We start from the raw sequence: 115,343 nt of genomic DNA, 5'->3' as shown, positions 1-115,343 counted from the left end.
ACAGGATCCGGTAGCTCAGTGCGAACAGTACCGCCAGGGCGAGCACAAAGAGATCCGCGTCCATGATTGTCCCTCCGCTTGTCCGATTCTACGGCAGGCTACGAGGGGGCGGGGACGGATCAGTGACGGATTATTGACGGTTTGGTGAAGGAGGAGGCCTACAACTTGCGCAGATAATATTCCGCCGCGTGAACGATCAGATCGGTGACCGAGCGATCCTCGCGCAGGGCCTGCATCTTCAGGCGTTTGTGCAGATCCGCGGGAATGTCGGCGGTGAGGCGGCGGTGACCCGCCCGTACCGAGCCGGTACGGCGCATGCGCGGTGCCCGTTTCGGAGTGGTCGGGAGGTTCTGCTGCTGGTCGACGAAATCGATCTGTTCCATGATGAGAAGCTGGCGGGGCTGAGATGCGCGAAGGATAATACATAGCGCCGCGGATGGACAGGAATTTACTTTCAATCCATCATGCAAGTGTTTGAAAAGCATAGGGAATAAAACGGACTATTTGTCATTGCCTGGGGGCGCGGCACGGTCGCGCGGCTTTTGCGGCTGTCCGGGTTGGGAACGGAGCAGGGGGAAGCGCCATGGAAACAGTGGCGACACTGATTATCGGCAGTGGTTTCGGCGGGTCGGTGATGGCCTGCCGGCTGGCGGAACGCGGGGAACGGGTGGTGGTGCTGGAGCGGGGGCGCCGCTGGCAATCACGGGACTACCCCAGTGTCAGTCAGGACAACTGGCTATGGGATGAGGACGAGCCCGAACATCAGAACGGCTGGCTCGACTTCCGCTACTTCGGTGACATGAGCATCGCCATGGGCGCGGGGGTGGGTGGCGGGTCGCTGATCTACGCCAACGTCAGCCTGGATGCCCGGCCGGAGATGTTCGAACAGGGCTGGCCGGAAGCCATTCGTTATCCGCAATTGAGCCGCCATTACCACACCGTCGGTCAAATGATGGGGGTGCAATCGCTGCCGGACAATCAATGGACACCGCGCACCCGCCTGATGCACGAAGCGGCGGAAAAGCTTGGTCACGGTGGCCGTTTCAAAGTGGTGCCGCAAGCGATCCAGTTCGATCCGGAGTGGCATGCCGGCCTCGATGACGCCTACGACTATCGCCACAGCAAAACCTGGACCAACGCCCACGGCCGGGAGCAAGGCACCTGCGTGCATTGCGGCAATTGCGATCTGGGATGCCCGGTGAACGCCAAGAACACCCTGGATCTGAACTATCTGGCGCGGGCCGAGCAGCATGGCGCCGATATCCGCCCGTTACATCATGTGCGCTGGATTCGTGCGCTGGAGGATGGGCGCTACGAGGTGGGGGTACGCGATCTGTTGGCCGGGGCCTGGCGCCGCTACCGTGCTGGCCGGGTGATCGTCGCCGCCGGCAGTGTCGGTTCCACCGAGTTGCTGTTGCGCTGTCGCGATCAGTATCGCACCTTGCCGAAGCTGAGCCGGGCATTGGGACGTAACTGGAGTTGCAACGGTGACTTCTTCACTCCGGCGCTCTATTCCGATCGTGAGATCGCGCCGACCCGAGGCCCCACCATCACCAGTGCCATCGATTACCTGGATGGCAGCGACAATGGCGCCCGCTACCTGGTGGAAGACGGCGGCTTGCCGGATCTGCTCGGCAACCTGTTGGAGCACACCGCCCGGCACCCGCGGCTGGCCCGCACCCGCCTTGGCGCGGCGATGCTGGAATATGGCGAGGACAGTAATCCCTTCCTGCGTATGATGCCGTGGTTCGGCCAGGCGGTGGACGATCCCGGTGGCCGCTTCCGGCTGGGCCGGCGCTGGTACGCGCCCTGGAAAAAGGACCGGCTGCGGCTGAAATGGGATTACCGCAAGGCGCAAAAAGCGGTGCAGGCGCTGGCCGACCGCCACCTGGCGTTGACTGAAGCCACCGGTGGCCGGGGCATGACGCCGGCCACCTGGAAGTGGTTCAAGAATCTGGTGACCCCCCATCCACTGGGAGGCTGCGGCATGGCCGACGACCCCAAGCAGGGGGTGGTGGACCACACCGGCGCGGTATTCCACTATCCCGGTCTGTATGTGGTGGATGGCGCCATGGTGCCCCGTGCCCTGGGATTGAACCCGTCCAAGACCATCGCCGCCCTGGCCGAGTACGCCGCCACGCGGATGCCGGGTTAACGCGTCGCCGTGCCGTCACTGATGACGCGGGCGCGGCTCAGATCGCGGCAGCCAGATGCTCCCGGAGTGCCTGCGCGGCTGGCGACGTTTGTCCTCGTGCCGAGCAGACCAGGCCGAACTCCCTCCGGATTCCAGGATCCAGGGGGAAATGCCGCAGTCCACGCAGGTTATCGGGCAGGCTGGATTCCGGCACCAGGGAAACGCCCATGCCTTCGCGGACCAACGCGCAGGCACTTGCCCAGTCCCGCACGGTGACGCGTACATCGTCCAATTCAAGACCGGCCTGGCGGACCAGGCTTTGCCCGTTCACCTTGCAGCCACCGGTGGCGAGAATAAACGGCTGCGCCGCCAGCTCCGCCAGCGTGATGCCCCGCGAGGTGGCGCGGCGGGCAAGTTCATGGGTGCCGGGAAGCAACGCGACCCAGGCATCACCGCCGAGCAGCAGCGCCTGACGCCCGCGGGCGGGATTTAACACGACCCCCAGGTCAATGGCGCCGTCCGCCAACCAGGCCTCCACTTCCTCATCGGTGCCTTCCAGGGAAACCACCTCGATGCCGGGGTGACGCAGCTGGAAATCACGCAGCATGGGTGGCAACAGTGTCGAGATGACCGAAGGAAAGCTGCCCAGGCGAAGGCGCCCGTGACGCAAGCCGTGGCTGTCATCGACCAGCGCGCGGATCGCGTCCAGATGGGCCAGCATGGCGCGGGCATGCTCCAGTATCGGTTCGCCCAGGGCGGTAACCCGTACCTGCTGCCGGGAGCGAGCGAAAAGCGTCAGACCGAGCGTCGATTCCAGCCGGGTGATGGCCTGGCTGGCGGCGGACTGGGTCATGCCCGCCTGTTCGGCGGCGCGGGTGATGTTGCCGCTGTCGGCGACCGCCACCATCAGGCGCCAATGGCTGAGGTTCATCATTGTCAGTAGCCAGGCTAATGATTGGAAAATTAAATATTAATTTCTCAGCTTTATCGGAGGGACGCAAACTGCCGGCGCTGTTTCCCGATGCTTATTTGCCGACGCTTTGGAGAGCCCGATGAAACTCTATGACGCCCCGCGTACCTGTTCCTTGTCGCCGCACATCGTATTGCACGAGCTGGCACTGCCATTTGAACGGATTCAGGTGGATAACCGTACCAAGAAAACCGCCGACGGCCGGGACTTCCTTACCATCAACCCCAAGGGATATGTTGCCGCCCTGGAACTGGACGGTGGCCGGGTTCTGACCGAAGGCGCGGTGATCGTGCAGTACCTGGCGGATCTGCGACCCGAACGGGGGCTCGCCCCTCCGGCGGGCGGTTGGGAGCGGGTGCGGCTACAGGAATGGCTCAATTTCGTCACCTGTGAAATCCACGCTGGCCTGGCGCCGTTGTTCAACAGCGCCTTGCCGGAGGCGGCCAGAGAGCATTTCATCGAGCGGCTTCAGCGGCGCCTGGATTATCTGCAGCCGATTCTGGTGCAACGCCCCTACCTGATGGAAAGCGGTTATAGCGTTGCCGATATTTATTTGTTCACGGTGTTGCGCTGGTGCCCGCTTTTCGCCATCGACCTGAATCCCTGGCCGGCGTTGCAGCGGCATCAGGAACGGATTGGTGAACGCCCGGCGGTGCGGACGGCGCTGCGAGCGGAAGCCGCGTCATGGCCAGTTCATGACCAACGCGGCTGGACCCGAGACTGACGAAGGTATTCGTTTTGCCGGGGTCAGACCTCGGCAAAAACGATTGGATGGCGTGCATCGGTGTCGGCACACTCCCGGGTTTCAGGTGACCGAACCAGGGGAAAGGAATGAGCGACGCATTGCAGTCCCAGGATTGGGCCAACGGACGGGGTGGTAAGTGGCAATCTCAGTTGAGTGCCATCGAGGCCATGCTCAAACCGGTGGATACGCCCTTGCTGGCGGCCATGGATCTGAGCCGTCCGGGCCGTATCGCCGACATCGGCTGCGGCGGGGGCGGCACCAGTCTGGCCATGGCGGCACGGGCGGCCGCTGGCAGCCAGGTATATGGTTTCGATATTGCCCCGGAACTGGTGGCCAGTGCCCGTGAGCGTGCGGTTGGCGCGGACGCTCCGGTGATCTTCGAGCAGTCCGACGTCACCGTCGCCGATCTTCCATCCCTCCGTTTCGATCAGTTGGTGTCCCGTTTCGGCATCATGTTCTTCGCCGAGCCAGCGGCGGCGTTCGCGCGCCTGGCGGACTGGTTGACGCCCGGCGGCAGCTTTACTTTCGCGGTCTGGGGACCGGCGGACGATAACCTGTGGATGGACGGGGCGCGCCGCGAGGTGGCCGCGGTGATGGCTCTGCCGGAACCGGACTGGCGGGCGCCGGGACCGTTTCGTTACGGCGATCCCGATCCGCTGCTGGCACTGCTGGCGGACGCCGGCTTCAGCGGCTTGCACGTGGACGAGTGGCGAGGGCCGTTACCGGTGGGCGGCGGATTGGCGCCGGAACAGGCGGCGGATTTCGCGTTATCCAGCTTCGCCATTTCGGAGCGTCTGGCCGATGCGGACGAATCCCAGCGTCAGACCGCCCGGCAACGACTGACGGAGCGATTCCGCAACCATGTGAGCAACGGCGAAGTGTGGATGGACGCCCGGGTTCATCTGGTTAGCGGACGGCGTTGACGGTCCGGCGGGGTTCTCAGCAGGAGTCGATTCGGGCGATGATGCGGATCCGGCCGAGAGCCCGATTGGTCGGATAAAGAGCGATCGGATAAAAAGCGAATGGATCTGCAGCAACTGACCGTATTCGTGGCGGTGGCCCGGGAAGGCTCCATTACCCGGGCCTCCCGCCTCCTGTGTCTGAGTCAGCCGGCGATCAGCGCCCGCGTTCAGGCGCTGGAGCAATCCCTGTCACTGACTCTGTTCCGACGCACCGCCCGGGGCATGAGCCTCACCGCCGACGGCGAAGCTTTGCTGGCCAAGGCGGAAGCGGTGCTGGCGGCCCGCCAGGATCTGCTGCGGCAGGCCGCCCGCCTGCGCGGCCGGCCGGCGGGCCGGTTGCGGCTGGGTGCCGGCCATAATATTCAGCCGGCACCGTTACAACGTTTGCTTTCCGAATTGGCACGGCACCATCCCGAGGTGGACTTGGTGCTGGAATACGGTGATTCGCGAGACCTCGCCAGAGCGCTTCATGAAGGCGGTCTGGACGCGGCTTTCTATCACTGCGGCGAGCTGGCGGGTGAGGCCCTGAACGCCTGGGAGTTGGCCCGCTTCAATATTCAGTTGGTGGCGCCGCCGGATTGGGTGGCACCGGGGCCGCTCGACTGGCGGCGCCTGGAGGCGTTGCCGTGGCTATGCCCCGGAGCCGATACCGGGTGCGGCCGGGCGGCGGAAGCGCTGTTCCGGCAGCACGGCATCCGGCCTCCGCGCATCATCCGGATCGACAAGGAAAGCATGACCCGGGATCTGGTCGCCGCCGGTGCCGGATTGGGACTGGTGCATGATGACGGCACCGAGGAGGTACCGCGTCAGGGCGGGGTGACGGTGCTCTGTGAAGCAGGACCGCCGGTGCGATTGGTATTCGCTCACCGCGCGGACCGGGCGGACGACCCCTTGCTGAACAGGGCCAGCGCTCTGGTGGGCGGCGTGCCATTACACTGATAGCGCTTCGGCGCCACTGCCCGCCAGGCGAGCGCGTCTGTATCATGACGCCCCATGACCACGAATGCGTTTTCTCCCTCCGATTCCCTGCCGGTGGACGAGGTTCTGCCGGACCTGCTCGACGCCCTGCGACAGCACGGCGGCGCCGTGCTGGAAGCGCCGCCGGGAGCCGGCAAATCCACCCGTGTGCCGCTGGCGCTGCTGGATGCCGGCTGGCGCCAGGAGCGCCGCATTCTGATGCTGGAGCCGCGCCGGGTGGCGGCCCGCTCGGTGGCCGCTTATATGGCATCGCAACTGGGCGAGCCGGTGGGGCAGAGAATTGGCTATCGTACCCGGCTGGACAGCCGCGTGGGCAAGGACACGGTGATCGAAGTGGTCACCGAAGGTGTGCTCACCCGCATGCTGCATGAGGACCCTGCTCTGGAGCGGTATGCGGCGGTGCTGTTCGACGAGTTTCACGAGCGTTCCCTGCAGGCGGATCTGGGCCTGGCCCTGGTGCAGGAAGTGCGGCAGGCGTTGCGCGAGGACCTGCGTCTGCTGGTGATGTCGGCGACCCTGGACGCGGAGCCGCTGGGCGAAGGGCTGGCGTTGCCGGTGGTGCGCAGCGAAGGGCGGCAGTATCCGGTGGCGGTGCACTATCGGGCGCCGGGACGGGAGCGCCATTGGCTGGATCATTGCGCCGACTGCGTGCGTGAGGTGGCGGGGGAGGGCACGGTGCTGGTGTTCTTGCCCGGCGCCGGGGAAATTCGCCGATTGAGCGAGGCCCTGGCCGGACTCGACTGCGCGGTGGAGGTTCTGCACGGTCGCCTCGATGGTGATGAGCAACAGCGGGTCCTGCGCGCCAGTCAGGGGCCGCGGGTGGTGCTGGCCACCAATGTGGCGGAGACCAGCGTGACGTTGGACGGCGTTACCACAGTGGTGGACAGCGGTTTGCAGCGTAGCCCGCAATACGATCCACGGCGCCATCGCAGCCGCCTGACCACCCGGCGTATCAGCCAGGCCAACGCTGACCAGCGCGCCGGGCGCGCCGGGCGGCTTGGGCCGGGCCAGTGCCTGCGGTTGTGGTCCCGGGAGGAAGTGCTGGCCCGTCATATCGAAGCGGAGACCAGCCAGGTGGCGCTGGACGGTTTGGTGTTGGATCTGGCCCGTTGGGGGTGTCGCGACCCCGGTGAATTGTTCTGGCTGACGCCGCCGCCGGCGGGGCCCTGGCGGGCGGCGCGGGCGCGGCTGGAACGGTTGGGCGCGCTCGATGACAGGGGCGCGCTCAGCGAACTGGGCCGGGCGCTGGCGGAACTGCCAATGGACCCGGAGCAGGGGGCTTTGGTGGTGCGCGGCCATCAACACGGCTGCTCGGAAAGCGCGGCGGTACTGGCGTTGCTGATTCAGGACGCGCCGGCGGGGCTGGACCGGGAAGTGGATTTGCAACGGCGTTGGCAACGGTATCGAGCCCGCCCGGGGGATTGGCCGTTACTGCGTAAAGCGTTGCGGCGTTTACGCGGCGTGCGGGCGGATCGGCAGGAAGCCGACGCCAGTCTGTTAGGGCGGGTGCTGGCGGAGGCCTTTCCGGATGGCCTGGCCCGCCGGCGGGAGCAAGGCACAAGTCGTCATAGCGCCGCTGATGGCGCTCGTTACGTCCTCGCTGACGGCTCTCGTTATGTCCTGGCTGATGGCTCTGGCGCCCGTCTGCAACCGGGCTCGGCGCTGGCCGGCCATGAATGGCTGGTGGTGTTGGACACCGACGGTGATCCCAGGGAGGGCCGGATCCGGTTGGCTTGGGGATTGGACGAGGAAGTGCTGGCCACGGTTCTGGAGCGGGCTCCCTGGAAAGAACAAGTGGGATGGGACGAGCACCGCGAGCGGGTGGTGGCCGAGCAGATACGCGCTGTGGGGCAACTGGTGATTGAGCGGCGTCCGTTGCCCTCGCCATCGCCGGCGTTGATCGAACAGGGTTTGCTGGCCGGTATTCGTCAGCGGGGGCTGTCGGTGCTGCCGTGGGAGCCCCGCTGGCGCCAGTGGCAAGCACGGGTGAACTGGATGCATCGGCTGCGGCCGCAAGAGTGGCCGGCGGCGGACGATGACAGCCTGCTCGCCACACTGGAATCCTGGCTGCTGCCGTTCCTGGCCGGGCACCGTGGTTTGCGGGATCTGCGTGCTTTGCCGCTGGGGCAGGCGTTGTCCCTGTGGCTTGGCCACGAACGGCAGGCGTGGCTGGATCAGTGGTTGCCGGAACGCTGCACGGTGGCGTCGGGGCGTTCGGTGCCGATCGATTATTTGCCCGACGGCGGCCCGCGCCTGGAGGTAAAGTTGCAGGAGTGTTTCGGCATGGAAGCGCTGCCGTCCCTGGCTGACGGGCAACTGCCTCTGACCGCCTCGCTGTTGACCCCGGCCGGACGTCCGGCGGCCATCACCGGGGATCTCGGCCGTTTCTGGCGCGAGGGTTACGCCGAGGTCCGCAAGGACCTGCGCGGTCGCTATCCCAAACACCCATGGCCGGAGGACCCACTGCGGGCCGAGGCGACGGCGCGGACCAAGAAAGGCATGGGGCGGGGGTAACATGTTCGCACGCCGATTCGCTGCCAGAGCAACTGACCACGAAGCCACCGTGGGATCTGGTCCGGGCGGCGGGCCGCTGCAAGCGAATGACCTGATGCGGAAGGCCACATTCGCCAGCAGGCTGGCTCCCACAGCAATTCCTTAGTCCTTTCCATGTCGCTATTAGCCTGATTGACCACGCATCCCGCAGTGTGATCGTTTCGGCCCTTTCCCTGGAACACGCCCTCTGCTATCAATAGCCGCTTTCGGAGGGAGCGAAATATGAAATTTGATTCCATTATGGTTGCGGCCGAAGCCAATGAAATGATTCTGCCCGAAGGTTGGGGGCAGGGCCGCGCCACTTTTGGTGGTTTGATGGGCGCCATTCTGATCCGTCACATGCAGGCGTATCTGGCTCGGGAACTGCCGGAGCCGCCGCCTTTACGTTCTTTTGCCCTGACTTTTGTCGGTCCCGCCGTTCCGGGGCCGCTGGCGCTGAGCGCGGAAATCCTGCGCAGCGGCAAATCCGTGACCCAGATGCAGGTCACCGCCCGTCAGGAAGGGCAGGTGGTGAGCACCATGCTGGCCAGCCTGGGCCATGCCCGTGAATCTTCCATCCGGGTCCCGGGACCGGCGGCGCCGGATTGGAAACCCGCCGAGGAGTACCACGCCATCCCGTTCATGGAGGGCGTCTCCCCGGATTTTCTGCGCGAATTCGAGATGCGCCCGGTGGCCGGCCAGTTCCCGTACTCTGGCAGCGACAAGCCGGACTTCGAAGGTTATATGAGCTTCCGTGAGCGCCCGGAGCGCCAGGATGCCGCCAGTCTTGCATGTTTGGTGGATGTCTGGCCGCCGTCGGTGATTCCGATGCTGACCAAACGGGCTCCGTCCAGCTCCATGACCTGGATCATGGAATTTCTGGAGGATCCGGCCGAGCTGCCGTGGACCGATCACTGGTTGTACACCGTGCATACCGACAGCTTCGCCGACGGCTACGGCCAGAATCGCTCGGTGATCTGGGATGGCGAAGGGCGTCCGGTGGCGTTCAGTCGCCAGACCATCGTGGTGTTTGGCTGATTCCATGAGCGGGCTTGAGCTGCCTCCTCTGCATCCGGCGGACCTGGGAGCACGGGTGCCGCGCCGCGGCAGTGCGCCGATGGCGTTGCTGGGCCGCTGGATTCTGCGCGCCATCGGCTGGAAAGTGGTGGGGCGTTTGCCCGATATTCCACGGGCGGTGATGATCGCCGCTCCGCACACTTCCAATTACGACGGGCTGGTGGGCATCAGCGCGATCCAGAGCCTGCGCCTGGACATTCGTTTCATGGCCAAGCACACCTTGTTCCGGGGGCCCACCGGCGTACTGCTCAAGGCGCTCGGCGGCATCCCCGTGCATCGGGGCCGCGCCGGCGGGCTGGTGGAGGAAACGCAAAGAGTATTGGCGGCCGGCGATCCGTTCTGGCTTGGTATCACGCCGGAAGGCACTCGCACCGGGGCGCGGGAATGGAAGACCGGTTTCTATCGGATCGCGCTGGCGCTGAAATTGCCGATCATCGTGGTGACGTTCTGCTATCGCCGCAAGGAAGCGCGGATTCTGGACGCGTTCTGGCCCACCGGCGATGTGGAGAAGGATCTGGAAGCGATCTACGCCTTGCTGGACGACGTCGAGCCACGCCATCCGGAAAGGCTGTCGGCGCCGCTCAAGCGCGGCCGGCAACATCCGTGAAAAAACTCGCGCTCGGACAGATCCCAGGGACATGAATTCAGAGATTGCTACAAGGCCGCTGTAGGGCCTTGCCCTGCAAGCGAATCGGGCTTTCGGGTCCCAGAAATTTCGTTTGCAAGGCAAACTCCTACAGCGGCTTCGTAGCGTGTAGGTGTGTTAGAACGTCATCTCAAATAAAAGGGCCACGGTGCTCAGTACTTGACGGAGTAGGAGAGGGTGTAGGTCCGCCCCCGGCCACGCTGATCGAACATGGCGTCAGGGCCGTAGTAACCGCCGTAGAACAGTTGCGCCCGCTGGCCCCAGATGGTGCCGTAGTCGCGATCGAACAGGTTCTGGACGCCCACGGACACGGTGCCCACCGGCAGGCGCTGGCTGACCATCACATCCACCAGGGTGTAGCCGTCGATTTCATTGTCGTAGTCGTCGTCCAGATCGTGGACATAGGTGCTCTGCACACGGGCGCGGGTGCCGCGCTGCTGCCAGCCGAGGTAGGCGGTGGCTTTTGACAGGCTGGCGGTGGTGGCCAACTGCGGGTCCCATTCCCCGTCGTTCTTTTCTTCAGAACGGACAATATGGGCGTTACCGCCGAGGCTCCACTGGTCGGTGAGAGAGTAATCCAACTGAGCTTCGATGCCGTAGTTGCGCTTCTTGTCGTCTTCCACGTCCACCGACAGATCGCCGCTGTTGATCTGCAGCGTCTTGTCCGACCAGCTGTAGTAAACCGCGCTCTGTGCATTCCAGCGTTCGCCGTAGCCGCGCCAGCCCAATTCCACCTGCTCGGTCTTGATCGCATCCATGGGCTGGCCGTCCACGTCGATGCCTTCCCGCAGCACCGCGTAGCCGCTGCTCTCGTCGTAGCTGCCCCGGCCGTAGTACTTGGCCGGGTCGGCCAGTTCGAAGCCCTGGCTGTAGTTGATCCAGAACTGGTGACCATTGTTCAGTTCCTGGATAAAGCCGGCATTGAACAGGGTGGCGTGGTAGTCATTGCTGCCGCCGGGGATGGCGTCGGCGCCACTTAATTGGCCGCGTGCGATTTTGACCTGCTGAGCCACGGCGATGAAGTCGTCCACCTCCACATCCATGCGTTGATGGCGCAGCCCGCTGCTGAAGCGAAGCGTGTCGGTGATCTGCCAGTCGGCCTGAACGAAGGCGGCCAGGCTGTCCACCTGATAATCCGGATAGCGGCCCAGTTTGTTGACCCGGTCCAGATCGAGGCCACCGCTGTCCAGCACCCGCTGGAAGTCGAACAGCATTTGGTCGGAGTCGAAGGTTTCGCGGTCGTAGTCCACGCCGTAGGAGACCCGGAACCGGTTCCAGTCCTTCACCAGCATGGCCTTGAGCCCGGCCAGGTCAGTGCTTTGCCGGGATGCTGAATAGTACCCGGTGGGGGCGTTCGGGTCGCTGGCCCGGTCCAGATAAGGGAAGGGGTGGAAATCCATGGTTTCGCTGCGGGTGAAGGCCTGCAGATATAGGGTCTGGCCGAGCACGTCGCCATGGCGGTAATTGGCGCTGAGCTGGTAGCGTCGCGTGGCCGGTTCCCGGTCGGAGCTGAAACCGGAGCGCACGTCGAACGCTTCCGGATCGGCGCCGGTCACCGCCGACAGGTTTTCGCCCAGATACAGTCCCTTGTTACCGTCGTAACCGGAATCGTAGAACTGACCAAGCAGCTGCAGGTTCTGGTTTTCATCCGGATTCCACTCCAGCGAGCCGAGCAGATCCACGCTGCGGTTTTCCTGCAGATCGGTCTGGCTGATGTCGGGCAATACGGCATCACCGTTGCCATCGTAAAAGCTGCCGTTCTTCTGCACCGCCACGCCAAGGCGGCCATGCAGGGTGTCGTTGCCGCCGGAAACGGACTGGGCGGCGCGCAGATCGCGGTCGTCGCTGTTGTTGAAGCCGCTGGTCACGCCCAGTTCGGTTTCATAGCCGGCCGGCCCGCTCTGGCCCTTCTTGGTGATGATGTTGACGATGCCGCCGGTGGCGCCGCCGCCATAAATCGCGGAGGCGCCGGAGAGCACCTCGATGCGCTGGATGTTGAACGGATCAATGCTGTCGAACTGGCGGCTCAGTCCCCGGGAAGAGTTCAGCGACACGCCGTCAATCATCACCAGCACCGAGCGGCCGCGCATGTTCTGGCCATAGTTGGTACGGCCCTGCGGGCCCACATCCATGCTTGGTATCAGTGTGCCCAGGGCTTCCTTGAGCGATTTGCCGGAACGGACCTGCTCTTCGATCTGTTCCTGATAAACCACATGGATACTGCCGGGCACCTGGCTGATTTGTGTCGGCGCCCGGGAGCCGGTGACCACCACGCTGTCGAGACGGTTCTCGGCATGGCCGGCGGCGGTCACGGTCAGCAGTAACGGAGACAGGACCACAAAGCCTTTGAAGGTATTCGCACGTGACATTGAGACTCCCCGGATTGGAATTGTAATTCGCCGGGGAGGATAGGGGTATTGATAATGCTTATCAATGCGAAAATGAAGCTCTTATGTCACCGTGCTTTGCTGCTGTTGTTTCTCTCTGGCGCGGCGGATGAAGGACTCCCGGCCGAGGGCCGCGATCATGGCGTAACCCAGTGGCGTGGCAATGGCGTCACAGGCGGAACGAACGTGTTCGTCGAACGGCTCAAGAGATGCCAGCTCCAGGATGCCAAGCGTGTGTTCGCCCTGCCGGATCGGCAGGAACAGCACCTCGCCGGGGCGAATCTGGCTGTGGCCGGTTTCCAGATCCATGTAGCCGCCGGGCACCTCGTGGCGCACCGAGGCGCCCTGAATCTCCAGGGCCGAGGCGAGGAAACCGTCGCTTTCAATATGGGACTGTTCCCGCGCCGCCTGGCCGAGGCCGCGCGCCGCTTCCAGGTGCAGGCCGTCTTCCTCCAGCCGGTAGCCGGCACCCGCCACCGCCGGGGTGTTCTCGATCAGAAACGCCAGTGTCTTGTCGAGCAATTCAGTGACACGCGGATTGCCGGCAATGTGGGCGGTGAATTCATTCAGCAGACGCTGCCGCCGGGCTTCCCGGTCGGCATTGTCGCGCCAGCGCCGCAGCCGTTGTGATTCGGCGTTGCGCAGCAGCATGTTGGCGAAGTTGCTGCGGGCGCTGGCATCGAGCATGTAGCCGTTCAGGGCGCACACCAGCAGCGGGAAGCCGTAGTACAGCAGCAATGAGATCGGCGTGATGCGCCAATCCTGATAAAGCGCCACGCCCAGGGCGATGATCAGGGCGCCGAGGGACCAGAACAGGGTACGGGTGGGAGGCAGCCGCAAAATGGAGAAGCCGATGATCAGTACGTAGACCGTTTCAAACGCCGCCACCTGGCCGAGGAAATGATCCTGCAAATGGATCGCGCCGATCAGGGTGCCGGTCAACGAGATCATCAGTGCCAGCCCGATCAGCGTCGCCACCAGCGGCTGTACCGCGCGAACATGGATGGCCGCCAGCAGCAACGCCAATGAGCAGGCAATGGGATAAACGCCGAGCGCCTGCCAGCGGCCCAGCGAAGGATCCTTCACCAGCAGCGATACCGGCACCACCACGATCAGGAAAATCGCCAGCAGGATGTACACCGAGCGCCGGATCAACTGGGTGGCGCGACGCTCCGCGTAGACGATGTAGTCGTCTTCCAGGGATCCGGGAAAACGTACCCAGAGCGTGCTTAACGCGCGCTTCAGAGCGCGTTCCTGTTCCGCTTCCAGAGGTCGCGTCTGGGTGCTGTCAGTGGCCATGGAGTCCCCCGTTCTTTGACGTTGCTGCTTATTATGTGGTCGCTGCCCGGTTGCTTCCGTTTGTGGGTGCGGACACTATTTGCCGAACCGGGGCATGATAGCGCGCCGGGCAACGGACTAATGATAAATGGGTAACACAACCTGAAGGTACGAATAATGGCGTATGAAGAGCAATTTGAACAGGCCCGGAAGGACGTACAGACCCTGTCACGCAAGCCGGGCAACGATGACCTGTTGTATCTGTACGCCCATTTCAAGCAGGGCAGTGTCGGTGACGTGACCGGCAAGCGGCCCGGCATGCTGGACATGGTGGGGCGCGCCAAGTACGACGCCTGGGCCAAGCTCAAGGGCATGGACCAGGACACCGCGCGGCAAAACTACATCAGCAAGGTGGAAGCGTTGCGGAAGAGTCACGGTTGAGAGTGGGGCGCCAACGTGGCGGTCGGTGGGCAAGCCCACCGCCGCCTTCGCTGCTAAAGCAGCTTCCCGCAGCGGCTTGGTAGTGCCTTCCGTGGGAAGCGGCCTTGGCCGCGAATGGAGCGTGCCTGTGAATTCCGGCACACCACTGATCCTCGAACCGCGAGGGGCTCAGGGCCGTTCCGCCAGCGCCTCCGTGTCTGCCCGTTGCGTCGGCCGCCAGCGCGCCAGGAACAGGGCCATGGGCGCGGCGATGTACATGGACGAGGTGGTGCCGACAACAATGCCGAACAGCACCGGCAGGGCGAAGCTGGCCACCGCTCCGCCGCCCAGCAACCCCATCGGCAGCAGGGCCAGGAAGGTGGTGGCGGAGGTGAACAAAGTGCGGGTCAGCACCTGGGTCAGACTGACGTTGATCAGTGTCTCCAACGGCTGATCCGGATTGAGCTTCTGGTTTTCACGGATACGATCGAAGACCACCACTTTGTCGTTCACCGAGTAACCGATCAGCGTCAGCAAGGCGGCGATGGCGGTGAGATTGAATTCCACGCCGGTGAGCACGAAGAACCCCAGTGTCTTGCTCACATCCAGCAGCAGGGTAATCAGTGCCGCCCAGGCGAAATGCCGTTCGAAGCGCAGCCGCAGGTAGGCGAACATGCCCGCCCCGGCCAGCAGCACCGCCAGAATACTGGCTTCAATGAAGCCGCCGCTGACCGCCGGACCGACCATATCCACCCGTGGGAAACGGCTGTCGGCGTGCAGACCGGTGATCGCCGTCTTCGCTGTTTCGACCGCCGCGTTGCCGTTCTCGCTGGCGGGCATCCGCACCAGGAAGTGGCCCTCATCGGCGAACGGCTGTAACGCCGCGTCGGTGAGGCCGGCGTCCCGCAATGCCTGCCGCAGAGCGTTCTCCGACAGCGACGCCGGCACCTGAACTTCCATGGCGGTGCCGCCGAGGAAATCGATGCCCTGGTTCAATCCCGGCCAGGCCAGTGAGCCCAGGGACAGGACCGACAACAGCACCGACAGCACGATGCCCAACGCCTTCACGCGCATGAACTGGATCGGCCGTTGCCGTTGCCGCAGCCGCTGAAACCCGGGTACCTCTGGCAGGGCCAGCGGTTGCCGCTGCCGCCGTCGCAGCCGCCATTCCATCAGTAACCGGGTCACCGACACCGAGGTGAACATGGAGACCAGCAGCCCCACCGCCATGGTCACGGCGAAGCCGCGCACCGGACCGCTGCCAAACCCGAACAACAGGCCCACGGCGATCAGCGTGGTGATGTTGGCGTCGACGATGGTGGCAAAGGCACGCTGGAAGCCGGCGCGCAGCGCCGCCATGGCATTCTTGCCTTTCTCCGCTTCCTCGCGGATACGTTCATTGATCAGAATATTGGCGTCCACCGCCATGCCGACGCCAAGAATCAGACCGGCGATGCCCGGCAGTGTCAGTGTCGCGCCGAAACTGGCCAGCAAACCCAGTACCAACAGAACATTGATGGCCAGAGCGGTATTGGCGATCACGCCCCAGCGGCGGTAGATCGAGATCATGAACACCAGCACCAGGGCCGCGCCGAGGGCACCGCTGAGCACGCCCATGCGAATGGTGTCACCGCCGAGTTCCGCGCCCACCGTTCGCTGTTCCACCACTTGCAGCGGGGCGGGCAAGGAGCCGGCGCGTAACAACATGGCCAGGTCTCCGGCCTGCCGCGGGGTAAAGTTGCCGCTGATCTCGCCGCGGCCAGCGGTGATCGGGGTACGGATCACCGGCGCGGTGATGACCTCGCCGTCCAGCACCACCGCGAAGGGCCGGCCCACATTGTGGGTGGTGATGTCGCCGAACAGGCGGGCACCGTCGCTGTCCAGAGTGAAATTCACCACCGGCTGATGGGTGCGGCTGTCGAAGCCCAGACGGGCGTCGGCCAACTGGCCGCCGTCCAGTAACGGCGTGGATTCGACCTGGTAACGCCGGCCGTCTTCCGCGCCGGGCAGTACCAGGGAACGGTCCGGGCTGCTGCCATCGGCGACCAGATGGAAGGTCAATCGCGCGGTGCGGCCAAGCAGGGCGGTGATGCGCTCCGGATCGGTGACGCCGGGCAGTTGCACCAGAATGGCATCGTTGCCCTGGCGGGTGACACGGGGTTCCACCACGCCGGTTTCATCAATGCGGCGGCGCACCACATCCAGGCTGCGTTCCACCGCATCGCTGATCACTTGTTGCGACAAACTGGAAGAGGGCCGCAATACCAGGGACGGACCGTCGTGGGTGACGGAGAGCTGGCGGCGGCCCTGATCATCCCGGATGTCCGCGGCAAGCCGCAGGGCAGCTTCCATGGCGGCAGCCGGGCGGATGGCCAGGCGCACTTGATCGCCATCGACCACCGGGCGGCCGTGCTGAATGCCGTTGCGGTCCAGGCGCTGACCCAGCTCCTGTGCGATCTTGCGGGTTTTCTCCGCCAGCAGTGGTCCTTGTTCGACTTTCAGCAGCACATGGGAGCCGCCCTGGAGATCCAGCCCCAGGGACAGATGGTGTTGGCGGTACCATTCCGGCGCCCGTTGCAACGATGCCGGTGGCAGGATACTCGGCAGTGCGGCGAGCACACCGAGCAGAATGACGATGGCATAGGCCGCCGCCCGTAAGCGAAATCGGTTCAAGTTCGTTCTCCATTAAAACCACTCTCCGCCGGGCGCGCGCCCGAAGGCGCCGCCATGTGGCGGTGTTGTTGGGGTCAGAGCGTGGAGAACGCGGGTGGGGCGCGGGGATCCTGTGGCCGATGGTGCTCGACAACCGCCGCCACCAGGGGACGGTTCAGGGGAGACGGGCCGGGGCGCGACGGTGACGGCGCCGCCGACGGCAGCCAGGGTAACGGAGCCGCGTTGTCGTCGTGGTGATCAGCGGCGAAAGCGTCGCAACGGACCTGATACCCGGAGGGCAAAGCAAGTTGAGCGGCACCGTCCAGGGGCCGGGTGTGCGGTCCGCCTTCGCGGGTGTCCAATGCCTGGTCGGAATGCGGCGCGGCAAGCAGCATCAGCACCCATAGCAGATGGGCGAGCAGGCTCCCCGCCGGGGCACGGCGGTGGGAGCGAAGGCTGCGGGACGGCGGTACGGCCAAATCGAATATCCGGTGGTGGTGAACTCAGGTCGCCAGGTTGAACCGGCTTGATCCAGGCTGCTGCTGGACAATAGTGGATGGTAGCGCGATCAAATGGGGGCGGCGAGGATCGACTTCAATGAGCGCAGTGGAAAATCGAAATCGTGATATAGAATTGGCCTTAATAAGATTGCCTATATCATTGAAATTAAAGCAATCAGGACTCCAATCAACATCATGGCTAAAAGCAAGGTGGCCGCCATGGACAGGCCCCGGGCCCATAAGGTCGAGGGCCGGCCCGTGGGATCCATGCGACCTTCGGCCATGGCCCGCAGATCCCGGTGTGCCCACCACCAGACCACCGGTCCCAATGGGGCGAACAACAACAGGCTGACCACTGCCAGTACCAGTAGCGGGCCGCCACGGTCCGGTTGGATCATGCGCGGGCGGCCCGGCGCTGATCGATCCAGCGCTTTAGCACTCGCCGTATCGCGCCCCAGCGGTTGACCAGCAGCGCCAGGAAGATCATCGCGCAGCCGCCCAGTTGGGTGGCGCTCATGGTCTCACCGAACCAGAGGGCGGCCAGCAGCGCGGTCCACATCGGCTCCAGGATCATGATTACCACGCCATGACTGTGCATGGACAAGCTCTGCGCGTAGGTCTGCAGAAAGAAACGCGCGGCGGTGCCCAGGGTGGCGCTGGCGATCACCCAGGCGGCGATCACCAGCCCCAGTTCGCCGGAATGGAAAGTGGGGCGCCAAGGCTCCAGCAACAGGGACGCGGTGCCGGTGACCAGGCCCACGGTAACCAGCACCACCGAGGTCAGCGCCAGTGCCGGTACCCGTTCCCGGGTGGTGATCCGGCCGCCGCTGCCGGTGATGGTGGCGTTATTGGCGGCGCGGGTATTGAGGGTGAAAAACAGGGCGAAAATCATCGCCGAGGCAAGGAAGAACAATTGCCCCAGTTCAGCCTGGAAACCGCCATCCAGCGACAGTAGCGCCAGCCCGCACACCGCCACCGGCAGGGCCAGCCAGGTACTCAGCGGCGGCTGCTCCTTGAACACCAGGCGCGCCATGACCGGGACCAGCACCACGCCAAGGCTGGTGATGAAAGCGCCTTCACCGACGTGATTGCCGTAGTGCAATCCCATGATCCAGAAACTCATGGCGGTGCCGAACACCATGCCTACCTGGACGCTGCGCCAATATTTGTCCCGGTTCATGCGGCGCAATTGCCGATGACCCACCAACGCCAGAATCAGGCCGGCCAGCAGGAAACGCAGACACATGAACAGAAGAGGCGGCATCAGTAACACCGCCTCCTTGGAGAACATCCAACTGACCGCCGCCAGCAAGGTCACGCAGACCAGCAGAAGATCCGATTTGGTCGAACTGGGAAGGGCCATAACTCCGCTACAAGTGTGGGGCCGCATTGCACGGCGATGCGGATTCTAGCACGGCGGCATGGCGGCTTCACCGGCCACGGCCCAGGCCGTGGCATCGCTGGATCCGAAACAGACTCTTAGAAATAGGGGCCGGCGGCGGCGATGCTGATCACCAGCAGACCCAGCAGCAGGTTGATGCCGACAATGCGCCGGATCTGTCCGATCTGAAACGCGGCGTCGGCGTTATGGCGGACCGTTACCGCCTGGCGCAGGCGGCGAAAGGGCGCAAAGTAGACGTGGGCGAACAGCGCCATCATTACCAGGCCCAGCGCCAGCATGGTATGCACATAGGCGCCAGTGGAACCCATGCCGCCATAGACACCGAACACCATCCACAGGCCGGTGATCAGCAGCACCGCCACGCAACCCCACACCCAGCGGAAAAAACGGTCCAGCGTGTGCAGCCACAGGCGTGGCCGGGACTCCGGATCCAGAGTGGCGCCCATGGCGGGGCGCAAAGCCATGTAGGCGAAAAACATGCCGCCAACCCAAATCACCGCCGCCAGTATATGCAGCACCAAAGGCACGGCCATGGACAACACCATTGTTTTCTCTCCCAGGGATAAAAGCGGAAAAAGCATCAGCACGGACGCAGGAACGAAGTGTAGCAGGAGGCGGAGGGGGCAGCACGACAATCGCCGCTCATGCAACACGCCAGGCCGATCCGCTGGTTTGCCAGCGAATCGACGTGTGGGTGTGCTGAAACAGCCTGCAATCGTTCCGTGCTTGTACGTGTGGCGGGAACGGGGCAAGCTGCCTGAGCGCTTCCGCGCGACCCTGTTCCACCTGCTGGACCTCTCATGTTTGACCGTACCCGTCTGTGGCTGGAAAACCGACGTTTGGCCCGTTTGCCGGTGACCCGGGAACAATGGGAAGACGCCATTGCCGACTGGGCGCCAGCACGGCGTTACCAGGGAGAGCGCCGCGAGAGGCTGTTCCAGCAGACGTTGCGCTTCCTGTTGCGTAAGGAGTTTCGCGGCGGCGGTGATTTCCAGGTGACTCCGGCCATGGAATTGAAGATCGCCACCATGGCGGTGGTGATGATCATGGGCCTGGATCTGGATTGGTATGACGGTTGGTACACGGTGATCGTCTACGAGGACGCTTTCGTCACACCCGGCGATGAAATGGACGAGTTCGGCATTGTTCACAGTGAGGGACGGGTGCTGGCCGGCGAAGCCTGGGACCGGGGGCCGGTGCTGCTGTCCTGGCAGGACGTGCAGGCGGCGTCATCGGAGCCGGGGTTCAATGTGGTGCTGCACGAGATGGCACACAAGCTGGATATGCGCAGCGGCAGCGCCAACGGCGCGCCTCCTCTGCACCACGGCATGGATGCCCGGGTCTGGCATGATACCTTCACGCGGGCCTGGAGCGCGCTGGAACAGGCGGAGCGGGACGGGGAGCCTTTCCTCGATCCCTATGCCCTGCAGGATCCGGGGGAATTCTTCGCCGTGATCACGGAAAGCTTTTTCGAGACACCGGAGCCTCTCGAACAGATTCTGCCGGAGGTCTATGGCCAGCTGGCGCAGTTCTATCGCCAGGACCCGCTGCGCGCCCGCTGACGCGTTTTACAACCCTTTACCAGTCCGGCCTCAGGGAATTCGCGGGGTTGTGAAATTTTTCCTCCTTTCCTATTGAACGCTTGCGCCGTTCGTCCTATCACAATATTGAAACCCCCGGGTCATTACCGGGTCACAAATCGGTGCTGTCCCGGGCGCTCACCACAGGCGGGAGAAAGGAGTCACGCTTGAGAGTCGTCGATACCACTTTGTTTTATGCGCAGTCCAGCGGCGGGGTGCACACCTATGTGGACAGCAAGCGCAAGGGGCTGTTGGCCAGGGACATGGAACATAAGGTGGTGTACCCGGGCGCGGAGACGGTGCTGCAGGGGGACTTCATACAACTGCCGGCACTCAACCTGCCGATGGCGCCGGGCTTCCGCTTCCCAACCCGGGTGGGATTGTGGAGTCACATCGTCGCCGGTTTGCAGCCGGATCTGATCGAGGCCGGTGATCCCTACACGCCTGCCTGGGCGGCCCGGCGAGCGGCGCGAATGCTGGACGTGCCGGCGGTGGCGTTTTACCACTCCGATCTGATCACGCTTCTGCACAACCGCATCAGCCCGGTGCTGGACGGGGCCACCCGCGCCTACGTCCGGAAGCTGTACGACGGATTCGACCTGGTGCTGAGCCCGTCCCGGGTGATGGCCGAGCGGCTGTGGGACTGTGGACTGCATAATGTGGAAATCCAGCCGCTTGGCGTGGACGCCCACGTTTTTCACCCCAATCGGGCCGACCCTCTGGCCCGGGCGCGGCTGGGACTCGGAGAGCACGAACGGTTATTGGTGTTCGCCGGCCGGGGCTCCCAGGAAAAACATCTGCCGGTGTTGTTCGACGCCTTGCGGGAACTGGGTTCGGGTTACCACTTGTTGCTGATCGGGACCGGGCCGCAACCGGAGGCGCCGGGTAACGCCACGGTATTCGAGCATTTCATGCCAGCGGCGGAAGTGGCGGCCTGGCTGGCGTCATCGGATGCGCTGCTGCACGCCGGGGATCAGGAAACCTTCGGGCTGGTGGCGCTGGAGGCAATGGCTTCGGCCATCCCGGTGATTTGCGCCGACGGTGGCGCCTTGCCGGAAGTGGTGCCGGAGGACTGCGGATTAAGGGTGCCTCCCCATGACGGGGTGGCCATGGCGGCGGCGGTACGCGTCTTGTTCGAGGAGCACGATCCGGTGGCCATGGGCGAGCGCGCCCGCCGCCATGTGGAAGCGGAGCATGGCTGGGACAAGGTAGTGGACAGTCTGGTGCGCCACTACCGCAGGCTGATTGGCGCTCGTCCTGAAACGCGGATATCGGAACACCATGGCCCCCAGACCTGATTCCCGTCCCGACAGTGCCTTCCTGTTGTCGCTGCACGATGTGTGTCCGGCGACCTGGGCGGATTATCAACCGTTATTGCGTGCCCTGGAGCGCCACCCGCGAATTCCGCTGACGTTGCTGGTGGTGCCGGACTTTCATGGCGGCGGGCGCTTTATCGACGACGAGCCTTTTTGTCAGGCGCTGGAACAGCGCCGCCGACGTGGTGACGAGCTGGTGCTGCACGGTTATTTCCATCATGACGACAGCCCGCCACCGGCCACGCCGGGGGGGTGGGTGCGCCGGCGTTTGTTGACGCACGAAGGTGAGTTCGCCGCCCTCGACGGAGAAACGGCGGCAGCGCGCATACAGCGAGGCCTGGCGATGTTTCACCAGCTCGGCTGGCCGGCCCGCGGCTTCGTGCCACCGGGATGGATGACCAGCGCCGGCTCCCGCGCCGCCATCGCCGAGGCCGGGTTTGCTTATTGGACTGACCGGGACGGTTTCCATTGTCCGGGCAGCGGCCTGTTTCTGGCGACACCTACGCTGGTATGGTCCGCTCGCTCGCCGTGGCGCCGCGGGCTGTTCCAGGGGGTCAATCGGGCACGCGAATGGGCGCATCGCGCCGCACCGGTATTGCGTCTGGCGGTGCACCCGGTGGACATGCGCCACCAACGCTCGCGGCGGGCCTGGATCGCCACCATTGAGCGGCTGGCCGGGTGCCGCCGGGCGTTGACCAAATCCCAATGGCTGGACGAGTTGACAGGGGAGGCGGTGTGAGGCGCCGCTGGTGGCTGTTGCTCCTGGCTCTGGGGCTGGGCGCGCTGGTGCCGCTGGTGCTGGGGGGCGCCGGCGCCTTTCACGGGCTGACGCTTATTCCGGCGGGTTGGTTGCTGCTGATGGTGGCGATGATCTTCCTGTGCTGGAACCTCAATGCCTGGCGGCTGCGCATCATGCTGGCGGAGCGCGCCGAAGGGCTGGGCCACGGCGGTGCGCTCGCCACGGTGATGGCCACCGAATGCGCGCTTAACGCCACCCCCGGCGGTAGTGGCGCGCCCTTTACGCTGGTGGCGCTGCTGCGCCGCTACCAGGTGACACCGGCCACCGCCACGGCGGTGTTCGCGGTGGATCAGATCACCGACCTGGTGGTGTTTCTGGTGCTATTGCCGACGGTGGCGCTGTACGGGCTGAGCCGTTATCTGGATTTGGAGGGCTGGTGGCAACTGGCTTTGCCGATGGTGCTGCTGGGTCTGGCACTGCTGCTGTGTTGGCTGGTGGCGAACCGCTTCAGTGACATCCTGCGGTTCACCGACCCCTGGCTGGAACGCTGGCAGGTGCCGCTGCGGCGACGGCGCGCCCTGGCCCGGGCGCTGCTGCGCTTCCGCCAGAGCATGGTGGAAACACTGCGAGTGCCGCGCCGCCGGTTGATGGCCCTGTTCGGCCTGTGTCTGGCGCACTGGCTACTGCGTTATTCGGTGATATATCTCACCGTGCTGGCGCTGGGCAAACATGTGGACTGGGTGTACGGCTTCTTTGTACAGATGATGGCGATGGGAGCAGGGTATCTGACCTTGCTGCCCGGCGGCGCCGGCGGGGCGGAGGTCGCCGGTGCCGCCTTGCTGACGCCCTGGCTGGGAGCGGTGAGCACCGCCACGGTGTTGCTGGTGTGGCGGTTCATGACCTTTTATCTGTACTTGCTGGTCGGCGGCGGCTGTCTTCTGGCACTGGCTGGCCGCGAAGCAACGGCGATGCTGGGGCACGGGGAACGCTGATTTATGTGATTGACGTCACATTTTTTCCTGTGCTTTATTCAGGGTGGGAATGACCAGAACCACATAACAACACAAAAAGGATTCCAGTATGCCAGCCACCCCCAGCGTGACTGGCCGGGCCCGTTTGTCAGGTGTAGTGCTGCTTGCCGTCAGCCTGATGACGTTGTCCGGTTGTGCCCGGCTTTTCCCCAAACCCCAATACGATCAGGGCGACCCCAATCGCCTGCACCACATCGGCAGCGACCTCAACGGGGCCTATGATCCGTATTCCATCGAACAGGCCGACTTCAAATCAATGGACCGGTTCCAGGCCGAGCGTGGTGTTGTCCCCCAGGATGATGCCGGCAACCGTAATCTATATGCCCGCTACCAGGCTCTGTTGGACGACATTGAAGCAGACATGCTGGCGCGGGCGCGGCGGGAAAAGGGACGTGGCGGAGACACGCTCAAGGTACTGTTGTTTTTCCACGGCGGTCTTAACCACCCCAGTTATAACGACGAACGCCTGGACCGTTATCTGGCGGAGATGGAGTGTGACGGTTTTTATCCGCTCTATGTCAGTTGGCGCTCTGGTGCTTTTGTCTCGTTCTGGGACCGCTTCACCTCGGTGCGTAACGGTGGCATTGCCCGTGGCCCGATGGCCCCGGTGCGAGGCACGGTTTATACCCTGAGCGACACCTTGAGCGGTCTGGTGAAATTTCCGGAAACCGGTTGGGACGTGACCGCCAACAGCATCGCCGCCGCTGACGCGAGACAGCGCGGCATGGACCGGGACCGGCCTGATTATCAGGACGATGAGGCCCTGTACTGGCCGGAGAGCGAGCCTTATTCCTTCCTGGACCAGACGCTGTATCGCTCCGGGCAGGTGTTGCCGGGCGTGGTCCGTCTGCTGATGACACCGGTGGTGCAGGGCCTGGGGACACCGGCCTGGAGCATGATGCTGCGTCGCACCAAGCATCTGACCACCATGGAAGCGGACGTGCTTGGCTACAACGAGGACTATTGTGGTGACGATTGCGCGGTGGAAGGCAATGGCGTGGTGGCGGTGCTGGCACGGCGTCTTGATGAGCTGAACCGGCGTTTGCCGGCGGGCATGACCATGGAAATCACATTGGTCGGGCACAGTATGGGCGCCATCGTCGCCAACGAGCTGGTGTCTTTGTACCCGCAACTGCCGTATAAAACCATCATCCATATGGGGGCCGCCGACAGCAGCCGCAACTGGATCGACAAAACCTATCCCTGGTTGAAGGCGCACGCCGATGATCCGGACGTGGCGTTCTATAATCTGGTCTTGCATCCCACCAGCGAAGAAAGGGAAGTGCGCGGCTATTTTCTGATTCCCAACGGCAGTCTGCTGGTGTGGCTGGATGACATGCTGACGCAACCGGATCACATGCTGGATCGCCGCTCCGGCCGTTGGACCAACGCCCGGCATTTACTGCCGTTTTACCGTGATGCCGGCAATGCCTACCTGAAAGTGTTTCCCGCCAACGACGACAGCGCGCCGCAGAATCACGGCGATTTCGGCAAGTTCCGTTATTGGCGGGAGGACTTCTATTGGGGGCGGGAAGGTTAAAAAAAACGGTCCCATGCCGTTTCACATGGGACCGCCATAAAAAGCACCGCGGGGGAGCCGCGGTGTTGTTCTCCGTCAAAGTCGGTAAAGAAACGTCGGACCAGGGAATTCCTGGCCCTCGTCCTTGCCAATCTCGGCGGCCACCAGTTGGTTGGTCTTTTCGTTCATGGCCATCAGCAGGGGCTTTACCTTCTCCGGGTCGGCCGCGAGATTGTTGAGCTCATCCGGATCGGAATGAGTGTCATACAACTCCAGATCGTTATGCGCTCGCAGCGTTTCCCAGTCCGTCGGCGTGTGATGGCTGTCGGGACTGAAATAGCGCGCGAACTTATAGCGGCCGTCGTGCACCCCCCTATGCAGACCCCGATTACCCAATTCGGGGCCCAGGCGCAGTTGCTTGAAAAAGTCGGCGAGCATGGCCATGGGTGTGATCTCATCCCCCTCCTTGGCCAGCCGCCGGGTGGCTTCCGGATCGGTGTAAAGCAGCACGCCATAGGCGAACAGCACGCCCCGATCATCTCGTTCGGTGGTTTTGCCGTTGAGTGCCGGGCTCAGGTCCACGCCCGGCGTGTCGCACTTGTGTTTGCCCGCGCTGGCGAGCCCCACCAGAGTGGGCAGCAAATCCACCGTGCTGCCCAGATTGTCCACCCGGCGTCCGCCCTGAACATCCGGATGGCGGATGATCAGGGGCACGCGGCTGTTTTCCTTGTAGATCAGCGGGCCTTTTTGGCGCAGTCCCTGGGCGCCCGCCATTTCGCCGTGGTCGGCGGTATAGACGATGATGGTGTTGTCCCACTGGCCGCTGGCCTTGAGTGCCTGCAGCACATGCTCCACCTGACGGGACACATCGCGAATGCAGTTGAAGTAGTAGCTTTGATTGGCGCGCCAGGCGGCTTCGTCCTGTTTATCGATGTGGCCATAAATGGCATCGAGTACCTGGGCGTAAGAGCGGTGGCACCAGGGTTTGTCGATCAGATTGGCGCGATGGAAGGAGCGCGGTAGCGGAATATGACGCCAATCCGCCTCGTACACCGGGTCGTTGGGCGGCGGCCGCAGCGGCGCCATGAAATCAGGATTGACCCGCGACTGTTCCTGCCGCGCGCCGCTGGAGAAGAACATGATGTCGTGGGGGTTGACGAAATTCACCGCCAGCATCCATGGCTTGTCCAACTGGTGACTGCGCCGCGCCAGCCAGTGACTGGCTTCACCGGCCACCATGCGATCGGCCAGATAACCCTGCCATACCGAGCCGTGCACATCGCCGGTGAGGTTGTAGTCGTGGAAGCCGTATTCCTCCAGAGCCTTGTCCCGGCTTGGGTAGCTGCCATAGAGCAGACCCGGACCGTCCTCAATGTCCGATAAGTGCCATTTGCCCTTATAGGCGGTGTGATAACCCATCTCCTGAAAGAAGTGACCGACGGTGGGCAGATCCGGGTTCAGAGTGGGAAAGGGCGGCGCATGCAGGTTGGCGGTCATGCCGGTGCGCATGGTGTGCTGTCCGGTGTACATCACCGAGCGCGACGGAGAACACGGCGACGTGTTCACATGATACTGATTGAAACCCACCCCCTCGGCGAGCAGGGTCCGGTGGGCCGGCAGGTCCAGCTCCGCCGGCAAATCCATCCAGGACCGTTCCTGATCCGACACCAACAGCAGTACGTTGAGCGGACGGTCGCCGCGGACCGGCGAGGGTGCGCGGGCGCCGGCGGGACGGCTGACGCCCAGCGCGGCCGCCCCCAGGGCCAGTTGTTTGAGAACGGTGCGCCGATCCGGTCCGGTCATGATGTTCCCTGTTATTGATTATTGGATGAGCGGAGTATGCCGGGATAATTGATAAACAGGATGAATAAATTCATTCTCTTTATTTATGGTTCTCCCAGTATGACCGAATGACAATCAAGGAGAGTGGCGATGTGGCCCTTGCAGCAGCTGGTTCAGTTCCGGGCGGTGTATGAGCATGACAGCCTGTCGGCGGCGGCGCGTGCCCTGGGTATGTCGCAGCCGGCTTTGAGCCACAGTTTGAGTAAGCTGGAGGCGCGTGTGGGCGGCGCCCTGTTTCAGCGACACACACGTTCCCTGCGCCCCACGGAACTGGCGCGGGCACTGTATAAACAGGCGGGCAGGGTGCTCGACGAAGTGGCCGGGCTGGACCTGCTGGTGGCCCGTTTCCATGAAGGGCGCAGCGGCCTGGTGCGGATCGGCTGCGGACCTTTCGCGCCGGATATTCTCGGCCAGAGCCTGGCCGGACCGTTACGGCGCGAGGGCAGCGGGATCCGGCTGGATCTGCACGCGGATCAGTTTGATGCCCTGCAGGAGGGGCTGTACGCCTACCGGTACGACTTTCTGGTCTATGACCGCCCGCAATTGGAAACCTTGGCGGATCAGGCCGATACCGTGGTTCAGCCGTTGCGTCATTTGCCGCTGCGGGTGGTGGCGCCGGCGGCCTGGGTCCGCGGGGAGAAAGAACCGGTCGGAGAGGATCCTGCCGCTGCCCGGGCATTCATGGCACGGATGCCATGGGCATTGCCGATTGTGCCCATGGAGTATCGGCAAAGGCTGTCACCCTGGTTCCAGGCCTTGCTGGAGCAGCGCAAGGGTGCCGAGTATCAGATGGCGGCGATCAGTTCCTGTCTGGCGTTGTGCCGGGCCGGACAGGCGATCACGGTGGCGCCGGATTTGCTGATCGAGGCGGATATCGCCTCGGGACATCTGCTGACACTGCCTTTGGATACCGGAGTGCGGGTCGATGTCAGTGCCTGCCGGCTACGCTCTCATCCATTGTCCGACGCCGCGGCGAGGGTCTGGCAACTGCTGGTCAAAGGCGGCGATTCACCCTGGCGCTAACTCAACTGGCGGGCGGTGGACTGCGGACGATGGTGCCCTGGGCCGCCACGCAGAGTTTACGCTGCTCCTCACGGCAATCGTAAATGTCGCAACGGACCACGGCCTGATTGCGGCCGGCATGAATCACCGTGGCCTCCGCCAGCAGGGTGTCGCCGCCGGCGGGGCGCAAATAGTTGATCTTGAATTCCGAGGAAAATACCAGCGGCTCCAGAACCGTGCCACCGGCGAACGCCAGCGCGTTATCGGCCAGATAGCTAAGGACGCCGCCGTGGACGAAGCCGTATTGCTGGCGCAGATCGTCCTTCACCTTCAGGCGCAGAGTCGCTTTTCCCCGCTGATAGTCCAGTAATTCCGTCCCCAACAGGGCGCTGAAGGCTTGCTCGGCCAGGACCTGCCGGGCCTGCTGCAAAGAGGCGTGCATGGAGAGTCTCCCGGGTTCGGGGCATCACCGGAATAGCGATACCGTTAGTGGAGTATTACTCTAGAGGAATGCTCTATTGACGTCAATCCACACAGGTTGTGCCTTGTGGCGAATCGCATTAGGGTGCTTTGCTCTCCACTTTCCACTCCCCCACTCGAGGGCCGGGAATGCCGAGTTCGGACACACGTGACAAGATCATCGCCGCCGCGCTGACCACTTTCGTGGAAAAGGGCGTGGCCAGCGCCACCATGCAGGCAATTCGTGAGCGGGCCGAGGTGAGCAATGGCAGCCTGTTTCACTTCTTCGCCAACAAGCAGAGCCTGTGCGAGGCGGTTTATCTGGAGGGGATCCGGGACTATCAGGGCGGCTTGGCGGCACAGTTGGAGCAAGGCGGTGGCGCTCGTGACGTCGTCGCGGCGTTGCTGCGTTACCACCTGGAATGGACCGAGGGAAACCGGGACTGGGCGCGATTCCTGTCCGAGCGCGGCTACACGGGATGGGGCGAGGATCTGGCCCGTCAGGTGGAACAGGCCAATACCAAATTGATGTCGACGGTGTCCGCCTGGGTGCGGAGACATGTGGCGGAGGGCACACTCAAACCGGTGTCCCCGGAGGTGGTGGTGGCCACCTTGTTGGGGCCGGCCCAGCTGCTGTGCCGGGCCTGGTTGGCGTCGGAGAGCGCCGCCGCGCCAACCACGCATCTGCGGGAACTGGTGACCGTGACTTGGAGCGCGTTGGCTGCCCGAGGCAGCTTATAGCCGGGGTGTGGAGCGGATCCGTAACAGACTGATTGCCGCGGCGCAGGCGGCAAAGGTGGCGGCCATGATCAACGCCGGGGTGATGCCGTTGGTCAACTGTCCGAACACCAGGGCAGTGAGCGCCGCGCCCAGGGTCTGTCCAATCAGCCGGGTGGTGCCCTGCATGCCGCCGGCGCCACCGCTACGCTCTCTTGGCGCCGACCCGATCATGGCGCGATTGTTGGGCGCCTGAAACAGCCCGAAACCGATGCCGCACAGTGCCATGGATCCCAGCAGCGCTGGCAATGACGGTTGTTCCGGTAGCGCGGCAAGTAATAGTAATCCGGTCATTTTCAGCAGCAGCCCGAGGGAACACAACACGCCGATGGGATAACGATCCGCCAATCGCCCGGCGATGGGGGCGGTGACCGCCACCGCCGCGGGCCAAGGTGTCATCAGCAGCCCGGTTTCCACCGCGCTGTAGCCGAGAATGTCATGCAGATAAAAGGGCAGGGCGATAAACGCGGCCATCTGACTGGTGAAGGCGCAAAACGAGGTGCCGATGGCCAGGGCGAACGGCGGAATACGTAGCAGATCCACCGGCAACAGCGGCGACGATTGGGACAGCTGCCGGCGTACCAACAGCGCGATCACCACCAGCGAGGCGGCCAGTGCCAGCGCCGCCACGGTACCGCCCATGCCATGGGCAAGACTGTCCACCGCCATGACCAGCAAGCCGATGCCCAGTGCATTGAGGAGCGCGCTGCCCCAGTCAAAGCGGCGTGGAGCCTGGCCGGTCTCGGGCAGATTGTGGCGGGCCAGCACGAAGGCCAGACAGCCCAGGGGTATGTTCACCGCGAACAGCCAGGACCAGGATCCCACTGACAGAATGCCGGACGCCACGGTGGGGCCGACCGCCGAGGATAGGGCCACCACCATGGCGATCAGGCCGATGCCCCGGCCCAATAAGCGTGACGGATAGATAAAGCGCACAAGGGCGGCGTTGACGCTCATGACCCCGGCGGCACCCAGTCCCTGAAAAAACCGGGCGGCGGTGAGTGTTACCAGGGAGTCCGCGAGAGTGCACACCAGGGACGCGATGGTGAACACCGCCAGCCCGGTCTGATAGACGCGGCGATAACCGACGATGTCGCCCAGCGACGACAGCGGCAGCAAGGTGGTGGCCACGGCGAGCAGATAGGCATTCACGATCCACACCGATTGCGACGGACTGATCTCCAGATCCCCGGCAATGGTGGGTAGCGCCACGTTGACGATGTTGCTGTCCAACACCGCCAGGCCGACGCTTACCACGATAGCGAACATGGCCCAGCGTCGTTGCTCCATGGGCAGACCGTCCTGGTCCGGACGGTGTTGACCCGATGTACTGTCAGGCAAGAAAAAGCTCCTGGCGCAAGCGTTCAAAAGGTCACAAAAAAATCATCATACCCGGTTGAAGGTGAGGGCTCCATTTGGCGGATGCGGGTTTGTATGGCGGCCATAAAAAAGCCCGGCGCGGGGCCGGGCTTTTTTCAACAGCGAAGCGCTTCCATCAGCCTGCCTGGGCTACCGGAATCTTCACCTTGTCCGCTACTTCCTGATACTCCTCCATCTGGTCGAAGTTCATGTAGCGGTAGATCTCACCGGACATGGAATCGATATCCGCGGCGTATTGCATGTATTCCTCCACGGAGGGCAGTTTGCCCAGAATGGAGGCCACCGCCGCCAGTTCCGCGGACGCCAGATAGACGTCGGCGCCTTGCCCCAGACGGTTGGGGAAGTTACGGGTGGAAGTGGACACCGCGGTGGACTTCGGCGCGATCCGGGCCTGGTTACCCATGCACAGGGAGCAGCCGGGCATTTCGGTACGGGCACCGGCGCTGCCGAAGATGTTGTAGTAACCCTCTTCGGTGAGCTGGCGCTGATCCATCTTGGTCGGCGGCGCGATCCACAGACGGGTCGGCATGGTGCCGCTTTCCACTTTCTGCAGCAGCTTGCCGGCGGCGCGGAAGTGACCGATGTTGGTCATGCAGGAACCGATGAACACTTCATCGATCTTGGCGCCGGCCACGTCGGACAGGGTCTTGGCGTCGTCCGGATCGTTCGGGCAGCACAGCACCGGTTCCTTGATCTGATCCATGTCGATCTCGATGACGGTGTGGTACTCGGCATCGGCGTCGGCACGCATCAGGCTCGGGTTGGCCAGCCACTCTTCCATGCCCTGGATACGGCGTTCAATGGTACGGGCGTCGCCGTAGCCATTGGCGATCATCCATTTGAGCATGGTGATGTTGGACTTCAGGTACTCGGTCACGCTGTCCTCGGACAGGGTGATGGTACAACCCGCGGCGGAGCGCTCGGCGGAAGCGTCGGACAGCTCAAACGCCTGTTCCACGGTGAGATCTTCCAGGCCTTCGATTTCCAGGATGCGGCCGGAGAACACGTTCTTCTTGCCGGCTTTCTCCACGGTCAGGTGACCTTCCTTGATAGCCTGCAGCGGAATCGCGTGGACCAGGTCACGCAGAGTGATGCCCGGCTGGCGTTTGCCTTTGAAGCGCACCAGTACGGATTCCGGCATATCCAGCGGCATGACGCCGGTGGCGGCGGCGAAGGCCACCAGACCGGAGCCGGCCGGGAAGGAAATCCCCATCGGGAAGCGGGTGTGGGAGTCGCCGCCGGTGCCCACGGTGTCGGGCAGCAGCATGCGGTTCAGCCAGGAGTGGATAATGCCGTCGCCCGGGCGCAGGGAAACACCGCCACGGTTCATGATGAAGTCGGGCAGGGTGTGTTGGGTTTCCACGTCCACCGGTTTCGGGTAAGCGGCGGTATGACAGAAGGACTGCATCACCAGGTCCGCCTGGAAGCCCAGACAGGCCAGGTCTTTCAGCTCGTCACGGGTCATCGGGCCGGTGGTGTCCTGGGAGCCCACGGTGGTCATCTTCGGCTCGCAGTACATGCCGGCGCGAACGCCTTCCATGCCACAGGCCTTGCCGACCATCTTCTGGGCCAGGGTGTAACCCTTGTTGGAATCGCCGGGCTGTTCCGGTTTGCGGAACAGTTCGGACGGAGCCAGCCCCAGGGCTTCACGAGCCTTGGTGGTCAGGCCGCGGCCGATGATCAGGTTGATCCGGCCGCCGGCGCGCACTTCGTCCAGCAGCACTTGAGAACGCAGCTCGAATTCGGCGATCACTTCGCCGTTTTTCTCGACCTTGCCTTCGAAGGGGTAGACGTCGATCTGGTCGCCGGTTTCCATTTTGGAAACATCACATTCGAACGGCAGGGCGCCGGAATCTTCCATGGTGTTGAAGAAGATCGGAGCGATCTTGCCGCCGATGCAAACGCCGCCGGCACGCTTGTTCGGAACATACGGAATGTCTTCGCCGAAGTGCCACAGCACGGAGTTGGTGGCGGACTTACGGGAGGAGCCGGTACCAACAACGTCGCCCACATAGGCAACGGGCAGACCTTTGGCCTTCAGTTCTTCCATCTGCTTGAGCGGGCCGATTTCGCCGTCTTTTTCCGGGAAGATGCCTTCACGGGCATTCTTCAACATGGCGTTGCCGTGCAGCGGAATGTCCGGGCGGCTCCAGGCATCCTGGGCCGGGGACAGGTCGTCGGTGTTGGTTTCACCGGTGACCTTGAAGACGGTCAGAGACATTTTCTCCGCCAGGTCCGGGCGCTTGGTGAACCACTCGCCTTCGGCCCAGGACTCGATCACTTCCTTGGCTTTGGCGTTGCCGGCTTTCATTTTGTCTTCCACGTCGTGGAAGGCATCGAACACCAGCAGGGTGTGCTTGAGCTCGTCGGCGGCGATTTCCGCCAGTTCGGCATCATCCAGTGCTTCCACCAGGGTGGCGACGTTGTAGCCGCCCTGCATGGTGCCCAGCAGTTGAACGGCGCGTTTGCGGTCGATCAGGGGAGAACTGGCTTCGCCTTTGATGATCGCGGTCAGGAACGCGGCCTTGACGTAAGCGGCCTGGTCCACGCCCGGCGGAACGCGGTTGACGAACAGATCCTGAATGAACTCCTCTTCGCCGGCCGGCGGGTTTTTCAGCAGTTCAACCAGTTCGGCAACTTGCTGCTCGTTCAGCGGCTTGGGCGGCACACCTTCGGCGGCGCGCTCTTCGACATGTTTGCGATAGGCGTCTAGCACAGCGTATCCCTCGTTTCGTCTTGGCTGATTTCTTTTGAAAATCAGCTGGTTAGGGTGTCTCTGGGGGTCGGAATTGCGCGCGGAGTATAGCGGAAACCCCATCATCTGTTAAGCCAAACGGGGTCTGTGGCCATTCATGACATGAATGTTCGTAATCACTGGAAGCGCAGCCCGGACGCTGGACTAAAGTCAAAAACCGATTCGCCGCCCAGGCGGCTTCCCAAAGCGGCGCTCCGTAGCCCCCTTGTGGGATCTGCCTGGGCGGCGAATCCGAATGCAGGCGTAGCGTCTCCCGCGTTAACTGGCGGCGCCTCGATTCCGGTACAGCAGAAAAGCGGCCATAGCCAGCGCCGAGGTCGTGGCCAGAATCGTTCCCAAGGCCGTTACCGGCGGCAGCGGTAATGCCGAGGCGAGCGCCGTCATCGCCGCCGCGCAACTCATTTGCAGACAACCGAGCAGCGCCGAAGCCAGCCCGGCTCTGTCGGGAAAGGGATGCAGCGTGAGGGCCGTGCCCAGCGGATTGATCAGTCCCATGCCGAACAGAAAGAGGGTGATCGCCAGGGAAAACGGGATCAACCCATCGGCGATGGCGGGCAACAGGCTAAGGCCGCTGATCAGGGCAACGAGAATGCCCGCCAGCCCCACCTTGACGACGCCGAACCGCCGAGCGAAGCGCGGGGCCAGCAAGCCGGCGGCAAACACCACGAAGACCGTGGCGGCGAAGAACCCGCCCAATTGCAAAGCACTGAGCCCGAGACGGCCCATCAGAATCGCCGGCGCCGCGGCAAAGAAACCGTACAGCCCCCCGATCACCAGGCTCACCGCCAGGGCTGGCAGTAGAAACCGCTGGTCAAGCAGCAGGCGCAGGTAACCCGGCGCGGCGGAGGCCAGCGCCTTGTGGCCGCGGCGGGATGGCGGCAGCGTTTCACCCGCCCCTGACAAATAAAGAGGAATCAGGATGGCGCCAAGCACGGCCACAACCAGAAAGTTGGCACGCCAGCCCAGCGCCTGCTCCAGAGCCCCGCCCAGCAAAGGCGAGAATCCTGGAGCCGCTGCCATCGCCACCATGGTCAACGCCAGAGCCCGGGCCAGAACCTCCCCGTCAAACAGATCACGGGCAATGGCCCGGGACAGAACCGAAGCGGCGCATACTCCGAGCGCCTGAATCACCCGGCCCAGTATCAGTTCATTCATGTTGTCGGCACGGCTGCACCAGAGACTGCCGGCGATGAATACCAGCAGCCCCAATACCACCAGAGGCCGGCGGCCATACCGATCGGATAACGGGCCCACCAACAGCTGGCCGGCGGCGAAGGCGGCGAAAAAACTCGACAACAACAACCCAAGCTCCCGCGCCGGCACACCGATGTCGCTGGCCATGGACGCGAACGAAGGCAAAATAATATTGGTGGAAAGGGTACCAATGGCCGCGAGGCCAGCCAGTAATATCAACAGGTTACCGCTGAATTCTCGAGCCGTTTCCAGGGATGGAACGGAGGCTTCGCCACGCTCGGGCATCGGGCCGGTCACGCCTCGCCTCCCACGTTTGCCCGCGTCATTTCCTGGGCGCCGGCGGCAGCAATGAAGTCGCTACAAAGCCCGATCACCGCTGGATCCCGTAGCAGCCGCCGATGCCCCAGCCCGCCGGCGCGGATCAGCTCGGATTGCGGCCAGTTTCGATGAAGGGTGTCGGCGGCGCTGAATGGCACGGTGTCATCTTCCGGGTCATGCACGATCAATCCGGGGTGACGCAGGCCATCCTTCAAGACGTCAAGGTCCAACGCCGCCAGCGGATGACCGATGAAGTCCTCCACCCATTTCTCGAAAGCGGCGGTGCTCGCCCGGTCCAGCCCCACACCAATGGCCAGCTGTCGCACCATTGCCGACAACGAGACCGGGCCGCCCAGATGGACACTGGCGTGAACGCTCAGACCACGATGAAACGCCCACAGGGCGGCGGCGGAGCCTACTGAATGGGCGAGTACGCCATGCACGGGTGCCCATTCCCGGGTCAGGGCCAGCAGTGCTTCCCCCATGTGCACCACGCTGGCCCGTTCGCCAGTGGCTTCGCCGTGGGCCGGGCCGTCGAACAGCGTGACACTGTATCCGGCGGCGAGCAGCGGATCGACGAAACCCAGCATGTGCGCGGCGCGGCTGCTCCATCCGTGGACCAGAACCACCCGGGGGCCGACGCCGAAGGTCCAGCTCACCAGGGTACCCATGGCGGTGGAGTGAGTGTTTTTCTCGGCGCTGTCTAGCCGTTCCTGTTCCTGGGGCATCAAGGGCGGACGCTCCGGCACCGCGAAGGCGTTGATGAGGGCGGGCGGTATGGACTTCGACTGTTGTGGAGAGGGCATGGGGCCTCCTTGAAAAGGGCTCGGATTGGCGAGCCGGTTAAATGATGGGTGACATGTTTGATTAAATGTCGCCCATCATTTAAAATTCGTCAAGCACTTTCAGACTGATGGCCGGAGCGATTGCCGCTCCTTGGCAAGGAGGATGAATCATGAGGGTCACCCGGGCTCAGGCCGAAGAGAACCGTGAGCGGGTTATTGAAACGGCGGGGCGATTGTTTCGAGAGAGAGGATTTGACGGTGTGGGCCTGAACGATCTGATGCAGGCCGCGGGGCTGACCCGGGGCGGATTCTACGGGCAGTTCGAGTCAAAGCTGGATCTGGCGGTGCGGGCTTTGAGCCGGGCCCAGCAGCACAACCTGGAGCGCTGGCGTCCGTTGGCGGAGCAACCCCGGCAACAGGCTTTGCAGAATCTTATCGGCGGTTATCTGTCGCGCTATCACCAACAACACCCGGAAGATGGGTGCGCTCTGGCGGCGCTGGCGGTGGACACGGCCCGCCAGCCGGAGGCATTGAAAGAGGCGTTCACCGATAACCTGAGGACCTTCCTGGGCTTCGTGGCCGAGTTGTGCGACGGCGATGACGAGGAGCAGCGCGAGGAACGGGCCATGGCGGTGCTGTCGACCTTGGTGGGTGCCCTGGTACTGTCCCGCGCCACCGACGATGCCGATCTGGCCCGTGGCCTGCGGCGGGCCGCATCGGCAGCGGCGTTGGAGGCGGGGCGCAAGTAGTGTGAACCGGCCCTAGTACGGCAGAGTGCCACCGGGAGGTTGGCGGCGAAAGCGCTTGTAGCTCCACAGATACTGGGATGGTTCCTCCAGAATCAGCGCTTCGATGGACTGGTTCATGGCCTTCAGCGCGTGATCCAGATCGCTGTCGTGAATGTCCTGGTGGGCCGGGCGCACGCGGATCTCGAAGCCGCCGGCGCCGGGCAGACGGCGGGCCCAGGCCATGAACACCCGGGCACCGGTCTGTTGCACCAGCTTGCAACTGAGCGTGCCGGTGTAGGCGGGCTGGCCGAAAAACGGAGCGAATCGGCCGCTACGGCGGTCCGCCACCTGATCCGGCAGAATCGCGGTCATTGCTCCCTTGCGCATGGCCCGCACCAGACCGGCGACGCCACGGGCGCTGGCCGGGTACATGGTGGAGCCGAAATGCTCACGGCCCCGCTTGATCAGATCGTCCACCTCGGCCATGCCGGAAGGAGCGAACATCACATGTAGCGGGAAATCCCGTGCCAGCCAGAAATTCAGCACCTCCCAGCAGCCGATGTGCGGTGCCAGGATCAATACCGGCTGACCGGCGTCCACCGCTTCACGCAGCGGGCCGTCGCCATCCACCGACACCACCCGGTCCAGGCCTTCCTCCGGGCGGCGCCAGAACAGGGCGATCTCAAACGTGTTCTTCACCGTTTCCACCAGGGAGTCCCTGACCAGTTGATCCGGGTTCGGCTGGTTAGGCAGACACAGTGATAAATTGATGCGGGTGACGCGCCGGGCCTCGCTGGGCAGGGCGGCGAGCAGGCGGCCCACGGCGGTGGCAAGCGCCCGGTTCAGTCTGAAGGGCAGCAGGCCAAGCAGGCGCAATCCGGCCACCACCAGACTCCCTTTCAGTTTTTGTATGCGTGGATTGGTTCGACGTCCCATGGCGGGCAAGTATACGGCGCTGGGCGCGGGACGCCAGAGGGAATGGCCGTCGGCCATGGAGACGATGGTGCCGGCGTGCCGCTATAATCGCCGCCGGACCAAACGAGGACGCCATGACCGACATATCCGCCCTGCAAGCCTTTTTGCCGTGTGCCACGCCCCGGGCCTGGATCGACTGGGCGCTGGAAAACCCCGATCTGTTGATGATCGACCACGCTCACTGTGAGAAAAAGGCGGCTTCCACGGCGCTCAACCTGATGTTCCGCTATGTGGACCGGCCAGAATTGCTGGATGCCTTGAGTCAACTGGCCAGGGAAGAACTACTGCATTTTGAACAGGTGGTGAAAATGATGCGCGAGCGCGGCGTGCGTTATGACCATCTGTCGCCGTCACGCTACGCTCAGGGGCTGCGCCGCCATGTGCGCACCAGTGAGCCCGGGCGGCTGGTGGACACCCTGATCATCGGCGCCCTGATCGAGGCCCGCTCCTGCGAGCGTTTCGCCGCGCTGGCCCCCCATGTGGACGAGGAGCTGGGCCGCTACTATCGCTACCTGCTGAAAAGCGAATCCCGTCATTTCGAGGATTACCTCGACCTCGCCCGGCGCTACAGCGATACGGACATCGAGGACCGGGTGGCGTTCTTTAAGGAGAAGGAAAGGGCGTTAATCGAGGAGCCGGACGAGGTCTTTCGCTTTCATTCCGGCACACCGAGGAGCAGTTAACAGTGAATGGTTAATAGTTAACAGCGAAAAGCGCGGGCACGGCGGCTTGAAATTACCTCCGCGTGTTCCCGCGAATTATTCATTATTCACTGTTAACTATTCACTAATTTCCTTGCTTTCCAGCCGCAATCCCTGATCATCGGCAATGATCCACCAGCTCAGATCGCCCCAGTCGCCGAGTACCCAACGGGTGCCGGTGCCGCCGGAGAGGGGAACCTCATGGACCGCGGGGCGGTGGGTGTGGCCATGGATCAGGTGTTTGACGCCGGCCTCATTCATTACCCGGACCACTTCCTCCGGGGTCACGTCCATGATGTTCTCGGCTTTGTTGGCGTTGTTGCCCTGGCTCTGCATGCGCATGCCCTGGGCGATGGCGCGGCGTTCTTCCAGAGGCTTCGCCAGCATTGCCTGCTGCCATTGCGGATTGCGAGCCAGCGCGCGGAACTGCTGATAGGCGGTATCCAGGGTACACAGGCTGTCGCCGTGCATGAGCAGAGCGCGGGTTCCGTACAAATCCACCACGGTGCCTTCATCCAGCAACTGGCCACCACACTGGGCGGCGAATTGTTCGCCGAGCAGGAAATCGCGATTACCGTGCATGAAATAGAGGGCGCTGCCGGCGTCACTGAAGCGACGGAAGGCGTCGATGGCCTGGCGGTTGAAGGGGGCATCGTCGTCGTCGCCGATCCAGGCCTCGAACAGATCACCGAGCACATACAGAGCGTCGGTCTTGCCGGCGTGCTCCTCCAGCAAGCGTTCCAAGGCGGCCAGATGTTCCGGCCGCGCCGGATCCAGATGCAGATCGGAGATAAACAGCGTATAGCTCATGATACTCAGTCGGCCTGGCCGTCTTCATCCAGGCGTACCGCCCGCTCGATGATCACCGGCGTGCTGGGCACGTCGCGGACGCTGTGGGCGCCGTTGAGACGGCCGACGCCGGTGCGCACCTTGGCGATCCGGTCCACTGTGTCCATGCCGTCCACCACCTTGCCGAACACCGCGTAACCCCAGCCGCGCGGGGTCGGAGCGGTGTGATCGAGCATGGCGTTGTCCTTCAGGTTGACGAAGAACTGGGAGGTGCCGGAATCGGGGTTTGAGGTGCGGGCCATGGACAGGGTGCCGCGCTCATTCTTCAGACCGTTGTCGGCTTCATTCTTGATCGGAGCGTGGGTTTTCTTCTGCTGCAGATCGCGGTCAAAACCGCCGCCCTGGATCACGAATCCCGGTACCACGCGGTGAAACACGGTGCCGTCGTAGAAGCCCTCGTCCACATAGCGCAGAATGTTCTCCACCGTTTCGGGCGCCTGTTCCGGGAACAGCTCGATGGTGATGTTACCCATGGAGGTCTGCAGGCGCACCTGAGGGTTGGCGGCCCAGGTCAGGGAGCTTATCAGCAGGGCGGACAGAGCGATCAGCAGGCGCATGGATCAGTCCTCGATGATCTGGGCGGATTCAATCAGCACCGGATCCTGCGGCACGTCCTGATGGAAACCGCTGCGGCCAGTGGGCACTTCCTTGATCTTTTCCACGGTTTCCATGCCTTCCACTACCTTGCCGAATACGGCGTAGCCCCAGCCGTCCGGGGAGCGGGCCTGGTCCAGAAAGTGGTTGTCCGCCACATTGATGAAAAACTGAGCGGTGGCGGAGTGCGGGTCGGAGGTGCGCGCCATGGCGATGGTGCCGATTTCGTTGGAGAGGCCATTGGCGGCTTCGTTCTCGATCGCCGCCTGGGTCGGTTTTTGTTCCATTTGCGCGGTGAAACCGCCGCCCTGGATCATGAAGTTGCCGATGACGCGATGGAAAATGGTGCCGTCATAGAAGCCTTCCCGCACGTAAGACAGGAAATTTTCCGTGGTTTTCGGCGCACGTTCGCTATCCAATTGCAGAGTGATTTTGCCGTAGGTGGTCGTCAGCACCACTTTCATGGAGTTCTCCTTGGTGGGAGCCGGAAGGTCTGGCGCGTCTGGGGGCGCTTCGACCGGCTCCTGAGTCTTTGACTGTAAAGGGGCGCACTGTACACTAATGCCCCCCGTATTTCAGCCGCAGGCGGCTTAATGAGTGACGTGAAAGCGCCCAGTAATTTTATCAGACAGATCATCGATCGTGACCTTGCCGAAGGTAAAAACGACGGCCGGGTGGTCACCCGGTTCCCGCCGGAACCCAATGGCTACCTGCATATTGGCCACGCCAAGTCCATCTGCCTGAATTTCGGTATCGCCGAAAGCTATGGTGGCGCTTGCCATCTGCGCTTCGACGACACCAATCCGGAGAAGGAAGAGGAGGAGTACATCGTCTCCATCCAGCGGGACGTGGAATGGCTCGGGTTTCAGTGGGCCGGACCGGTGCGTTTCGCCAGCGGCTATTTTGATCAACTGTATCAATATGCGCTGCAATTGATCGACAAGGGCCTGGCCTATGTGGACACCCAGAGCCCGGAGCAAATCGCGGAAATGCGCGGCAACTACAACCGGCCGGGCCAGAACAGCCCGCACCGGGAGCGGTCCGTGGAAGAGAACCGGGCTTTGTTCGAACGTATGAAGGAGGGCGGCTTCGAAGAAGGCGAGGCGGTGTTGCGGGCCAAGATCGACATGGCCAGCGCCAACATCAATCTGCGTGACCCGATCCTGTACCGGGTGCGCAAAAAAGCGCATCACCAGACCGGTGACAAGTGGGTCATCTACCCGATGTACGACTTTACCCATCCGCTGTCGGACGCCATCGAGGGAATCACGCACAGCCTTTGTACCTTGGAGTTCGAGGATCACCGTCCCCTGTATGACTGGCTGGTGGAACACGTTGAGGTGCCGGCTCAGCCCCGGCAATACGAATTCGCCCGGCTCAACCTCAATTACACCGTGACCAGCAAGCGTCGCCTCAAACAACTGGTGGATGAAGGCCACGTGGCCGGGTGGGATGATCCGCGCATGCCCACGCTCAGCGGTCTGCGCCGCCGTGGTTTCACGCCGGCATCGATTCGCGGGTTCTGCGAGAATTTGGGAGTCAGCCGCGCGGACTCGGTGATCGACATGTCGATTCTGGAAGACTCGGTGCGCGACGACCTCAATCAGCATGCGCCCCGGGCCTTCTGTGTGCTTAACCCGCTCAAGCTGGTGATCCGCAACTGGCCTGAGGACAAGACCGAGTGGCTGCAGGCGCCGGTGCACCCGCAGAACGAAACCATGGGTACCCGGCAAATGCCGCTGACCCGCGAGGTTTATATCGACCGTGAGGACTTTCGCGAGGAAGCCAACAAGAAGTACAAGCGTTTGGTGCTCGGGGATCGGGTGCGGTTGCGCTACGGCTATGTGGTGCGTGCCGAGGAGGTGGTGCGTGACGATGCCGGGGAGATCGTCGAGGTCCACTGCAGCTATGATCCGGACACGCTCGGCAAGAACCCGGAGAATGATGAAGGGCAGGGCAAACTGCGTGGCGTGATCCACTGGGTAAGCGCCCCTCTCGGGTTGCCATGCCAGGTGCGCTTATACGACCGTCTGTTCAAGGTGCCGATGCCGACCCGGGTGGGTGAGGGCGAGGACTTTCTTGATCACATCAATGAAGCGTCCTTGCAGGTGCTGGACCACTGCGTGGTGGAGCCTGGCCTGAAAGGGGTATTGCCGGAAACCCGTTACCAGTTCGAGCGGGAAGGGTACTTCTGCGTGGACACGGACAGCGATGAGAATGGTCTGATCTTCAATCGCACCGTGGGGTTGCGCGAATCCTGGCCTCGCGAGGCCTGAATCGGGCCACGGCGCTGGGTGTATAAAGGGGCGGCGACCGCCGCCCCTTTACTTCAGTCGGTGAGATCGTCCACGGCGGCGCCCGGTGCGTTGGTCTTCACCGAGTCGATACCGTTTTCCATGCCACCGGTGTCCTTGTACATCTGGCTGGTGCCGATGACCTGATGATTACCGGCCAGCAGATTGAAGTAGTGCCGGCCATCCTTGGCTTCCTTGCGTTGATAACGCTCGTCCTTGGCGGCATTGGTCTGCACCGATTCGATGCCGTTCTTGCAGGCTTCCTTGGTGGTGTATTGCTCGCTGCCGAGAATGACCTGACCGTTGGCGGCTTTCAGTCGGAAGATGAATTGTCCGTTGCTCGCTTTATCCAGTTCAAACTTTCCTGCCATGGTATCTCTCCTTGGTTCGCGCCTCCGGAAGCGGGGGCTATAAGAGAGTGTGCCATTGTGATGTGACAAGGGTTGTAAAAGTGTTTAGCGTTGGTTTCGCTTCGTAGAAGCGCCAGCGTCGCCTCGTTGTATACTGCCGCAACGAGGACAGGGAAAGAGGAAGCGCGAATGATCTTGGCGGTGCCGGCGTTCATACGCGAATCCGGGCGCAAGGAGTGGCAATTCGCCCTGCGGACCTTTGCCGCTGGCATGCTGGCACTGTATCTGGCGCTGTTGTTGGGGCTGGATCAGCCCCAGTGGGCGCTGATGACGGTGTACATCGTGGCTCAGCCGCTGGGCGGTATGGTGATCGCCAAGGGGCTGTCACGACTGGTGGGCACGGTGTTGGGCGCGGTGATGGCACTGTTGCTGGTGGGCGGGTTCGCGCAGCAGCCACTGCTGTTCTTTATCGCCATTGGTGCCTGGCTGGCCCTGTGTACCTACCTGGCCAATCTGCTGCGCAACTTCCGCTCCTATGCCTTCGTGCTTTCCGGTTACACCGCGTTGATCATCGGTTTGCCGGCCCTGTCGCAGCCGGATCAGATGTTCACCGTGGCGGTGGCCCGGGTCACCGAGATCGGCCTGGGCATCCTCTGTGCTTCCGCCGCCAGTGTGCTGGTTTGGCCCCGTTCCGCCGCCACCGCCTACCTGCACCGTTGTCGGCAGCAACTGCGGGATTTGATCGCACTGGTGGCGGACACCGCCGGCGGTCGAGCGGACAATCGCACCCTGCAGCAGCGCCGGCGCGAATTGATCGCCAGCGGCATGGCGCTGGAAGCCCTGCGCGAGAATGCTCTGTTCGACTCCCAGCAGTTGCGGCGGCGGGCCGGGCTGTGCCGCCGCCTCGGTCACGAAATGCTGGCACTGATTTCCTCGGTGGGTCCGTTGGGAGCCTACGTCAATCGGTATGCCTCGGTGCATCAGCAGGACCGTCTCGACGAATTGCTGCGCGGCATGTCCGAGTTGGATGGCGAACTGGATCCGGAGAGCCTGCGGGTGTGTCTCTCCGGACTCCACGATCAGGCCCGGGATCTGGCCCGCGGTCTGCGCAAGGAGACGGTGGGCGACAACGAACAACGTTTCCATGCCTTGCAACTGGCACTGGAACACTGTGGCGAACTGTGCGATCGCCTGCGCTCCAGTGTCGTGCTGTACGCCATGCTGAGCGACCAGGCCCTGACACAGTCGTGGCGGTCCGGCACGTCACGATTGCACCTGGATCATGGGCAGGCGTTGCGCAGCGCCGGGCGTACCGCGATTGCCATTGCCGCGGCCCTGAGCCTTTGGTTCTGGAGCGCCGCGCCATCGGATCAAGGCACTTTGATGGTGATCCAGACCGGGGTGGTGTGCGCGTTGTTCTCCACCCGGGATGATCCGCTCAAGGCGGTGTCCGGGTTTCTCAAGGGGGCGTCCCTGGCGGTGGTATTGGCCACGCTCTATCGTCTGGTTCTGCTGCCGGGCACGGAAGGCTTCGCCGCTCTGGTACTGTGGCTGGCGCCGGTGTATCTGCTGGCCGGCCTGGCGATGACGCAGTTGCCGAGCATGGCCATGGGGACCGCCACCGTGATCTTTTTCCCGATCCTGCTGGATCTCGGGCCGCAACAGGACTTCTCGGCTCTGCCGCTGTTCAATAACGTGCTCGGGCTGGCGATGGGATTGTTATTGCCAGTGCTGGCATTTCTACTGATCTGGCCCGGCGATGATGCTGCCACCGCCCGTACCCGTTTATGCCGGGATCTGTGCCGCACCCTCGGGCGCTGGCCCATGTCCCGCCGCCGCCCCCGTCACGAAATGGAAACCGTGCTGTATGACCGCATTGCCCGAACCTTGCCGCGACTGAGTCCGGAGAGTGCAAAGGACGGGGAACTGTTGCATGGCGCCATGGCGGCGGTGACGCTGGGGCTGGGGTTACTGTTTCTCGACGCCTTGTGTCGGCGTGGCGTGCCTGATCCGATCCGGTTCACCCTGACGCGGCTTATCCGGGACACTCAGAGAGTATTGAGAGACGGTGACGAGGCCCGTTGGCGGCAATTATCGGCGGACACCGAGCGCGCACTGCGGCAGTGTCAGCAAGCCTATAACAAAGCGGAAGGCGAGGGTGAGCGCCGCCGGCTGGTGCGGGCGGTGGTGCGTCTGCGTATGCAGATCAATATGATCGGAAATTATGGCGGCTTCTTCCTGGCCGGATCCGGAGCCGGCCGCTGGCGGGGGCTGGAGATAGCACATGCTGTATGAGATTGAGCTGGGCGGCGTGTTGCTGCCGCCCTTGGTGCCGCAGGTGCTGTTGGCCCTGCTGTTGTTTCTGCTGGTGCACGGTCTGATCAGTCGTTTTGATGGCTACCGGCACCTATGGCATCCGGCCCTGGCCGGATTCTGTGTGTTCTTGATCGTGCTCGCCCTGGTGATGGGGGCGTGGCTGTCGCTGGGGAGTATGCATGGCTAATAATAAGGAAGGCGGCCGCTGGCGCGCTTATCTGTTCACCGCGTTGCTGGTGGCGGCCGCGGCGGTGGCGGTGTGGTATCTGTGGCGCCACTATTTCGAGGATGTTTGGACCCGGGATGCCCGGGTGCGCGCGGTGGTGGTGAGCGTGGCCCCGGACGTGTCCGGAGCGATCCAATCCCTGAAGGTGGTGGATAATCAGTACGTGGAGGAGGGCGAAACCCTTCTGTTGGTGGACCCGCGCCGTTATCAACTGGCGCTGGATCAGGCCAGGGCCGAGGTGGCGCACCGGCGCCAGGAACTGAATCTGCTGTCCCGGGAAGCCAGCCGCCGTCGCAGCCTCGGGCGAGCCATTTCCCAGGAGGAGCGGGAGGAAGCGGATAACAAGGCGGCTTTGGCGCGGGCCGATCTGCAAGCGGCGGAAGCGGCCCTGGCACGGGCGGAACTGGATCTGGCTCGCAGTGAAGTGAAGGCTCCGGTGGCCGGCTTTGTCACTCATTTGCTGGCGCATACCGGCGATTACGCCCAGACCGGGCAGCCGGTGGTGACACTGGTGGATGACCAGTCGTTCTGGGTCGAGGCCTATCTTAAGGAAACCCAGGTGCATCAGATCAAGGTGGGGGATGCGGCTCGTATTCATTTGCTGGGCGCCGGCAAAGCGCTGACCGGCAAGGTCACCGGCATTGGTCGCGGTATCGCCAACAGCAACGCGGTGACGGCGGACAAGGGACTGCCTTCCGTGGCGCCGACCTTCGAATGGGTAAGGCTGGCGCAGCGGATTCCGGTACGGGTGGAGTTTGACGAGATCCCGGACACGCTGCTGCTCAGTGCCGGTATGACCGCCAGCGTGCAGGTGTTGCCGGAGTAGGGAGGAGGTCTGGCGTCAGGGGCTGGCGCCAGACCTTCGGAGTTACCCTTTGAGTGCTTTTTCCGCTGCTTCCAGGGTCTGGAAGATCAGGGTGTTGATGGTCATCGGGCCGACGCCACCGGGCACCGGCGTATAAGCGGCGACGCGCTCCACCAGCGGTGCCAGCTCGATGTCGCCGCACTTCTGCGGATGGTAACCTGCGTCGACCACCACGGCGCCGTCCTTGATCCAATCGGCCTTGATGAATTCCGGCTTGCCCACCGCGCCGACCACGATGTCGGCCTGTTTCACCAGCTCCGGCAGATTGCGGGTCCGGCTGTGGCAAATGGTGACGGTGGCGTTGGCACCCAGCAGCATCATTGCCATCGGTTTGCCAAGAATGGCGCTGCGGCCCACGACCACGGCGTGTTGGCCCTCCAGCGGCACCTGGTAGTGCTCCAGCAAGCGCATGATGCCCTTGGGCGTGGCGCAGCCATAAGCGTGTTCGCCCATGGCCATGCGGCCAAAGCCGAGACAGGTAACGCCGTCCACGTCCTTGCCCAGGGCGATGGCGTCAAAGCACAAGCGCTCGTCGATCTGTTCCGGCACCGGGTGCTGCAGCAGAATGCCATGCACGTCCGGATTGGCATTGAGCTCCTCGATACGCTGCAGCAGCTGCTCGGTGGTGGTGTCCTGGGGCAACTCGATGGCCTGGGAATCCATGCCGACGCGGCGGCAGGCATTGCCCTTCATCTTTACATAAGTGGCGGAGGCCGGATCGGTGCCCACCAGAATGGTGGCGAGAATCGGCGTGCGGCCGCCGGAAGCGGCTTTCAGGGCTTCCACCCGTTGTGACATCTCTTGCTCGAAGCGTTGAGCCAGGGCCTTGCCGTCCAGAATCTGCGCGCTCATGGGTCTCTCTTGGTCCTTGGAACATATAAAAGGAAAGCGGTGGGAATCGCGCGGCGATTCTCGCACGGTCGGCGGGTTGGAGCAAAAAATCGCCGGGAGCGATTTTTGATGTCGCGGCAGTGATGGTCCGAAGGATGGCCGCCATGGACGGCGGCCACAAAAAATCGCCGGGAGCGATTTTTGACGTCGCGGCAGTGACGGTCCGGAGGATGGCCGCCATGGACGGCGGCCACAAAAACAGAGTCACCGCACTTTTCTTCCCCGGTTGTTTATAATTCCAGCGAACAGGTCAGATAGCGGGTTCGCGGCGTTGACGCTCCTGGGGGCGGCGAGTATTATGCCGCCTCGCTCGACCTGCTCGGCGGGGTGTAGCGCAGCCTGGTAGCGCGCCTGCTTTGGGAGCAGGATGTCGGGGGTTCGAATCCCTCCACCCCGACCAACTCAGCGAAGGTTGAGAGGTAGTTAAGCGCCTGTAGCTCAATTGGATAGAGCAACGGCCTTCTAAGCCGTCGGTTGCAGGTTCGAGCCCTGCCAGGCGTGCCATCGCTGGCGGCTCAAGCGATTTATGGTGACTGTAGCTCAGTTGGTAGAGCCCCGGATTGTGACTCCGGTGGTCGTGGGTTCAAATCCCATCAGTCACCCCAAACATGGAGCCTCCGGGTGAAAACCCGGGGGCTTTTTTATTAGGGCGCTGGAAGCCAGACGCTGGACGCCGGCGTCCGACCCAGTGAGCATCTGGCGTCTCGTGGGCGTAGGCAGGGCGGCTGCCATTGATTATAATTTGCGCCCTTCATACGGGGTCCATCCGTACACCGGGGACCGCGGGATTTGAAAAGTCTTTTAAATAGAGGATGTTATGCAGGTTTCTGTAGAAACGACTTCAGGTCTGGAACGACGCATGACCGTCGGTGTTCCCGCGGATAAAGTGGATCAGGCGGTGGAAAACAAGCTGCGCGAAGCGCAGAAAAACATCCGTCTGGACGGTTTCCGCCCTGGCAAAGTGCCGTTGCGTGAGGTAAAGCGCCGTTTCGGCGCCGCCGTGCGTAACGAAGTACTGGCCGATGTGATGCGCGAGTCCTTCCTGGAAGCGGTTGAGAAGGAAAACCTGCAACCCGCCGGTCTGCCGGGTTTCGAAGCCACCCGTAATGAGGGCGGCCAGGACCTGGAATTCGTGGCCACTTTCGAGGTGTTTCCGGAAGTGGAACTGGCTGACCTGTCCACCATCGAGGTGGAGAAACCGGTAGCGGAAATCACCGACGCCGACGTTGACGAAATGATCGAGACGCTGCGTTCCCAGCGCTCCGACTTCGCTGAAGTGGACCGTGCCGCCGAGCAGGGCGATCGCGTCAATATCGATTATAAAGGCCTGAAAGACGGCGAGGCTTTTGAAGGCGGCAGCGCCGAAGGGCAGAACCTGGAGCTGGGCTCCGGCAGCATGATTCCGGGCTTCGAGGACGGCATCGTCGGCATGAAAGCCGGTGAAGAGAAAGACATCGACGTGACCTTCCCGGAGGAGTACCACTCCGAGGAATTGAAAGGTCAGGCGGTGGTGTTCCAGATCAAGGTCAACAAAGTGGAAGCCAAGGCTCTGCCGGAAGTGGACGCCGAGTTCATGAAGGCATTTGGCGTTGAGGATGGTGATCTGGAGACCTTCAAGACCGAAGTTCGCAACAACATGGAACGCGAACTGAAGAACGCGGTATCCGGCAAGGTCAAAGAGCAAACCATGGACGGCCTGGCCAAACTGCACGAGTTCGATCTGCCGGCGGCGCTGATCAAGCAGGAAATCGATCGCATGCGCCAGCAGATGGTGCAGCAGTTCGGTGGCGGTCAGCAGTTTGATGCCTCCATGCTTCCCGAAGAGCTGTTCCGTGACCAGGCCGAGCGTTCCGTTCGTCTGGGTCTGGTGGTGCGCGCCATCCTCGAGAAGAATGACCTGAAACCGGATGCTGATCGCGTCAAGGCCCGGGTCGAAGACATCGCCGCTCAGTACGAGCAGCCGCAGGAACTGATCAACTGGATCTACAACAACCCGCAGCAACTGCAGCAGATCGAGGGCGCGGTGCTGGAGGATCAGGTGGTGGATCTGGTCCTGGAAGGGGCCAAGGTCGAGGAGAAGACCATGTCCTACCAGGAGGCGGTGAAACCCCGCCAGCCGGAGCAGGCCGACGAGACGGCCTGAGCCGAATAGACCTACGAAGAGCGGGGCCTTTTGGCCCCGTTTTGCTGTGAAAGTAACCGTATTGACCAAGTTTTGCGCAGTTAACCCACTTCTGGCACCGCCTTTGTGGACGCCCTGCCGAAGGGCGTCATAGTATCGGAAAAAACGGGCAGGCCCTTGTGATTCGAGGGTGCCGCCCCAACACCCGCGGTATCAAGCCGGGCACGCTGCCCATGATCCCGTAGACAAAGGAAACGCTAGATGATCGATCTGAGCCGGATTACCTCCCTGACCCCGGAGATGAAAACGCTGATGGCCGACCCCACCGCCACGGGGCTGGTGCCGATTGTGGTGGAGCAAACCTCCCGGGGCGAGCGGCAGTTCGATATATACTCCCGACTGCTCAAGGAGCGGGTGATCTTCCTGATTGGCCAGGTGGAAGACTACATGGCCAACCTGATCGTGGCGCAGATGTTGTTTCTTGAGTCCGAGAACCCGGACAAGGATATTCATCTGTATATCAACAGCCCCGGTGGTTCGGTAACCGCGGGGATGTCCATTTACGACACCATGCAATTCATCAAGCCGGAGGTATCCACCATGTGCGTGGGCCAGGCGGCCAGCATGGGCGCTTTCCTGCTTGCGGCCGGCGCCGAAGGTAAACGCCTGGCATTGCCGCATTCCCGGGTGATGATTCACCAGCCGCTGGGCGGTTTCCAGGGCCAGGCTTCCGATATTGAGATCCATGCCAAGGAGATTCTCAAGATCAAGGCCCAGCTCAATGAGTTGCTGGCCAAACACACCGGCCAGCCGCTGGAAGTGCTGGAGCGTGACACCGACCGCGACAATTTCATGTCCGCGGAGCAGGCGCGGGAATACGGTCTGATTGACCAGGTGGTCCATCGGCGCTGAGGGTCTGGAACGGCTCCGGGGCACCTCCCCGGAGCTTCCGGGCTTGAAAAAAGCGGGTTCTCCCTGCATCTTCAAAGTTAAATCAGGTTCAGAGGCGATTCGATGACCGATAACACCGGAAAGAGCGACGACGGCAAGCTGCTGTACTGCTCGTTCTGTGGCAAGAGCCAGCACGAAGTCCGCAAGCTGATCGCGGGCCCGTCGGTCTTCATCTGTGATGAGTGCGTGGATCTGTGCAATGACATCATCCGCGAGGAAGTCCAGGAAGACGGCGACAACAGTGGTCAGGAAAGCCTGCCCAAGCCCGACGAGATCAAGAACACGCTCGATGAGTACGTGATCGGTCAGGAACGGGCCAAGAAAGTGCTTTCCGTGGCTGTATACAACCACTATAAGCGGCTCAACAGCACCCTGCGCGGTCGTGACGACGTGGAGCTGGGCAAAAGCAATATCTTGCTTATCGGTCCCACCGGCAGCGGTAAGACCCTGCTGGCTGAAACCCTCGCGCGCCTGCTCAATGTTCCCTTCACCATTGCTGACGCCACCACGCTGACCGAGGCCGGTTATGTCGGTGAGGATGTGGAGAACATTATCCAGAAGCTGTTGCAAAAATGTGATTACGATGTGGAGAAGGCCCAGAAGGGTATCGTCTACATTGATGAGATCGACAAGATCTCGCGTAAATCCGACAACCCGTCCATCACTCGTGATGTTAGTGGGGAAGGGGTGCAGCAGGCTCTGTTGAAGCTGATCGAGGGCACGGTGGCCTCGGTGCCGCCCCAGGGGGGGCGCAAGCATCCGCAGCAGGAATTCCTGCAGGTGGACACCTCCAATATCCTGTTCATCTGTGGTGGCGCTTTCGCCGGCCTGGACAAGGTCATCCGGGACCGTTCAGAGAAGGGCGGCATCGGTTTTTCCGCCGAGGTGAAAAGCAAGGAAGGGGACCGCAATGTGGGCGAGACCCTGGTCGGCGTGGAGCCGGAGGATCTGGTCAAATACGGCCTGATTCCGGAATTCATCGGCCGTCTGCCGGTGGTGGCGACTCTGGAAGAGTTGTCCGAGGACGCGCTGGTGCAGATTCTCACCGAGCCGCGTAATGCCCTGACCAAACAGTACATGCGCCTGTTCGAGATGGAAGGCGTGGAACTGGACTTCCGCGAGGACGCCTTGCGTTCCGTGGCTCGCAAGGCGATGGAACGAAAGTCCGGCGCCCGTGGTCTGCGTTCCATCCTGGAAAGCGTTTTGTTGGATACCATGTACCAGGTGCCTTCCATGGAGGGCGTGGTCAAAGTGGTGATCGACAGCGCCACCATCCAAGGTGAATCGGAGCCGTTGCTGATCTACGAAAACAGCGAGCAAACGTCCCGAGTGGCGCCCGATTGATCGGGCGCCCCGTGAACCGATAGAGGCCCTAAGTGCTGAAAGATATTCCTTTGCTTCCGCTCAGAGACGTGGTGGTGTATCCCCATATGGTGATCCCGCTGTTCGTCGGGCGGGAGAAATCCATCGCCGCTCTGGAAGCGGCCATGAGCGACGACAAGCAGATCATGCTGGTCGCCCAGCGCAATGCCTCGGACGATGACCCCGGCGAGGACGATATCTACCGGGTGGGCACCGTTTCCACCATCCTGCAAATGCTGCGACTGCCCGACGGCACCGTGAAAGTGCTGGTGGAAGGCGGCGTGCGCGGCCATGTCACCCGGGCCCGCTTTGACGAGCAGGGCGGGGTGGCGGATGTGCGGGAACTGGATGACCAGTTGCCGTCGCTGAGCGAGCAGGAGGCACTGGCCCGGTCGCTGCTGGCGCAGTTCGAGGAATACGTCAAGCTGTCCAAGAAAGTGGCACCGGAAGTAATGAGCTCGGTGCAATCGATCGAGGACATCAGCCGTCTGGCGGACACTATTTCCGCCCATCTTCAGCTGAAGCTGGAAGAAAAACAGGACGTGCTGGAAATGGCCGATGTGCGCGAGCGGGTGGAACACCTGGTGGCGCTGATGGAATCCGATATGGATGTGCTGAAGATGGAAAAGCGCATCCGTGGCCGGGTCAAGAAGCAGATGGAGAAGAGCCAGCGCGAGTACTATCTGAACGAGCAGATGAAAGCGATTCAGAAGGAACTCGGCGATCTGGACGACAGCGGCAACGAGCTCGAGGATCTGGAAAAACGCATCGACAGCGCTGGCATGAGCAAGGACGCCTTGGAGAAATCCAAAGCTGAATTGAGCAAGCTGCGCATGATGTCGCCAATGTCCGCCGAGGCCACGGTAGTCCGCAGCTACCTGGACTGGATGACCTCGGTGCCGTGGAAAAAACGCAGCCGGGTGCGTCACGATCTGGCCCATGCCCGTGATGTGCTGGACCAGGATCATTACGGTCTGGAAGAGGTGAAGGAACGGATTCTGGAGTTCCTCGCCGTGCAAAGCCGGGTCGGCAAGGTCAAAGGGCCGGTGCTGTGCCTGGTGGGGCCGCCGGGGGTGGGCAAGACCTCCCTGGGCCAGTCCGTGGCCAGAGCCACCAACCGCAAGTTCGTGCGGATGGCGCTGGGCGGTGTTCGTGATGAAGCGGAAATCCGTGGCCACCGCCGTACTTATATCGGTTCATTGCCGGGCAAGGTGATCCAGAAACTCTCCAAGGTGGGGGTGCGTAATCCGCTGTTCCTGCTCGACGAAGTCGATAAGATGGGCATGGATATGCGCGGCGATCCCGCTTCCGCGCTGTTGGAAGTGCTGGATCCGGAACAGAACAACACCTTCAACGATCATTATCTGGAAGTGGATTACGATCTCTCCGAGACGCTGTTCATCTGCACTTCCAACTCAATGAACATTCCCGCTCCGTTGCTGGATCGCATGGAAGTGATTCGTCTTCCCGGCTATACCGAGGAAGAGAAAGTCAACATCGCTTCTCAATACCTGATTCCGAAGCAGATCAAAGCCAATGGCCTGAAGAAGGACGAAGTGGCGTTCAGCGACGACAGTCTGCGCCATATCGTTCGCCACTATACCCGTGAAGCCGGGGTGCGCGGGTTGGAGCGGGAGATCAGCAAGATCTGCCGCAAGGTGGTGAAAGAGCATTCGCTGAGCCGTTCCACCGAGACGGTGACATTGTCCGAGGACAATCTCGATCACTATCTGGGAGTGCGCAAGTTCAGCTACGGCCTGGCCGAGGAGCAGGATCAGATCGGGCAGGTTACCGGCCTGGCCTGGACCTCCGTCGGCGGCGAGCTGCTGACCATTGAGAGCGTGTCCACGCCGGGTAAAGGCCGTGTCACCACTACGGGCTCCCTGGGGGATGTGATGCAGGAGTCGATCCAGGCGGCGTGGACGGTGGTGAAAAGCCGTTCCCGTATGCTGGGGATTCGCCGCCGGCAATTGGAGCGTAATGACCTGCACATTCACGTGCCGGAAGGGGCGACCCCGAAGGATGGCCCCAGTGCAGGGATTGCCATGTGCACCGCCATGGTTTCGGTGTTGTGCGGGATTCCGGTTCGCGCCGACGTGGCGATGACCGGGGAGATCACACTGCGTGGTCAGGTTCTGGCCATCGGTGGATTGAAAGAAAAACTGCTGGCCGCTCACCGCGGCGGCATAAAAACCGTCTTGATTCCTCAGGAAAATGAGCGCGACCTGAAGGAAGTGCCGGAAAATATCAAAGCGTCATTGGATATTCGTCCGGTAAAATGGATCGATCAGGTGCTGGAAGTGGCTTTAACGCAAACGCCGACGCCTTTGAGCGAAGCGGAAGTGGAAGAGGATCTGGCCCTGGCCGATGAAAAAGCGCAGCGAGAATCAGAGCGGCCAAGCACCCATTGAGCCGCCTTTTTTTCCGCGTTTAACAGTTTGATTTGGCAGACTTTTTTACAATCACGTGAGTTGTCGGTACAGCGCCTTTCCTTTCTTGACGCCTGCCTAAAGCGATTGGTATAAAGGCGGCTTCGTCGTAAGGAGAGTGCGTTACGCCTCGACCACGAAACCGGGAAACAGCAAAAGGGGAATTTTGTGAATAAATCAGAACTGATTGATGCGATCGCAGCGGCTGCTGACATTTCCAAAGCCGACGCGGGTCGTGCTCTGGATGCGACGCTGGAAGCGATCACCGGTGCACTGAAGAAAGGCGATAGCGTTTCTCTGGTTGGCTTCGGTACTTTCTCCGTGAAGCAGCGTGCCGCTCGTGAAGGCCGCAATCCGCAGACCGGTGAGACCATTAAGATCGCCGCAGCCACCGTGCCGGGCTTCAAAGCCGGCAAGGCACTGAAAGACGCGGTGAACTAAACTGGTTTCGGGAGCGGTAGTTCAGCTGGTTAGAATACCGGCCTGTCACGCCGGGGGTCGCGGGTTCGAGTCCCGTCCGCTCCGCCAGTCCCAGGAAGCGTATCCGGAGAGCGGATGCGCTTTTTTGCTTTGAGAACCTGTTCCTGATTTTTATATCGCTTCGCTTCCTGGCTCTTGGGATGACGGGGTCGAAGGAGTCGATCCTCATACGGCGAAAAATCATGAACAGGCTCTCTGGAACCCGGAACCGTCTGACGCTTTGGTGTTCCAAATAAAAACGAATCGATTGATCGGTATCTCTTTGGAGTGAAGCATGCAGGAGTTCAGGCGATTTGTCCGCGGGCCCGTGGGCAAGGTTCTGCTCGCCGCCATTATTCTCCCTTTTATTATTTCCGGGTTTTATGGTTATTTCACCGGTGGGGGTGACTCGGTCTCGGTGGCCGAGGTGGACGGCAATAAAATTTATCGCAACTACGTGACCGCGAGAACCGAGCGGTTGCGGCAGATGCTGCGTCAGCAAAGCCCGGGTGTGAGCGAGGCCATGCTGGATGCCTACGTGCGCCCGGAGATGGTGCTGGAAGGCATCATCAACGAGCAGCTTACTTTGTCCGCCGCCAATAGCGCTGATATGGCTTTCAGCGAAGTGCAGGCCGCGGCGGAGATCCGTTCCAATCAGGCGTTTTTCGAGAACGGAAAATTTTCCGACGAACAGTTTGAGCGTTTATTGCGCAGCCAGGGCATGACCCCGCGAGGCTATCTCGATGGCTATCGTCAGGACCGGCTGACCCAACAATACCGCTTCGCTTTTACCGGCACCGACTTCGCGTTACCCGGTGAACTTGCCGAGCAGCGTCGCTTGGGCGAGCAGACCCGTGATCTGCGTTACGTGCAGTTGTCCCTGGCGGATCTGGAAAGCCAGTTCAACGCCACCGATGAGCAGGTGGCGCAGTATTACCAGGATCACCAGGACCAGTTCATGCGTCCCGAGCGCTATCGCATCAGCTATCTGGTGCTGAGCCCGGAGCAGTACGAGGCGCAAGTTGATGTCAGCGACGATGATATTCGCGCCGAATACGAAGCTCGCCGCAGCATGGCGGAGAGTCGCGCCAACGGCTCCAAGGAAGTGGCCCATATTCTGATTGGCACGGACGAGCGCAGTGCGGATGAGGCGCTTGAGCGCGCCCGTGAAGTGCGCGAGGCCATCGAAGGTGGCGAGTCTTTCGCCGATGCCGCGAAGACCTATTCCGACGATCCGGGCAGTGCCGATAATGGCGGTAATCTGGGCATGCTGGCCCCCGGTTCGCTGCCGGAGGCACTGGATGAGGCGCTCAAGTCCTTGTCCGTGGGAGATGTTTCCGAGCCGGTGGTGTCTGAATCCGGCGTGCACTTGCTGACCGTACTGCGGGAGGACAAACAGACCTTCCCGCCGCTGGACGAAATGCGCGAGGGTCTGATCGCCGATCTCAAAGCCGCCCGTGCTCAGTCCATGATGATGGACGCGCTGGCACAGATGGAAGAGCTGGTATTCGAGCACGGTGATCTGCAAACCCCGGCGGAGCAGTTGGGCCTGAAAGTCGAGACCACCGATTGGGTGGCGGTCAATGATCTGCCGGCGGAACTGGACTCTCCAAAGGTGCGTGAAGCCCTGAATACTCCGGCGGTGAAGGAGCAGGGCCATAACAGTGATGTGCTGGAGCTGGATGGCGGGCGCTATCTGGCGGTGCACCTGGAGGATCGCCAGGAGCCGGAGCCGTTGCCGCTTGATCAGGTGGCGGACCGGATTCGCGACACCCTTAAAGGGCAACAAGCACGGGAAAAAGCACTTTCCCTGGCTGAACAGGCTCGCGAGCTGGCGAAGGAAGGCAAGGCGTTGGATGAGATCGCGGCGCTGGCAAACGCCCGGATCGAAGAGCAAAGCGAGGTGCATCGCGGTGCCCGCCAACCGGCGCCGATGGTGGTACAGCAAGCTTTCACGCTGCCATGGACGCGGGAGCAGGGCGCTTCTGAAATTCAGGTGGCGGATTTGCCCAATGGTGGCTGGGTGGCCTTCCAGGTTACCGGAGTCACTGATGGTGGTCAGGAACCGTTGCCGGAAAGCCAGCAGAAGCAGGCTTTGCTGCAACTGGGTGAGATGGAAGGCGAGCGCGATTTCGAGCAGGTCATGGCGTTCCTGCGCGATACCCGCGACGTCACCATCCATGCCGATGAACTGCGCGCCAAGCCCGAATAAGCCGCTACAGTCACGGCGATAATAAAAAGCCCGCTCTTGAATCAGAGCGGGCTTTTTTATGGCTCCGTGCGCAATAGCGGGAGTGAGAGTGAGTGTCTCCATTGGGACACTGGTCTGTACGAAGGCCTTCCGGGGTCGCTGGCACAGAAGGGGGGGGAGCTTGCCTGCAAGCGAATGGACTCCCGGGTCCCTGGATTCGCTTGCAGGCAAGCTCCCACAGCGGCTCCGTGGTGGCCTCTTATGGCCGCCGTCCATGGCGGTCATCCTGCGGGTCGTCGTTGAAGCTTATTCCGCCGCCGGGGTGTAGTGGCGGGTGGAGTAAGCTTCCAGGGCAGGCTTGCCAACCGTGCCGACTTCCATCATGTAGTCGACAAAGGACTGCGCGTAATCGAGGAAAGTGTCCACGGCGCGTCCGTCTTCGCTGACCGTACCGAAGGTGAGGTAGCCATCCTGGCCGCTGGCGGTGAAGCTGTTGCTCACCACGGTCAACTCGGTGGTATCGTCCAGCGGCTGCCACTCGCCTTCGTTGCGCAGACGGTATTCTATGTCATAGAGGCGCTCGCCTTCCGCCCGGTTCATGTCCACGTACCAGCGCAGTCCGGAGGCATAGGGATAGGCACCGGAAGAGTCGCTGTGAGCATAATCCACCGCCTCATTGAGCACTTGGCGGATTTCCGCGCCGGTCATATCCAGGTTGGTGAGGGTGTTGCCGAATGGCAGCAAGGTGTAGGCATCACCGATGGTGATGGGACCTGCCGGGATGTCGATGCGCACGCCGCCGGCATTCTGGATGGAGACGTCGGCCTCCTTGCTCATGAACAGAAAGGCGTTGGCCACCACATTGGGAATGTCACCGCCACGATCCGGGTCCTCGCTGGGGCAAGGGTCGCCATACTCCCGACCGGGGATCCGGGCCAGGCACAGGTCTTCGGTGGCGGTGCCGATCTCGATATTCTGGAACTCGTCCAGTTGCTCGGTAAAACCGGCGAGCAGCGTTTGGGCATTGAGGTCGGGGCTGGTCAGACTGAGTTGAGCGTCGGCGTCAACGGCGGCCAGGATCTGTTGCCGTTCCGTGCCCTCGGGCTCATAGGATTCGTCATCGGCGGTTTTACGGGTGATCGAGTCTCCCAGCAGCAAGTACGGCACGCCCGCGCAGGCGGTGACATTGCCGTCGGCATCCCATTCCACGTTCAGCTCTCCCACCACCTGGGAGTACTGCCAGGCCTGGGCGACACAGGCCTGATCGCCATCGGCGTTGGTCACAATGGTGGGGTAATCACCGGATGCGGCCAGGCCGTAATCAGCGAAATCTCCGAGCAGAGTGTGTGAGTCACCTCCGATGATCACATCGACGCCGGACAGATTGGCGGCCATTTCCAGATCATTCTGATACTGATAGTGGGTCAGCAGGATGATTTTATTGACGCCCTGATCGGCCAGTTCGTCGATCATGGCCTGAGCGGTTTCCTGCTCGTCCAGAAACTCCGTGGTATCCAGCGGGCTGGAGCTGTTCTGGGTTTTGCCGGCGATGTCGATACCAATGATACCGACCTGTTGCCCGTCCACTTCGTGGATCACGTAGGGCTTGATGTAGTCGTCCCCGGCGTTGGGCGCTAGCGGGGTGCCTACTTGCGGCTTGACGTTGGCGGCCAGAACCGGAGTCCCGCAACTGTCATCGGCCAGGTAGTCGAGAAACTTCTTGAGGCCGGCGTCACCCCGATCGAATTCGTGATTACCCAGAGCGAAGGCGTCGAAACACACCTGGTTCATCAGTTCGGCATCGGCCTCACCTTCGAAGCTGGAGAAGTACAGCGTGCCGGTGATGGCGTCCCCCGCATGCAGCTTGAGGACATTGCTCCGCGCCGCTTCCCGTTCGGCGATCTTGGCCACTACGCGGGGGAAGCCACCCGAGTCAAAAGTGGTTTCGGCGCCGGCGATATCCAGCGTCAGGCTCGATGCCTCAAGATTGGAGTGATGATCGTTGATATGAAGGATGGTCAGGGACAGCGGCTCCCCACCGCCGCTGTTATCGTTATCGCTGCTGTCGCCACCGCAGCCCGCCAGGGCCAGTGCGGATACCAGCGGCAACAGGGCCAGAGACGTTTTCGGGCTCACCATCAGGCTCCTTTATTGATCGGTTAGGAGCCGCCAGCCTGACAGTCGAATATGTCAGTCTGGTGATGGTGGGGAGGGCGAGGATCAGTCCTCGCCCGGTTCCTCGAACGGCATGGAAACGGTGGCGGCGCCAGCATCCACGTAGGTGATCTCGCCGGTAATACCGGAAGCCAGATCGGAACACAGGAAAGCGGCGGTATTACCCACTTCCTCGATGGTGACGTTACGGCGCAGCGGTGCCTTGGCGGCGTTGTACTCCAGCATGGTACGGAATTTCTTGATGCCGGAAGCGGCCAGGGTACGGATCGGACCGGCGGAGACGCCGTTCACGCGAATGCCTTCCGGCCCCAGGCTGGAGGCCAGATAGCGCACCGAGGCCTCCAGGCTGGCTTTGGCCAGGCCCATGACGTTGTAGTTCGGTACGGTTTGGCGGGATGCATGATAGGACAGCGTCAGCAGGGCGCCGTTGCGGCCTTGCATCAGAGGCCGTGCCGCCTTGGCCAGCGCCACGAAGCTGTACGCGGAGATATCGTGAGCAATGCGGAAGCCTTCCCGGGTGGCGACCTCGGCGAAGTTACCATCCAGTTCGTTGGCGGGAGCGAAACCCACCGCGTGCACCACGCCGTCCAGTCCATCCCACTGTTGTCCTAGGTCGGTGAACACCCGGGTGATCTCCTCATCGGAGGTCACGTCGCAGGGGAAGCACAGGCTTTCGTTGCTGCCGTAGGCTTCGGCGGCTTTCAGTACCCGCTTTTTCAGCTTGTCGTTCTGGTAGGTGAAGGCCAGTTCGGCGCCTTCCCGGTGCATGGCTTCGGCGATACCGGTGGCGATGGAGCGATCACTGGCGATGCCGACGATCAGGAAGCGTTTGCCCGCGAGAAAACCCATGGTCTGTCCTCGAATATTGGTGTTGAAGATACCTGGCTCAAGTATAGAGAAAACCGGCCGGGGATAAACGGTGGGGGCCTTTCAATGTGCAACGGCGTGTTTCTTCTCGGTGCTGAAAGCAGCGTCGATCAGGGTGCGCGTATAGTCGTGGGCAGGCCGCTGAAAGACGGTTTCGGTGTCGCCGTGCTCGACCACCTGGCCCTGGCGCATCACCAGCAACCGGTGACTGAGCGCGCGCACCACCTTGAGGTCATGGCTGATGAAAAGGTAGCTGAGCCCGTGCCGGCGTTGCAGATCGCGCAGCAGATCCAGCACCTGGGCCTGCACGCTGCGGTCCAGAGCGGAAGTGGGTTCGTCCAGGATCAGCAGATCCGGTTTCATGATCAGCGCCCGGGCAATGGCGATGCGCTGGCGTTGACCACCGGAGAACTCGTGGGGGTAACGCTCCAGGGCCCCGGGGTCCAGACCCACTTCCCGCAGCAGCTGCCGCACCCGCTCCCGGCGCTGGTCGCGGCTCAGATCCGGTTGGTGCACGCGAAGCCCTTCCTCCACGGCTCGCAGCACCGTCAGGCGTGGATTCAGACTGCCGAAGGGGTCCTGGAATACCACCTGCATATGGCGTCGCCAGGGACGCAGGGCACCACCACGCAGGCGGGTGAGATCCTGATCCAGCAGCACGACGCGTCCCTGACAGGCGACCAGCCGCAGCAGCGCCAGCGCCAGGGTCGATTTGCCGGAGCCGGATTCACCGACCACACCCAGGGTTTCACCACGGCGCAGCTGAAAAGAAATGCGGTCCACCGCCCGGGTTTCCTCCCGTGGGCCGAACCAACCGCGGCGGCTGCCTTTGAAGCTCACCTCAAGATCATCCGCCCGGAGCAGAGTCGGCGCATCGGCCGCCACCGGTACCGCGGTTCCGCTGGGCTCGGCGTCGATCAGATGACGGGTGTACTCCGCTTGTGGCTGACTCAACACCTGCTCCGACGGGCCGCATTCCACCACCTTGCCCTGGTGCATCACCGCCACATCCTCGGCGAACCGGCCCACCAGCCCGAGATCATGGCTGATCAGCAGGATGCCCAGATTACGCTCGTGCTGCAGGCGTTTGAGCAGGTCCATGATGGTTTCCTGGACGGTCACATCCAGGGCGGTGGTGGGCTCGTCGGCGATCAGTAACTCCGGATCATTGGCCAGGGCCATGGCGATCATCACTCGCTGACGTTGCCCGCCGCTGAGCTGGTGGGGGTAGCGCGACAGCATGGCTTCGCTGGCGGGCAGCTCCACCTGGCTCAGCAGCGACAGGCTGCGTTGGCGCGCGGCGGCGCCGCTGAGCCCCTGGTGAATGCGCAGCGTTTCACCGATCTGTTTTTCCACCGTGTGCAAAGGATTCAGCGCCGTCAGCGGTTCCTGGAATATCGTCCCGATACGCCCGCCGCGCAGCCGCCGCCGTTCGGTTTCCGACCAGGCCAGCAGATTCTGGTCATCCAGGCGCAGGGCCTTGGCTTCACGGGTAGCGCTGGCGGGCAGCAGGTCAAGGATCGACATGGCGGTGAGTGATTTGCCGGAACCGGACTCCCCAACCAGTGCCAGCATGCGGCCCCGTTCCAGTTTAAGGCTGACCCGGTCCACCACCGGCGCGGTGTCGCCAAAACGGACCGTCAATTGCTCCAGCTCCAGCAGGCTCATGACAGGAATTTCCTCGGGTCGAAGGCATCGCGCACGGCTTCACCGATGAACACCAGCAGAGACAACATCAACGCCAGGGTGACGAAGGCGCTGAGTCCCAGCCACGGGGCCTGCAGGTTGGCTTTGCCCTGGCCCAGCAACTCACCCAGTGACGGTGAACCCGGTGGCAGGCCGAAACCGATGAAGTCCAGGGAGGTGAGAGTGATCACCGCGGCATTGAGTACGAACGGCAGATAGGTGAGGGTGGCGACCATGGCATTGGGCAGCATGTGCCGGAACATGATCACCGGTGTGCGCACGCCGATGGCCTGGGCGGCGCGCACGTATTCCATGTTGCGGCAACGCAGGAATTCGGCGCGCACCAGATCCACCAGTGTCATCCACGAGAACAGCAGCATGATCACCAGCAGGCTCCAGAAACTGGGCACCACGAAACTGGAGAGGATGATGATCAGATAGAGGATCGGCATGCTCGACCAGATTTCGATGAAGCGCTGTCCGGCAAGATCGGTCCAGCCACCGTAATAGCCCTGGATGGCGCCGACCATGATGCCGATGGCGCTGGCGCTCAGGGTCAGCATCAAACCAAACAGCACCGAGGTGCGGAAACCGTAGATCAGGCGCGCCAGCACGTCCCGGCCTTGATCATCGGTGCCGAGCCAGTTCTCCGCCGAAGGTGGCGCCGGCGCCGGTACCGTGAGCTCGTAATTGATGGTGGTGTAGTGGTAACGGATCGCCGGCCAAAGCATCCAGCCCTTTTCCTCGATCAACTCCCGCACCACCGGATCCCGGTAATTGGCTTCGGTCTCGAAGAAACCGCCAAAGGTGGTTTCCGGATAGGTGTTCAGCACCGGGGTATAGAAAGCGCCGTCATAACGAATCAACAAAGGTTTGTCGTTGGCGATCCATTCCGCGCCGAGACTGAGCACAAACAGCACCAGGAATACCAGCAGGGACCAGAAGCCGCGGCGGTTGGCCCGGAACGCCCGCCATTGCCGCCGCCAGAGAGGGGCGCTTGCCGTCGCCATCATCAGTGGGCCCTCCGCTCGAAATCGATACGCGGGTCCACCCACATGTAGGTCAGGTCGGAGACCAGTTTCAGCAGCATGCCCAGCAGGGTGAAGATGAACAGGGTACCGAACACCACCGGATAGTCCCGGTTGATCACCGATTCGAAGCCAAGCAGCCCGAGACCGTCCAGGGAGAAGATATACTCGATCAACAACACGCCGGTGAAAAACACACTGACGAAAGCGGCCGGGAAACCGGCGATGATGATCAGCATGGCATTGCGGAAAACATGGCGGTAGAGCACCTGCTTTTCACTCAGCCCCTTGGCCCGGGCGGTCTGCACATACTGCTTGCCGATCTCGTCGAGGAACGAGTTCTTGGTCAGCATGGTGAGGGTGGCGAAATTGCCGATGACGATGGCGAGGGTGGGCAGGGCGATGTGGTGCAGGTAATCGATGATCTTGCCGAACCAGGACAACTGCTCGAAATTGTCCGAAGTCAGGCCGCGCAGCGGGAACCACTCAAAATAGGAACCGCCGGCGAACAGCACCACCAGCAGTATGGCGAACAGAAAACTGGGAATGGCGTAACCGATGGCGATGGCGGTGCTGCTCCAGACATCGAACCGGGAGCCGTCCTTCACCGCTTTGCGAATGCCCAGAGGAATCGACACCAGGTAGGCGATGAGCGTGCTCCACAGCCCCAATGATACCGACACTGGAATGCGCTCGATGATCAGATCCGATACCGGACGGTCGCGATAATAGGACTCGCCGAAGTCGAATCTCAGGTAGTTGCGCAGCATGATCCAAAAGCGTTCCAGGGCCGGTTTGTCGAAGCCGTAGAACTGCTCGATACGGGCCACCAGCTCCGGTGACAGCCCGGTGGAGCCACGATAGCCGGAGTGTCCGCCACCGCCGATGGTATCGGCCGTGGTGCCGGCGAAGCCGCCGCCGGGGCCCGCGCCACCGCCCTGACCCTGAAGCTCGGCGAGCACGCGCTCCACCGGGCCGCCGGGCGCCGCCTGTACCACCAGGAAGTTCAGCAAAAGGATGCCGAACAGGGTGGGAATGATCAGCAATAGTCGTTTGAGAATATAACGTGGCATTTATTCCGCCGTTGTATCCCACCAAAGATCCAGGGCCCCGTCGACGCCAAGGTACGGCGGCAAATCCGGATGGGCCAACCGGGAGCGGTAGGCGAAGCGGTGGTAATCCATCCCCCAATTGGGGATCACATAAAATCCCCACTGCAGGGCGCGATCCAGCGCCCGGCTACTGGTCACCAGGGCCTCACGGTCCTTGGCGGAAATCAGGGTTTTCACCAGGCTGTCGATGGCCGGATCCTTGATGCCGGCGTAATTGCGGCTGCTGGGCCGGTCCGCCGCCTTGCTGGACCAGAAGTCCCGCTGTTCGTTGCCCGGAGAGGAGGACTGGCCCCAGCCGCCGACGATCATGTCGAAATTGAAATTTCGCACCCGCTGCAGGTATTGGGACTCATCGACGCGGATCACATCGGCGCTGATACCCAGAGCCTTGAGGTTGCGGGAGAAGGGCAGGACCACACGTTCGAACGCCGGGCTGTAAAGCAGAAACTCGAACTTCACCGGCTTCCCTTCGGGATTGAACAACTGACCGTTACGCACCTCATAGCCGGCTTTCTTGAGCAGGGTCTGGGCGGTACGCAGATTCTCCCGCGGACGGCCGGTGCCGTCGGAGACCGGTGGTTGATACTCCTCGGTAAAGACCCGCTCAGGCAGCTTATCACGTAAAGGTTCCAGCAGTTTCAGCTCGGCTTCGGAGGGCAGTCCGGTGGCGGCCATCTCCGAGTTCTGGAAATAGCTGCGGGTGCGCTTGTACTGGTTGTAGAACAGCTGCTTGTTGGACCATTCAAAGTCCAGCGCGTAGGCCATGGCCTCGCGCAACACCGGGTCCTGGAACAACGGGCGGCGCGTATTGAAGATAAAGCCCTGCATGCCTGAAGGGTTCTGGTGATGGACTTCTTCCTTCACCAGCTTGCCGCTGTTGAAATCCCGCCCGGTGTAGGCGGTGGCCCAGAGTTTGGAGTTCATCTCGAAGCGGAAGTCGTAATCGCCTTTCTTGAAGGCCTCCAGTGCCACGGTCTGGTCCAGATAATACTCAAAGATCACCCGGTCGAAGTTGTACTGGCCCTGGATGACAGGCAGGTCCCAGGCCCAGTAGTCATCACGGCGCTCATACACCACCTGTTTGCCGGGCTTGAAACTGGCGATGCGATAAGGGCCGGACCCCATTGGCACGGTGAGATCCGCCTGAGTGAAATCCTTGTCTTTCCAGAAGTGCTTGGGCAATACCGGAAGCTGGCCGACGATCATTACCAGTTCCCGGTTGTCGCCGGGTTTGAAGGTGAACTTTACCTTGCGCTCGGAGAGTGCCTCCACCTTTTCCACGTCGGCATAGTAGTAGGCGTAAAGCGGCTGGCCATGTTCGGTCAGCTGATTGAAGCTCCATACCACGTCCTCGGCGGTGACCGGGTGACCATCGGCGAAGCGGGCTTCGTCACGCAGAGTAAAGGTGATCCAGCCGCGATCGTCCGGCCATTCCATGCGTTCGGCGAGCAGTCCGTATTCGGTGAACGGCTCGTCCAGGCTGCGCACGGTCAGGCTGTCGTAAATATAGCTGGGACCGAGACCGCCGACGCCGGCGGCGGCACTGCCCTTGGGCAGGTAGGGCATGAAGCTGTCGAAGCCGCCGATCACATGGAGTTTGATCTGACCGCCCTTGGGGGCGTCGGCATTGACGTAGTCGAAGTGACGGAAGGAAGGGCCATACTTGGGAGCGTCGTACATGGTGATGGCATGGCCGCTGTGCACCTCGGCGAAGGCCGGCAGGACCAGCAGCAAACCCAACAAAATGGTGACGGCTCTCATCGTTATTATCCACTCCTGATCGTCATCGAATCTCATATTAGAGCCTGTCGAAGGCCTCGGTGCCAGCTTTCAGCGCCTTCGACAGGGTATATGACCATGAGCGGCGCGCGGCGTTCCGGCGGCCCGCACGGTTCGATCAGGGGGCGTCGCGAATGTCCACGAACAGCGTGACACGATCACCGGGACGCAGGTAGCGGCGCTTGCTCAGGGTATTATTCCAACTGCGAATGTCGTTCACGGACACATTAAAGCGATTGGCGATGGTGTACAACGAATCACCGTGGCGTACCGAATAGCGGACCTGGCGAACCATTTCGGAACGTTGCCCCTGATCGCCGCTTTCGTTGCCGCTCCATACCTGCAAGGTCTGCCCGACCCGCAGTGGATCCTTGGGGTCGAGATCGTTCCATTGGGCCAGGTCGTGTACCGACACCTGGTAATGCCGGGCCAGGTCCCACAGGGTATCGCCGCTGTCGACCTTGTGTGCCAGCCGCCGGCCCCGCGGCTGGGCGCCGTCCCCGGCCGGAGCCGCGCTGCCGCGGGCGGATTGAGGAATCAGCAGGGTCTTGCCGGCGATGATGGTGTTGCCCTTGAGGTGATTGATCTCGCGCAGGACCTGCACCTTGGTGCGATGGCGGTGGGCGATGCTTTGCAGATTGTCGCCGCGAGCGATGGTGTAACGCTGCCAGCGCATTCGCTGGCCGGCGGGTAAGCTGGCCAGCCTGGCCTTGAACCGGTCCGCCTTGTCCGCGGGCACCAGCAGGCGGTGCGGGCCGGCGGGGGCCGTGGCCCAGCGATTGAAGCCGGGATTGAGCAAATACAGTTCTTCCATGGGCACTTCGGCGAGCCGGGCGGCCTGGGTCAGATCCAATTGCCCACCGGTGTCGACACTGATGAAGTAGGGCACATCGGTGATCGGGTGCAGAGCCACGCCATATTGCTTGGGGTTTCTGACAATATCCGCCACCGCCAGAAGCTTGGGTACATAGGCGGTGGTTTCCGTGGGCAGATCCAGGCTCCAGAAGTCGGTGGGCTTGCCCGCCGCTTCGTTGCGTTTCTGAGCCCGGAGAATGGTGCCGGCACCGGCGTTGTAGGAGGCCAGCGCCAGCAGCCAGTCCCCGTCGAAACGGTCGGCGAGCTGTTGCAGATAGGTGAGAGCGGCGCGGGTGGAAGCGATGATGTCGCGGCGGCCGTCGTACCACCAATCCTGGCGCAGACCGAAATGCTGGCCGGTGGAGGGAATGAACTGCCAGGGCCCGGCGGCGCGGCCATGGGAGTAGGCGAAGGGGTCGAAGGCGCTTTCCACCACCGGCAGCAGCGCCAGCTCGGTGGGCATGTGGCGGGCTTCGGTTTCGTCGACGATGAATTTCAGGTAGCGCTCCGCGCGCGTGGTGACCCGGGTGAAATAGACCGGGTGGCGGGTATAGAACACCCGCTGCTCTTCCACTCGGGGATTGTCCACCCGGGGCAGGCCGTATCCTTCACGCAGTCGCGCCCAGAGATCCTGGTCCTGGTCCGCCGGCTCGGCGATGGCCGTGGGCTCGGGTTCCGCCATGCCGTTGGCGAGGCCGGCTGTGCCTGCCTCTGGTTCCGGTATTGGTTCCGGTGCCGCCGGTGGCATGGGCGGCAGTTCATCCACGGATGGTGTCAGTGAGCAGCCCCCGCCAAACCACAACACCCCCAAGGCAAAAACGCCTAGAAGTTTATGCATGTCAATTATATGGCTATTGAAATTCCGGTGAATTCTAGGGACCGGGAAAGGTTACGGCAAGGTTAAAGAACCGCTGAATGACTCCCTGGCGCTTGCGCGGGTGCTACAGGCCGCGGTAGCCAGAAGCGCGAGGGAGTCATTCAGCGGTTCCTTGAATGTGTCCGGCGTCAGCCGTTGTCCTTCCAGCGCCGCAGGGCGGCGAAGCTGTCCACCGGGGTGTCCAGCGGCGCGTCGAAGTGGCGCTCACAGGACTGACGCAGAGCGGGCTCGGTGGCACGCAGGAAGGGGTTGGTGCGGCGCTCCACCGCGATGGTGGAGGGCAGGGTGATATGCCCGGCGTCGCGCAGGGCCTTGACGTCGTTCAGACGCGTCCGCACGTCCGGGTCCTCCGGTGTCACCTTGGCGGCGAAAGTGAGATTGGCCAGGGTGTATTCGTGGGCGCAGAAGACCTGGGTGTCTTCTGGTAGCGCCGCCAGTCGCGACAAGGAATGGTGCATCTGCTCCGGCGTGCCCTCGAACAGGCGCCCGCAACCTCCGGCGAACAGGGTGTCACCGCAGAACAACCAGCCCGGCTGGCGGGCATGGTAGGCGATGTGTCCAAGGGTGTGGCCAGGCACGTCCAGCACTTCCAGTTCCAGATCCAATTCGGCCAGCTTCACCCGGTCACCGTCATTGAGAGGGTGAGTGAGGCCGGGAATGGTTTCCCGGGCCGGGCCGTATACCGGGATATCCCGGTGCTCCAGCAAGGCGTTGACGCCGCCGACATGATCGGGATGGTGATGGGTGATGAGGATGCCGGTAAGAAGCAGGCCCTGCTGGTGCAGCCAGGATTCCACCGGGGCGGCGTCGCCGGGGTCAACCACCACGCAGTGATTGTCACGGCGCAGGGCCCAAATGTAATTGTCCTGGAAGGCGGCGATCGCCGTAGGGGTCTGAAGCATGTCGTGCTACCCTTATTTGGCACTGAACGTCAGCGTTTAGCCTACCACGGAGTCGAGCCTACCAGGGAGAGTGTCACGGATGCAGTTACCCCCATTGCCCCGCGGCCCCTACCGGCGTCATCCCCAGGATATGCCGCATCGTTTTGATCGCTGGCTGGATAGCGATGCCGGCCGCGCCCTGCTCAACGAGGAGCGTGAGCTGCTCGCCGACTGGCTGCCCAGACTGGTGGGGCAGAGGGCGGTGTCGGTGGGTTCCAGCGCCAGCCGGGACATGCTGGAAGGCATTCGTATCCCGTGGTGTTGCAACGTCACGCCGCCGGAACTGGGCGGCGGGCAGATACAGGCCCAGGCCAAGGCCTTGCCCATCGCCAAGAACAGCGTGGATGTGTTGCTACTGCACCATGGTCTCGAGTTTCAGGACGAGCCGCATCAGGTGCTGCGGGAGGCGGCTGGCTGCGTGGCGCCGGGAGGCATGATCGCGGTGGTGTCGTTTCAACCGGTCAGTTTGCTGGGGCTGGCGCGTTGGTTCCGGCCCGGTGCCAGCCGCCGGCCTGGCTGGGTGGGGCGTTATTTCACCCCCTATCGAGTGAGTGACTGGTTGCAGGTGCTCGGGTTTGAGGTGGAAGGCCTGGCCAGCGGCTTCCACAATTTGCCGCTCGGTGAACGCGGCCGCCGCCGGTTGGCGTGGCTGGAATGGCTGGGGCGGCGCCTGTGGTGGCGCCACGGCGCCTGTTATCTGTTGGTGGCGCGCAAGCGGGCCGCCATGGTGCGACCGCTGGCGCCGTCGTTCCGGCGCGGCGAGCCATCGCGCCCGACGGTCATTTCCGTGCCCCTGGCCCGCTGGCAACGCAACGTGGAATGAATATCGAAGATAAAAGTGGACAGGAGTGGAGTGGTTCTTGAAGACAGTGGAAATTTTTACCGACGGTGCTTGCCGGGGTAATCCAGGGCCGGGCGGCTGGGGGGCGTTACTGCGCCACGGCGAGCACGAGAAGGAACTGTTCGGCGGCGAGCCGTTGACCACCAATAACCGCATGGAATTGATGGCGGCCATCGTGGCTCTGGAAACCTTGAAGTCACCCTGCCGAGTGGTGTTGACCACGGATTCCCAGTATGTGCGTCAGGGTATCACCGAATGGATGGCCAATTGGAAGCGGCGTGGCTGGCGCACGGCTTCCCGCCAGCCAGTGAAAAACGCCGATCTGTGGCAGCGTCTGGATCAGGCCGCCGCCCCCCACGAGGTGGAATGGCGCTGGGTGCGAGGCCACAGCGGGCACGTGGAGAACGAACGGGCGGACCGCCTGGCCAACCGTGGAATTGATCAGATGAGTGTGGACCGATGAGACAGATCGTACTGGATACGGAAACCACCGGCCTGGAACCCGCCGCCGGACACCGTATTATCGAGATCGGTTGTGTGGAGGTGGTGAACCGCCGCATTACCGGTAACAACCTGCACCTGTACATCAATCCGGAGCGGGAGATCGACGAGGGGGCGATGGAGGTGCACGGCATCACCCTGGAGTTCCTCGCCGACAAGCCGGTGTTCGCGCAGGTCGCCGAGGAATTTGTCAATTTCATCGACGGCGCCGAGCTGGTGATCCACAACGCGCCTTTCGATGTGGGCTTCATCAACCATGAGCTGAAGTTGCTGGGCGCCAGGTGGGGCACGGTGGAGCAGCGCTGCCGGGTGCTGGATACCCTGCGGCTGGCGCGGGAAATGCACCCCGGGCAGAAGAACAGCCTGGACGCGTTGTGCCGCCGCTACGACGTGGACAATGGCCACCGGGAGTTGCACGGCGCTCTGCTTGACTCGGAGATTCTTGCCGACGTTTATCTGGCCATGACCGGTGGCCAGACCCACCTTTCCCTGGGCGGACAGGATAGTGGCGGCGGCGGCCAGCGGCAGGCGGAGGCGATTCGCCGGCTGAGCGCGGATCGCCCTTCGCTGCGGGTGGTGTCCGCTGACGGCGACGATCTGCAGCGCCATCTGGACAAGCTGCGTTCCATGGCGGAGCAAAACGGCCAGCCCACCTTGTGGGAGACCGAAGAAGGCTGATACCGAAGGCGAAAGAATATCGCGGTAGTCCATGGGGTTTGGAAACATGAACGCGCGCTGCATTCGCGAGCCAGCTCGCTTCCCACAGAGAGCACTACAGAGCCGCTGTGGGAGCGGCCTTGGCCGCGAATGGAGCGCCACCGTGGCGCGGTAAGCGTGCTGGCGAATTGCGGCACAGCAATGATCCACGGACCGAATGTTCCTTTAGCGCCGGATTATAACACCGCCATCAGCTTTTCCACCTTGAAGCGGCTCTCCCGATACTCTTCCTCGGTGGTGGAATCCATCACGATGCCACCGCCGCCGTGGCAGTACAGCGCGTTGCCCCGGGTGTAGAGGGTGCGGATCAGAATGTTGCTGTCCAACCGGCCCTGATCGTCCTGCCAGAACAGCGTGCCGCAATAGGGGCCGCGCGGCACGGGTTCCAGTTCCTGAATGATTTCCATGGCCCGTTTCTTCGGCGCGCCGGTGATGCTGCCTCCGGGAAAGGCGCTGATCAGCGCGGCCAGGGGCGTCACGTCCGCGCGCAGGCGGCCGTGCACGGTGGACACCAGATGCTGCACATTACTGAAGCGGCGCAATTCGAAGAGCGGGTCCACCGTTATTGAGCCCGGTTCGCAAACCGTCCCCAAGTCGTTGCGCAACAGGTCCACGATCATCAGATTCTCGGCGCGGTCCTTGGGATTGGCCAGCAGAGCTTCTCCCAGGCGCCGATCTTCCTCTTCGTTGTTACCGCGTGGCCGTGAGCCTTTGATCGGCTCGGTGACCACCTCGCGGCCGTCCACCCGCAAGAAGCGCTCCGGTGATACGCCGAACACTGCTTCGCCACGATCGCGGAAAAAACAGGCATGGGGCGCGGGGTGCGCGTGCACCAGCCGTTGGAAGGCGATCAGCGGGTTGCCTTCGAAGCGGGCATCGAAACGTTGACTGTAATTTACCTGATAGCAATCTCCGGCTACGAGATAGCAACTGATCCTTTGCAGTGCATAGGCATACTTATCAGCAGTTTGCTGTGCCCGGAACGGCCGGGTCAGGTGGAACTCGCCGGGTTGTTGATGGAACGGCCGAGGTGTGGACCGGTAAAGATGCACCACCGCCGGCTGATCGCAGTGGCCAATGCCGTGCAGGGCCAGGCCCGCCATGTACGGCAGCAGGCCGCAGGCGAACCGGTAACCCTGAGCGAGGGCCTCGGCGACCCGCTCCGGCAGGGCCTCAAGGGTCTCCCGGTCTTGCGCGTACAGGGTGTGATCGGGCGGCCCGAGGGCCAGCAAACGGCCATTTTGATGAAAGACGACGTGAACGCTATCAAGCATGAGGTGTCGGGAAAGGCTCGCGGACGGCGAAAACAGGCCGGCTAGTGTAGCGCTCCCGGCGCCGGGCGGCGACCCGTGGCGAAGGAATAAACGCGCATGAAAAAACTGTTGTTGATGTCCGCTTGTCTGGCCTTGGCGGCTTGCGGCGGTGGGGGTAAAAGCTATGCCGAGCATGATGTGGGGGTCTGCCCCTCGACGGCGCGGTGCTTGCTGAACCCTGGTGGAGAGCACCGGGTAACACTGGAGGGCACCGTGGCGACCAATCTCTCCTATGAGTGCGGCAGTTCCCTCTATTATGTGTTGGATACCGCCTCCGAGCAGTTGCCGGCCAACCAGGCCCTGTGTCCGTCGGACGCTGAAAGCATCGCTTTCTTTCTCGGGGACCGCCGCTACAAGGGGCGCTGGGTCACCCTGGGGGAAGCCTATTTGCCGCAACGGCTGACAACCCGCGATTATCGTTTCACTCTGGCGGATATGGTGGAAGCGCCTCGGCGGATCGGCGCCGGTGATGACTATCGGGTGCGCAACCGGGCGGCGTTGTTGATGGCCCTGGACAGCGATCCGGCCACTTCCCGTCTGGAATTGCCGGAAGGGATCAACCAGCTGGTCAGCGAGAATTTCGACACCCTGATACCGCCGCTGGAGTTTGATTATCCGGACTACGCCGCTTTCCGTGCGGCCTGGCAGCCGTTGCTGGATGCGGTGTCCGCGGAAGCAACGGTTTCCGGTTTTCCGGCGGATCCGTCCACGGTGTCCGCCCGGATCAGCAACGCCAATACGGAGACGCGCGCGGGGGAGTACGTTCTGGAGACTTGTCAGGACGGGGTCGCGCCCTGCGATGAGCTCAAGGCGTTCGATACCAATCAGAACGCATTGCGAATGGAAACCCTGGTACTGCCGGATGGCCGCGTGCTGGGCCTGGGGCAGTTGCAAAAAGGGGATCCGGAAAACGGCGGCAGCGAGGATCTGGTGACCTGGGAGGGGGTTCCCACGCTGGCGGCGGGACTGACCGTCCAGCAGGGGAATATCGTCGGCCTGCTGAACAGCGCCGCCGCCACTGATGCCACCCTGACCGGGCGTTTGCTGGGGCATCGCGCGCTCTATATCAATCAGCGCGTGCAGGGTGGTTTCGTCACCGATTTCGCTCTGGATCTGCCGGGCAGTCCGTCCACGCCCAGTGGCGGTGAAACCGGGCGGGTTCAGGGGAGTGTGCTTGGCGCCGGCAACATTGGCCTGAGTATCCGCGCCACACAGACCGGCCCGGTGAGGATGGACGGCGCCAGTGAGGCCGCAGGCTATTACTCGGTGACCCTGAAACGGGCCTGTACCAGCAACTCGGAGCAGTGCGCGGATTTTATTCCCACCAAGGAACTGGGCAGCAACGGCAACTATCCGGCGTGCCTGCATGACAGCGATGGCAATTGCCAGCCGTTGGAACCAAACCAGGCCCGTGAGCGTAACCGGGCGGATGAAAACCAGATTGAAACCTTCGTGGTGCGTATCTCCGCCGATGGCACCGCTTACGCCGCCAAGTCCTGTGAGGATGAACTGGTTCCCGCCGGGCTGGTCACCGCCGCCAGCCAGAGCCGTGCGACACTGGCGTTGCTGCTGGCGCCGGGGGCTGCCAACAAGGCCGGCACGCCTCACTTTGGCGCCCGCATTGATGGCACTCTGGATCTGAACAATGGTATCCGCCCGTTGTATCGCACGGATCGCTACAGTGAGCGGCTACGTGGTACCTGGCGTGATCTCTACCGCCCGGCCCAGTTGAGGGCCGCCGGAAGCAATGACCAGGGACGCCAGGACTCGGAAAGCCGCGGCTCGGTGGAATGGCGCTATCAGGGCAGTGATTGCGATCTCTGAATCCAATCCGGCACCATTGTCGACAATAACCATTGAAAGATCGGAGGGCGCCGGGTAAAGTCGCCACCTGATCCTTCAATTGTCGACAATGGATGCCATGACCCACGCCCTCGACGATAACGTAAGAACCCTGGCGGATCGGGTGTTTGCCCGTCTCCAGGACGATATCGTGCGCGGTGTGATCGCTCCCGGCACCAAAGTCAGCGAAACCGATCTCGCCAGCCGCTACGGCGTCAGCCGTGGCCCTCTGCGCGAAGCCCTGCGCCGTCTGGAATCCCGCAAGCTGCTTGAAAGAGTGGTTCATGTGGGCACCCGCGTGACTTCCCTCAGCTTCGACGATCTGATCGAAATCTACTATGTGCGCGAAGCGCTCGAAGGCATGGCCGCGCGCCTTGCCGCCGAGAACATGAGTGATGAGGAAGTGCGCGGTCTGACCGCCTTGCTCGGTCAGCATGAACAGCAGCAGGACCTGCGTGAGGACACCGCGTACTTCCAGCGCGAGGGCGATCTGGATTTCCATTACCGCATTATCCAGGGCAGCCACAACGCCACGCTGATCCAGATGCTGGTGGGGGGGCTGTATCACCTGGTGCGGATGTACCGTTATCAGTTCAGTACCGTGTCCAACCGGCCGCAGAAGGCCCTCAATGAGCACCGCCGTATCGTCGAGGCGATCGAGGCTCGGGACGCGGACCTGGCGGAGTTGTTGATGCGCCGCCATATCAGCCGGGCAAGAGAAAATATCGAACAGCAGGCGAAGCGGAAAGAGTCGGGCGCTGTCTGAGCGTGCCGCGCCGTGAGCCGGGTGGAACCGACACAGGAGATGACAATGAGCCAGCCGAACAGCGCCGGCGCCCGTTTTCGACGGGCACTGGCCGAAGAAAAGCCCCTGCAGATCATGGGCACCATCAATGCCTACTGCGCCATGATGGCGGAACAGGTGGGCTACCGGGCGATCTACTTGTCCGGCGGCGGCGTGGCCAACGCCTCCTATGGGTTGCCGGATCTGGGCATGACCTCCATGAACGACGTGCTGGAGGATGTCCGCCGGATTTCCGCCGCCAGCGAAGTGCCGCTGCTGGTGGACATCGACACCGGCTGGGGCGGGGCCTTCAACATTGGCCGTACCGTCAAGGAGATGATTCGTGCCGGCGCCGGAGCCGTGCACCTGGAAGATCAGGTGGCGCAGAAACGCTGCGGCCATCGTCCCAATAAGGAAATCGTCTCCCAGGAAGAAATGGTGGACCGCATCAAGGCCGCCGCCGACGCCCGCACCGATGATGATTTCTTCATCATCGCCCGCACCGATGCGTTCCAGAAAGAAGGCCTGGAAGCAGCGGTGGAACGCGCCCGCGCCTGTCTGGAAGCCGGGGCCGACGGTATCTTCGCCGAGGCCGTGCACACCCTGGATGACTATCGGGCCTTCGCCGATGGCATCGGTGGCGCGCCGTTGCTGGCCAATATCACCGAGTTTGGTGCCACGCCGCTGTTCACCCGTGAAGAGCTGGCCGATGCCGGCGCCAGCATGATTCTGTACCCGCTGTCGGCGTTCCGCGCCATGAACCAGGCCGCTCTGAAGGTGTATCGCGAAATCCGCGAGAAGGGCACTCAGCAAGAAGTGGTCGACACCATGCAGACACGTATGGAACTGTACGATTTCCTCGGCTATCACGACTACGAGCGCAAGCTGGACGAGTTGTTCGCCAAGGGCAAGGGCTGATGACAACGCCTCTCCCGGCAGAGGAGCGGGCAGACGTAAACACCGGAATTGAAGCAGGAGAATGATAATGGCAGAAGGCAAGAAACTGGCGGGCGCCGGCCTGCGAGGCCAGGTAGCAGGTAAAACCGCTCTGTCCACCGTGGGCAAATCCGGCTCCGGGCTGACTTACCGGGGCTACGACGTGAAGGATCTGGCGGAACACTGCCAGTTCGAGGAAGTAGCCTACCTGATTCTCAAGGGCGAACTGCCCACCCAGGCGCAATTGGACGAATACAAGGCCAAACTGAAGACACTGCGTGGTCTGCCTCAGGCTCTCAAGGAGGTGCTCGAGCGTATCCCCAAGGACGCCCATCCGATGGATGTGATGCGCACCGGCTGTTCCATGCTCGGCAACCTCGAGCAGGAAGATACCTCGGTTCTGGGCGTGTTCCCGAACCAGGAAGACTGTGTCGACCGCATGCTCGCCTGTTTCCCGTCCATCATCTGTTACTGGTACCGTTTCAGCCACGACGGCGTTCGTGTGGAAGAAAACACCGATGATGATTCCATCGGCGCCCATTTCCTGCACATGCTGCGTGATGAAGCGCCCAGCGAGCTGCATGAGCGGGTCATGAACGTCTCTCTGATCCTGTACGCGGAGCACGAGTTCAACGCCTCCACCTTCACCGCCCGGGTTTGCGCCTCCACCCTGAGTGACATCCACAGCTGTGTCACCGGTGCCATCGGCAGCCTGCGCGGTCCGTTGCATGGCGGCGCCAACGAAGCGGCCATGGACATGATCGAGAAGTTCAAGGACGCCGACGACGCCGAGCAGGGCATGATGGGCATGCTCGAGCGCAAGGAAAAAATCATGGGCTTCGGTCACGCCATTTACAGTGAGTCCGACCCGCGCAACGCCATCATCAAGAGCTGGTCCGAGAAGCTCGCCGCCGATGTGGGCGATACCGTTCTTTACCCGGTTTCGGTACGTTGCGAGGAGGTCATGTGGCGGGAGAAGAAACTGTTCTGTAACGCCGACTTCTTCCACGCCTCGGCGTACCACTTCATGGGAATCCCGACCAAGCTGTTCACCCCGATTTTCGTGATGAGCCGCCTGACCGGTTGGGCCGGCCATGTCTTCGAGCAACGCGCGGACAATCGCATTATCCGCCCGAGTGCCGAGTACACCGGTCCGGAGCTTCGCAAGGTAACCCCGATCGCGCAACGCTGATCCGGGAAGGGGAGCGGTGCGCCGCTCCCTCGACCCAGCCCGCCAACCCGACTCGATTGATGCCTAGCCATGAACACTGACTACCGCAAACCGTTGCCCGGTACCGATCTCGACTACTTCGACACCCGTGCCGCGGTCGACGCCATCCAGCCCGGCGCTTACGACAAGCTGCCCTATACCTCCCGCATCCTGGCCGAGCAGCTGGTTCGCCGCTGCGCACCGGAATCGCTCACCGATTCCTTGAAGCAGTTGATCGAACGCCAGCGCACCCTGGACTTTCCCTGGTACCCGGCTCGTGTGGTGTGCCACGACATTCTCGGCCAGACCGCACTGGTGGACCTGGCCGGTCTGCGTGACGCCATCGCCGAAAAAGGCGGGGACCCGTCCAAGGTGAACCCGGTGGTGCCGACCCAGCTGATCGTGGATCACTCCCTGGCGGTGGAACATCCGGGGTTCGAGAAAGACGCGTTCGAGAAAAACCGGGAGGTGGAAGAGCGCCGTAACGCGGATCGTTTCCACTTCATCAACTGGACCAAGACCGCGTTCGATAACGTGGATGTGATTCCGCCGGGTAACGGCATCATGCACCAGATCAATCTGGAGAAAATGTCCCCGGTGGTGCAGGTCGGTTCTGATGGCAGCGGACGGAGCGTGGCTTATCCGGATACCTGCGTGGGTACCGACAGTCACACGCCGATGGTCGACGCCCTGGGCGTGATCTCCGTGGGTGTGGGCGGTCTGGAAGCCGAAAACGTGATGCTGGGCAATCCGTCCATGATGCGCCTGCCTGATATTGTCGGCGTGGAACTGACCGGCAAGTTGAAGCCGGGCATCACCGGTACTGACCTGGTACTGGCATTGACCGAATTCCTGCGCCGCGAGCGGGTGGTCGGCGCCTATCTGGAATTCTATGGTGAAGGCGCTGACAGCCTGTCCGTGGGCGACCGCGCCACCATCGCCAATATGACACCGGAATACGGCGCCACCGCCGGTATGTTCTTCATCGACGATCAGACCATCGAGTATCTGAAGCTGACTGGCCGCGAAGACGAGCAGGTGGCTCTGGTGGAAACGTTCGCCAAGGAAACCGGACTGTGGGCGGACAGCCTGAAGACCGCCGAATACGAACGCGTTCTGAAGTTCGATTTGTCCCAGGTTGAGCGTAACCTGGCCGGCCCGTCCAATCCGCATGCACTGCTGCCGGTGTCTCAGTTGCACGATCGCGGCATCGCCAGGGAATGGGAAGAGGAAGAAGGGCTGATGCCCGATGGCGCGGTGATTATCGCGGCCATCACCAGCTGCACCAATACGTCCAATCCGCGCAACATCATCGGCGCCGGTCTGCTGGCCCGCAACGCCAACAAGCTGGGCCTGGTACGCAAGCCGTGGGTGAAGAGTTCCCTGGCGCCGGGCTCCAAAACGGTGAAGATGTACCTTGAGGAATCCGGTTTGCTGCCGGAACTGCAGAACCTGGGCTTCGACGTGGTGGCGTTCGCCTGCACCACCTGTAACGGCATGTCCGGAGCTCTGGATCCCAAGATCCAGAAAGAGGTCATCGACCGCGATCTGTATGCCACCGCGGTGCTTTCCGGTAACCGCAACTTCGACGGCCGTATCCACCCTTACGCCAAGCAGGCGTTCCTGGCTTCGCCGCCGCTGGTGGTGGCCTATGCCATCGCCGGCACCATCCGTTTCGACATCGAAAAGGACGCGCTGGGCAAGGATCAGGACGGCAACCCGATTTATCTGAAGGACATCTGGCCTTCCGATGAAGAGATCGATGCCATTGTGAAGTCGGCGGTGAAACCCGAGCAGTTCCGCAAGACCTACATCCCGATGTTCGAGAAGAAAGGCGACGGCGCCCGTGCCGCCAGCCCGTTGTACGACTGGCGTCCACAATCCACCTACATCCGCCGCCCTCCCTATTGGGAAGGCAACATGGCGGGGCAGCGTCAGATGAAGGGTATGCGTCCGCTGGCGATCCTGCCGGACAACATCACCACCGATCACCTGTCGCCCTCCAACGCCATCCTGCTGGACAGCGCCGCCGGTGCCTACCTGCACAAGATGGGCCTGCCGGAAGAGGACTTCAACTCGTACGCGACGCACCGTGGCGATCACCTGACCGCTCAGCGTGCCACTCTTGCGAACCCGAAACTGTTCAACGAGATGTGCCGTGACGACAGCGGTAACGTGATCCAGGGCTCGCTGGCACGGGTGGAACCGGAAGGCCAGCAGATGCGCATGTGGGAAGCCATCGAAACCTACATGGAGCGCAAGCAGCCGCTGATCATCATCGCCGGCGCGGATTACGGGCAGGGCTCGTCCCGTGACTGGGCCGCCAAAGGCGTGGCGCTGGCCGGTGTGGAAGTGATCGCCGCCGAAGGTTTCGAACGGATTCACCGTACCAATCTGATCGGTATGGGCGTGATGCCGCTGCAGTTCGAGGACGGCACCACTCGCAACACACTCAAGCTCGACGGCACCGAAATCTATGACGTGGAAGGCGAGCTGGCACCGCGTGCGACCCTGACGCTGGTGATTACCCGCAACAACGGCGACGTGGATCGCGTGCCGATGATCTGCCGGTTGGATACGGCGGAGGAGGTATCGGTATACACCAGCGGCGGCATCCTGCAGAAATTCGCCAAGGAGTTCATGGCGGAAGCGGGCTGAGAGCGACACTGGCACGCTCGTGGGCAGAAGGCGACACGCCCAACCCGGCTCCGTGTTGGGCGTGTCGCACGCCATCCTTACTCATAAAGTGAGAAAATCATGCAACATCCACCGCAAATAAAAATTCCCGCCACCTACATGCGCGGTGGCACCAGCAAGGGCGTTTTCTTCAATTTGAAGGATCTGCCGGAAGCAGCGCGGGTTCCCGGTGAGGCCCGGGACAAGCTGTTGCTGCGGGTGATCGGCAGCCCCGATCCCTACGGCAAGCACACCGACGGTATGGGCGGCGCCACGTCCAGCACCAGCAAAACGGTGATCCTGTCGAAAAGCGAAAAACCGGACCACGATGTGGATTATCTGTTCGGTCAGGTTTCCATTGATCAACCCTTTATCGACTGGAGCGGCAACTGCGGCAATCTCACCGCGGCGGTCGGTTCCTTCGCCATCAGCAATGGGCTGGTGGATCCGGCTCGTATTCCGGAAAACGGAACGGTAGTGGTACGGATCTGGCAGGCGAACATTGAAAAGACCATTATCGCCCATGTGCCGGTTACCAACGGCGCGGTACAGGAGACGGGTGATTTTGAACTGGACGGCGTCACGTTCCCGGCGGCGGAAGTGCGCATTGAGTTCATGGATCCGGCGGATGGCGATGGCGCCATGTTTCCTACCGGTAATCGAGTGGATGAGCTGGACATTCCCGGTATCGGTACGTTGAAAGCGACATTGATCAACGCCGGCATTCCCACCATTTTCGTCAACGCGGCGGACATTGGTTACACCGGCACCGAACTGCAGGGTGACATCAATGAGGACGCCGAAGCGCTGGCGCGTTTTGAAACCATTCGTGCCCACGGTGCCGTGCGCATGGGTCTGATCAAGGACGTCAGCGAAGCGGCCGCGCGCCAGCACACGCCCAAGGTGGCTTTTGTCGCGCCGCCGGCCGGTTACACCTCTTCCAGTGGCAAAGTGGTGAGTGCCGATGATGTGGATCTGCTGGTACGGGCTCTATCCATGGGCAAACTGCATCACGCCATGATGGGGACGGCGGCGGTAGCCATCGGCACTGCGGCGGCGATTCCCGGCACTCTGGTGAACCTGGCCGCCGGTGGCGGTGAGCGCAACGCGGTGCGTTTCGGGCACCCCTCCGGCACCCTGCGGGTCGGTGCCGAAGCCGCCGAGGTCAACGGCGAATGGACCGCCACCAAGGCCATCATGAGCCGCAGTGCGCGAGTACTGATGGAAGGCTGGGTGCGGGTACCCGGCTAATCCGGACCCGATTCATGGGTCCTGCAGTACCATCATTCGCTGCCAAGGCAGCTCCCACAGAAATATCCCCATGGAGCCGCTGTGGGAGCTGCCCTGGCGGCGAATCATGAGGGCCGGATTGACCGGCCAGCCCCCATCCCGCATCTTGAACGTCGGATAGCCGTCGCCATTCCGCTTGAATAACGGAAAAGGAGTGAGCCCGATGAGCAGTAACGTCGATCAAAACCTGCGCCCGGATTACGATGCCGAAATCCAGGCGATTGCCGACTACGTCCTCAAGTACCGCGTCGATTCCCCGGAAGCCTGGGATACCGCTCGCAATTGTCTGATGGATACGCTCGGTTGCGGGTTGCTGGCACTGCGTTTCCCGGAATGCACCAAGCATCTGGGCCCGCTGGTGGAGGGAACGGTGGTGCCCCATGGCGCCCGGGTGCCGGGCACCTCGTTCCGACTGGACCCGGTGAAGGCCGCCTGGGACATCGGCTGTATTGTCCGCTGGCTGGACTACAACGATACCTGGCTGGCGGCGGAGTGGGGCCACCCGTCGGACAATCTTGGCGGCATCCTGGCGGTGGCGGACCATCTTTCACAACGGAACCTGGCCAATGGCAAGCCGGCGCTGACCATGAAGACGGTGCTGGAGGGCATGATCATGGCCCATGAGATCCAGGGCGTGCTGGCACTGGAAAACTCGTTCAACCGGGTCGGCCTGGACCATGTGGTGCTGGTAAAGGTCGCCACCACAGCGGTGGTGGCGAAGATGATGGGGGCGAATCGTGAGCAGTTGTTGTCCGCGGTGTCCCACGCCTGGGTTGATGGTCAGTCCCTGCGTACCTATCGGCACGCGCCCAACGCCGGCTCACGTAAATCCTGGGCCGCCGGTGACGCCACCAGCAGGGCGGTGCGGTTGGCGGATATCGCGCTGCGTGGAGAGATGGGTATCCCCGGCGCGCTCACCGCGCCACAGTGGGGGTTTTACGATGTGCTGTTTTCCAAAACCAACAAGGATCAGAAGCTGAAAGCGGAAGGTGAGCGCCGATTCCGCTTTCAGCGGGAGTACGGCTCCTATGTGATGGAAAACATTCTGTTCAAGATCAGTTTTCCGGCGGAATTCCACAGCCAGACCGCCTGTGAAGCCGCCGTGACCCTGCACCCGCAGGTCAAGGACCGCCTGGACCAGATCGACCGGATCGTCATTACCACCCACGATTCGGCGATCCGTATCATTTCCAAGGAAGGGCCGCTGGCCAATCCGGCGGACCGGGATCACTGCATCCAATACATGACGGCGGTGCCTTTGATCTTCGGCGACCTGGTGGCGGAAAATTATGAGGACGATTTCCACGCTGCTCATCCGCTGATCGACGAACTTCGTGACAAAATGCAGATCGAGGAAGACGAACGCTACACGAAGGATTATTATGACCCGCGGAAACGATCCATCGCCAACGCCGTTCAGGTGTTTTTCAAGGATGGTTCCTGCACCGATAAAGTCGCCGTGGAATACCCCATTGGCCACCGCCGCCGTCGCGCGGAAGGCATTCCGCTGCTTGAAACCAAGTTCAAGCGTAATCTGGAAACCCGGTTTCCGGCCGGGCGGGTCAGGGCGGTATTCGAGCTGTGCAAGGACCAGGCGACTCTGGAAAGGACCCGGGTTAACGACTTCATGGACTTGCTGGTGATCTGACTCCGCACCACCGGTAAGCCGCCCAAGACCGGCGGCAACCCCGCCAACCCCAGCGATGCCGAGGCATCGCACCCAGGCCCGGCCACAAGCTGGGCCTTTTTTATGGTGGCCAATCCCGGGTAAGGCGTCGAAAGCGGTGAACAGGGAGGTCTTAAGCGACATGGAAGTGGTTGTTGTGCTGACGCTGGTGATGGCCGTAATCGGCATCGCCACGGCTGGAGTTGGCTATGCACGGCGGCGTGGCAAGAGGCAGAAGGCGCATAGGGGGCGGATGCCATCAGGAGGGCTCCCTTGGCACGCGGTGAAAAAGTTCGCGCTTGTGGTGCTCTGTATTGCCGTTCTTTTTGCCGGCTCGTTTGCCTATATGGAACATTTTGGCGGTAAGGGACGGAGGGCGGCCATGTCGGCCTGTGTGGCACTGGCGACCACCCAGGGGCTGGATATCGAATGGCGCCCGAATGAACGGATGCAGGCGGTGGGGCGTGTCTGGTCTTTCCGGTACTTTGACGGGCGCGCGAACGCCGGTGGGTATAGTGAGGATTATGAGTGCCGCGCGTACCATCATCGCGGGGAGGGATGGACGGCGGAGATCTCCCGAGAATAGCGTCTCCGCCAGGATAAAGAGCAATCGGTGCGCTCGGTCGGCGTATTCAGCCGGCGTACACCGGCATTGCCAGCGTCGCCTGCAGCACCCGGCCCACCGGGCCGTGTTCATCGAACAGGGTGGTTTCCACCAGACCGTTGCCGTTGTCTTCCATGCGGGAGACGGCGTCGAGTCCCAACCAGTCGCCCCGTGGATCACGATGCAGGTAGAGGCTGATATCGGCATTGATGGTGCCGATATCCGGGGCCACCTTCAATTGCCCCACACCATTGCCGAAATCCGACAGGGTGGCGGCCTGCACCACGGTGGAGCAGGGCCTGCCATCAATGACCGGAACCGGCAGCCGCATCCAGGCCCGTCCCCGTCCGCGCCCTTCAACGCCATCGAGCAGTGCCACCTCCACGGTGCTATGCAGGCCGGGTAGTGTCAGACGCGGCTTTTCCTGGTCCCGTTCCGCCACCGCGATCAGGGACGCCACTGGCCGATTGTCCCTGGCGGGCAGGGTATGATCGCCGAAGCGGGCATGGGCGGGCACGGTCACCGGGGTGCGTTCCAGATAGAGTCCGGTGGCCCGGGCGGTCACCACGCCATCCGCCGTCAGCGTGCCTTGCAGCACCCGCAGGCGCCGCCCGGCACGTACGGTTTCCACGGTGGCCCGCAATGGCTGGCTGGGTACCGGGCGTAACAGGTCAAGGGTGAAGCGGGCCAGGCGCAGGTCGGCGCCGTCCATGGCGTCCTCCATTACCGCCGCCAACAGGCCGGAAGGGGAACCTCCATGCAGAAAATCGGGGCTCCAGGGCCCCAGCGCCGCCTGATTCGGGTGATAAAGGTCGCCATCGCGACGAAACAGTCCAAGGGTCATGTTGTTGTCCTTTTCTTTGCAACCGGTTACTGCAGCCGCCGGGTCAGGCCTTTCATGGCCAGAATGCGAGTGCTGATCTCCTCGATAGACAGCTCGGTGGCGTCCAGGTGGGGGATATTGAATTTGTTGTATAAGGCTTGCAGGGCGCGTACCTCCATCTCGCATTGGCGTGGCGACGCGTAACGGCTGCCCGCCTTGCGTTCGCTGCGGATGGCGCTGAGCCGGTCCGGGTTGATGGTCAGCCCGAACAGCTTGTCCTTGTGCGGCACCAGACTGTCCGGCAGACGCAGATCATCGAAATCGTCCTCGGTGAGCGGATAATTGGCGGCGAACAGGCCAAATTGCAGTGCCAGGTAGAGGCAGGTGGGGGTCTTGCCGGAGCGCGACACGCCGATCAGGATGACGTCGGCCTGATCATAGTGGCGGGTGCGGGCGCCGTCGTCGTTGTCGAGGGCGAAGTGCACCGCGTTGATGCGAATCCGGTAGGCCTGCTGGTCACGGATGGCGTGGCTCTGGCCCACCTGGTGGCTGGAGCGCACCCCCAGTTCGTCCTCCAGCGGCTGCAGGAAGGCGGTGAACAGGTCCAGCACGCGGCCCTTGCAGGTGTGCAGGATTTCACGGTGATCATCGTGGACCAGGGTGGAGAAGACCACCGGCGCGGCGTCGTCGCGTTCGGCGGCCTGGTTGATCCGCGTTACCGCTTCGCGGGCGAGGTCATTGGACTGGACATAGGGGATGGTGGTCTGGCTGAATTCGACACTGCCGAATTGGCTTAGAAGACTGTGACCCAGTGTCTCGGCGGTGATCCCGGTGCCGTCGGAGACATAGAATGCGGATCTTTTCATGCAGTGAGGCTCCTCGTGGGGCGCAAATGCGGGCCTGTGGCGGTCGGTTGGCCGTAACGCCGGCCCGGCCATAAACGAAAGTCGTAACAGTTTACCCAATCCATGCGGGCAAACCGCCTTGGTTTTGAGTAGAATGGCGGCTCGGTTCAATCCGGTAAAGGAACTCCTGGTTAATTTTTCTCCACGGTTCCGGGCGCCTCCGGCCTGGACCGGGATGTATTAAACAGTGGGTTTCCACAGTATCGGCCAGCAATATCTAAGGAGACGACCTTGGCGGAGTACGTAGTCTGGTTTAAGGATCTGGGCAAGGGAGACGTGGAACGCGTCGGTGGTAAAAACGCCTCCCTCGGCGAGATGATCAGCAACCTGGCGGCGGCCGGTGTGTCCGTTCCCGGCGGTTTCGCGACCACCGCGGAAGCCTTCCGCGAGTTTCTGGAACACAACGACCTGACCACCAAGATCAACGACGCGCTCAGCAGCCTGGACGTGAACGACGTGGTAGCGCTGGCGGCGACCGGTGAGCAAATCCGTAAATGGGTGGTGGACGCGCCGTTCCAGCCCGCCCTGGAAGCGGCCATTCGCGACGCCTACGAACAGATGTGCGAAGGCAACGGTGATCTGCCGGTGGCGGTGCGCTCTTCCGCCACCGCGGAAGATCTGCCCGATGCCTCCTTTGCCGGCCAGCAGGAGACCTTCCTCAATATCCGCGGCCTGGACAGCGTCATGGTGGCGGTCAAGGAAGTGTTCGCGTCCCTGTTCAACGACCGCGCCATCAGCTACCGGGTGCACCAGGGCTTTGACCACAAGCTGGTGGCTCTGTCCGCTGGCATCCAGCGCATGGTGCGCTCCGAGACCGGCGCCGCCGGTGTGATGTTCACCCTGGACACCGAATCCGGTTTCCGTGACGTGGTCTTTATTACCGCGTCCTATGGTCTGGGCGAAATGGTGGTGCAGGGCGCGGTGAACCCGGACGAGTTCTACGTTCACAAGAAAACCCTGCTCAACAAGCGTCCGAGCATCCTGCGCCGCAACCTCGGCAGCAAGATGCAGAAGATGGTCTACGGCAGCGAAGCGGTGGCCGGCAAGTCCGTTCAGACCGTGGACGTGAGCACCGAGGACCGCCTGCGCTTCTGTCTCACCGATGCCCAGGTGGCGGATTTGTCCCGTCAGGCCATCGAGATCGAAAAGCACTACGGCACGCCCATGGACATCGAATGGGCGCTGGACGGCGACGATCAGAAACTGTACATCGTGCAGGCCCGTCCGGAGACGGTGAAGAGCCGTTCCGACGCTTCCGTCATGGAGCGCTATCTGCTCAAGCAGACCGGCAAGGTGCTGGTGGAAGGCCGTGCCATTGGCCAACGCATCGGCGCGGGTCCGGTGCGGATCGTTTCCAGCATCAAGGAAATGGAAAAAGTGCAGCCCGGTGACGTTTTGGTCACCGACATGACCGACCCGGATTGGGAACCGGTGATGAAACGGGCCGCCGCCATCGTCACCAACCGGGGTGGCCGGACCTGTCACGCCGCGATCATCGCCCGTGAGCTGGGTGTGCCGGCCATCGTTGGCTGTGGTGACGCCACCGAGCAGCTCACGGACGGCCAGAAAGTGACCGTGTCCTGCGCCGAAGGCGACACCGGCAATATCTACGAAGGCATGCTGGACTTCGATGTTCAGCGTAACTCCATTGAGTCCATGCCGAAGCTGCCGTTCAAGATCATGATGAACGTGGGCAATCCGGACCGAGCCTTCGACTTCGCCGCGCTGCCGAACCAGGGCGTGGGTCTGGCCCGTCTCGAGTTCATCATCAATCGCATGATCGGTGTGCACCCGAAGGCCCTGTTGAACTACGACACCCTGCCACGTGACGTGCAGCAGGCCGCCGACAAGCGCATCGCCGGCTACAACGACCCGGTGGACTTCTACGTGGAGAAACTGGTGGAAGGGATTTCCACCCTGGCCGCCGCTTTCCACCCGGAGAAAGCCATCGTCCGTCTGTCGGACTTCAAGTCCAACGAATACGCCAACCTGATCGGCGGCAAGCTCTATGAGCCCGAGGAAGAGAACCCGATGCTGGGCTTCCGCGGCGCCAGCCGTTACATCAGCGAAAACTTCCGCGACTGCTTCGAGCTGGAGTGCCGCGCGCTGAAGAAAGTACGCGATGAGATGGGCTTCACCAATGTGGAAATCATGGTGCCCTTCGTGCGTACGCCGGGCGAAGCCGAGCAGGTTATCGATCTGCTGGCCAAGAACGGCCTGAAGCGGGGTGAGAACGGTCTGCGCATCATCATGATGTGCGAGCTGCCCACCAACGCGCTGCTGGCGAATGACTTCCTGAAGTTCTTCGACGGCTTCTCCATCGGCTCCAACGACCTGACCCAGCTGACCCTGGGCCTGGATCGCGACTCCGGTATCGTCAGCCATCTGTTCGATGAGCGCGATCCGGCGGTGAAGGCGCTGCTGAAGATGGCCATCGACGCCTGTAATGCCCAGGGCAAGTACGTGGGCATTTGCGGCCAGGGCCCGTCCGATCACCCGGACCTGGCCAAGTGGTTGATGGAGCAGGGCATTTCCTCCGTGTCGCTGAATCCGGATTCGGTATTGGATACCTGGTTCTACCTGGCGGAGAAACACGGCCACTGATCGGCCCGTGCTGAACGAAAAAGCCGTGTCCCGAAAGGGGCACGGCTTTTTTTGTGGAAGCCGTTGTGGGAGATTTTATGGTGCCTTGCAAGCTCACTGAGACGCCGCCACGCTAGCACGTCCTTCGCCAGCAGACTGGCTCCCACAGATCATGCTACGAAGCCGCTGTGGGAAGCTTGCTTGCAAGCGAATGGCCACGGCCCAGAGGCATTCGCGACCAAGGCCGCTTCCCACAGCGGCCTTGTAGCGACCTCTGAGCAGCCCCAATAGATGGCCATGGTATTGCTTACAGGAACCCCCTCCGTGCTATCGTTCCCGAAAAAGAGGGAACAGCATGTTTCACCGCATCATTCGCACTCTGGAGCTGTACGACGGTCTGCGCCTGCCGGTGCGGGTGGCCGGGGTGGAGCTGTTGCTGGTGCATGATGATGGACGTACCTGGTTGATTCAGCGCCGCTGTCCCCATGGCGAATTTCCGTTGGAACGGGCCACGGTTCATCGCGGCGTGCTCCGTTGCCCGGGGCATGGCCTGGAATTCTCTCTGGAGAGCGGCCGCTGCCCGAATCAGAGCTATCAACTGCGCCGCTATCGTATTGATTACGAAGGGCCCTGGCTGGGAGTGTGGGTGGCCGACGGCGACTGATTTCGGGAATCAGCGGATCGCCAGGGTGTCGTCGCCCTGATCGGAGCGGGCGGCCAGCTGCACCTGATAGCGCAGTCTCAACTCCTTCACTTTCCGCACATAGGCCTGGGTTTCGGGAAAAGGCGGGATACCGTCGTAGCGGCGAACATTGCCTTCTCCGGCGTTGTAGGCCGCCAGCACCCGATCCAGATCGTCGAAGCGGCCTTGCAGATAGGCCAGGAAACGGGTGCCGCCGTCGATGTTCTCGTCGGCATCGAAGGGATCCAGCACCTGAAGATGGCGGGAGGTCTCCGGCATCAGTTGCATCAGTCCCTGGGCGCCGACCCGGGATACCGCCAGGCGATTAAACAGGGATTCGGCGTGGATTACCGCCTTGACCAGCGCCGCCTCCACGTTATGGGCACGGGCGGCGCGGGCGATGACATCATCATAACGGTCGCGCTGGGCCGCGGTGAGCCCGCGGGGCACGTAATTCCAGCCCTTGCGCACGGACAGCAGGGTATACTCCGGACCAACCCGGTCACGAGGCTGATCGGTGAACAGAATGCTGCCGTCGGCGGCGCGGTATTTATAGATGTCCCGGGCCCAGGATGGCGATCCGGCCACCAGGATCAGAAGCAACCCGAATACCCCAAAGCGTGTCATATCTCGTTATTCAATCCGTGCTGCTATTGTTTATCGGTATCGTTTACCGGCCCACGTCCACGTCGACCGTTCCCCCAAGGGTCCTTTGATACCACAGCGGGCGGCCACGGGGTAGAGGGCAACCACTGGCCTCTGAACCAGGTCTCACCTTTCCCGGAGGTGCGCCTGCCATTACTCTTTATGGATAGTCTTTACAGAGCGGCCCCGTCCCCCCAATCGTCAAGGAGGAAGTATGTTGTCTCCACAGCTGCAGTCTTGGCTGGATACCTTTATTACCTGGCTGGAGCTGGGGTTGTTGCTGGCTCTGGTGGTCGTGCTGCTGACCGCTCTGGTGCTGTGGTTCCAGGATCGCTACCTGCAAACCGCCCATTCGATCCGCCGGAACTATCCGCTAATCGGCCGTTTCCGCTATTTCTTCGAGCACCTGGGGGAATTCTTCCGCCAGTACTTCTTTGCCATGGATCGGGAAGAACTGCCGTTCAACCGCGCCCAACGCAGCTGGGTGTATCGGGCGGCGAAGAACCTGAGCAACACGGTGGCATTCGGCTCCACCAAGCAGAACGGGGCTGGCCGGGTGGTGTTTCTCAATACGCCGTTTCCGACTCTGGAAAAGGACGCGGCGGAGACCATGCCGCTGATGATCGGGCCACACGCGCGTCAGCCTTACGTGGCCCGCAGTTTCTACAATATTTCCGGAATGAGTTTCGGCGCCTTGTCGAAACCGGCGGTCAGGGCTCTGTCCCATGGCGCCTCGCTGGCCGGGTGCTGGCTGAATACCGGGGAAGGGGGGCTGGCGCCCTGGCACCTGGAAGGTCACTGCGACGTGATTTTCCAGATTGGTACCGCCCGCTACGGTGTGCGCGATGCCGACGGCGGCCTGGACGATGCCCGATTGGAGCAGGTGGCGCAGCGTCCGGAAGTGAAAATGATCGAAATCAAACTCAGCCAGGGCGCCAAGCCGGGCAAGGGCGGGATTCTGCCGGGGCCCAAGGTGACCGAGGAAATCGCTTCGATTCGCGGTATCCCGGTGGGGCAGCCGTCGATCAGCCCCAATGGCCAGCCGGATGTGGGCAGTGCCGCCGATCTTCTCGACATGATCCATCGCGTCCGTGACGTTACCGGCAAGCCCACGGGTATCAAAGCGGTGATCGGTTCCTGGCAGTGGCTGGAGGATCTGTTCATGGAAATCCACGAGCGCGGCCTGGAAAGCGCTCCGGACTTCATTACCATCGACAGCGGTGACGGCGGCACCGGCGCGGCGCCGATGTCGTTGATGGACGATGTCGGGCTGAATTTGTCGGAATCGCTGCCGCTGGTGGTGGATTTGCTCGACGGCTTCGCCCTGCGGGAGCGGATCCGGGTGATCGCGTCCGGCAAGCTGATCACGCCGAACATGGTGGCCTGGGCCATTGCCATGGGCGCGGATTTCTGCGTCTCGGCGCGCGGCTATATGTTTGCACTGGGGTGCATCCAGGCCATGCAGTGCAATCGCAATACCTGTCCCACTGGCGTTACCACGCACAATCCCCGTTTGCAGCGTGGATTGGTGCCGGCGGAAAAGGCCCAGCGGGTGGCTTACTTTCATGCCAATCTGGTCAAGGAAGTGGAAACCATCGCCCACTCCTGCGGTGTCGGCGAGCCGCGGGAGCTGCGCCGCCATCATGTTCGTCTGGTCAATTCCAACGGCGATTCGATCCCCATGGAAGAACTGTGGCCGCCGATTGAACGCGGCCTCTACCTGACCGAGGGGCGGCCCAGTCTGCATGCGCCCTTTGCCCGTTTCCGCGTGGGTGCCTGAAGCCGTGAACAGGCTCCAAGGTTGTATCGCCGTCCGCTATCGGCGTCATTGTCAGCGCCGGCTTGTGATTCCCGGGACAGACGCCAGAATAACGGCATCCCTCGGGGGCCGAAGCCGGCGCCCTGATCCAACACGAATTTAAGGAGCAGCTTGTGTCCGCTGAATTTGACTTGGTAGTGATCGGCGCGGGATCCGGCGGTGTGCGTGCCGCTCGCATGGCCGCCAGCCATGGCGCCAAAGTAGCGATCATCGAGGAGCGTTTTTTCGGCGGCACCTGCGTCAATGTGGGCTGTGTGCCGAAGAAGCTGTTTGCTTATGGCGCCGGGTTCCCTGGTGAATTCGAGTTGGCCGCCAGTTATGGCTACCGCGTGGCTGATTGGTCCTTCGACTGGGCCACCCTGCGGGACAACAAAACCCACGAAATCGAGCGCTTGAACGGCATTTATCGCAAGCTTCTGGACGGCGCCGGCGTGCAAATATTCGAAGGCCATGGCCGGGTCGAGAGCAGCGGCACGGTCAGCGTGGATGGCGAGACCTTGTTGCAGGCCCGCCATATTCTCATCGCCACCGGCGGCAAGCCGTTCGTGCCGGACTTTCCTGGCCGTGACCATGTGCGTATCTCCGACGATCTGTTTTACCTGGAGCAGTTGCCGAAACGGGTGGCGGTGGTGGGCGGTGGTTACATCGCCAGCGAGTTCGCTTCGATTCTTAACGGTCTGGGCGTGGCGGTGACGCAACTGTATCGCCGTGATCTGTTCCTGCGCGGCTTCGACAAGGATGTGCGGGAGTTCGTCGCCGAAGGCATGCGCCACGCCGGCGTGAACTTGCGCTTCAACACCGACGTGACCGCCATTGAGGAGCAGGGCACAGAGAAGGTGGTTCGTCTCACTGATGGCTCCGAACTGCGCGTGGACGAAGTGTTTTACGCCACCGGCCGGGTGCCCAGGCTGGATGGGCTGTTCGCCGACGGGGTGGCGGTGCAAACCAACGAGCGCGGCGCTATCGAGGTGAATGACCGCTTCGAGACCAGCGTCGCCAATGTATACGCCCTGGGCGATGTGATCGACCGGCTGCAGTTGACGCCGGTGGCCCTGGCCGAAGGAATGTGGTTGGCGGCCTTTTTGTTCGGCGAACAAAAGCCGGAAGGACCGGTGGTCTATAGCGATGTGCCCACGGCGGTGTTCTGTCATCCCAATATCGGTACGGTGGGGCTGACCGAGGAGCAGGCTCTGGCCCGTTATGGCACCGTGCGGGTGTACCGCAGCCAGTTCCGGCCGCTGCGGTACACCCTCAGCGATATCCAGGAACGCACGCTGATGAAACTGATCGTCGATGACAGCAGCGATAAGGTGGTGGGTCTGCACATGGCCGGCGAGGAGGCGGCGGAAATCACCCAGGGCTTCGCCGTCGCCATTCGAATGGGGGCCACCAAGGCGGACTTCGACGCCACCGTTGGCATCCACCCCAGTTCCGCCGAGGAGTTTGTCACGTTACGCCAGGGCGAGACGGTGACCGCCGCGCCGCGGGGTTGACCCGCGTTGTGGTGAACCCGAACCAACGCATTCGCGGCCAAGGCCGCTTCCCACAGCGACTTCGTCGGTCCCTTTGCGAGAAGCTGGCATGCCAGCGAATGCCGTGCATCGGTGTTTCGATGCGGGCGACCGCTTAAACCCGCTCCAGCGTTACCGGCAAGCCGTCGGCGGGCACCGGCAGGCTGCGGGTGTCGAGTGGCATTTCGTAGCCCTCCGGCACCCGCCAGCGGAAGCGCAGCAGCATCTGATGCAGTACGGATTTAACCTGCATCTCGGCGAAATGCAGGCCGATGCACTTGTGCGCGCCGCCTCCGAAAGGTACCCAGGCATAGGGGTGTATCCGGTCTTCGCGCCGGGCATCGCTGAAGCGCTCCGGGTCGAACCGTTCCGGATCCGGCCAGTACTCCTCCATGGAATGGGTGAAAAACGGTGCGATATTGATGAAGGTGCCGGCAGGTATATAGAAGCCGTCGTACTCCACGTCCTTGACCGTGCGCCGGGGCATGCTGGGTACCGGCGCGCACAGCCGCAGCGCCTCCTTCATGGCCATGCCGATACCGGGGAGTTTGGCCAGATCCTCGTGTTCCAACCAGGGCTTGCCCAGAGCCAGGGATTCCTCCCTTAGCCGTTCCTGCCATTGCGGCTCCCGGGCCAGATGATAGAGCAGGGTACACAAGGTGATGGTGGTGGTGTCGTGGGCCGCCATCATCAGAAAGATCATATGGCTGACCACGTCTTCGTCGCTGAATTCATGGCCATCCTCGGTGCGAGCCTGGCACAGCATGCTGAACAGGTCGCTATCCGGAGCGGCGCGCTTGGCACCGATATCGTCCATGAACAGCCGCTCCAGAACCCGCCTCCCCCGCAGCCCTTTTGACCAGCCGAGCCCCGGGACCGGGAAACGAATCAGGGACGTCCCGGCGCGTACGGTGTCGATAAAGGCGCGGTTGATCCGGTCCGTCTGATCGCCCAGTTCCCGGCCCATGAACACGTCGGTGGCCAGATCCAGGGTTAGTTGTTTGAGGGCCGGCAGCAGCTTGACGGAGCCCTCCGACCAATGCCGCAGACCCTCCTCGGTGCGCGGCGCCATCCGCAGGAGGTAACCACGCAGCGCCTCGCGCTGGAATGCCTGTTGCATGATACGGCGATGCCAACGGTGCTCCTCGAAATCCAGCAGCATGATGCCGCGATGGAAGAACGGGCCAATGAAGTAAGACCAGCCCTGATGGTTGGAAAACAGATCGCCACGGTTCATCAACACGAACTGATTGGCGTCGGGGCCGAGCATCTGCACCATCTTCAAACCGAACAAGTGAGTCCAGGACACCGGTCCGAAACGGTCATAACGCTGCCGTAACGTGGTGACAGGGTCGCGCATCATCGGCAGGGTATTGCCGATCAGCGGCAAGCCGGTATCGCCGGGGACCGGCTTCAGTGCGCTGCCGGCGGGAACCGGCGCCAGCGGGGTGATGGTGGCCATGGAACTCTCCGTTGTGGTTAAGCCGTTGTCGTTGCGATACCTGTATATATGGTGTTTACCTTCATGCTGAGCAGGCTTCGAACGGAAGGCAATAGCAGGTATATGTCTTTCTGCCGGATATTTACCCGGTGGTGGGCAAAGAACGATCATGTGGCGGGCAGGTCCCGTATTCTCCCGGCCACGGCATACCATTAACGGCTTATGCACGCGGTTATCCACAGAAACTGTGGACATCCCGCACGCCTGTGGGGCAGGTCTCCACGGCCGCTGCTCCGCGCTGGCCGGCTGTGTACCATGTGGGCTTGGGTTATGGAGGTATATTGATGCGAACAGTGGTGTTCAACCGCAAAGGCGGTGTCGGTAAATCCAGTATCACCGTCAACCTGGCCGCCCTTGCCGCCAGCGAAGGCCGCAAGACTCTGGTGGTGGATCTCGATCCGCAATGTAATGCCAGCCAGTATCTGCTTGGCATGGAGGCCTATCGGGGCGAAGACGGGCCGGCCCCCAACATCGGCTCGTTCTTTGCCCAGACACTGTCGTTCAAGCTCAAGGAAAAAGCGCCGCGGGAATATGTGCACACCACCCGTTTCGAGAATCTGTATGTGCTGCCCGCCAACGGTGAACTGGGCGAAGTGGAACACCTGCTGGAATCCAAGCACAAGATCTACAAACTGCGCGGTTTGTTAAAGACCCTGGCGCGGGAGTTCGATGCCATCTACGTGGATACTCCGCCGGCGTTCAATTTTTATACGCTTTCGGCGCTGATCGCCTGCGACCGGGTATTGATTCCGTTCGACTGTGATGCCTTCTCAAGAAAGGCGCTGTACTCGTTGCTGGAAAACATCCAGGAAACCCGGGAGGACCATAACGAGGACCTTTCCGTGGACGGCATCGTGGTTAATCAGTATCAGCCCCGTGCCCGCCTGCCACAGGAACTGGTGGCGCAGCTGCAGGAGGAAGGGCTGCCGATTCTCAACAGCCGACTGTCCGCCAGTGTCGCCATGCGGGAATCTCACGACAAGGCGTTGCCGCTGGTGCACTGGAATCCGCGTCATAAACTCACCGATGAATATCGGGCGCTGTACCGGGAGCTCTATGGCTGAATCCACCTGGCGCCGCGCCCGGCAACGGGCCGGCCGTGTACTCAAGTCCCCGCTGGCCAGCCAGCGTCTGGCCGCCGCCAGTGCCGCCAAGGCCTGGGCCAACCGTGACCGTTTGGGCGAGGCCTGGGACAAGCTGCAACTGGCTGGAGGCATGCTGCGGGACTGGTCCCTGCGACGTTATCCCGAGGCGCCCTGGGCCACGCTGATCACGGTGGCGGCGGTATTGATCTATTTCCTGATGCCGCTGGACGCGGTGCCGGACATGATTCTCGGTGTCGGGTTGCTGGATGATCTGGTGGTACTCAATCGCGCCTGGCGCTGGATCGGCTCGGACCTGGAGAAGTACCGGCTGTGGCGGGACGGTCAGGACCCGGAAGGTAGGTCAGCCAATCGCAGCTCGTGAGCCACTACCGGCCGGTGCTGGGAACATAAATTCAGAGAGGTCTACGAAGCCGCTGTGGGAGCTTACCTGCAAGCGAATCCAGGAGCCCCGGGAACCCATTCGCTTGCAGGCAAGCTCCCACAGCGGCTTCGTGGCCGGGGGGATTCGAAGCGAGCGGTGATTCCAGCGCTTTTCACCCCCGCGCGGCCAGCCAGTCGGCGATGATGCGCCAGGTATGGGCCGGGGCCTTGCTGCCGGCAAAGACGCCGGCATGACCGCCCGGCGCTTCCTCAAAGCGCTTTTCGCTACTGCCCACGACCTTGAGAATGTCCCGCGCCGCGCGCAGGGTGACGATACGATCACTGGTGCCGCCGATGGCCAGCAGGTCCTGGGTGACATTGGCGAAGTCCACCTCATGGTCGGCCAGTTTGATACGACCGTCGGCCAGACTGTTGGCCAGAATCAGTTTCTCGATGACCTCTCTGACCACCGCGCCGGGGTAATCCACCATGTCGTTGAACCACTGCCCCATGGTCATGTATTCGGTGAGGTAGTCGCGGTCGGCGGAGTTGCGCCATAAATCCACGTAGGACTGCACCAGCCCCGGCGGATTGGTGAGCTTGAAACCCCAGGACAGCAGGTTGGCGGGAATGTGGAACAGCTTGCTGTCCAGCGGCTCCAGGCGCACCTGGAACCAGTCATGCACCTGCATGGCGGGGATCGCCGCGAGGCTGAAGACGGCGCCGAACGGACCGCTTTTGTGGAAGTTCACCGGGCTGGCTATGGTGGCCAGGCTGTGCACCGGCGCGCCTGGGTGACCGCCCAGGTACATCAGACTGAGCAGGCCGCCCATGCAGTAACCGAGCAGATTGATTTCCCCGGCGCCGGTATGGTCGCGCACCGCTTCCACCGCCGCCGGCAGCCAGTGATTAACGTAGGTGTTCAGGTCCAGCTCGCGGTCCGCCTTGGAGGGCTGGCCCCAGTCGATCAGATAGACGTCATGGCCGCGCGCCATCAGGTAACGGACCATGGAGCGGTTCGGCATCAGATCGAAGGTCCAGCAGTGGATCCCCAGTGCCGGAACCAGCAGCAGCGGCCGGCGGTGCTTGCGCCGCTCCACTGGAATCATCTCGTCGCCGGCCGGAATACGCGCCATCGGCGGCAGGCTGTAGTGACGAACCGACATGATGCCGTCCTGGTAAATGCGATCCCAGGGCGTTTTATCGGTTTGGATGAAACGGCGCGGGTGACGCCGGCGTTCCATCGCCAGGCCCAGGGCGCGGGCGCCGTTCTTCAGGGAGAAACGAGGTGACATGCAGGGCTCCAGACTGCCGGATCCAGTGGTGAAGGTCGCCACCGGCATTTGCCATTGGCGCTTTTCAGCGCTAAAACAAGGCGTTAAGCTTGCCGCGCCTTGACCATGGGAGCATTGGCCGCCGTGACAGATTCAGCCGTACCTTACACCCGAATGGACGTTTGCAAACGTTCCCTGGAAACCGTGCGCCACTCGCGCATGCTGGGCCTGGAAGTGCTCAGCGCGGAAGAGGAGGGCGTGCGACTGCGCCTGCCCTGGCGCGAGGATCTGGTGGGCAATCCGGACACCGGCGTGCTGCACGGCGGCGCTGTTTTTGCCCTGATGGACCATGCCGGCGGCATGGCCAACAGCTGCCGTCTGTACCCGGCGGTGGAAATCACCCCGACCATCGATTTGCGTATTGATCACCTGCACGCGCCAACGCCGGGTAAGGCGGTGATCTGCGACGCCACCTGCTATCGCCTCAGTGCCCATGTCACTTTCGTGCGCATGACCGCCTGGGAGGAAGGCGACGAGCAGGGCGAACCGGTGGCCACCGGTCAGGCCACCTACACACGTATGAAACTGGACAGAAGCGGGCGGGTGGCATCCTGATGAGCGACACATTGAAAGCATTGGTTCAGGCCTGCCGGGCCGGTGAAGCGGATTACCAGGATCTGATCGATCGGGTGCCTTACGCCCGTTTCCTCGGCATCCAGGTCCTGGCCCAGGGCGAGGAACTGACGTTCATTCTGCCCCGTAACGAAAACAACCTGGGCAACCCGACCCTGCCGGCATTGCACGGCGGTGCCGTGGCCGGGTTCATGGAACAGGCGGCGATCATCTTCATCTTGCTGCAGATGGGCGAGCCGCGGGTGCCGAAGACCATCGACTTCACCATCGACTATCTGCGGGCGGGGCTTTATCAGGACACCTTCGCCGAATGCCGGGTCACCCGTCTCGGCCGGCGCATCGCCAATGTGCACATCAGTGCCTGGCAAAAGAACCGGGAAGAGCCGATTACCATTGCCCGGGCCCACTTTCTTCTTTCCGATGAAAATGCTTGAGAATTCTTCCCTATCTCTTTGATAGGAAAGGGTAAAAGGCAATAAGTTAAAGTCATTTCTAGTTGTGATTTGGCGACATTTCCGGCGGCAGATTGTCATTGCCTGACATTGCCGCCGGTGTCCGGCCCGACTAGCTTGGTGAGAGCGTCCCAGCTGAGTAAAGCCACAAGGAGCCTCATCATGCGCATCAAGGAAATGGCATCCCCGCCGTCGGACATCACTTACTACGAAAGCTGGGATGGTCCCGGCAGTGACGATCTGGAGGAGCGGCTCACGCCCGCCCACGTCCAGGATGTGGTGGAAATCTTCCAGACCCCGCTCACCGGCCACTACAACTGGGACTACAGCAGTGCCGATGGTCGTATCCGCAAGCTCTACCGGCTCGGTAAGGAGCTCAACTGGAACGCGGACATGGATGTGGACTGGTCACGGAACTTCCCGAAATCGGAAGTACCGCTGGATCAGAAGCTGAACCCGTTCTACGACTGGGAACCGTTCGCCACGCTGCCGGACGAGGAAAAACTGCGCTTTGGCTGGCACAACCTGGCTTGGATGCTGGCTCAGTTCGTGCATGGAGAGCAGGGTGCCTTGCTGGTGGCCTCGCAACTGGCCAGCTGCGCGCCGACCTATGACGCCAAGCTTTACGCCGCCAGCCAGACCTTTGATGAAGCCCGGCATGTGGAGGTGTTCACCCGCTATCTGCAGGAAAAGATCGGTATTTTCTACCCGGTCAACAAGCACCTGAAATCCCTGCTCGACAAGATTTTGTCCGACCCGCGCTGGGATCTGAAATTCATCGGCATGCAGATCATCATCGAGGGGCTCGCCCTGGCCGCCTTCAACACCCTCAAACTTACCGCCCAGGATCCGCTGCTGCGGCAGATCATTCAACTGGTGGTGCGCGACGAGGCCCGCCACGTCACCTTTGGCGTCAACTACCTGGAAGACTTCGTGCAGACCCTCACCGAGCAGGAGAAGGAAGAACGGGCCCAGTTCGCCTACGAAGCCTGCGTGGTGATGCGCGAGCGGCTGATCGCGGTGGAGGTGTTCGAGGAGTTCGGCTGGGATGTGGAGCAGGCGCGTGAGAAGGCGCTGGCATCGGCGTTGATGGCGCAGTTCCGCAATCTGCTGTTTACCCGCATCATCCCCAACCTCAAGCGTATTGGCCTGCTGACCGAGTCGGTAAGGCCCAAATTCGAGGCTCTGGGTATTCTTCAGTTCGAGAATCTGGTGGACGACGGTGAAGTGGACTGGGCGGAGCTGTCCCGGCCGCTTTACGAAGAGGTTTCCTGAGATCGGCGCCGATTCGCTGGCGGCTCGGCTTCCCGTGGAAGAGGCCACGGAAAGCTGGCTTACCAGCGAATCGCCACCTCATTCGTCACCCCCGGTTACCAAAGGAGCAATTCGGCTGACGCAAAGGGTGCTAACATAGCCGTTTTTCGGAGGACCCCATGCCCGCCGCGTCGCCTGCCGCCCGTTCCCCGGCATTCGTGCAAACCCTGCTGCTCGCCGCCGTCGGTGTCACCGCGTTAGGCCAGACCCTGGTATTTACCTTGCTGCCGTCACTGGGCCGTTCCACCGGGCTGGCGGAGATCCAGGTGGGGCTGATCATCAGTTGTTCCTCCCTGGCTTTTGCTTTGGCCAGTCCGATCTGGGGGTACCTGAGCGAGCTCTACGGGCGTCGGCCGGTATTGATCATAGGGCTGACCGGCTATGCGGTTGGCACCGTGTTTTTCGCCGTGGTGTTCCATCTCGGTCTGAAGGGCTGGCTCACTGGCGGTGCCCTGGTGGCTTGTCTGGTGGTGGCGCGGATGAGCCAGGCGGTGATCATGGCCGCCACGCCGCCCTCGGCGGCGGCTTACACCGCGGATATCACCGCCCCGGAAGCGCGTACCCGCGGCATGGGTCGAATCGGCGCGGCCAACAATCTGGGCACGGTGCTGGGACCGGGTATTGGCGGCCTGCTGGCCGCGCTGACGCTGATTCTGCCTCTCTACCTGGTCGCCGGCGTGGTGGCCTGCATGGCTCTGCTGATTTTTCTGTTGCTGCCGCCATCCCCTTATCGCACCCAGGCGCCGGACACGCGCGTGCGCAGTGTCATGGCCACGGGGCTGCGGGCTTACACCGACCCCCGTTTTCGTGATCTGCTGATCACCGGTGTGGTCCTGTTCATGAGCTTTGCACTGGTGCAGCAAACCCTGGGGTTTCTGTTTCAGGACGCGCTGCACATGTCGCCATCCGCCGCCGCCGGGGCCTTGGGCACGGCGATGATGGCGGCGGCGGTGACCTCGCTCACCGGGCAAATTCTGGTGGTGCAGTGGTTGCGCGCGCCAGCGCTGGTCCTGCTGGGTATGGCGGTACCGTTGATCGGTGCCGGTGCCCTGCTGTTATGGCTTTTCGACCAGCGTCTGGCGTTGACCGTGGCGGTGATGCTGGTGGGGCTGGGGATCGGTTTCGGCATGCCGGCGATCATGGCGCTGGCCAGCCTGCGCGTGGACAGTTCCGAGCAGGGCCGGGTGGCGGGGCTCGCCAGTGCCTGTCCTTCTCTCGGATTCATCATCGGCCCCTTGACCGGTACCGCGCTGTACAGCATCGATCACCGTTTCCCGTACATCATGGTGGCGGTATTGATGGTGCCGCTGGCGGTATTGGTGTGGCGGTTGCGGCGGCGGACGGAAATCTCGCCGAAGACGGACGTGTCCGGCGAAGACTGAATCGTAGCGATGGGGCGCGAGGGGAACTCCGGCTGCGCGATGGCGCAACCGGAGCAGGGGACGGGCTTACTGCTTACTTAGTGTACGGCAGCAGAGTCAGTTCAACCCGGCGGTTCTGTTCACGTCCCTGGGCGGTGCCGTTATTGGCGATCGGTTGGGTCTCGCCGAAGCCCACCACGTCCAGGCGCACGGTCTCAACGCCGTAACTGCTCAACACATTGGCCACGGATTGGGCACGTTGCTGGGACAGCAGCAGATTGTAGCGTTCGCCGCCAGTGCTGTCGGTGTGACCGGCCACCTGGATCATGGTGGACTTGTACTCCTTGAGCACTTCACTGACGGATTCCAGCACCGGACGGAAGTTGCTCTTCACATCGGACTGGTCGGTGTCGAAGGTTACGTTGCCCGGCATGTTCAGGATGATGTTGTCACCGCTACGGGTCACCGATACGCCGGTGGCCTGCAGTTTGTCCCGCAGCTTCTTCTCCTGAACGTCCATGTAATAGCCCACGCCGCCACCGGCCACGGCGCCGATGCCCGCGCCGGCCAGCGCCCGTTCCTTGCGTTCCTTGGCATTGTCCGACGTGGCGATACCGATCAAAGCCCCGGCTACCGCGCCGATGGCGCCACCCGTGGCCGCCTTGCTGGTTTGTTTTTCGCCGGTGTAGGGGTTCACGGTGCTACACCCGGCCAGAGTGATCGCGGCGGCAAGCATGGAACAACCGAGGATGCGTTTCATTGTGTCTCCTTATTATCTCGAAATCTGGATCAGCCTGATCCAAGGTACCGTAATCGTGGGACTGTACCATAGTGTTCCGGTAAAAAGCGGTAAAGCGTAGCGGTTCCGGAATGAGGAATGGAGCCGGCGGCGGCCGCTTTTGGCGTGGCCGGCCGGTGCAACGGTGACAGCGACCGATTACCATCGGGGGCAGACCAGAACAGGGAATCCACTATGCGTCGATGGAATGGGTGGGGGGATGAAGCCACGGAGTTTCCGTTGCGTGCCTCCGCCGTGCGCTTCTTGCGTCAACGGATCGGTAAAGGGCGGCCGCTGGCCGACGCCGATCTGGATCAGGTGATCGAGTCGGTACCGCGGAGCCGTCTGCCGGAGCACCCGCTGGTGGACCGCTCCCCGGAAATCCGGGTCCGCCATGCTCGCGGGCAAAGTCTGGGGGACTGGCTGGCGATGCGTTCGGGACAGTTCGGGGTGTTTCCGGATGGGGTCGCCCGGCCCTGCGACAGCGACCAGGTCCGGCAGGTGCTGGACTGGGCGCTGGCGCAGGGCGCGGTGGTGATTCCCTATGGCGGCGGCACCTCGGTGGCCGGCCACATTAACCCGCCGGTGGATGACCGTCCGGTGCTGACCCTGAGCCTGGGCGCCATGGACCGGCTGTTGCGGCTGGAGCCAGAGAATCGCCTGGCGCGTTTCGGTGCCGGCACGCCGGGGCCGGCGTTGGAAGCGCAACTGCGTGAGCACGGTTTTCGTCTCGGCCACTATCCTCAGTCCTGGGAATTGTCCACGGTGGGCGGCTGGGTCGCGAGCCGTTCCAGTGGCCAGCAGTCCCTGTTGTATGGCCGCATTGAGCAGTTGTTCGCCGGCGCCCGTGTCGAAACGCCTTCCGGCAGCTGGCGTTTGCCGACTATCCCGGCGTCTTCCGCCGGTCCGGATGCCCGCGAATGGCTGCTGGGCAGCGAAGGGCGGCTGGGTGTCATCACCGAGGTGGATGTGCGTATCAGCCCGCTGCCGGAATTCGAACAGTTTTACGTGGGCTTCTTGCCGGACTGGGAGCAGGCCCGGGAGTTGGCGCGCCGCCTTGCCCAGGACCGGCCATCGCTGTCCATGGCGCGTTTCTCCAACGCCGAGGAGACCCGCACCCAACTGCGCCTGGCGGCGTCACCTCTGGCGCTCTCCGCGCTCAACCGTTATCTGTCATTGCGCGGCTGCGGCAACGGACGCTGCATGGTGACCTTCGGCGCCAGCGGTGATACCGCGTTCTGCCGCGCCGCGGTGAAACGCGCTTCGGCTCTGGTGCGGGCACACGGCGGCGTGATGGTTGGCAAGAGTCTGGGCAAAAAATGGGAACACGCCCGCTTCCGCTCCCCGTATTTGCGCCACGGTCTGTGGGAGCATGGTTACGCGGTGGACACGTTGGAAACCTGCGTGGAATGGTCCAAGGTCGACGACACCGTGAGCGCCATGGAAAACGCCATTCACGCCCATGCTGGAGAAGGGGAGAAGGCTCTGGTGTTCACCCATCTGTCCCATCTCTATCCGCAGGGCTCCAGTATTTACACCACTTATGTGTTCCGCTGCTCTCCGGACTACGAGCAAACCCGGCGACGCTGGTGGGCGATGAAGGAGGCGGCCAGCGACGCGCTGGTGGCTCGCGGGGGCACCATCAGCCATCAGCACGGGGTGGGGCGCGATCACCGTGGCTGGTTGAGCGAGGAAAAAGGCACCCAAGGGCTGGCGGCATTGCGCGCGCTGGCCGCTCATTTCGATCCCTCCGGACAGCTCAATCCCGGCTGTCTGGTGGCGGAGGAGGACCGGCCATGACACTGGGACCACGACCGACGCTAACGTCCCTGAGCGAGCACAACTGGGATCTGATTGTTATCGGCGGCGGCATCACCGGCGCCGGCGTCCTGCTGGAAGCCGCGCGCCTGGGCTACCGGGCCCTGCTGCTGGAGCAGGCCGATTTCGCCTGGGGCACCTCGAGCCGATCCTCGAAAATGGTCCATGGTGGATTGCGTTACATTGCCCAGGGGCAGGTGCGGTTGACCCGTGATGCGTTGCGCGAGCGGGAGCGTTTGCTGCGTGAACTGCCGGGGCTGGTGGAAAGGGCCACCTACCTGTTCCCGCTGCGCAAGGGGCGTTTCCCCGGGCGCTGGCCGATGACCGCGTTGCTTGGCGTCTACGACTTCCTGGCCGGCATCCGTGACCGCGCCTTTCTGAGCAACGAGGAACTGTTGAAGCGAGTGCCGGGGCTGGATGACCAGGGACTCGGTGGCGCGCTCAGCTACACCGACGCGCTCACCGACGATTGCCGTCTGGTATTGCGAACCTTGCTGGAAGCCGCCCGCTATCAGGGGCGGGCGATGAATTACGCGCGCGTCACCGGTGTCTCCCGTGGCGACGGTGACGCTGCCACGGCACCGTTGCGGGTGGCGGTGCGGGATCTGACCGATGACACCACGGCGACACTCACCGCCCACGCCGTTATCAATGCCACCGGCGCCTGGGCCGGACAGCTTGGTGGCGACGCGGAGCGGATCCGGCCGCTGCGGGGCAGCCATTTGTTCTTTTCCGCCGAGCGGCTGCCGGTACGGGACTGCCTCACCGTGCTGCATCCACGTGATCAGCGCCCGGTGTTCATTTTTCCCTGGGAAGGGGTGGTGTGTGTCGGCACCACCGATCTGGACCATCCGGAAGATCTGAACCGGGAACCGCGTGCCTCGGAGCAGGAAATGGATTATCTGCTGGAACTGCTCAACCAGCAGTTTCCGCGCGCCGGCCTCGGCGCCGGGGACGTACTGTCGTCCATGGCCGGAGTACGCCCGGTGATCCGCTCCAGCCGCGCCGGCAAGCCCTCCAGCGAAAAACGGGACCACGCGGTGTGGGAGCACGACGGCGTGATCTCGGTGAGCGGCGGCAAGCTCACCACATTCCGGCTGATTGCCCTGGACGCGCTGCTGGCGGCCGGCTTGCTGGACCGTACCGGCTGGCGCCGCGCCCGGCACAGTAATGTCCCGTTGTATGCACCGATTCCGGAGGCACCGGTTCAGGTGGATGAGTTCCTGCACGGCGATCAGGACGACGACGCCTTGCTGTCCTGGTGCCTGGAACACGAAGCCGTGGTGCATCTGGATGATCTGCTGCTACGCCGTACCCGCCTGGGGTTGCTGCGGCGCGATGGTGGTTTGTCGCTGCATGACCGCCTGCAGGGGCTGGCCGCCGACAAGCTGGGCTGGGACGCGGTGCGCTGGCAACAGGAGTGGCAACGTTACCGGCGTCTGCGCGATGAGTATTACGGCGTCCCGGGCAGGTTGGCGGAGGCGTCGTGAGCGCGCCACTGCTGCTGGCTCTCGACCAGGGCACGCAGAGCGCCCGGGCGCTGCTGTTCGATGCCCGTGGTCAGCTGGTGGCGAGGGCGCGGCAGCCGGTGGAGCCCTATTGGTCCGGGCCGCCCGGCGAGGCGGAACAGGATGCGGAGCATTTCTGGTGGGGCCTTGGCGAAGCCTGCCAGGCGCTGTGGCGTGCCCACCCGCAACTGAAAGAACGGGTGCAGGCGGTGGCGCTGACCACGCAACGGGCCTCTGTGGTATGCCTGGATCGGGAGTATCGGCCGTTACGGCCAGCGATAATCTGGCTGGACCGGCGCCGTGCCGCCGATTATCCGGAATTGCCCTGGTACTGGCGCTGGGGCGTCGCTTTGTTGGGGCAGGGCGGCACCTTGCGCCAGTTTCGTGGCAAGGCCGAGTGCAACTGGCTGGCCGAACGCGAGCCGGAGCTGTGGCGGCGCACAGAACATTTCGTGTTGCTGTCGGGGTTTCTGACCTGGAAGCTGTGCGGGGTCTTGAAAGACTGTACCGCCAGCCAGGTCGGCTACCTGCCATTCGATTACCGGCGCCGGCAATGGGCCCGGCCCGGCGACCTCAAATGGCAGGCTCTGCGGGTACGGCGTGAGCAATTGCCGGAATTGGTGCCGCCGGGGCAACCACTGGGCCGGATCAGCGCCGAGGCCGAAGCCCACACGGGCATCCCCGCCGGTCTGCCGCTGATTGCCTGTGGTGCCGACAAAGCCTGCGAAGTGCTCGGCTCCGGAGCGCTCAGCCCGGATATCGGCCATGTCAGCTACGGCACCACGGCTACTTTCAACACCAGCAATCGCCGTTATGTGGAACCGTACCCGTTCGTTCCCGCCTACGGCGCCGCGGCACCGGATTACTACACTTCGGAAATCATCGTGCAGCGCGGGTACTGGCTGGTGGAATGGTTCAAGCGCGAGTTCGCGGCGGAAGAAGTGCAGCGTGCCGAGCGCCAGGGTGTGGCGGCGGAGGCGTTGTTTGACGAATTGCTGGACCAGTCACCGCCGGGGGCGCTGGGGCTGATGCTGCAGCCGTTCTGGAATCCCGGCGTGCGTTTCCCGGGGCCGGAGGCCAAGGGTGCCATCCTCGGGTTCGGTGACGCCCATGACCGAGCCCACCTGTACCGGGCCATCGTCGAAGGGATCGCCTACGCGCTCAAGGATGGCCAGGAGCGGCTGCAAAAACGCAATCGAAGCCCGGTGCGCGAGCTGCGTGTTTCCGGCGGCGGCTCGCAAAGTGACCGCATTTTGCAGATCACCGCCGACATCTTTGATTTACCGGTGGTGCGCCCCCATACCTTTGAGACTTCCGGGCTCGGCGCGGCCATCAATGCCGCCGTGGGGACCGGACTGTACCCGGATCACGAGCGGGCGGTGGCGGCGATGACCCACCCGGGACCGCGCTTCGAGCCCCGCGCCGGCCATCGTGACACCTATCAGCAGCTGTATCATCGGGTCTATCGGCGTATTTATCCCCGCCTGTCGGGGTTGTACCGGGAGATCCGGGCCATCACCGGCTATCCGGCGGACCTGTGAGCGGTCCGAGGCCGTTAACCGTTGATCCACCAAGGGAGAACACTATGCGCGTGACGGATCTGGCACGCCGTGCGGACACCACCACGGAAACCGTGCGTCACTACACTGATCTGGGATTGCTGGCGCCGCGCCGTAATTCGCACAATGGCTACCGGGAGTACGGCGCCGAGGATTTGCGCCGGCTGCGCTTTGCCCTCAAGGCCCGCAGTCTCGGCTTTACGCTCAGTGATGTATCGGAGTTGATGTCCGCCAGCGGCGCCGGGCAGACGCCTTGCCCGCGGGTCCGTGATTTGATCGAGACCCGGCTCGGTGAGGTGGAAGAGCGCATCCAGGAATTGCAGGCGCTGAGTCAGCGTATGCGCCAGGCAATGGCGGCCTGGGAAAACACGCCGGATCGCCATTTAGCCGACGGCCGGGTATGCGGGCTGATCGATTCCTTCGAGCGGATTGGCGAGGAGGTGGCGCCTGTCGTCCGTGACCATCGCGAGAATATGACGTCCACCCCCATCAGGGGTTAGCGGCTGTGGGAGCTTGTCTGCAAGCGAATGTTGCCAAACGCTTGAGCGAAACCTCATTCGCTTGCAGGCAAGCTCCTACGCGGCTAAAGATTGGCTGTTCCTGTTTTTTCGCTGTCAACCGCTCTCACCCAGGCAGGGCGGAGCCGTTGTCACCGTTGCTTTTTTCCTTCGCCGCTTCCTTGGCGTCGTCCTCGCGGATCAGACCAAACAGCGACCAGCCGGATTTCGGTTCAGGGCGGCTGTTGGCGCTGAAAACATGGATGCGATCACGGGTATCCACCGCGAACAGCGGCCATACCTGGCGATCTTCCACCTGCAGGTAGGCGGCGTAATCGAATTCGTCGGTGAGCCGCGTTTTGCGCACTTCGGCACCCTGACTGATCAGGCTGGCGAGCCGGGCGTAGGTGAGATCCTCGTCGAATAACGTGCCGCCGCGATGTTGGGAGGCAATCTCGTGCTTTTCTTCCTTATCGCCGGACCAGGGCAGGCTGTAGACGTTGCGCTCGCCAAATTCCAATCGATAGCGCATGGTCGCCACCGCGTTCATTTCCCGCCGCGGGCTCATCGCCAGCAACTTGCCGTAGCCCACCAGATCCAGGTACTGGTCGGCGTGGCTGGAAACCGCGTTACCGTAGTAAGTGGCCAGGCCGGCCATCCGCGCCGCGCGGATGTTCTCCCAACTGGAATCGGTGACCATGGCCGGAAAGCCATTCTGATTGAGCGCCTTGCCGATGGCTCGCGCCACCGGGTTGGCGCCGATGATGAGGAAGCCGCGCGGGGCCGGTTCCGCCACTTTCAGCAGGCGCGCCAGAGGCCGCGCGGTCAGACTCTGCAGCGCCACGGTGCCAATGATTACCGAGAACGTCAGCGGCACCAGCAACTCGGCGCCTTCCACGCCGTTACTTTCCAACCGCTCCGCGAACAGCGCGGAAACCGCCGCGGCGACAATGCCACGCGGCGCGATCCAGGCGAGCAGCGCTTTCTCCCGCCAATTGAGTTTGCTGCCGAGAGTGGACACCCAGACCGACAACGGCCGGGCCACCAGCTGCACCACCAGCAACACCACCAGGGTGGCGCCGCCCAGTTGCGCCAACTGGGCCATGTCCAGGCGGGCGGCAAGGACGATGAACAGCACCGAAATCAGCATCACCGACAGATTCTCCTTGAAGTGGAGGATATCGTCGGTACGCACGCCCTTGAGGTTGGCCAGCACGATACCGGTGGCGGTGACCGCCACCAGCCCGGATTCCTCGCCAAGCCAGTTGGCCAGCACGAACTCGCCCACCACCACGGACAGCACCAGGAAGCTGCGCAGGTATTCCGGCACCAAGTGACGCTTGAGCAGGAAGGCCAGCATGAACGCCACCACGGAGCCGATCACCACGCCCAGCACCATGGACTGGGCGAACAACCACAGGCCGTGCAGCAGGGCACCCTGGCCGGTGGCCGCCACCAGCTCATAGGCCAATACCACCAGAACGGCGCCAAGCGGGTCGATGACGATGCCCTCCCAGCGCAGTAACCGCGACACACTGCTGACCGGCCGCACGCTGCGCAGCAGCGGAACGATAACGGTGGGGCCGGTGACCACCACCAAGGCTCCGAACAGCAGCGCCATATCCAGCGGCAGCTCGAGAAAGTACCAGGTGGCGGTGGTGACCACCGCCCAGGTGACCAGGGCCCCCCAGGTCACCAGTCGGCGTACGGTGCGCTCCAGACCGCGTATTTCATCGAATTTGAGGGTGAGCGCCCCTTCAAACAGGATGATCGATACCGCCAGGGACACGCTGGGCAGCAACAGATCCCCGAACATGGCTTGGGGATCAATCAGCCCGAGGCCGCCACCCAGCAGCAGACCGGACAACAGAAGCGGCAGAATCGCCGGCAGCTTGAGGCGCCAAGCGCCCCATTGGCACAGAAAGGCCACCACCACGATCAGGGCAAGCTGGATCGGAAGAGTCAGTTCCATGAACATCCTTTTACTGGCTTGGGGGTGCCCGGTGGCCCGGGGCATTTGCGCAAGTGTAGGGCCTGACCGGTCGTATCGGAACCGTCCACGACCACTGATTTTTCAATGGTTGGTGATTCCTCCATGACGGATCGGATGGATTCCGCCGCGAAGCTGGGGAAATGGTGCCGCCGGTGTTAGGGCCTGTTCATGCTATTTTCGTCCCGCCTGTTGCGGCTAAAACGTCACCAATCCAGGCGCGAGGAGAGAAGTTTGGTCGTTCCAAATGAACGACGAGTAACGTAGAGTGGTGACGTTTTAGCCGCAACCCGAAGGGCTGGAGCCCTTTTTACCTCCCGCGTCGTTGTCGGTTACTCATTTGGAATGACCAAACCGCGCGCCCTCCGCCTAGCTGGAGGCAAAAAGGGCATCCAGCAGACGGGATGAAAATAGCGTGAACAGGCCCTGATCTTGTGACCGCCCGGCCACGCTGGCCGGCGTCGCGCACCCCGCTTATGCCCTTGGCGAACCCCGTGAGACCCGGCGGGTGAGGGACGCCGTTCGCCAAAAAACGGAGCCTGTATGTCTGTGATTTCCCCCACGCGCCTGGCGATCATGCTGGGTAGCCTGGTGGCCCTCGGGCCGCTGGCCATCGACACCTATTTGCCGGCGTTGCCGACCATGGCCGATGACTTCGGCGTGGCGGTGCACGCGGTGGAGTTGTCGGTGAGTTTCTATGTGATCGGGGTGGCGCTGGGGCAATGGCTGGGCGGCCCGTTGTCCGATCACTTCGGGCGCAAGCCGGTGGCCTATGTGGGGTTGTTGGTATTCTTCCTCGCCAGCCTCGCCATCGCCGTCACCGAGAGTGTGCGGATGCTCTATCTGCTGCGGGTGGTACAGGCCGTCGGTGGCGGCGCCACCGTGGTGATCTGTGCTGCTTCGGTGCGGGATCATTTTACCGGCCCGGATGCCGGCAGGGTGCTGACCACCATTGGCCTGGTGATGCTGATGGCGCCGTTGCTGGCGCCGGCCATCGGCGCCGCTTTGCTGAAGCAACTGGGCTGGCAGAGCATCTTCGTGTTCCTGGCGGCTTATGCGGTGGTGGCGGTGCTGGTGTTGCGGTTCGCACTGCCCACGGTGGTGCCGAAAGTGGATCCGGAGCCGTTGCGCCATCGCATGTTCGCGGCCTATGGCCGGGTGTTGCGGCAACGGGTGGCGATGGGGTTCATCCTTGCCAACAGTCTGGGCTTCTCCGCCATGTTCATCTTCATCACCGACGCGGCGTTCCTCTACATTGATTATTTCGGTATCGACGAAACCCGTTTCCCGATCTATTTCGGATGCAACATTCTCACCATGCTCAGCCTTAACCGGCTCAACGTATTGTTGCTGCGCCGCTATCGCGGTGCCGACATTCTCGGCGTGGCGCTGGTGATTCAGACGTTGTCGGCGCTGGCCCTGCTGGTGCTGACGCTGACCGGAACCCTGTCGCTGTGGAACACGGTGCCGTTGATCATGATGGTGGCGGGAATGGGCGCGCTGATCATCCCCAACGCCATCGCCAGTTTCCTCGCTTATTTCGACAGCGATTCCGGTGCCGCCACCGGCCTCAACGGCTGCCTGCAGTTTTTACTGGCGGGGCTGATCGGCACCGGACTGGGCATGATCCATGATGGCACCCCGCTGCCGATGACCGGACTGATGGCGGCCACGGCGCTGGCGGCATTGGGATGCTATTGGGGCCTGGCGCGGCGGAGTTGAGGGCCGCTGAACGCCAAGCATTTTCTACGAATGCCGCTGTGGGAGCTTGCCGGCAAGCGAATGGGCTCGCGGCTCAAAAGATTCGCTTGCAGGCAAGCTCCCACAGCGGCTTCGTAGTGCGGTCGATGTTTTAACCGCTCAACCGCGCCAGTGGCGGGCCGGTGCGATGGGGCAGAACCCGCTGCACCGCCAGCCACGGCAGCACCACCGCCCAGGGCAGCAGCATCCACGGAGACAGCGGCAGGTCACCGTCGAACATACGCTGGCCCAGAGGCCACAGCGCCAGAAAGTGCAGCACCAGTGCGAACACGGCGGCACCGCCCATCAACCAGAGCTGTTCAATCGTCGCCACCCGCCGCAGCAGCGAGCGGCTGCCGCCGAGCACGCGCAACAGGGCGTCGTCCTTGCGCCGCTGACCGCTGCCGGCGAGCCAGGCCGCGGCCATGACCAGGACGCTGCTGGCCAGCAGCAACGCGGCCAGGGCCAAGGCCGCGCGGCTGGCTTGGGTGATCAGAGCCTGGGCCTGCCCCAGCAGCGCGTTCACGTCCAGCAAGGTGATTTGAGGAAAAGCGCGGATCAGATCGGGCAGGGCGCCGCTGCCGGCCTCGTCCAGATAGAAACTGGTCAGCCAGTAGCGATCCTCGCCGTCCAGCGTCCCGGGGCTGAACATGAAGTAGAAATTAGGTTGAAAACTTTCCCAGTCCACCTCCCGCAGACCAACGATGGTGGCGCTCAGTTCGCCGGAGACTCCGGTGAAACGCAGTTGGTCGCCCACCTGCAGGCCCAGGGACGCGGCCAGTTCCGATTCCACCGAGACCTCGCCGGGCTGTTCCGGGTCGAGCCAGCGCCCGGAGGCGATCTGGTTGCTGGTGGGCAGGGTGTCACCTTCGGTCAGGGACAGGTCCCGGTTCAGGGCCCGCTCACCCTGTTCGCGATCATCGCTTTCCTTGGTTACCGCCTCGCGTACCGGCTGTCCGTTGACTTCCACCAGCCGGCCACGCACCACCGGATACAACTGTGGCGTTTCCGCGCCATGACGATCCAGCCATTGCCGGAACGCCGGCAGATCCGGCTCGAACAGATTCAGCACGAAATAGTTGGGGGCCTTTTCCGGCAGCGTGGCGCGCCATTGGCTCAGTAATTGCTGACCCACGTGACTGGACATGGACATGATCGCCAGCGCCAGCACCAGCGCCGACAGCATCGGCAGGGTGGTCAGCGGACGTCGGGACAGTCGCCGCAGGGCCAGCCTGGGCGCCAGTGGCCAGCGGTCGCCGAGGCGGTCGGCAAGGCGCAGCGGCCCCCACAGCAACAGGGGCAGGCCCACTGCCACCGCCACCATCAGCCCGAGCAACTGGAGCAACTCCATCAGTGAGCCGGACAGCACCATGGCCACCAGTACCGGTGCCGCCAACGCGCCAATCAGGTTGAGCCCGGTGCGGGCCACTGGCGCGGACGGTTCCGGTTGCAGGATCTGACGGGGCGGCAGATCCGCCAGCCGCCACAAACGGGGCAGGGCGAACCCGGCCCAGATCACCAGCGGCGCCAGCGCCAGCAGCAACCAGCTGCCCGGGCCCGGTTTCCAGGCCAGGGCATCGCCGAGCCACTGTTGCAGAGCCAGAAACGCCGCTACCGCCAGCGCCAGCCCGGCCAGCATGGCCGGCAACAGCGCGGTCAGCTCGCGCGACAGAATCCAGCGCAGCACCGTGGCCCGGGAGGCGCCGAAAGTCTTCATCACCGCGCTGCGCCGGGCCTGCTCAAGACTGCGCACACCGGCGGCCAGATAGACCGCGCCGCCGCACAACAGCACCACCATCATCACCGCCAATTGCCCCCAAAGGGTTAACTGGCGCAGCGGCCCCATGGAGCGTAATCCGGCGTTGTCGCGGGTTTCCAGTTCCTGGTTGGCGGCCAGTGTCGGAGTCAGCTGTTCGATCAGAGGCGCCATCATCTCGCCCGGCGCGCGCAGGTGCAGCTTGTAACGGGCCCGGGTGCCGGGGCCGATGACGCCGGTGCCCGGTACGTCGGCCAGATTCATCAGCACGCGCGGATTCATGCTGTAGAAACCGGCGCCCTGATCCGGCTCCTGTTCCAGCACGGCGGTGATCCGCAATGGCAGGTCGCCGATGGTGACGGTATCGCCGACCTGTTGTTCCAGCCGGTCGAGAGCGGTACCGGCCAACCACACTTCACCCGGGGCGGGACCATGATCCACCCGTTGCGGGTCGGTGAAACGTTGCCCGGCCACCGCCACGGAACCATACAGAGGGTAGCCCTGGTCCACCGCTTTGACACTGGCCAGCACAAAGATGTCGTCGCGCACCAGTACGCTGCTGAAGGTCAGAGTGTTGGCACTGGCAAGATCGCTGACCATGGCTTTTTGCTGATCGCTGGGCGGGGCACTGCCTTCCAGCACCAGATCGCCGCCAATGGCCTCGGCGGTGCGGGTGGCGAAGCGGTGTTCCAGCTCGCCGCGCAACAGCACCACGGTGGCGATGGCGAGCGTGGCCACCATCAGCGCCAGCGCCTGGATCCGGAACGCCGGGGAACGCCAGGGGCGCAGCAGTCGTTCAGTCACCGAGACGCCCCTCCACCAGTTGCCGGTGGCGCGCGCAATGGGCGGCCAGTTCCGGATCATGGGTGACCAGTACCAGGGCGGTGCCGTGATCGCGGTTCAGACTGAACAGTAACCCGGCGATTTGTTCCCCGTTGGCGCGATCCAGGCTACCGGTAGGTTCGTCGGCGAACAGCACCCGCGGCGCCATGGCGAAGGCCCGGGCCAGAGCCACCCGTTGTTGCTCGCCGCCGGACAACTGCGCGGGAAAATGATGTTGCCGGTGCTCCAGGCCGACCCGTTGCAACCAGTGACGGGCTTTGTCGCGGGCCTGGCGGTCGCCGGCGATTTCCAATGGCAGCATGACGTTTTCCACCGCACTGAGGTCGGCGACCAGATGAAAGGACTGAAACACGAAGCTGCAATACTGACCGCGCAGGGCCGCCCGGGTATCCTCGTCCTGGTCGCTGAAAGGCTGTCCGGCCAGCGTTACGTTGCCGCCGGAAGGTACATCCAGGCCGGCCAGCAGAGAGAGCAGGGTGGATTTACCGGAACCGGAAGGCCCGGTGATGGCCAAACTGTCACCGGCGGCGATCTCCAGATCGATACCGTGCAGCAAGGTCAGATCGCCTTCCGGAGCGACCACCGTTTTGGTTAACCGTTGAGCCACGAGTACAGGGGAAGAAGCCATGTCGAGGTGCCTGTTGGTCATACTGTTGTTCCTCGCGCCTTTACTGGGCCGCGCGCAGGGCATCGTGGTGCTGGGTGACAGCATCAGCGCCGGCTACGGTCTGCAAGAAACGGAGGGTTGGGTGCACCTTCTCGGACAACGACTGGCAAGTCAATGTTCCGCGATGCCGGTGATCAATGCATCGGTGAGCGGTGAGACCAGTGATGGTGGTGTCAGTCGTCTGCCGGCCTTGCTGGAGCGGCATCAGCCGGATGTCCTGGTGCTGGAGTTGGGCGGTAACGACGGCCTTCGTGGTTTGCCGCCGAGCCGTCTGGCCGGCAATCTGGAAAAGATGGTGTCCCTTGGCCAGCAGGCCGGGGCCCGGGTGGTGCTGCTCGGAATGCGCATTCCTCCCAATTATGGTCGTGCCTATACCGAACGTTTCGAGGCGGTGTTCAAGCAGGTGGCGGAGAACAACGCGCTGCCCTGGGTGCCGTTTTTCCTCGACGGCGTGGTGGAAGCGGGCCAGATTCAAGGCGACGGCATTCACCCCACCGCCGAGGCCCAGCCCACTCTGCTGGATAACGCCTGGCCGGTTTTGCGGGAAGTATTACCGAAGGATTGCCAGCAATGATGAATTTCGATGTGCCCTACAACGATATCCTGGACTTTTGGTTTGATGGACTGGATCAGGGGGATTGGCCGCCAGGCGAGTGCGAGCGGCGATGGTTCTCCGGCGGCGCCGCTGTGGATGCACGTATTCGCGAGCAATTCAGTACTCGTCTGCAGGCGGCGCTGGACCGGGAACTGGTGGCCTGGGAGCGCCATCCCCGCTCCCGGCTGGCACTGATTCTGTTATTGGACCAGTTCAGCCGCAACATCCATCGTGGCGAGGCGGCGGCCTTCGCTGGTGACCATCAGGCGGTCACGCTGACGTTGGAAGGCATCTCCACCGGCATGGAAAGCGGTCTTCCCTGGGCCGGGCAGGTGTTCTTCTACATGCCGCTGATGCACGCAGAGGACCTGGCGCTGCAGAATCAGGGCATCGCCTGCTTCCGCTCCTTGCTGGAGCGGGTGCCGGAACATCTGAAAAGCAAAATTGAAAACAACCTGAAGTTCGCCGAGGAACACCGCGACATCATCGCCCGCTTCGGCCGCTTCCCCCACCGCAACGAAGCGCTGGGCAGGGAGAGCACGACGGAGGAGGCGGTGTTTTTGGAGAATGCTAAGCGATATGGACAGTGAAAAGCAGGGAACAGTGAAGAGTGAACAGTTAATAGCTGCGCGAAATACGTAACCTTGCTCTCCAACCATAGGGGCCGCGGTCAAAAGCTGGCAAGCCCCTCCGCGTTCAAAAGCAAATAAACAACAAGCCTGTCAACTAGGATCAGGAGTGGCGAATTCGCAAATGGCCTTTGCAGAATCGCATTTTTTTCGCTGTTAACTATTCACTATTAACTGTTCACTCTTCACTGTTCCCTGCTTTTTACGGCTGCATCGCCTGCAAGGCGGCCTGCAGGCGGCGGGCCAGGCCGCTGTCCAGCGGGCCATCGGGGCGGGCTTCCAGTAGCGTCAGGGCTTCGTCCAAAGGTGACGTGTTGGCGCCCTTCATGGCTCGTGGCAGCTGTTCCAGTTGCCAGGTCAGCCGCCGCTCGCGGGCGTGCTCGGGGCTGTCGATGCCGGCCAGGGCTTCCAGTGCCACGGTCAGGGTCTGGTCGTCCTCGCTGGATTCACCGTCGGGGCTCGCCTCGATACCCAGCACCGCCCGTTGCCAGCGGCGCCAGCGCGGCAGGGCCGCCAGGCGTTCCTGTATCTGCTCCCGCAGACGCCGGAACTGGCGTTGGCCAGCGCGGCCCAGGGCCGCTTCGTCCAATTCATCCAGTGCCGCCGCATGGTCGCGCAGGGCGCTTTCGTCCTGGCTGGCAAGCGGTTCCTTGAGGGCCGCCGCCACTTGTTCCAGCACCGCGATACCCTCGTTCTGCTTTTCTTCCAGCTCGTTGCGCCGCTGTTCCAGACGGGCCTGCCGTGCGCCGAACAGGTCGTCCATGATGCGGCGGAAACGCTTCTGGTGCGGGCGGTGCCGGCCCGGTGGCAGCCAGCCTGCCTGGCGCCAGCGTTTTTGTAACTGCTGCGCCTCGCGGGTGGCACTGTCCAGGTCCTCCTGGGCGAGCAGGGCTTCAGCCTCCGCGATCATGGCCTGACGCTGCTGCTCGGCTTCCCGCCAGGCGCCTTCCATTTGCTGATCGATTTCGGACAGCAGGGCGGAGAACCGTTTCTGTACATCCCGGGCGTCGGTGAAACGGACCGGTTGTAATGATTTCCACTCTTGCGGCGCCTGCCGGCGGATCTCCCAGACCGCTTGCCAGTTGGCCCGCTGCCAGTCCTGGGCGGCGACGAAGTCCGCCAGCTGGCGGCACAGCTGTTCCCGGCGGCGCAGATTGTCCGCCCGTTGTTCGTCGAGTTCACGAAAGTGGGCCCGACAGGGTTCATAGGCCTGATCGGAGGCGGCCTTGAAACGGTCCCACTGGGCTTGATCCTGATCCTGGTCGGAGCTCATCAGCTCACGCCATTCATCGTGCAGTGCCTGGATCGCGCTGGCCTGTTCCTCGGCGTCGAGATTACCGCCGATCAAAGCCTCCATCTGCTCGCACAAGCGGTCTTTCTTTGGCTGAGCGGCAAAGGCATGCCAATCGCGCAGTTCATTGCGGCGCTCTTCCAGGCGTTGCAACTGTTTACTCAGCCAGGAGTCATTTTCCTCTTCGAGTACTGCTTCAGCTTTCAACCATAACCTGTTGGCGTGCTTTAAATTTCCTTTTTGAAGTTCTCGCCGGAGCGCCACCACCAGCCCCTGATGGGCGCTGCCGCCCGCCTTGCCTGCGGAGGGCGCTCGTGTTGACGGCGCGGTGACTTCCGGTGCCGGAGCCGGAGCGGGACGCTGTTGCAGTGCCCTGGGTGCCGGAATCTTGCGCGGCCACCGTTGTGACAGGGTTTCCAGCAGCTCGCGGTCCTCGCTCTGGCTCTGTTCGGCCAGGGCGATCAAATTGTGCCACTGCTCCAGCAACTGCTGGAAATGCTGGTATTCGCCTTCCTCCGCCGGCAGTTCCTCGGCGGCCGCCTGCCAGCGGCGTTCCTGGGTCGCGACGGCGGAGCGCAGGGCGCCAAGCTGCGTATCCCAGGTGTCCTCGGTCACGTCATCCAGTAATTGCCGCAGTGTGGCCAGAGCAGCACGGCGCTCGCCGAGGGCGGCCTCGCGGGCCTGCTGTTCCCGCGCCTCGGCGGCTTGTCGCGCCAGGCGTTGATGGGCTTGTTCCAGCGCTTGTGTGGCGATGCGGGTCTGTTCTTCGCCGGCGTGCTCCGCCAGTTCCGTCCAACGCTGTTCCAGTTGTTGCAGGCGCGCCTGGTAGAGGCCGTCAGCGGCCCGCTGCGCGTGTTGTCGCAGGGCTTCCGCCACCGCCGCGCAGTCCTGTTCCCGTTTGCGGCGGTCCTGTTCCGCTTGCTGTCTGTCACGCAGCCACTCACGGGCATGCCGCACCACCCGCTTGTCGCGCCCTTCCTTGGTCAGGCGCTTCATATGTTCCGCGCTTTCCAGTCGCTGGGCGGCGGCCAGGCGCAAGGCTTCATCATGGCCGTGCAGAGCGATCTCACACAGGGTGTCGGCATCGCTCAATGCGCTCAGCGCGACTTGCCGGCTCTCGCCGTCCACCCCGTTCTGGGCCACATGATAGAGAACCTTGGCGTTGCCGGTATGGCGTAACAAGTGCAAGCGGGTATCACGGTCCGGGCCGTCCGGCACCGCGCCGGCGAGCAGGGCCATCATCCGATCGGATGCCGCCTCGCGCACCGGGGCGCTGTGGCTGTCACGGGTGAGGGTATCGAGTACGGTCAGGTCCAGCAG

General features: G+C 62.6%; 96 protein-coding genes and 4 tRNA genes (2 of these 100 only partly in view). 59 read left to right on the top strand and 41 right to left on the bottom strand.

The features are described 5' to 3' along the window. Together RYH70_RS11150 and RYH70_RS11145 are read right to left on the bottom strand one after the other, a co-directional pair. Positions 1-64 carry the 5' end (the start) of a hypothetical protein gene (locus RYH70_RS11150; RefSeq protein ID WP_317009127.1) on the bottom strand. 1,049 nt of this gene lie to the left of the window's left edge, so only the first 64 of its 1,113 coding nucleotides appear in the window; its start codon is at positions 62-64; its stop codon lies beyond the left edge, outside the window. A 94-nt stretch (positions 65-158) separates the two neighbouring features. Further along, the gene (locus tag RYH70_RS11145) at positions 159-383 is read right to left on the bottom strand and encodes a hypothetical protein (RefSeq protein WP_063140071.1); all 225 of its coding nucleotides are present in this window, start codon (positions 381-383) and stop codon (positions 159-161) included. 200 nt (positions 384-583) lie between these two features. On the opposite strand from RYH70_RS11145, the gene RYH70_RS11140 reads away from it, so the two are divergent. Continuing rightward, entirely contained in the window at positions 584-2,155 is a 1,572-nt protein-coding gene (locus tag RYH70_RS11140; RefSeq protein ID WP_022994220.1) for a GMC oxidoreductase, read from the top strand. A 37-nt stretch (positions 2,156-2,192) separates the two neighbouring features. Here RYH70_RS11140 and RYH70_RS11135 read toward each other — a convergent pair whose 3' ends face one another. Next, on the bottom strand, positions 2,193-3,068 hold the full coding sequence (locus tag RYH70_RS11135) for a LysR family transcriptional regulator (RefSeq protein ID WP_080531011.1): 876 nt from the start codon (positions 3,066-3,068) through the stop codon (positions 2,193-2,195). A 118-nt stretch (positions 3,069-3,186) separates the two neighbouring features. Here RYH70_RS11135 and gstA point away from each other — a divergent pair, with 118 nt between their 5' ends. The 6 genes from gstA (at position 3,187) to RYH70_RS11105 (ending at position 10,005) form a co-directional block, all read left to right on the top strand. Beyond that, entirely contained in the window at positions 3,187-3,828 is a 642-nt protein-coding gene (gene gstA, locus RYH70_RS11130) for a glutathione transferase GstA (protein WP_317009126.1), read from the top strand. Positions 3,829-3,935: 107 nt separating this feature from the next. After that, positions 3,936-4,772 carry a class I SAM-dependent methyltransferase gene (locus RYH70_RS11125; protein WP_317009125.1) on the top strand — a complete coding sequence of 279 codons (837 nt, stop codon included), beginning with the start codon at positions 3,936-3,938 and terminating at the stop codon, positions 4,770-4,772. 99 nt (positions 4,773-4,871) lie between these two features. Continuing rightward, positions 4,872-5,750, top strand: a complete 879-nt coding sequence (locus RYH70_RS11120) for a LysR family transcriptional regulator (protein ID WP_317009124.1) — start codon at positions 4,872-4,874, stop codon at positions 5,748-5,750. Between the two features lie 54 nt (positions 5,751-5,804). Beyond that, on the top strand, positions 5,805-8,303 hold the full coding sequence (gene hrpB / locus RYH70_RS11115; protein ID WP_317009123.1) for an ATP-dependent helicase HrpB: 2,499 nt from the start codon (positions 5,805-5,807) through the stop codon (positions 8,301-8,303). A 261-nt stretch (positions 8,304-8,564) separates the two neighbouring features. Then, entirely contained in the window at positions 8,565-9,359 is a 795-nt protein-coding gene (locus RYH70_RS11110; RefSeq protein WP_022994931.1) for a thioesterase family protein, read from the top strand. 4 nt (positions 9,360-9,363) lie between these two features. Continuing rightward, positions 9,364-10,005, top strand: a complete 642-nt coding sequence (locus tag RYH70_RS11105; RefSeq protein WP_317009122.1) for a 1-acyl-sn-glycerol-3-phosphate acyltransferase — start codon at positions 9,364-9,366, stop codon at positions 10,003-10,005. Positions 10,006-10,196: 191 nt separating this feature from the next. Here RYH70_RS11105 and RYH70_RS11100 read toward each other — a convergent pair whose 3' ends face one another. After that, positions 10,197-12,413, bottom strand: coding sequence for a TonB-dependent receptor (locus RYH70_RS11100; protein WP_317009121.1), 2,217 nt, complete (start codon positions 12,411-12,413; stop codon positions 10,197-10,199). Between the two features lie 81 nt (positions 12,414-12,494). Further along, a complete protein-coding gene (locus RYH70_RS11095; protein WP_022994934.1) occupies positions 12,495-13,730 on the bottom strand; it encodes a GAF domain-containing protein in 1,236 nt (411 codons plus the stop codon). Positions 13,731-13,886: 156 nt separating this feature from the next. Here RYH70_RS11095 and RYH70_RS11090 point away from each other — a divergent pair, with 156 nt between their 5' ends. Next, positions 13,887-14,150 carry an acyl-CoA-binding protein gene (locus RYH70_RS11090; RefSeq protein ID WP_022994935.1) on the top strand — a complete coding sequence of 88 codons (264 nt, stop codon included), beginning with the start codon at positions 13,887-13,889 and terminating at the stop codon, positions 14,148-14,150. Between the two features lie 168 nt (positions 14,151-14,318). Here RYH70_RS11090 and secD read toward each other — a convergent pair whose 3' ends face one another. The 5 genes from secD to RYH70_RS11065 all read right to left on the bottom strand — a co-directional run bounded on the left by secD (position 14,319) and on the right by RYH70_RS11065 (position 19,228). Next, positions 14,319-16,802, bottom strand: a complete 2,484-nt coding sequence (secD, locus tag RYH70_RS11085; protein ID WP_317009120.1) for a protein translocase subunit SecD — start codon at positions 16,800-16,802, stop codon at positions 14,319-14,321. Between the two features lie 74 nt (positions 16,803-16,876). Further along, complete coding sequence (locus RYH70_RS11080; protein ID WP_317009119.1) at positions 16,877-17,260, bottom strand: hypothetical protein; 384 nt, start codon at positions 17,258-17,260, stop codon at positions 16,877-16,879. A gap of 173 nt (positions 17,261-17,433) precedes the next feature. Continuing rightward, positions 17,434-17,679: a hypothetical protein gene (locus RYH70_RS11075; protein WP_022994938.1), complete on the bottom strand. Its 246-nt coding sequence runs from the start codon at positions 17,677-17,679 to the stop codon at positions 17,434-17,436. Then, entirely contained in the window at positions 17,676-18,644 is a 969-nt protein-coding gene (locus RYH70_RS11070; RefSeq protein WP_080531002.1) for a DMT family transporter, read from the bottom strand. Before RYH70_RS11070 ends, RYH70_RS11075 begins: the two co-directional genes overlap by 4 nt. A 116-nt stretch (positions 18,645-18,760) precedes the next feature. Beyond that, positions 18,761-19,228: a CopD family protein gene (locus RYH70_RS11065; RefSeq protein WP_022994940.1), complete on the bottom strand. Its 468-nt coding sequence runs from the start codon at positions 19,226-19,228 to the stop codon at positions 18,761-18,763. 255 nt (positions 19,229-19,483) lie between these two features. Between RYH70_RS11065 and RYH70_RS11060 the strand changes: the two genes are divergently transcribed. From RYH70_RS11060 to RYH70_RS11040, 5 genes are all read left to right on the top strand, one after another. Beyond that, entirely contained in the window at positions 19,484-20,245 is a 762-nt protein-coding gene (locus RYH70_RS11060) for a M90 family metallopeptidase (RefSeq protein WP_022994941.1), read from the top strand. Between the two features lie 185 nt (positions 20,246-20,430). Next, entirely contained in the window at positions 20,431-21,561 is a 1,131-nt protein-coding gene (locus RYH70_RS11055) for a glycosyltransferase (protein ID WP_233925733.1), read from the top strand. Further along, on the top strand, positions 21,545-22,318 hold the full coding sequence (locus RYH70_RS11050; RefSeq protein WP_317009118.1) for a polysaccharide deacetylase family protein: 774 nt from the start codon (positions 21,545-21,547) through the stop codon (positions 22,316-22,318). Before RYH70_RS11055 ends, RYH70_RS11050 begins: the two co-directional genes overlap by 17 nt. Continuing rightward, positions 22,315-23,310, top strand: a complete 996-nt coding sequence (locus RYH70_RS11045; protein ID WP_317009117.1) for a lysylphosphatidylglycerol synthase transmembrane domain-containing protein — start codon at positions 22,315-22,317, stop codon at positions 23,308-23,310. The genes RYH70_RS11050 and RYH70_RS11045 overlap by 4 nt, the downstream gene beginning before the upstream one ends. An 88-nt stretch (positions 23,311-23,398) precedes the next feature. After that, entirely contained in the window at positions 23,399-24,889 is a 1,491-nt protein-coding gene (locus tag RYH70_RS11040; protein ID WP_317009116.1) for an alpha/beta hydrolase family protein, read from the top strand. Positions 24,890-24,964: 75 nt separating this feature from the next. Here the strand turns inward: RYH70_RS11040 and RYH70_RS11035 are convergent, their stop codons facing one another. Then, positions 24,965-26,671 (bottom strand): sulfatase-like hydrolase/transferase, encoded by a 1,707-nt coding sequence (locus RYH70_RS11035; protein ID WP_317009115.1) that lies wholly within the window; start codon positions 26,669-26,671, stop codon positions 24,965-24,967. Between the two features lie 129 nt (positions 26,672-26,800). On the opposite strand from RYH70_RS11035, the gene RYH70_RS11030 reads away from it, so the two are divergent. Beyond that, positions 26,801-27,733, top strand: coding sequence for a LysR family transcriptional regulator (locus RYH70_RS11030; RefSeq protein WP_014994746.1), 933 nt, complete (start codon positions 26,801-26,803; stop codon positions 27,731-27,733). 1 nt (position 27,734) lies between these two features. On the opposite strand, the gene RYH70_RS11025 is transcribed toward RYH70_RS11030, so the two are convergent. After that, the gene (locus RYH70_RS11025) at positions 27,735-28,154 is read right to left on the bottom strand and encodes a PaaI family thioesterase (RefSeq protein WP_063139514.1); all 420 of its coding nucleotides are present in this window, start codon (positions 28,152-28,154) and stop codon (positions 27,735-27,737) included. A 167-nt stretch (positions 28,155-28,321) separates the two neighbouring features. On the opposite strand from RYH70_RS11025, the gene RYH70_RS11020 reads away from it, so the two are divergent. Beyond that, on the top strand, positions 28,322-28,912 hold the full coding sequence (locus RYH70_RS11020) for a TetR/AcrR family transcriptional regulator (protein ID WP_022994952.1): 591 nt from the start codon (positions 28,322-28,324) through the stop codon (positions 28,910-28,912). Here RYH70_RS11020 and RYH70_RS11015 read toward each other — a convergent pair. The 4 genes from RYH70_RS11015 to RYH70_RS11000 all read right to left on the bottom strand — a co-directional run bounded on the left by RYH70_RS11015 (position 28,907) and on the right by RYH70_RS11000 (position 35,401). Then, positions 28,907-30,289, bottom strand: coding sequence for an MFS transporter (locus RYH70_RS11015; protein WP_231504720.1), 1,383 nt, complete (start codon positions 30,287-30,289; stop codon positions 28,907-28,909). The genes RYH70_RS11020 and RYH70_RS11015 overlap by 6 nt on opposite strands. A 154-nt stretch (positions 30,290-30,443) precedes the next feature. Continuing rightward, the gene (gene acnB / locus RYH70_RS11010) at positions 30,444-33,044 is read right to left on the bottom strand and encodes a bifunctional aconitate hydratase 2/2-methylisocitrate dehydratase (protein WP_022994954.1); all 2,601 of its coding nucleotides are present in this window, start codon (positions 33,042-33,044) and stop codon (positions 30,444-30,446) included. Between the two features lie 297 nt (positions 33,045-33,341). Next, positions 33,342-34,574, bottom strand: coding sequence for a multidrug effflux MFS transporter (locus RYH70_RS11005; protein WP_208611034.1), 1,233 nt, complete (start codon positions 34,572-34,574; stop codon positions 33,342-33,344). Beyond that, a complete protein-coding gene (locus tag RYH70_RS11000; RefSeq protein ID WP_022994956.1) occupies positions 34,571-35,401 on the bottom strand; it encodes an alpha/beta hydrolase family protein in 831 nt (276 codons plus the stop codon). The genes RYH70_RS11005 and RYH70_RS11000 overlap by 4 nt, the downstream gene beginning before the upstream one ends. 149 nt (positions 35,402-35,550) lie before the next feature. Here RYH70_RS11000 and RYH70_RS10995 point away from each other — a divergent pair, with 149 nt between their 5' ends. Further along, positions 35,551-36,129 carry a TetR/AcrR family transcriptional regulator gene (locus RYH70_RS10995; RefSeq protein ID WP_317009114.1) on the top strand — a complete coding sequence of 193 codons (579 nt, stop codon included), beginning with the start codon at positions 35,551-35,553 and terminating at the stop codon, positions 36,127-36,129. Positions 36,130-36,141: 12 nt separating this feature from the next. Here RYH70_RS10995 and RYH70_RS10990 read toward each other — a convergent pair whose 3' ends face one another. Further along, positions 36,142-37,044, bottom strand: a complete 903-nt coding sequence (locus tag RYH70_RS10990; protein ID WP_026949246.1) for a lysophospholipid acyltransferase family protein — start codon at positions 37,042-37,044, stop codon at positions 36,142-36,144. Positions 37,045-37,157: 113 nt separating this feature from the next. Here RYH70_RS10990 and miaE point away from each other — a divergent pair, with 113 nt between their 5' ends. Next, the gene (gene miaE / locus RYH70_RS10985; protein WP_055099985.1) at positions 37,158-37,766 is read left to right on the top strand and encodes a tRNA-(ms[2]io[6]A)-hydroxylase; all 609 of its coding nucleotides are present in this window, start codon (positions 37,158-37,160) and stop codon (positions 37,764-37,766) included. Between the two features lie 96 nt (positions 37,767-37,862). On the opposite strand, the gene RYH70_RS10980 is transcribed toward miaE, so the two are convergent. Genes RYH70_RS10980 through RYH70_RS10970 form a run of 3 tightly spaced genes read right to left on the bottom strand, consistent with a single transcriptional unit; the run spans position 37,863 to position 39,691 of the window. Next, a complete protein-coding gene (locus tag RYH70_RS10980) occupies positions 37,863-38,594 on the bottom strand; it encodes a UDP-2,3-diacylglucosamine diphosphatase (protein WP_055099986.1) in 732 nt (243 codons plus the stop codon). 5 nt (positions 38,595-38,599) lie between these two features. Then, on the bottom strand, positions 38,600-39,190 hold the full coding sequence (locus RYH70_RS10975) for a peptidylprolyl isomerase (protein ID WP_022994961.1): 591 nt from the start codon (positions 39,188-39,190) through the stop codon (positions 38,600-38,602). A gap of 3 nt (positions 39,191-39,193) precedes the next feature. After that, positions 39,194-39,691, bottom strand: a complete 498-nt coding sequence (locus RYH70_RS10970; RefSeq protein ID WP_022994962.1) for a peptidylprolyl isomerase — start codon at positions 39,689-39,691, stop codon at positions 39,194-39,196. A 129-nt stretch (positions 39,692-39,820) separates the two neighbouring features. Between RYH70_RS10970 and RYH70_RS10965 the strand changes: the two genes are divergently transcribed. Next, positions 39,821-41,503: a glutamine--tRNA ligase/YqeY domain fusion protein gene (locus tag RYH70_RS10965; RefSeq protein ID WP_022994963.1), complete on the top strand. Its 1,683-nt coding sequence runs from the start codon at positions 39,821-39,823 to the stop codon at positions 41,501-41,503. A 53-nt stretch (positions 41,504-41,556) separates the two neighbouring features. Here the strand turns inward: RYH70_RS10965 and RYH70_RS10960 are convergent, their stop codons facing one another. Next, a complete protein-coding gene (locus RYH70_RS10960; protein WP_022994964.1) occupies positions 41,557-41,892 on the bottom strand; it encodes a YegP family protein in 336 nt (111 codons plus the stop codon). Between the two features lie 168 nt (positions 41,893-42,060). On the opposite strand from RYH70_RS10960, the gene RYH70_RS10955 reads away from it, so the two are divergent. From RYH70_RS10955 to RYH70_RS10945, 3 genes are read left to right on the top strand one after another with little or no spacing between them, the layout of a single operon-like run. Next, the gene (locus tag RYH70_RS10955; RefSeq protein WP_026949247.1) at positions 42,061-44,166 is read left to right on the top strand and encodes an FUSC family protein; all 2,106 of its coding nucleotides are present in this window, start codon (positions 42,061-42,063) and stop codon (positions 44,164-44,166) included. Then, positions 44,156-44,374 carry a DUF1656 domain-containing protein gene (locus RYH70_RS10950; RefSeq protein WP_022994966.1) on the top strand — a complete coding sequence of 73 codons (219 nt, stop codon included), beginning with the start codon at positions 44,156-44,158 and terminating at the stop codon, positions 44,372-44,374. The genes RYH70_RS10955 and RYH70_RS10950 overlap by 11 nt, the downstream gene beginning before the upstream one ends. Further along, positions 44,367-45,239: an efflux RND transporter periplasmic adaptor subunit gene (locus tag RYH70_RS10945; protein ID WP_022994967.1), complete on the top strand. Its 873-nt coding sequence runs from the start codon at positions 44,367-44,369 to the stop codon at positions 45,237-45,239. The genes RYH70_RS10950 and RYH70_RS10945 overlap by 8 nt, the downstream gene beginning before the upstream one ends. A 42-nt stretch (positions 45,240-45,281) precedes the next feature. Here the strand turns inward: RYH70_RS10945 and folD are convergent, their stop codons facing one another. Further along, positions 45,282-46,130 (bottom strand): bifunctional methylenetetrahydrofolate dehydrogenase/methenyltetrahydrofolate cyclohydrolase FolD, encoded by an 849-nt coding sequence (gene folD, locus RYH70_RS10940; RefSeq protein WP_022994968.1) that lies wholly within the window; start codon positions 46,128-46,130, stop codon positions 45,282-45,284. A gap of 362 nt (positions 46,131-46,492) precedes the next feature. On the opposite strand from folD, the gene RYH70_RS10935 reads away from it, so the two are divergent. The 10 genes from RYH70_RS10935 to RYH70_RS10890 all read left to right on the top strand — a co-directional run bounded on the left by RYH70_RS10935 (position 46,493) and on the right by RYH70_RS10890 (position 55,704). Next, positions 46,493-46,569: transfer RNA gene (locus RYH70_RS10935), tRNA-Pro, on the top strand. Between the two features lie 27 nt (positions 46,570-46,596). Next, positions 46,597-46,673, top strand: a tRNA-Arg gene (locus tag RYH70_RS10930). A 25-nt stretch (positions 46,674-46,698) separates the two neighbouring features. Continuing rightward, a tRNA-His gene (locus RYH70_RS10925) sits at positions 46,699-46,774 on the top strand. A gap of 212 nt (positions 46,775-46,986) precedes the next feature. Continuing rightward, entirely contained in the window at positions 46,987-48,312 is a 1,326-nt protein-coding gene (gene tig / locus RYH70_RS10920; protein WP_055099990.1) for a trigger factor, read from the top strand. Positions 48,313-48,552: 240 nt separating this feature from the next. Continuing rightward, positions 48,553-49,203, top strand: coding sequence for an ATP-dependent Clp endopeptidase proteolytic subunit ClpP (clpP, locus tag RYH70_RS10915; protein WP_014994726.1), 651 nt, complete (start codon positions 48,553-48,555; stop codon positions 49,201-49,203). A gap of 102 nt (positions 49,204-49,305) precedes the next feature. Continuing rightward, entirely contained in the window at positions 49,306-50,586 is a 1,281-nt protein-coding gene (clpX, locus tag RYH70_RS10910) for an ATP-dependent Clp protease ATP-binding subunit ClpX (protein ID WP_014994725.1), read from the top strand. 32 nt (positions 50,587-50,618) lie between these two features. Further along, entirely contained in the window at positions 50,619-53,015 is a 2,397-nt protein-coding gene (gene lon / locus RYH70_RS10905) for an endopeptidase La (protein WP_022994971.1), read from the top strand. Positions 53,016-53,201: 186 nt separating this feature from the next. Next, a complete protein-coding gene (locus tag RYH70_RS10900) occupies positions 53,202-53,474 on the top strand; it encodes an HU family DNA-binding protein (RefSeq protein ID WP_014994723.1) in 273 nt (90 codons plus the stop codon). A gap of 10 nt (positions 53,475-53,484) precedes the next feature. Next, positions 53,485-53,561: transfer RNA gene (locus tag RYH70_RS10895), tRNA-Asp, on the top strand. Between the two features lie 226 nt (positions 53,562-53,787). Further along, entirely contained in the window at positions 53,788-55,704 is a 1,917-nt protein-coding gene (locus tag RYH70_RS10890) for a SurA N-terminal domain-containing protein (RefSeq protein WP_055099991.1), read from the top strand. 285 nt (positions 55,705-55,989) lie between these two features. Here RYH70_RS10890 and nadN read toward each other — a convergent pair whose 3' ends face one another. The 8 genes from nadN to gloB form a co-directional block, all read right to left on the bottom strand. Further along, positions 55,990-57,822, bottom strand: coding sequence for an NAD nucleotidase (gene nadN, locus RYH70_RS10885; RefSeq protein ID WP_022994973.1), 1,833 nt, complete (start codon positions 57,820-57,822; stop codon positions 55,990-55,992). Positions 57,823-57,903: 81 nt separating this feature from the next. Further along, positions 57,904-58,707, bottom strand: a complete 804-nt coding sequence (locus RYH70_RS10880) for an enoyl-ACP reductase FabI (RefSeq protein WP_233918339.1) — start codon at positions 58,705-58,707, stop codon at positions 57,904-57,906. Between the two features lie 81 nt (positions 58,708-58,788). Then, positions 58,789-60,393, bottom strand: a complete 1,605-nt coding sequence (locus tag RYH70_RS10875; RefSeq protein WP_233918340.1) for an ABC transporter ATP-binding protein — start codon at positions 60,391-60,393, stop codon at positions 58,789-58,791. Continuing rightward, complete coding sequence (locus RYH70_RS10870) at positions 60,390-61,424, bottom strand: ABC transporter permease (RefSeq protein WP_022994976.1); 1,035 nt, start codon at positions 61,422-61,424, stop codon at positions 60,390-60,392. The genes RYH70_RS10875 and RYH70_RS10870 overlap by 4 nt, the downstream gene beginning before the upstream one ends. Beyond that, the gene (locus RYH70_RS10865) at positions 61,424-62,512 is read right to left on the bottom strand and encodes a microcin C ABC transporter permease YejB (RefSeq protein ID WP_022994977.1); all 1,089 of its coding nucleotides are present in this window, start codon (positions 62,510-62,512) and stop codon (positions 61,424-61,426) included. Before RYH70_RS10865 ends, RYH70_RS10870 begins: the two co-directional genes overlap by 1 nt. Continuing rightward, entirely contained in the window at positions 62,513-64,312 is a 1,800-nt protein-coding gene (locus RYH70_RS10860; RefSeq protein ID WP_022994978.1) for an extracellular solute-binding protein, read from the bottom strand. Positions 64,313-64,448: 136 nt separating this feature from the next. Then, on the bottom strand, positions 64,449-66,023 hold the full coding sequence (locus RYH70_RS10855) for a LysM peptidoglycan-binding domain-containing protein (RefSeq protein ID WP_317009113.1): 1,575 nt from the start codon (positions 66,021-66,023) through the stop codon (positions 64,449-64,451). 167 nt (positions 66,024-66,190) lie between these two features. Then, on the bottom strand, positions 66,191-66,964 hold the full coding sequence (gloB, locus tag RYH70_RS10850) for a hydroxyacylglutathione hydrolase (RefSeq protein ID WP_233918343.1): 774 nt from the start codon (positions 66,962-66,964) through the stop codon (positions 66,191-66,193). Between the two features lie 79 nt (positions 66,965-67,043). Between gloB and RYH70_RS10845 the strand changes: the two genes are divergently transcribed. Genes RYH70_RS10845 through dnaQ form a run of 3 tightly spaced genes read left to right on the top strand, consistent with a single transcriptional unit; the run spans position 67,044 to position 69,023 of the window. After that, positions 67,044-67,826, top strand: a complete 783-nt coding sequence (locus tag RYH70_RS10845) for a class I SAM-dependent methyltransferase (RefSeq protein WP_022994981.1) — start codon at positions 67,044-67,046, stop codon at positions 67,824-67,826. A 37-nt stretch (positions 67,827-67,863) separates the two neighbouring features. Then, on the top strand, positions 67,864-68,307 hold the full coding sequence (gene rnhA, locus RYH70_RS10840; RefSeq protein ID WP_031228259.1) for a ribonuclease HI: 444 nt from the start codon (positions 67,864-67,866) through the stop codon (positions 68,305-68,307). Then, positions 68,304-69,023 (top strand): DNA polymerase III subunit epsilon, encoded by a 720-nt coding sequence (gene dnaQ / locus RYH70_RS10835; RefSeq protein ID WP_063139522.1) that lies wholly within the window; start codon positions 68,304-68,306, stop codon positions 69,021-69,023. The genes rnhA and dnaQ overlap by 4 nt, the downstream gene beginning before the upstream one ends. 215 nt (positions 69,024-69,238) lie before the next feature. On the opposite strand, the gene RYH70_RS10830 is transcribed toward dnaQ, so the two are convergent. After that, positions 69,239-70,336 (bottom strand): anthranilate synthase component I family protein, encoded by a 1,098-nt coding sequence (locus RYH70_RS10830; protein WP_317009112.1) that lies wholly within the window; start codon positions 70,334-70,336, stop codon positions 69,239-69,241. 96 nt (positions 70,337-70,432) lie between these two features. Between RYH70_RS10830 and RYH70_RS10825 the strand changes: the two genes are divergently transcribed. From RYH70_RS10825 to RYH70_RS10790, 8 genes are all read left to right on the top strand, one after another. Further along, on the top strand, positions 70,433-72,199 hold the full coding sequence (locus RYH70_RS10825; RefSeq protein WP_317009111.1) for a hypothetical protein: 1,767 nt from the start codon (positions 70,433-70,435) through the stop codon (positions 72,197-72,199). 97 nt (positions 72,200-72,296) lie between these two features. Next, entirely contained in the window at positions 72,297-72,983 is a 687-nt protein-coding gene (locus RYH70_RS10820) for a GntR family transcriptional regulator (protein ID WP_022994986.1), read from the top strand. Positions 72,984-73,028: 45 nt separating this feature from the next. Next, positions 73,029-73,919 carry a methylisocitrate lyase gene (gene prpB / locus RYH70_RS10815; protein WP_022994987.1) on the top strand — a complete coding sequence of 297 codons (891 nt, stop codon included), beginning with the start codon at positions 73,029-73,031 and terminating at the stop codon, positions 73,917-73,919. A gap of 67 nt (positions 73,920-73,986) precedes the next feature. After that, complete coding sequence (gene prpC / locus RYH70_RS10810; protein ID WP_022994988.1) at positions 73,987-75,129, top strand: bifunctional 2-methylcitrate synthase/citrate synthase; 1,143 nt, start codon at positions 73,987-73,989, stop codon at positions 75,127-75,129. 69 nt (positions 75,130-75,198) lie between these two features. Next, positions 75,199-77,805: a Fe/S-dependent 2-methylisocitrate dehydratase AcnD gene (acnD, locus tag RYH70_RS10805; protein ID WP_063139525.1), complete on the top strand. Its 2,607-nt coding sequence runs from the start codon at positions 75,199-75,201 to the stop codon at positions 77,803-77,805. A gap of 99 nt (positions 77,806-77,904) precedes the next feature. After that, entirely contained in the window at positions 77,905-79,074 is a 1,170-nt protein-coding gene (prpF, locus tag RYH70_RS10800; protein WP_055099999.1) for a 2-methylaconitate cis-trans isomerase PrpF, read from the top strand. A gap of 202 nt (positions 79,075-79,276) precedes the next feature. After that, positions 79,277-80,761 carry a 2-methylcitrate dehydratase gene (gene prpD, locus RYH70_RS10795; protein WP_022994991.1) on the top strand — a complete coding sequence of 495 codons (1,485 nt, stop codon included), beginning with the start codon at positions 79,277-79,279 and terminating at the stop codon, positions 80,759-80,761. Positions 80,762-80,921: 160 nt separating this feature from the next. Continuing rightward, positions 80,922-81,365, top strand: coding sequence for a hypothetical protein (locus RYH70_RS10790; RefSeq protein WP_026949261.1), 444 nt, complete (start codon positions 80,922-80,924; stop codon positions 81,363-81,365). A gap of 46 nt (positions 81,366-81,411) precedes the next feature. Here the strand turns inward: RYH70_RS10790 and RYH70_RS10785 are convergent, their stop codons facing one another. Together RYH70_RS10785 and ppsR are read right to left on the bottom strand one after the other, a co-directional pair. Next, positions 81,412-82,227 (bottom strand): thioesterase family protein, encoded by an 816-nt coding sequence (locus RYH70_RS10785; protein ID WP_022994993.1) that lies wholly within the window; start codon positions 82,225-82,227, stop codon positions 81,412-81,414. A gap of 26 nt (positions 82,228-82,253) precedes the next feature. Continuing rightward, positions 82,254-83,072 carry a posphoenolpyruvate synthetase regulatory kinase/phosphorylase PpsR gene (ppsR, locus tag RYH70_RS10780; RefSeq protein WP_026949262.1) on the bottom strand — a complete coding sequence of 273 codons (819 nt, stop codon included), beginning with the start codon at positions 83,070-83,072 and terminating at the stop codon, positions 82,254-82,256. Between the two features lie 270 nt (positions 83,073-83,342). On the opposite strand from ppsR, the gene ppsA reads away from it, so the two are divergent. Beyond that, positions 83,343-85,715 (top strand): phosphoenolpyruvate synthase, encoded by a 2,373-nt coding sequence (ppsA, locus tag RYH70_RS10775; RefSeq protein ID WP_055100000.1) that lies wholly within the window; start codon positions 83,343-83,345, stop codon positions 85,713-85,715. A 334-nt stretch (positions 85,716-86,049) separates the two neighbouring features. Then, the gene (locus tag RYH70_RS10770) at positions 86,050-86,358 is read left to right on the top strand and encodes a Rieske (2Fe-2S) protein (protein WP_022994996.1); all 309 of its coding nucleotides are present in this window, start codon (positions 86,050-86,052) and stop codon (positions 86,356-86,358) included. Positions 86,359-86,367: 9 nt separating this feature from the next. Here the strand turns inward: RYH70_RS10770 and RYH70_RS10765 are convergent, their stop codons facing one another. Then, positions 86,368-87,003 carry a lytic transglycosylase domain-containing protein gene (locus RYH70_RS10765; RefSeq protein WP_022994997.1) on the bottom strand — a complete coding sequence of 212 codons (636 nt, stop codon included), beginning with the start codon at positions 87,001-87,003 and terminating at the stop codon, positions 86,368-86,370. A gap of 232 nt (positions 87,004-87,235) precedes the next feature. Between RYH70_RS10765 and RYH70_RS10760 the strand changes: the two genes are divergently transcribed. After that, on the top strand, positions 87,236-88,801 hold the full coding sequence (locus tag RYH70_RS10760) for an FMN-binding glutamate synthase family protein (protein WP_026949263.1): 1,566 nt from the start codon (positions 87,236-87,238) through the stop codon (positions 88,799-88,801). A 125-nt stretch (positions 88,802-88,926) separates the two neighbouring features. Then, positions 88,927-90,333, top strand: a complete 1,407-nt coding sequence (gene gorA, locus RYH70_RS10755; RefSeq protein ID WP_152527492.1) for a glutathione-disulfide reductase — start codon at positions 88,927-88,929, stop codon at positions 90,331-90,333. A 133-nt stretch (positions 90,334-90,466) separates the two neighbouring features. On the opposite strand, the gene RYH70_RS10750 is transcribed toward gorA, so the two are convergent. Further along, positions 90,467-91,813: a cytochrome P450 gene (locus tag RYH70_RS10750; protein WP_022995000.1), complete on the bottom strand. Its 1,347-nt coding sequence runs from the start codon at positions 91,811-91,813 to the stop codon at positions 90,467-90,469. A gap of 323 nt (positions 91,814-92,136) precedes the next feature. Here RYH70_RS10750 and RYH70_RS10745 point away from each other — a divergent pair, with 323 nt between their 5' ends. Together RYH70_RS10745 and RYH70_RS10740 are read left to right on the top strand one after the other, a co-directional pair. Beyond that, entirely contained in the window at positions 92,137-92,916 is a 780-nt protein-coding gene (locus RYH70_RS10745; RefSeq protein ID WP_317009110.1) for a ParA family protein, read from the top strand. Further along, positions 92,909-93,319, top strand: coding sequence for a YkvA family protein (locus RYH70_RS10740; protein ID WP_026949264.1), 411 nt, complete (start codon positions 92,909-92,911; stop codon positions 93,317-93,319). The genes RYH70_RS10745 and RYH70_RS10740 overlap by 8 nt, the downstream gene beginning before the upstream one ends. Before the next feature lie 172 nt (positions 93,320-93,491). Here the strand turns inward: RYH70_RS10740 and RYH70_RS10735 are convergent, their stop codons facing one another. After that, the gene (locus tag RYH70_RS10735) at positions 93,492-94,613 is read right to left on the bottom strand and encodes an alpha/beta fold hydrolase (protein ID WP_063139531.1); all 1,122 of its coding nucleotides are present in this window, start codon (positions 94,611-94,613) and stop codon (positions 93,492-93,494) included. 123 nt (positions 94,614-94,736) lie between these two features. Here RYH70_RS10735 and RYH70_RS10730 point away from each other — a divergent pair, with 123 nt between their 5' ends. The 4 genes from RYH70_RS10730 to RYH70_RS10715 all read left to right on the top strand — a co-directional run bounded on the left by RYH70_RS10730 (position 94,737) and on the right by RYH70_RS10715 (position 98,373). Continuing rightward, positions 94,737-95,207, top strand: a complete 471-nt coding sequence (locus RYH70_RS10730; protein ID WP_035451564.1) for a PaaI family thioesterase — start codon at positions 94,737-94,739, stop codon at positions 95,205-95,207. Next, the gene (locus tag RYH70_RS10725) at positions 95,207-95,659 is read left to right on the top strand and encodes a PaaI family thioesterase (RefSeq protein ID WP_014994689.1); all 453 of its coding nucleotides are present in this window, start codon (positions 95,207-95,209) and stop codon (positions 95,657-95,659) included. The genes RYH70_RS10730 and RYH70_RS10725 overlap by 1 nt, the downstream gene beginning before the upstream one ends. 180 nt (positions 95,660-95,839) lie before the next feature. Beyond that, positions 95,840-96,952 (top strand): ferritin-like domain-containing protein, encoded by a 1,113-nt coding sequence (locus RYH70_RS10720; protein ID WP_063139533.1) that lies wholly within the window; start codon positions 95,840-95,842, stop codon positions 96,950-96,952. A gap of 158 nt (positions 96,953-97,110) precedes the next feature. Next, positions 97,111-98,373 carry an MFS transporter gene (locus RYH70_RS10715; RefSeq protein WP_022995005.1) on the top strand — a complete coding sequence of 421 codons (1,263 nt, stop codon included), beginning with the start codon at positions 97,111-97,113 and terminating at the stop codon, positions 98,371-98,373. Positions 98,374-98,446: 73 nt separating this feature from the next. On the opposite strand, the gene RYH70_RS10710 is transcribed toward RYH70_RS10715, so the two are convergent. Next, positions 98,447-99,112 carry an OmpA family protein gene (locus tag RYH70_RS10710; protein ID WP_022995006.1) on the bottom strand — a complete coding sequence of 222 codons (666 nt, stop codon included), beginning with the start codon at positions 99,110-99,112 and terminating at the stop codon, positions 98,447-98,449. 213 nt (positions 99,113-99,325) lie between these two features. Between RYH70_RS10710 and RYH70_RS10705 the strand changes: the two genes are divergently transcribed. Genes RYH70_RS10705 through RYH70_RS10690 form a run of 4 tightly spaced genes read left to right on the top strand, consistent with a single transcriptional unit; the run spans position 99,326 to position 104,515 of the window. Beyond that, complete coding sequence (locus RYH70_RS10705; protein ID WP_317009109.1) at positions 99,326-100,930, top strand: FAD-binding oxidoreductase; 1,605 nt, start codon at positions 99,326-99,328, stop codon at positions 100,928-100,930. Further along, entirely contained in the window at positions 100,927-102,438 is a 1,512-nt protein-coding gene (locus tag RYH70_RS10700; protein ID WP_063139534.1) for a glycerol-3-phosphate dehydrogenase/oxidase, read from the top strand. The genes RYH70_RS10705 and RYH70_RS10700 overlap by 4 nt, the downstream gene beginning before the upstream one ends. Further along, on the top strand, positions 102,435-103,997 hold the full coding sequence (locus RYH70_RS10695; RefSeq protein WP_022995009.1) for an FGGY-family carbohydrate kinase: 1,563 nt from the start codon (positions 102,435-102,437) through the stop codon (positions 103,995-103,997). The genes RYH70_RS10700 and RYH70_RS10695 overlap by 4 nt, the downstream gene beginning before the upstream one ends. A 44-nt stretch (positions 103,998-104,041) precedes the next feature. Beyond that, positions 104,042-104,515: a MerR family transcriptional regulator gene (locus RYH70_RS10690; protein ID WP_022995010.1), complete on the top strand. Its 474-nt coding sequence runs from the start codon at positions 104,042-104,044 to the stop codon at positions 104,513-104,515. A 124-nt stretch (positions 104,516-104,639) separates the two neighbouring features. Here the strand turns inward: RYH70_RS10690 and RYH70_RS10685 are convergent, their stop codons facing one another. Further along, a complete protein-coding gene (locus RYH70_RS10685; protein ID WP_080530968.1) occupies positions 104,640-106,484 on the bottom strand; it encodes a cation:proton antiporter in 1,845 nt (614 codons plus the stop codon). Between the two features lie 561 nt (positions 106,485-107,045). Between RYH70_RS10685 and RYH70_RS10680 the strand changes: the two genes are divergently transcribed. After that, on the top strand, positions 107,046-108,224 hold the full coding sequence (locus RYH70_RS10680; RefSeq protein WP_022995012.1) for a multidrug effflux MFS transporter: 1,179 nt from the start codon (positions 107,046-107,048) through the stop codon (positions 108,222-108,224). 130 nt (positions 108,225-108,354) lie between these two features. Here the strand turns inward: RYH70_RS10680 and RYH70_RS10675 are convergent, their stop codons facing one another. Beyond that, positions 108,355-110,802 (bottom strand): ABC transporter permease, encoded by a 2,448-nt coding sequence (locus RYH70_RS10675; protein WP_317009108.1) that lies wholly within the window; start codon positions 110,800-110,802, stop codon positions 108,355-108,357. Then, complete coding sequence (locus RYH70_RS10670; RefSeq protein WP_022995014.1) at positions 110,795-111,469, bottom strand: ABC transporter ATP-binding protein; 675 nt, start codon at positions 111,467-111,469, stop codon at positions 110,795-110,797. The genes RYH70_RS10675 and RYH70_RS10670 overlap by 8 nt, the downstream gene beginning before the upstream one ends. Between RYH70_RS10670 and RYH70_RS10665 the strand changes: the two genes are divergently transcribed. Then, positions 111,468-112,082: an arylesterase gene (locus RYH70_RS10665; protein WP_317009107.1), complete on the top strand. Its 615-nt coding sequence runs from the start codon at positions 111,468-111,470 to the stop codon at positions 112,080-112,082. The two genes, RYH70_RS10670 and RYH70_RS10665, sit on opposite strands and share 2 nt — an antisense overlap. After that, entirely contained in the window at positions 112,079-112,693 is a 615-nt protein-coding gene (locus RYH70_RS10660) for a DUF924 family protein (protein WP_055100007.1), read from the top strand. Before RYH70_RS10665 ends, RYH70_RS10660 begins: the two co-directional genes overlap by 4 nt. A gap of 241 nt (positions 112,694-112,934) precedes the next feature. Here RYH70_RS10660 and RYH70_RS10655 read toward each other — a convergent pair whose 3' ends face one another. Further along, positions 112,935-115,343 carry the 3' portion of a DUF349 domain-containing protein gene (locus RYH70_RS10655; RefSeq protein ID WP_317009106.1) on the bottom strand. Its footprint extends 159 nt past the window's final position, so only the last 2,409 of its 2,568 coding nucleotides appear in the window; its start codon lies off the right edge, out of view — the gene reads right to left on this strand; it ends in the stop codon at positions 112,935-112,937.

The sequence above is a fragment of the Alloalcanivorax xenomutans genome (assembly GCF_032810065.1).
Classification (GTDB): Bacteria; Pseudomonadota; Gammaproteobacteria; order Pseudomonadales; family Alcanivoracaceae; genus Alloalcanivorax; species Alloalcanivorax xenomutans.
The sequence above is the reverse complement of the archived record's forward strand: the minus strand, read 5'-3'. Positions and strand labels throughout refer to the sequence as shown.

Excerpts from the sequence above, each read along its gene's own strand:
- miaE (WP_055099985.1), top strand. The coding sequence starts at position 37,158 with ATGACCGACATATCCGCCCTGCAAGCCTTTTTGCCGTGTGCCACGCCC.
- RYH70_RS10750 (WP_022995000.1), bottom strand. The coding sequence starts at position 91,813 with ATGGCCACCATCACCCCGCTGGCGCCGGTTCCCGCCGGCAGCGCACTG.
- RYH70_RS11070 (WP_080531002.1), bottom strand. The coding sequence starts at position 18,644 with ATGGCCCTTCCCAGTTCGACCAAATCGGATCTTCTGCTGGTCTGCGTG.
- RYH70_RS10745 (WP_317009110.1), top strand. The coding sequence starts at position 92,137 with ATGCGAACAGTGGTGTTCAACCGCAAAGGCGGTGTCGGTAAATCCAGT.
- RYH70_RS10690 (WP_022995010.1), top strand. The coding sequence starts at position 104,042 with ATGCGCGTGACGGATCTGGCACGCCGTGCGGACACCACCACGGAAACC.
- dnaQ (WP_063139522.1), top strand. The coding sequence starts at position 68,304 with ATGAGACAGATCGTACTGGATACGGAAACCACCGGCCTGGAACCCGCC.
- RYH70_RS11075 (WP_022994938.1), bottom strand. The coding sequence starts at position 17,679 with ATGATCCAACCGGACCGTGGCGGCCCGCTACTGGTACTGGCAGTGGTC.
- RYH70_RS10960 (WP_022994964.1), bottom strand. The coding sequence starts at position 41,892 with ATGGCAGGAAAGTTTGAACTGGATAAAGCGAGCAACGGACAATTCATC.
- RYH70_RS11050 (WP_317009118.1), top strand. The coding sequence starts at position 21,545 with ATGGCCCCCAGACCTGATTCCCGTCCCGACAGTGCCTTCCTGTTGTCG.
- prpF (WP_055099999.1), top strand. The coding sequence starts at position 77,905 with ATGCAACATCCACCGCAAATAAAAATTCCCGCCACCTACATGCGCGGT.
- RYH70_RS10975 (WP_022994961.1), bottom strand. The coding sequence starts at position 39,190 with ATGCGCCTGCTGATCGCTCTGTCCGCCCTGCTGATAAGCTCCCTGACC.
- RYH70_RS10715 (WP_022995005.1), top strand. The coding sequence starts at position 97,111 with ATGCCCGCCGCGTCGCCTGCCGCCCGTTCCCCGGCATTCGTGCAAACC.
- RYH70_RS11065 (WP_022994940.1), bottom strand. The coding sequence starts at position 19,228 with ATGGTGTTGTCCATGGCCGTGCCTTTGGTGCTGCATATACTGGCGGCG.
- RYH70_RS11095 (WP_022994934.1), bottom strand. The coding sequence starts at position 13,730 with ATGGCCACTGACAGCACCCAGACGCGACCTCTGGAAGCGGAACAGGAA.
- RYH70_RS11135 (WP_080531011.1), bottom strand. The coding sequence starts at position 3,068 with ATGATGAACCTCAGCCATTGGCGCCTGATGGTGGCGGTCGCCGACAGC.
- RYH70_RS10760 (WP_026949263.1), top strand. The coding sequence starts at position 87,236 with ATGTTGTCTCCACAGCTGCAGTCTTGGCTGGATACCTTTATTACCTGG.
- RYH70_RS10660 (WP_055100007.1), top strand. The coding sequence starts at position 112,079 with ATGATGAATTTCGATGTGCCCTACAACGATATCCTGGACTTTTGGTTT.
- RYH70_RS10670 (WP_022995014.1), bottom strand. The coding sequence starts at position 111,469 with ATGGCTTCTTCCCCTGTACTCGTGGCTCAACGGTTAACCAAAACGGTG.
- RYH70_RS10955 (WP_026949247.1), top strand. The coding sequence starts at position 42,061 with ATGATCTTGGCGGTGCCGGCGTTCATACGCGAATCCGGGCGCAAGGAG.
- RYH70_RS10825 (WP_317009111.1), top strand. The coding sequence starts at position 70,433 with ATGAAAAAACTGTTGTTGATGTCCGCTTGTCTGGCCTTGGCGGCTTGC.
- RYH70_RS11030 (WP_014994746.1), top strand. The coding sequence starts at position 26,801 with ATGTGGCCCTTGCAGCAGCTGGTTCAGTTCCGGGCGGTGTATGAGCAT.
- RYH70_RS10725 (WP_014994689.1), top strand. The coding sequence starts at position 95,207 with ATGAGCGACACATTGAAAGCATTGGTTCAGGCCTGCCGGGCCGGTGAA.
- RYH70_RS10890 (WP_055099991.1), top strand. The coding sequence starts at position 53,788 with ATGCAGGAGTTCAGGCGATTTGTCCGCGGGCCCGTGGGCAAGGTTCTG.
- RYH70_RS11020 (WP_022994952.1), top strand. The coding sequence starts at position 28,322 with ATGCCGAGTTCGGACACACGTGACAAGATCATCGCCGCCGCGCTGACC.
- RYH70_RS10965 (WP_022994963.1), top strand. The coding sequence starts at position 39,821 with ATGAGTGACGTGAAAGCGCCCAGTAATTTTATCAGACAGATCATCGAT.
- RYH70_RS11140 (WP_022994220.1), top strand. The coding sequence starts at position 584 with ATGGAAACAGTGGCGACACTGATTATCGGCAGTGGTTTCGGCGGGTCG.
- clpP (WP_014994726.1), top strand. The coding sequence starts at position 48,553 with ATGATCGATCTGAGCCGGATTACCTCCCTGACCCCGGAGATGAAAACG.
- RYH70_RS10790 (WP_026949261.1), top strand. The coding sequence starts at position 80,922 with ATGGAAGTGGTTGTTGTGCTGACGCTGGTGATGGCCGTAATCGGCATC.
- prpB (WP_022994987.1), top strand. The coding sequence starts at position 73,029 with ATGAGCCAGCCGAACAGCGCCGGCGCCCGTTTTCGACGGGCACTGGCC.
- RYH70_RS10875 (WP_233918340.1), bottom strand. The coding sequence starts at position 60,393 with ATGAGCCTGCTGGAGCTGGAGCAATTGACGGTCCGTTTTGGCGACACC.
- folD (WP_022994968.1), bottom strand. The coding sequence starts at position 46,130 with ATGAGCGCGCAGATTCTGGACGGCAAGGCCCTGGCTCAACGCTTCGAG.
- RYH70_RS10740 (WP_026949264.1), top strand. The coding sequence starts at position 92,909 with ATGGCTGAATCCACCTGGCGCCGCGCCCGGCAACGGGCCGGCCGTGTA.
- RYH70_RS10950 (WP_022994966.1), top strand. The coding sequence starts at position 44,156 with ATGCTGTATGAGATTGAGCTGGGCGGCGTGTTGCTGCCGCCCTTGGTG.
- acnD (WP_063139525.1), top strand. The coding sequence starts at position 75,199 with ATGAACACTGACTACCGCAAACCGTTGCCCGGTACCGATCTCGACTAC.
- RYH70_RS10785 (WP_022994993.1), bottom strand. The coding sequence starts at position 82,227 with ATGACCCTTGGACTGTTTCGTCGCGATGGCGACCTTTATCACCCGAAT.
- RYH70_RS11035 (WP_317009115.1), bottom strand. The coding sequence starts at position 26,671 with ATGACCGGACCGGATCGGCGCACCGTTCTCAAACAACTGGCCCTGGGG.
- RYH70_RS11120 (WP_317009124.1), top strand. The coding sequence starts at position 4,872 with ATGGATCTGCAGCAACTGACCGTATTCGTGGCGGTGGCCCGGGAAGGC.
- RYH70_RS11025 (WP_063139514.1), bottom strand. The coding sequence starts at position 28,154 with ATGCACGCCTCTTTGCAGCAGGCCCGGCAGGTCCTGGCCGAGCAAGCC.
- RYH70_RS10860 (WP_022994978.1), bottom strand. The coding sequence starts at position 64,312 with ATGAGAGCCGTCACCATTTTGTTGGGTTTGCTGCTGGTCCTGCCGGCC.
- RYH70_RS10970 (WP_022994962.1), bottom strand. The coding sequence starts at position 39,691 with ATGAAAGTGGTGCTGACGACCACCTACGGCAAAATCACTCTGCAATTG.
- prpD (WP_022994991.1), top strand. The coding sequence starts at position 79,277 with ATGAGCAGTAACGTCGATCAAAACCTGCGCCCGGATTACGATGCCGAA.
- RYH70_RS10770 (WP_022994996.1), top strand. The coding sequence starts at position 86,050 with ATGTTTCACCGCATCATTCGCACTCTGGAGCTGTACGACGGTCTGCGC.
- RYH70_RS10870 (WP_022994976.1), bottom strand. The coding sequence starts at position 61,424 with ATGATGGCGACGGCAAGCGCCCCTCTCTGGCGGCGGCAATGGCGGGCG.
- RYH70_RS10995 (WP_317009114.1), top strand. The coding sequence starts at position 35,551 with ATGAGGGTCACCCGGGCTCAGGCCGAAGAGAACCGTGAGCGGGTTATT.
- gloB (WP_233918343.1), bottom strand. The coding sequence starts at position 66,964 with ATGCTTCAGACCCCTACGGCGATCGCCGCCTTCCAGGACAATTACATT.
- RYH70_RS10705 (WP_317009109.1), top strand. The coding sequence starts at position 99,326 with ATGCGTCGATGGAATGGGTGGGGGGATGAAGCCACGGAGTTTCCGTTG.
- RYH70_RS11060 (WP_022994941.1), top strand. The coding sequence starts at position 19,484 with ATGTTTGACCGTACCCGTCTGTGGCTGGAAAACCGACGTTTGGCCCGT.
- RYH70_RS10945 (WP_022994967.1), top strand. The coding sequence starts at position 44,367 with ATGGCTAATAATAAGGAAGGCGGCCGCTGGCGCGCTTATCTGTTCACC.
- RYH70_RS11000 (WP_022994956.1), bottom strand. The coding sequence starts at position 35,401 with ATGCCCTCTCCACAACAGTCGAAGTCCATACCGCCCGCCCTCATCAAC.
- prpC (WP_022994988.1), top strand. The coding sequence starts at position 73,987 with ATGGCAGAAGGCAAGAAACTGGCGGGCGCCGGCCTGCGAGGCCAGGTA.
- RYH70_RS10680 (WP_022995012.1), top strand. The coding sequence starts at position 107,046 with ATGTCTGTGATTTCCCCCACGCGCCTGGCGATCATGCTGGGTAGCCTG.
- RYH70_RS10665 (WP_317009107.1), top strand. The coding sequence starts at position 111,468 with ATGTCGAGGTGCCTGTTGGTCATACTGTTGTTCCTCGCGCCTTTACTG.
- RYH70_RS11040 (WP_317009116.1), top strand. The coding sequence starts at position 23,399 with ATGCCAGCCACCCCCAGCGTGACTGGCCGGGCCCGTTTGTCAGGTGTA.
- RYH70_RS10865 (WP_022994977.1), bottom strand. The coding sequence starts at position 62,512 with ATGCCACGTTATATTCTCAAACGACTATTGCTGATCATTCCCACCCTG.
- RYH70_RS11100 (WP_317009121.1), bottom strand. The coding sequence starts at position 12,413 with ATGTCACGTGCGAATACCTTCAAAGGCTTTGTGGTCCTGTCTCCGTTA.
- hrpB (WP_317009123.1), top strand. The coding sequence starts at position 5,805 with ATGACCACGAATGCGTTTTCTCCCTCCGATTCCCTGCCGGTGGACGAG.
- RYH70_RS10820 (WP_022994986.1), top strand. The coding sequence starts at position 72,297 with ATGACCCACGCCCTCGACGATAACGTAAGAACCCTGGCGGATCGGGTG.
- gstA (WP_317009126.1), top strand. The coding sequence starts at position 3,187 with ATGAAACTCTATGACGCCCCGCGTACCTGTTCCTTGTCGCCGCACATC.
- RYH70_RS10980 (WP_055099986.1), bottom strand. The coding sequence starts at position 38,594 with ATGAGCTATACGCTGTTTATCTCCGATCTGCATCTGGATCCGGCGCGG.
- RYH70_RS11125 (WP_317009125.1), top strand. The coding sequence starts at position 3,936 with ATGAGCGACGCATTGCAGTCCCAGGATTGGGCCAACGGACGGGGTGGT.
- nadN (WP_022994973.1), bottom strand. The coding sequence starts at position 57,822 with ATGGTGAGCCCGAAAACGTCTCTGGCCCTGTTGCCGCTGGTATCCGCA.
- RYH70_RS10990 (WP_026949246.1), bottom strand. The coding sequence starts at position 37,044 with ATGGGACGTCGAACCAATCCACGCATACAAAAACTGAAAGGGAGTCTG.
- RYH70_RS10765 (WP_022994997.1), bottom strand. The coding sequence starts at position 87,003 with ATGACACGCTTTGGGGTATTCGGGTTGCTTCTGATCCTGGTGGCCGGA.
- clpX (WP_014994725.1), top strand. The coding sequence starts at position 49,306 with ATGACCGATAACACCGGAAAGAGCGACGACGGCAAGCTGCTGTACTGC.
- ppsR (WP_026949262.1), bottom strand. The coding sequence starts at position 83,072 with ATGAAAAGATCCGCATTCTATGTCTCCGACGGCACCGGGATCACCGCC.
- RYH70_RS11145 (WP_063140071.1), bottom strand. The coding sequence starts at position 383 with ATGGAACAGATCGATTTCGTCGACCAGCAGCAGAACCTCCCGACCACT.
- tig (WP_055099990.1), top strand. The coding sequence starts at position 46,987 with ATGCAGGTTTCTGTAGAAACGACTTCAGGTCTGGAACGACGCATGACC.
- RYH70_RS10700 (WP_063139534.1), top strand. The coding sequence starts at position 100,927 with ATGACACTGGGACCACGACCGACGCTAACGTCCCTGAGCGAGCACAAC.
- RYH70_RS10830 (WP_317009112.1), bottom strand. The coding sequence starts at position 70,336 with ATGCTTGATAGCGTTCACGTCGTCTTTCATCAAAATGGCCGTTTGCTG.
- RYH70_RS10845 (WP_022994981.1), top strand. The coding sequence starts at position 67,044 with ATGCAGTTACCCCCATTGCCCCGCGGCCCCTACCGGCGTCATCCCCAG.
- RYH70_RS10720 (WP_063139533.1), top strand. The coding sequence starts at position 95,840 with ATGCGCATCAAGGAAATGGCATCCCCGCCGTCGGACATCACTTACTAC.
- RYH70_RS10855 (WP_317009113.1), bottom strand. The coding sequence starts at position 66,023 with ATGCATAAACTTCTAGGCGTTTTTGCCTTGGGGGTGTTGTGGTTTGGC.
- RYH70_RS10685 (WP_080530968.1), bottom strand. The coding sequence starts at position 106,484 with ATGGAACTGACTCTTCCGATCCAGCTTGCCCTGATCGTGGTGGTGGCC.
- RYH70_RS10735 (WP_063139531.1), bottom strand. The coding sequence starts at position 94,613 with ATGTCACCTCGTTTCTCCCTGAAGAACGGCGCCCGCGCCCTGGGCCTG.
- RYH70_RS11090 (WP_022994935.1), top strand. The coding sequence starts at position 13,887 with ATGGCGTATGAAGAGCAATTTGAACAGGCCCGGAAGGACGTACAGACC.
- RYH70_RS11105 (WP_317009122.1), top strand. The coding sequence starts at position 9,364 with ATGAGCGGGCTTGAGCTGCCTCCTCTGCATCCGGCGGACCTGGGAGCA.
- RYH70_RS11110 (WP_022994931.1), top strand. The coding sequence starts at position 8,565 with ATGAAATTTGATTCCATTATGGTTGCGGCCGAAGCCAATGAAATGATT.
- RYH70_RS10710 (WP_022995006.1), bottom strand. The coding sequence starts at position 99,112 with ATGAAACGCATCCTCGGTTGTTCCATGCTTGCCGCCGCGATCACTCTG.
- RYH70_RS10880 (WP_233918339.1), bottom strand. The coding sequence starts at position 58,707 with ATGGGTTTTCTCGCGGGCAAACGCTTCCTGATCGTCGGCATCGCCAGT.